The 113,913-nt window shown below is 60.7% G+C and carries 106 protein-coding genes; 54 read left to right on the forward strand and 52 right to left on the reverse strand.

Going from position 1 to position 113,913, the window contains the following annotated elements:
- Positions 1-302: 302 nt before the first annotated feature.
- Entirely contained in the window at positions 303-605 is a 303-nt protein-coding gene (locus tag M2400_RS20970) for a DUF2288 domain-containing protein (RefSeq protein ID WP_017479356.1), read from the reverse strand.
- Positions 606-944: 339 nt separating this feature from the next.
- Between M2400_RS20970 and M2400_RS20975 the strand changes: the two genes are divergently transcribed.
- The 10 genes from M2400_RS20975 (at position 945) to M2400_RS21020 (ending at position 8,619) form a co-directional block, all read left to right on the forward strand.
- Positions 945-2,072, forward strand: coding sequence for a branched-chain amino acid ABC transporter substrate-binding protein (locus tag M2400_RS20975; RefSeq protein ID WP_177079680.1), 1,128 nt, complete (start codon positions 945-947; stop codon positions 2,070-2,072).
- Between the two features lie 45 nt (positions 2,073-2,117).
- Complete coding sequence (locus M2400_RS20980) at positions 2,118-2,300, forward strand: hypothetical protein (protein WP_003211657.1); 183 nt, start codon at positions 2,118-2,120, stop codon at positions 2,298-2,300.
- Positions 2,300-3,223, forward strand: coding sequence for a high-affinity branched-chain amino acid ABC transporter permease LivH (livH, locus tag M2400_RS20985; protein WP_017479358.1), 924 nt, complete (start codon positions 2,300-2,302; stop codon positions 3,221-3,223). Before M2400_RS20980 ends, livH begins: the two co-directional genes overlap by 1 nt.
- Positions 3,220-4,473 carry a high-affinity branched-chain amino acid ABC transporter permease LivM gene (locus tag M2400_RS20990; protein ID WP_177079679.1) on the forward strand — a complete coding sequence of 418 codons (1,254 nt, stop codon included), beginning with the start codon at positions 3,220-3,222 and terminating at the stop codon, positions 4,471-4,473. The genes livH and M2400_RS20990 overlap by 4 nt, the downstream gene beginning before the upstream one ends.
- Complete coding sequence (gene livG / locus M2400_RS20995; protein WP_177079678.1) at positions 4,470-5,237, forward strand: high-affinity branched-chain amino acid ABC transporter ATP-binding protein LivG; 768 nt, start codon at positions 4,470-4,472, stop codon at positions 5,235-5,237. Before M2400_RS20990 ends, livG begins: the two co-directional genes overlap by 4 nt.
- A 1-nt stretch (position 5,238) precedes the next feature.
- Positions 5,239-5,940 (forward strand): ABC transporter ATP-binding protein, encoded by a 702-nt coding sequence (locus tag M2400_RS21000; protein ID WP_003211664.1) that lies wholly within the window; start codon positions 5,239-5,241, stop codon positions 5,938-5,940.
- A 216-nt stretch (positions 5,941-6,156) separates the two neighbouring features.
- Positions 6,157-6,462, forward strand: a complete 306-nt coding sequence (locus M2400_RS21005; protein WP_010176692.1) for a DUF2282 domain-containing protein — start codon at positions 6,157-6,159, stop codon at positions 6,460-6,462.
- A 26-nt stretch (positions 6,463-6,488) separates the two neighbouring features.
- Positions 6,489-7,364 carry a DUF692 domain-containing protein gene (locus M2400_RS21010; protein ID WP_259201335.1) on the forward strand — a complete coding sequence of 292 codons (876 nt, stop codon included), beginning with the start codon at positions 6,489-6,491 and terminating at the stop codon, positions 7,362-7,364.
- Positions 7,361-8,137, forward strand: a complete 777-nt coding sequence (locus M2400_RS21015; RefSeq protein WP_259201336.1) for a DUF2063 domain-containing protein — start codon at positions 7,361-7,363, stop codon at positions 8,135-8,137. Before M2400_RS21010 ends, M2400_RS21015 begins: the two co-directional genes overlap by 4 nt.
- Positions 8,134-8,619 (forward strand): DoxX family protein, encoded by a 486-nt coding sequence (locus tag M2400_RS21020; RefSeq protein WP_259201337.1) that lies wholly within the window; start codon positions 8,134-8,136, stop codon positions 8,617-8,619. Before M2400_RS21015 ends, M2400_RS21020 begins: the two co-directional genes overlap by 4 nt.
- Here M2400_RS21020 and M2400_RS21025 read toward each other — a convergent pair.
- Positions 8,616-9,524 carry a LysR family transcriptional regulator gene (locus tag M2400_RS21025; protein ID WP_003211675.1) on the reverse strand — a complete coding sequence of 303 codons (909 nt, stop codon included), beginning with the start codon at positions 9,522-9,524 and terminating at the stop codon, positions 8,616-8,618. The genes M2400_RS21020 and M2400_RS21025 overlap by 4 nt on opposite strands.
- 104 nt (positions 9,525-9,628) lie before the next feature.
- Between M2400_RS21025 and M2400_RS21030 the strand changes: the two genes are divergently transcribed.
- The 3 genes from M2400_RS21030 to M2400_RS21040 all read left to right on the forward strand — a co-directional run bounded on the left by M2400_RS21030 (position 9,629) and on the right by M2400_RS21040 (position 12,695).
- Positions 9,629-10,228, forward strand: coding sequence for a short chain dehydrogenase (locus tag M2400_RS21030; protein ID WP_259201338.1), 600 nt, complete (start codon positions 9,629-9,631; stop codon positions 10,226-10,228).
- A gap of 74 nt (positions 10,229-10,302) precedes the next feature.
- Positions 10,303-10,974, forward strand: a complete 672-nt coding sequence (locus M2400_RS21035; RefSeq protein WP_177047301.1) for a COG3650 family protein — start codon at positions 10,303-10,305, stop codon at positions 10,972-10,974.
- A gap of 107 nt (positions 10,975-11,081) precedes the next feature.
- A complete protein-coding gene (locus M2400_RS21040; RefSeq protein WP_259201339.1) occupies positions 11,082-12,695 on the forward strand; it encodes an NAD(P)/FAD-dependent oxidoreductase in 1,614 nt (537 codons plus the stop codon).
- A gap of 84 nt (positions 12,696-12,779) precedes the next feature.
- Here M2400_RS21040 and M2400_RS21045 read toward each other — a convergent pair whose 3' ends face one another.
- A complete protein-coding gene (locus tag M2400_RS21045) occupies positions 12,780-13,877 on the reverse strand; it encodes a PLP-dependent cysteine synthase family protein (protein ID WP_177047311.1) in 1,098 nt (365 codons plus the stop codon).
- Between the two features lie 213 nt (positions 13,878-14,090).
- On the opposite strand from M2400_RS21045, the gene nhaA reads away from it, so the two are divergent.
- The 3 genes from nhaA (at position 14,091) to M2400_RS21060 (ending at position 16,877) form a co-directional block, all read left to right on the forward strand.
- A complete protein-coding gene (gene nhaA / locus M2400_RS21050) occupies positions 14,091-15,278 on the forward strand; it encodes a Na+/H+ antiporter NhaA (protein WP_259199105.1) in 1,188 nt (395 codons plus the stop codon).
- A 157-nt stretch (positions 15,279-15,435) separates the two neighbouring features.
- Positions 15,436-16,650: an S-type pyocin domain-containing protein gene (locus M2400_RS21055; RefSeq protein WP_259199111.1), complete on the forward strand. Its 1,215-nt coding sequence runs from the start codon at positions 15,436-15,438 to the stop codon at positions 16,648-16,650.
- The gene (locus tag M2400_RS21060) at positions 16,647-16,877 is read left to right on the forward strand and encodes a hypothetical protein (RefSeq protein WP_259199113.1); all 231 of its coding nucleotides are present in this window, start codon (positions 16,647-16,649) and stop codon (positions 16,875-16,877) included. The genes M2400_RS21055 and M2400_RS21060 overlap by 4 nt, the downstream gene beginning before the upstream one ends.
- A gap of 75 nt (positions 16,878-16,952) precedes the next feature.
- On the opposite strand, the gene M2400_RS21065 is transcribed toward M2400_RS21060, so the two are convergent.
- The 6 genes from M2400_RS21065 to dinG all read right to left on the reverse strand — a co-directional run bounded on the left by M2400_RS21065 (position 16,953) and on the right by dinG (position 25,491).
- Entirely contained in the window at positions 16,953-17,417 is a 465-nt protein-coding gene (locus tag M2400_RS21065) for a glycine zipper 2TM domain-containing protein (RefSeq protein ID WP_010176704.1), read from the reverse strand.
- 281 nt (positions 17,418-17,698) lie between these two features.
- A complete protein-coding gene (gene pdxH / locus M2400_RS21070; RefSeq protein WP_177047294.1) occupies positions 17,699-18,346 on the reverse strand; it encodes a pyridoxamine 5'-phosphate oxidase in 648 nt (215 codons plus the stop codon).
- 27 nt (positions 18,347-18,373) lie between these two features.
- Positions 18,374-19,543, reverse strand: coding sequence for an OmpA family protein (locus tag M2400_RS21075; protein ID WP_259199118.1), 1,170 nt, complete (start codon positions 19,541-19,543; stop codon positions 18,374-18,376).
- Positions 19,544-19,685: 142 nt separating this feature from the next.
- Entirely contained in the window at positions 19,686-20,831 is a 1,146-nt protein-coding gene (locus tag M2400_RS21080; protein ID WP_177115741.1) for a serine hydrolase domain-containing protein, read from the reverse strand.
- 92 nt (positions 20,832-20,923) lie between these two features.
- The gene (locus tag M2400_RS21085; RefSeq protein WP_259199121.1) at positions 20,924-23,251 is read right to left on the reverse strand and encodes a beta-galactosidase; all 2,328 of its coding nucleotides are present in this window, start codon (positions 23,249-23,251) and stop codon (positions 20,924-20,926) included.
- Between the two features lie 95 nt (positions 23,252-23,346).
- Positions 23,347-25,491: an ATP-dependent DNA helicase DinG gene (dinG, locus tag M2400_RS21090; protein WP_008432096.1), complete on the reverse strand. Its 2,145-nt coding sequence runs from the start codon at positions 25,489-25,491 to the stop codon at positions 23,347-23,349.
- 99 nt (positions 25,492-25,590) lie between these two features.
- On the opposite strand from dinG, the gene M2400_RS21095 reads away from it, so the two are divergent.
- Positions 25,591-26,055 (forward strand): CopD family protein, encoded by a 465-nt coding sequence (locus M2400_RS21095; protein WP_177047287.1) that lies wholly within the window; start codon positions 25,591-25,593, stop codon positions 26,053-26,055.
- Positions 26,056-26,158: 103 nt separating this feature from the next.
- On the opposite strand, the gene M2400_RS21100 is transcribed toward M2400_RS21095, so the two are convergent.
- From M2400_RS21100 to M2400_RS21110, 3 genes are all read right to left on the reverse strand, one after another.
- Positions 26,159-26,917 carry a collagen-like protein gene (locus M2400_RS21100; RefSeq protein WP_177115743.1) on the reverse strand — a complete coding sequence of 253 codons (759 nt, stop codon included), beginning with the start codon at positions 26,915-26,917 and terminating at the stop codon, positions 26,159-26,161.
- Positions 26,910-27,203, reverse strand: a complete 294-nt coding sequence (locus M2400_RS21105; protein ID WP_177047283.1) for a DUF1145 domain-containing protein — start codon at positions 27,201-27,203, stop codon at positions 26,910-26,912. Before M2400_RS21105 ends, M2400_RS21100 begins: the two co-directional genes overlap by 8 nt.
- Before the next feature lie 129 nt (positions 27,204-27,332).
- Positions 27,333-28,028, reverse strand: coding sequence for an OmpA family protein (locus M2400_RS21110; RefSeq protein WP_010176713.1), 696 nt, complete (start codon positions 28,026-28,028; stop codon positions 27,333-27,335).
- A gap of 180 nt (positions 28,029-28,208) precedes the next feature.
- Here M2400_RS21110 and M2400_RS21115 point away from each other — a divergent pair, with 180 nt between their 5' ends.
- The 4 genes from M2400_RS21115 (at position 28,209) to M2400_RS21130 (ending at position 29,940) form a co-directional block, all read left to right on the forward strand.
- Positions 28,209-28,706, forward strand: a complete 498-nt coding sequence (locus tag M2400_RS21115) for a DUF6231 family protein (RefSeq protein WP_177047281.1) — start codon at positions 28,209-28,211, stop codon at positions 28,704-28,706.
- A 4-nt stretch (positions 28,707-28,710) separates the two neighbouring features.
- On the forward strand, positions 28,711-29,181 hold the full coding sequence (locus tag M2400_RS21120) for a YchJ family protein (protein WP_177079663.1): 471 nt from the start codon (positions 28,711-28,713) through the stop codon (positions 29,179-29,181).
- 61 nt (positions 29,182-29,242) lie between these two features.
- Complete coding sequence (locus tag M2400_RS21125) at positions 29,243-29,743, forward strand: LEA type 2 family protein (RefSeq protein WP_259199174.1); 501 nt, start codon at positions 29,243-29,245, stop codon at positions 29,741-29,743.
- Positions 29,740-29,940, forward strand: coding sequence for an SEC-C metal-binding domain-containing protein (locus M2400_RS21130; protein ID WP_053254769.1), 201 nt, complete (start codon positions 29,740-29,742; stop codon positions 29,938-29,940). Before M2400_RS21125 ends, M2400_RS21130 begins: the two co-directional genes overlap by 4 nt.
- Before the next feature lie 234 nt (positions 29,941-30,174).
- On the opposite strand, the gene M2400_RS21135 is transcribed toward M2400_RS21130, so the two are convergent.
- Together M2400_RS21135 and M2400_RS21140 are read right to left on the reverse strand one after the other, a co-directional pair.
- Positions 30,175-31,566, reverse strand: a complete 1,392-nt coding sequence (locus M2400_RS21135; protein ID WP_177042073.1) for an ATP-binding protein — start codon at positions 31,564-31,566, stop codon at positions 30,175-30,177.
- Positions 31,563-32,273 (reverse strand): response regulator, encoded by a 711-nt coding sequence (locus M2400_RS21140; protein WP_259199198.1) that lies wholly within the window; start codon positions 32,271-32,273, stop codon positions 31,563-31,565. Before M2400_RS21140 ends, M2400_RS21135 begins: the two co-directional genes overlap by 4 nt.
- Positions 32,274-32,469: 196 nt before the next feature.
- On the opposite strand from M2400_RS21140, the gene M2400_RS21145 reads away from it, so the two are divergent.
- From M2400_RS21145 to M2400_RS21160, 5 genes are all read left to right on the forward strand, one after another.
- Positions 32,470-34,851: a TonB-dependent siderophore receptor gene (locus M2400_RS21145; protein WP_259199201.1), complete on the forward strand. Its 2,382-nt coding sequence runs from the start codon at positions 32,470-32,472 to the stop codon at positions 34,849-34,851.
- Between the two features lie 20 nt (positions 34,852-34,871).
- A complete protein-coding gene (locus M2400_RS33630) occupies positions 34,872-34,925 on the forward strand; it encodes a hypothetical protein (protein WP_177042103.1) in 54 nt (17 codons plus the stop codon).
- Between the two features lie 28 nt (positions 34,926-34,953).
- Entirely contained in the window at positions 34,954-36,069 is a 1,116-nt protein-coding gene (locus M2400_RS21150; RefSeq protein ID WP_259199204.1) for an ABC transporter substrate-binding protein, read from the forward strand.
- A 161-nt stretch (positions 36,070-36,230) separates the two neighbouring features.
- The gene (locus tag M2400_RS21155) at positions 36,231-37,289 is read left to right on the forward strand and encodes an iron ABC transporter permease (protein WP_177042069.1); all 1,059 of its coding nucleotides are present in this window, start codon (positions 36,231-36,233) and stop codon (positions 37,287-37,289) included.
- Entirely contained in the window at positions 37,286-38,074 is a 789-nt protein-coding gene (locus M2400_RS21160; protein WP_259199211.1) for an ABC transporter ATP-binding protein, read from the forward strand. The genes M2400_RS21155 and M2400_RS21160 overlap by 4 nt, the downstream gene beginning before the upstream one ends.
- A 99-nt stretch (positions 38,075-38,173) precedes the next feature.
- Here the strand turns inward: M2400_RS21160 and M2400_RS21165 are convergent, their stop codons facing one another.
- Entirely contained in the window at positions 38,174-38,743 is a 570-nt protein-coding gene (locus M2400_RS21165) for a cysteine hydrolase family protein (RefSeq protein ID WP_259199216.1), read from the reverse strand.
- 96 nt (positions 38,744-38,839) lie between these two features.
- On the opposite strand from M2400_RS21165, the gene M2400_RS21170 reads away from it, so the two are divergent.
- The 11 genes from M2400_RS21170 to pdeM all read left to right on the forward strand — a co-directional run bounded on the left by M2400_RS21170 (position 38,840) and on the right by pdeM (position 53,136).
- Positions 38,840-39,484, forward strand: a complete 645-nt coding sequence (locus M2400_RS21170) for a glutathione binding-like protein (RefSeq protein WP_177042066.1) — start codon at positions 38,840-38,842, stop codon at positions 39,482-39,484.
- Between the two features lie 228 nt (positions 39,485-39,712).
- Complete coding sequence (locus M2400_RS21175) at positions 39,713-42,154, forward strand: penicillin acylase family protein (RefSeq protein ID WP_177115750.1); 2,442 nt, start codon at positions 39,713-39,715, stop codon at positions 42,152-42,154.
- Positions 42,155-42,348: 194 nt separating this feature from the next.
- A complete protein-coding gene (locus M2400_RS21180; protein WP_259199233.1) occupies positions 42,349-43,353 on the forward strand; it encodes a ligase-associated DNA damage response exonuclease in 1,005 nt (334 codons plus the stop codon).
- Positions 43,350-44,984, forward strand: coding sequence for an ATP-dependent DNA ligase (locus M2400_RS21185; RefSeq protein WP_259199236.1), 1,635 nt, complete (start codon positions 43,350-43,352; stop codon positions 44,982-44,984). The genes M2400_RS21180 and M2400_RS21185 overlap by 4 nt, the downstream gene beginning before the upstream one ends.
- A 337-nt stretch (positions 44,985-45,321) precedes the next feature.
- On the forward strand, positions 45,322-46,101 hold the full coding sequence (locus M2400_RS21190; RefSeq protein ID WP_003213667.1) for a transporter substrate-binding domain-containing protein: 780 nt from the start codon (positions 45,322-45,324) through the stop codon (positions 46,099-46,101).
- Between the two features lie 57 nt (positions 46,102-46,158).
- Positions 46,159-46,887 (forward strand): ABC transporter permease, encoded by a 729-nt coding sequence (locus M2400_RS21195; RefSeq protein ID WP_010176728.1) that lies wholly within the window; start codon positions 46,159-46,161, stop codon positions 46,885-46,887.
- Positions 46,884-47,594, forward strand: coding sequence for an ABC transporter permease (locus M2400_RS21200; RefSeq protein ID WP_259199242.1), 711 nt, complete (start codon positions 46,884-46,886; stop codon positions 47,592-47,594). Before M2400_RS21195 ends, M2400_RS21200 begins: the two co-directional genes overlap by 4 nt.
- 9 nt (positions 47,595-47,603) lie before the next feature.
- On the forward strand, positions 47,604-48,722 hold the full coding sequence (locus M2400_RS21205; RefSeq protein WP_259199247.1) for a succinylglutamate desuccinylase/aspartoacylase family protein: 1,119 nt from the start codon (positions 47,604-47,606) through the stop codon (positions 48,720-48,722).
- Positions 48,723-48,735: 13 nt separating this feature from the next.
- Positions 48,736-49,500, forward strand: coding sequence for an ABC transporter ATP-binding protein (locus M2400_RS21210; RefSeq protein WP_003209529.1), 765 nt, complete (start codon positions 48,736-48,738; stop codon positions 49,498-49,500).
- A 502-nt stretch (positions 49,501-50,002) separates the two neighbouring features.
- A complete protein-coding gene (locus tag M2400_RS21215) occupies positions 50,003-52,480 on the forward strand; it encodes a ligase-associated DNA damage response DEXH box helicase (protein WP_259199251.1) in 2,478 nt (825 codons plus the stop codon).
- Positions 52,480-53,136, forward strand: a complete 657-nt coding sequence (gene pdeM, locus M2400_RS21220; RefSeq protein WP_259199268.1) for a ligase-associated DNA damage response endonuclease PdeM — start codon at positions 52,480-52,482, stop codon at positions 53,134-53,136. Before M2400_RS21215 ends, pdeM begins: the two co-directional genes overlap by 1 nt.
- Before the next feature lie 32 nt (positions 53,137-53,168).
- Here the strand turns inward: pdeM and M2400_RS21225 are convergent, their stop codons facing one another.
- Together M2400_RS21225 and dcd are read right to left on the reverse strand one after the other, a co-directional pair.
- The gene (locus M2400_RS21225; protein ID WP_003219272.1) at positions 53,169-53,372 is read right to left on the reverse strand and encodes a hypothetical protein; all 204 of its coding nucleotides are present in this window, start codon (positions 53,370-53,372) and stop codon (positions 53,169-53,171) included.
- Positions 53,373-53,479: 107 nt separating this feature from the next.
- The gene (gene dcd, locus M2400_RS21230; RefSeq protein WP_003219273.1) at positions 53,480-54,046 is read right to left on the reverse strand and encodes a dCTP deaminase; all 567 of its coding nucleotides are present in this window, start codon (positions 54,044-54,046) and stop codon (positions 53,480-53,482) included.
- Between the two features lie 378 nt (positions 54,047-54,424).
- Between dcd and M2400_RS21235 the strand changes: the two genes are divergently transcribed.
- Positions 54,425-54,634 (forward strand): cold-shock protein, encoded by a 210-nt coding sequence (locus M2400_RS21235; RefSeq protein ID WP_002554837.1) that lies wholly within the window; start codon positions 54,425-54,427, stop codon positions 54,632-54,634.
- 232 nt (positions 54,635-54,866) lie between these two features.
- On the opposite strand, the gene rpoS is transcribed toward M2400_RS21235, so the two are convergent.
- The 8 genes from rpoS to M2400_RS21275 all read right to left on the reverse strand — a co-directional run bounded on the left by rpoS (position 54,867) and on the right by M2400_RS21275 (position 61,988).
- Positions 54,867-55,871: an RNA polymerase sigma factor RpoS gene (gene rpoS, locus M2400_RS21240; protein ID WP_003219274.1), complete on the reverse strand. Its 1,005-nt coding sequence runs from the start codon at positions 55,869-55,871 to the stop codon at positions 54,867-54,869.
- A gap of 106 nt (positions 55,872-55,977) precedes the next feature.
- Complete coding sequence (locus M2400_RS21245) at positions 55,978-56,814, reverse strand: peptidoglycan DD-metalloendopeptidase family protein (protein ID WP_177076736.1); 837 nt, start codon at positions 56,812-56,814, stop codon at positions 55,978-55,980.
- Between the two features lie 210 nt (positions 56,815-57,024).
- Positions 57,025-57,660 carry a protein-L-isoaspartate(D-aspartate) O-methyltransferase gene (locus M2400_RS21250; protein ID WP_010176736.1) on the reverse strand — a complete coding sequence of 212 codons (636 nt, stop codon included), beginning with the start codon at positions 57,658-57,660 and terminating at the stop codon, positions 57,025-57,027.
- A gap of 41 nt (positions 57,661-57,701) precedes the next feature.
- Positions 57,702-58,451 carry a 5'/3'-nucleotidase SurE gene (gene surE / locus M2400_RS21255; RefSeq protein WP_177042052.1) on the reverse strand — a complete coding sequence of 250 codons (750 nt, stop codon included), beginning with the start codon at positions 58,449-58,451 and terminating at the stop codon, positions 57,702-57,704.
- A complete protein-coding gene (gene truD / locus M2400_RS21260; protein WP_177042050.1) occupies positions 58,439-59,497 on the reverse strand; it encodes a tRNA pseudouridine(13) synthase TruD in 1,059 nt (352 codons plus the stop codon). The genes surE and truD overlap by 13 nt, the downstream gene beginning before the upstream one ends.
- The gene (gene ispF / locus M2400_RS21265; RefSeq protein WP_010176739.1) at positions 59,494-59,967 is read right to left on the reverse strand and encodes a 2-C-methyl-D-erythritol 2,4-cyclodiphosphate synthase; all 474 of its coding nucleotides are present in this window, start codon (positions 59,965-59,967) and stop codon (positions 59,494-59,496) included. The genes truD and ispF overlap by 4 nt, the downstream gene beginning before the upstream one ends.
- 54 nt (positions 59,968-60,021) lie before the next feature.
- Positions 60,022-60,867 (reverse strand): S-formylglutathione hydrolase, encoded by an 846-nt coding sequence (gene fghA, locus M2400_RS21270; protein ID WP_177042047.1) that lies wholly within the window; start codon positions 60,865-60,867, stop codon positions 60,022-60,024.
- Positions 60,868-60,875: 8 nt separating this feature from the next.
- Positions 60,876-61,988, reverse strand: coding sequence for an S-(hydroxymethyl)glutathione dehydrogenase/class III alcohol dehydrogenase (locus tag M2400_RS21275; RefSeq protein WP_010176741.1), 1,113 nt, complete (start codon positions 61,986-61,988; stop codon positions 60,876-60,878).
- A gap of 108 nt (positions 61,989-62,096) precedes the next feature.
- On the opposite strand from M2400_RS21275, the gene M2400_RS21280 reads away from it, so the two are divergent.
- A complete protein-coding gene (locus M2400_RS21280; protein WP_177042045.1) occupies positions 62,097-62,996 on the forward strand; it encodes a LysR substrate-binding domain-containing protein in 900 nt (299 codons plus the stop codon).
- A 66-nt stretch (positions 62,997-63,062) separates the two neighbouring features.
- Complete coding sequence (locus M2400_RS21285; RefSeq protein WP_259199295.1) at positions 63,063-66,110, forward strand: membrane-targeted effector domain-containing toxin; 3,048 nt, start codon at positions 63,063-63,065, stop codon at positions 66,108-66,110.
- Between the two features lies 1 nt (position 66,111).
- Here the strand turns inward: M2400_RS21285 and ispD are convergent, their stop codons facing one another.
- From ispD to rpsB, 23 genes are all read right to left on the reverse strand, one after another.
- Positions 66,112-66,822 carry a 2-C-methyl-D-erythritol 4-phosphate cytidylyltransferase gene (gene ispD, locus M2400_RS21290; RefSeq protein ID WP_259199298.1) on the reverse strand — a complete coding sequence of 237 codons (711 nt, stop codon included), beginning with the start codon at positions 66,820-66,822 and terminating at the stop codon, positions 66,112-66,114.
- A complete protein-coding gene (ftsB, locus tag M2400_RS21295; protein WP_003219292.1) occupies positions 66,819-67,097 on the reverse strand; it encodes a cell division protein FtsB in 279 nt (92 codons plus the stop codon). The genes ispD and ftsB overlap by 4 nt, the downstream gene beginning before the upstream one ends.
- 171 nt (positions 67,098-67,268) lie before the next feature.
- Positions 67,269-68,558, reverse strand: a complete 1,290-nt coding sequence (gene eno, locus M2400_RS21300; protein WP_177042039.1) for a phosphopyruvate hydratase — start codon at positions 68,556-68,558, stop codon at positions 67,269-67,271.
- Between the two features lie 157 nt (positions 68,559-68,715).
- Positions 68,716-69,561 carry a 3-deoxy-8-phosphooctulonate synthase gene (kdsA, locus tag M2400_RS21305; RefSeq protein WP_177042037.1) on the reverse strand — a complete coding sequence of 282 codons (846 nt, stop codon included), beginning with the start codon at positions 69,559-69,561 and terminating at the stop codon, positions 68,716-68,718.
- A 5-nt stretch (positions 69,562-69,566) separates the two neighbouring features.
- A complete protein-coding gene (locus tag M2400_RS21310) occupies positions 69,567-71,198 on the reverse strand; it encodes a CTP synthase (protein WP_076015820.1) in 1,632 nt (543 codons plus the stop codon).
- A gap of 273 nt (positions 71,199-71,471) precedes the next feature.
- Positions 71,472-72,791 carry a tRNA lysidine(34) synthetase TilS gene (gene tilS, locus M2400_RS21315; RefSeq protein WP_259198716.1) on the reverse strand — a complete coding sequence of 440 codons (1,320 nt, stop codon included), beginning with the start codon at positions 72,789-72,791 and terminating at the stop codon, positions 71,472-71,474.
- A gap of 190 nt (positions 72,792-72,981) precedes the next feature.
- A complete protein-coding gene (locus tag M2400_RS21320) occupies positions 72,982-73,929 on the reverse strand; it encodes an acetyl-CoA carboxylase carboxyltransferase subunit alpha (protein ID WP_177042033.1) in 948 nt (315 codons plus the stop codon).
- Positions 73,930-74,069: 140 nt separating this feature from the next.
- The gene (dnaE, locus tag M2400_RS21325; protein WP_177042031.1) at positions 74,070-77,591 is read right to left on the reverse strand and encodes a DNA polymerase III subunit alpha; all 3,522 of its coding nucleotides are present in this window, start codon (positions 77,589-77,591) and stop codon (positions 74,070-74,072) included.
- Positions 77,592-77,667: 76 nt separating this feature from the next.
- Positions 77,668-78,300: a ribonuclease HII gene (gene rnhB / locus M2400_RS21330; RefSeq protein WP_177042029.1), complete on the reverse strand. Its 633-nt coding sequence runs from the start codon at positions 78,298-78,300 to the stop codon at positions 77,668-77,670.
- Entirely contained in the window at positions 78,297-79,436 is a 1,140-nt protein-coding gene (lpxB, locus tag M2400_RS21335; RefSeq protein ID WP_177042027.1) for a lipid-A-disaccharide synthase, read from the reverse strand. The genes rnhB and lpxB overlap by 4 nt, the downstream gene beginning before the upstream one ends.
- Before the next feature lie 2 nt (positions 79,437-79,438).
- The gene (gene lpxA / locus M2400_RS21340; RefSeq protein ID WP_177042025.1) at positions 79,439-80,215 is read right to left on the reverse strand and encodes an acyl-ACP--UDP-N-acetylglucosamine O-acyltransferase; all 777 of its coding nucleotides are present in this window, start codon (positions 80,213-80,215) and stop codon (positions 79,439-79,441) included.
- The gene (fabZ, locus tag M2400_RS21345; protein WP_003219309.1) at positions 80,212-80,652 is read right to left on the reverse strand and encodes a 3-hydroxyacyl-ACP dehydratase FabZ; all 441 of its coding nucleotides are present in this window, start codon (positions 80,650-80,652) and stop codon (positions 80,212-80,214) included. The genes lpxA and fabZ overlap by 4 nt, the downstream gene beginning before the upstream one ends.
- 110 nt (positions 80,653-80,762) lie before the next feature.
- Positions 80,763-81,818: a UDP-3-O-(3-hydroxymyristoyl)glucosamine N-acyltransferase gene (gene lpxD, locus M2400_RS21350; protein WP_177076725.1), complete on the reverse strand. Its 1,056-nt coding sequence runs from the start codon at positions 81,816-81,818 to the stop codon at positions 80,763-80,765.
- 3 nt (positions 81,819-81,821) lie between these two features.
- The gene (locus M2400_RS21355; protein ID WP_003219314.1) at positions 81,822-82,325 is read right to left on the reverse strand and encodes an OmpH family outer membrane protein; all 504 of its coding nucleotides are present in this window, start codon (positions 82,323-82,325) and stop codon (positions 81,822-81,824) included.
- A gap of 45 nt (positions 82,326-82,370) precedes the next feature.
- Positions 82,371-84,758: an outer membrane protein assembly factor BamA gene (gene bamA, locus M2400_RS21360; RefSeq protein ID WP_177042021.1), complete on the reverse strand. Its 2,388-nt coding sequence runs from the start codon at positions 84,756-84,758 to the stop codon at positions 82,371-82,373.
- Between the two features lie 74 nt (positions 84,759-84,832).
- Positions 84,833-86,185, reverse strand: coding sequence for a sigma E protease regulator RseP (gene rseP / locus M2400_RS21365; protein ID WP_259198720.1), 1,353 nt, complete (start codon positions 86,183-86,185; stop codon positions 84,833-84,835).
- A gap of 53 nt (positions 86,186-86,238) precedes the next feature.
- Positions 86,239-87,429, reverse strand: coding sequence for a 1-deoxy-D-xylulose-5-phosphate reductoisomerase (gene ispC / locus M2400_RS21370; protein WP_177121143.1), 1,191 nt, complete (start codon positions 87,427-87,429; stop codon positions 86,239-86,241).
- Positions 87,426-88,232 (reverse strand): phosphatidate cytidylyltransferase, encoded by an 807-nt coding sequence (locus M2400_RS21375; RefSeq protein ID WP_177042014.1) that lies wholly within the window; start codon positions 88,230-88,232, stop codon positions 87,426-87,428. Before M2400_RS21375 ends, ispC begins: the two co-directional genes overlap by 4 nt.
- Positions 88,232-88,987 carry a polyprenyl diphosphate synthase gene (gene uppS / locus M2400_RS21380; RefSeq protein WP_177042013.1) on the reverse strand — a complete coding sequence of 252 codons (756 nt, stop codon included), beginning with the start codon at positions 88,985-88,987 and terminating at the stop codon, positions 88,232-88,234. The genes M2400_RS21375 and uppS overlap by 1 nt, the downstream gene beginning before the upstream one ends.
- A gap of 17 nt (positions 88,988-89,004) precedes the next feature.
- Positions 89,005-89,562 (reverse strand): ribosome recycling factor, encoded by a 558-nt coding sequence (gene frr, locus M2400_RS21385; RefSeq protein WP_177042011.1) that lies wholly within the window; start codon positions 89,560-89,562, stop codon positions 89,005-89,007.
- Complete coding sequence (gene pyrH / locus M2400_RS21390; RefSeq protein WP_003219327.1) at positions 89,559-90,302, reverse strand: UMP kinase; 744 nt, start codon at positions 90,300-90,302, stop codon at positions 89,559-89,561. The genes frr and pyrH overlap by 4 nt, the downstream gene beginning before the upstream one ends.
- Before the next feature lie 210 nt (positions 90,303-90,512).
- Positions 90,513-91,376, reverse strand: a complete 864-nt coding sequence (gene tsf, locus M2400_RS21395; protein WP_088423000.1) for a translation elongation factor Ts — start codon at positions 91,374-91,376, stop codon at positions 90,513-90,515.
- 192 nt (positions 91,377-91,568) lie between these two features.
- The gene (rpsB, locus tag M2400_RS21400; RefSeq protein ID WP_003219330.1) at positions 91,569-92,306 is read right to left on the reverse strand and encodes a 30S ribosomal protein S2; all 738 of its coding nucleotides are present in this window, start codon (positions 92,304-92,306) and stop codon (positions 91,569-91,571) included.
- A 385-nt stretch (positions 92,307-92,691) separates the two neighbouring features.
- Between rpsB and map the strand changes: the two genes are divergently transcribed.
- The 3 genes from map (at position 92,692) to dapC (ending at position 97,575) form a co-directional block, all read left to right on the forward strand.
- A complete protein-coding gene (gene map / locus M2400_RS21405; RefSeq protein ID WP_003219332.1) occupies positions 92,692-93,474 on the forward strand; it encodes a type I methionyl aminopeptidase in 783 nt (260 codons plus the stop codon).
- 62 nt (positions 93,475-93,536) lie between these two features.
- A complete protein-coding gene (locus tag M2400_RS21410; protein WP_177042009.1) occupies positions 93,537-96,239 on the forward strand; it encodes a [protein-PII] uridylyltransferase in 2,703 nt (900 codons plus the stop codon).
- Positions 96,240-96,375: 136 nt separating this feature from the next.
- Positions 96,376-97,575: a succinyldiaminopimelate transaminase gene (dapC, locus tag M2400_RS21415; protein ID WP_259198721.1), complete on the forward strand. Its 1,200-nt coding sequence runs from the start codon at positions 96,376-96,378 to the stop codon at positions 97,573-97,575.
- A 158-nt stretch (positions 97,576-97,733) separates the two neighbouring features.
- On the opposite strand, the gene M2400_RS21420 is transcribed toward dapC, so the two are convergent.
- On the reverse strand, positions 97,734-99,377 hold the full coding sequence (locus M2400_RS21420; RefSeq protein ID WP_177042006.1) for a Na+/H+ antiporter: 1,644 nt from the start codon (positions 99,375-99,377) through the stop codon (positions 97,734-97,736).
- Between the two features lie 213 nt (positions 99,378-99,590).
- Here M2400_RS21420 and M2400_RS21425 point away from each other — a divergent pair, with 213 nt between their 5' ends.
- The 4 genes from M2400_RS21425 to M2400_RS21440 all read left to right on the forward strand — a co-directional run bounded on the left by M2400_RS21425 (position 99,591) and on the right by M2400_RS21440 (position 102,703).
- Complete coding sequence (locus tag M2400_RS21425) at positions 99,591-99,953, forward strand: ArsC family reductase (RefSeq protein ID WP_053137275.1); 363 nt, start codon at positions 99,591-99,593, stop codon at positions 99,951-99,953.
- Between the two features lie 33 nt (positions 99,954-99,986).
- Positions 99,987-101,021 (forward strand): 2,3,4,5-tetrahydropyridine-2,6-dicarboxylate N-succinyltransferase, encoded by a 1,035-nt coding sequence (gene dapD / locus M2400_RS21430; protein ID WP_010176763.1) that lies wholly within the window; start codon positions 99,987-99,989, stop codon positions 101,019-101,021.
- 69 nt (positions 101,022-101,090) lie between these two features.
- Positions 101,091-102,296, forward strand: coding sequence for an aminotransferase class V-fold PLP-dependent enzyme (locus tag M2400_RS21435; protein WP_177042004.1), 1,206 nt, complete (start codon positions 101,091-101,093; stop codon positions 102,294-102,296).
- On the forward strand, positions 102,293-102,703 hold the full coding sequence (locus tag M2400_RS21440; RefSeq protein ID WP_177042002.1) for a SufE family protein: 411 nt from the start codon (positions 102,293-102,295) through the stop codon (positions 102,701-102,703). The genes M2400_RS21435 and M2400_RS21440 overlap by 4 nt, the downstream gene beginning before the upstream one ends.
- Positions 102,704-102,823: 120 nt before the next feature.
- Here M2400_RS21440 and tcdA read toward each other — a convergent pair whose 3' ends face one another.
- The gene (tcdA, locus tag M2400_RS21445) at positions 102,824-103,633 is read right to left on the reverse strand and encodes a tRNA cyclic N6-threonylcarbamoyladenosine(37) synthase TcdA (protein WP_177048605.1); all 810 of its coding nucleotides are present in this window, start codon (positions 103,631-103,633) and stop codon (positions 102,824-102,826) included.
- 218 nt (positions 103,634-103,851) lie between these two features.
- On the opposite strand from tcdA, the gene M2400_RS21450 reads away from it, so the two are divergent.
- The 4 genes from M2400_RS21450 to M2400_RS21465 all read left to right on the forward strand — a co-directional run bounded on the left by M2400_RS21450 (position 103,852) and on the right by M2400_RS21465 (position 108,950).
- Positions 103,852-106,443: a glycosyltransferase gene (locus M2400_RS21450; protein WP_177131720.1), complete on the forward strand. Its 2,592-nt coding sequence runs from the start codon at positions 103,852-103,854 to the stop codon at positions 106,441-106,443.
- 90 nt (positions 106,444-106,533) lie between these two features.
- On the forward strand, positions 106,534-107,685 hold the full coding sequence (gene dapE, locus M2400_RS21455) for a succinyl-diaminopimelate desuccinylase (RefSeq protein ID WP_063032923.1): 1,152 nt from the start codon (positions 106,534-106,536) through the stop codon (positions 107,683-107,685).
- Entirely contained in the window at positions 107,685-108,494 is an 810-nt protein-coding gene (locus M2400_RS21460) for a putative RNA methyltransferase (RefSeq protein ID WP_177115764.1), read from the forward strand. The genes dapE and M2400_RS21460 overlap by 1 nt, the downstream gene beginning before the upstream one ends.
- A gap of 78 nt (positions 108,495-108,572) precedes the next feature.
- Entirely contained in the window at positions 108,573-108,950 is a 378-nt protein-coding gene (locus M2400_RS21465; protein WP_259198722.1) for a hypothetical protein, read from the forward strand.
- A 172-nt stretch (positions 108,951-109,122) separates the two neighbouring features.
- Here the strand turns inward: M2400_RS21465 and M2400_RS21470 are convergent, their stop codons facing one another.
- Positions 109,123-109,332, reverse strand: coding sequence for a cold-shock protein (locus M2400_RS21470; RefSeq protein WP_003219353.1), 210 nt, complete (start codon positions 109,330-109,332; stop codon positions 109,123-109,125).
- A gap of 193 nt (positions 109,333-109,525) precedes the next feature.
- On the opposite strand from M2400_RS21470, the gene plsB reads away from it, so the two are divergent.
- From plsB to M2400_RS21485, 3 genes are read left to right on the forward strand one after another with little or no spacing between them, the layout of a single operon-like run.
- Positions 109,526-112,030 carry a glycerol-3-phosphate 1-O-acyltransferase PlsB gene (gene plsB / locus M2400_RS21475; protein ID WP_259198723.1) on the forward strand — a complete coding sequence of 835 codons (2,505 nt, stop codon included), beginning with the start codon at positions 109,526-109,528 and terminating at the stop codon, positions 112,028-112,030.
- A gap of 51 nt (positions 112,031-112,081) precedes the next feature.
- On the forward strand, positions 112,082-112,483 hold the full coding sequence (locus M2400_RS21480; protein ID WP_017479432.1) for a YbaY family lipoprotein: 402 nt from the start codon (positions 112,082-112,084) through the stop codon (positions 112,481-112,483).
- 28 nt (positions 112,484-112,511) lie between these two features.
- Positions 112,512-113,201, forward strand: coding sequence for a DUF4197 domain-containing protein (locus tag M2400_RS21485; RefSeq protein ID WP_010176773.1), 690 nt, complete (start codon positions 112,512-112,514; stop codon positions 113,199-113,201).
- A 106-nt stretch (positions 113,202-113,307) separates the two neighbouring features.
- Here the strand turns inward: M2400_RS21485 and M2400_RS21490 are convergent, their stop codons facing one another.
- On the reverse strand, positions 113,308-113,538 hold the full coding sequence (locus M2400_RS21490; RefSeq protein ID WP_259198724.1) for a type III secretion protein: 231 nt from the start codon (positions 113,536-113,538) through the stop codon (positions 113,308-113,310).
- Positions 113,539-113,913: the final 375 nt, after the last annotated feature.

Below are 113,913 nucleotides of genomic sequence, written 5' to 3' on the forward strand. Positions count from 1 at the left end.
CCGAGCCTAAGCGAGGTGCCGACAGGCGGGGCAGAGCCCTTTGCTTACTTTGGGGCTTTTCCAAAGTGAGTCGCTGTAAGAGCGAAACCATAAGCAGCCGTTACCTAACTAACGGATATGTACACACACACCAAGAAACAATTCCCACCGCATTCCGGCGCGAACAAAACTGTTCCCATGACGCGCACGTAACCCCCGCCTGTGACCTTTCTCTACGGCAACGTGCCATCACCGCAAATGCAGTTACCCCGCTACACACTTAAACTCAGAAAAATACCGCACCATTTTCGCGCAGGCATTTCCTACGCCGCCCTTTCCTGGATCAGAATCCACGGCGAAACCACCACCGCCCACAAGCTCGGATCCCGCTCAACCAGGTCCAATGCCCGCGTCGCAGACACTTCGCCAAGACTCCCCGCAGCCAGCCAGGCAGCGACTTTCTCACGGTTGTCCTCAGCCATACCCTCGGCGGCCTCGATCAAATCCAGCCCGGCGTCGACCCACAATAGGGCACCCTTGGCAAAGAACGGCTCAAGCTCCTTCCAGGAAATTTCGGCGGTTTCACCAAGCAGCTTGGCATAGAGGGTGCTAGGTTCTTGCGTCATGGGAGTTCACCTGAAGAAAAATCGGCGCAATCATAACGTCGAGCGGCAGGCAGAAAAACCCAGTTGCAAATGAGGCACCGAACGAAAGTGTCAGGAAAGCCAAGGATTGCCCGATACTCTGGCATCACCCCGCCGCAATTCTGTCTTTTTCTTTCATTTAAGCGACATACCCGGGTTTTGCCCCCAGCAGCCAGCTTTTCAAGCGATCAACCGGCGCTCTACACTGTACCGGTACAGTTGCCAGGCCGCTGCCGGGGGATATCCGAGATATCTGATCCGGTTCTGCAGCTCACAAGGCCGCTAGAACTATAAAAAATACAACAGTAAGAGTGGAGCACTATGAATAAGGCTACTAAGCAGATTTCCAAACTGTTTGCCGCTATGGTCCTGGCCGGGGTTGCCAGCCATTCGTTCGCAGCTGACACCATCAAGATCGGTATTGCCGGCCCTAAAACCGGCCCTGTGACCCAGTACGGCGACATGCAGTTCATGGGCGCCAAGCAGGCTATCGCCGACATCAACGCCAAAGGCGGCGTCGATGGCAAAATGCTTGAAGCCAAAGAATACGACGACGCTTGCGATCCAAAACAAGCCGTAGCCGTAGCCAACAAAGTGGTCAACGACGGCGTCAAGTTTGTAGTCGGTCACCTCTGCTCCAGCTCCACTCAGCCAGCGTCCGACATTTACGAAGACGAAGGCGTGATCATGATCACCCCGGCCGCCACCAGCCCGGAAATCACTTCCCGTGGCTACAAGCTGATCTTCCGTACCATCGGCCTGGACAGCGCTCAAGGCCCGGCCGCCGGCAACTACATCGCCGACCACGTGAAGCCGAAAGTCGTAGCTGTTATTCACGACAAACAGCAATACGGTGAAGGCATCGCCACCGCGGTTAAACAGACCCTCGAGAAGAAAGGCGTGAAAGTTGCCCTCTTCGAAGGCATCAACGCTGGCGACAAAGACTTCGGCTCGCTGATCCAGAAGCTCAAGCAAGCCAACGTCGACTTCGTCTACTACGGCGGCTACCACCCTGAGCTGGGCCTGATCCTGCGCCAAGCCAAGGAAAAAGGCGTGAACGCCAAGTTCATGGGCCCGGAAGGCGTCGGCAACGACTCCATCTCGCAAATCGCCCAGGGCGCTTCCGAAGGCCTGCTGGTTACCCTGCCGAAGTCTTTCGACACCGATCCTGCCAACAAGGCAATCGTTGAAGAGTTCACCAAGAACAAGCAGGACCCAACCGGTCCGTTCGTGTTCCCGGCCTACTCGGCTGTTGAAGTGATCGCCGGTGGTATCACCGCCGCGAAAAGCGAAGACACCGCCAAAGTGGCTGCTGCCATCCACGCAGGCACCTTCAAGACCCCAACCGGCGACCTGAGCTTCGACGCCAAGGGCGACCTGAAGGACTTCAAGTTCGTGGTCTACGAATGGCACTTCGGCAAACCAAAAACCGAAGTTTCCCCTCAGTAAGCCAGGCGTTACTGGTCAACAAGCCCACTGTGCAAGCAGTGGGCTTTGTTTTACGAGGTTTATGGGCCTGTCACCCGCGATCCGGGAGCTGGCTCACCTGAAAATCTTAAAACCGTCACCAGCGGTTCGCTGGCAAACGCTTTGTGCAACCTGATCACAGAACAGGGCACCGAGCCGGAAATTGACTCCACCAGTGAAATGCGTATCGGGTTTTTAGGAGCGCTGTAATGCCTGAGATCTATCATTTTTTCCAAACGCTGGTTAACGGCATGACCGTTGGCAGCACCTATGCCTTGATAGCCATTGGCTACACAATGGTTTACGGCATCATTGGAATGATTAACTTCGCCCATGGCGAGGTATACATGATTGGTTCCTACGTGGCCTTCATCGCCCTTGCCGGGCTGGCCATGCTGGGTATCCACTCCCTGCCGCTGTTGATGACCGCTGCGTTCCTGGCGTCCATCGTCGTAACCAGTGCCTATGGCTACAGTATCGAACGCGTTGCGTACCGCCCCTTGCGTGGCAGCAACCGCTTGATCCCGCTGATCTCCGCGATCGGCATGTCGATCTTCCTGCAGAACACCGTATTGCTGTCCCAGGATTCCAAGGACAAATCCATTCCCAACCTGATCCCGGGGAGCTTCTCCTTCGGCCCAGGCGGCGCACAAGAAGTGCTGATTTCGTATATGCAGGTCCTGGTTTTCGTCGTCACCCTGGTGGCGATGCTCGGCCTGACCCTGTTCATCTCCCGCTCCCGTCTGGGGCGCGCCTGCCGGGCCTGCGCCGAAGACATCAAGATGGCCAACCTGTTGGGCATCAACACCAACAACATCATTGCCCTGACCTTCGTCATCGGTGCCGCACTGGCCGCAGTCGCTGCCGTGTTGCTGAGCATGCAGTACGGCGTGATCAACCCCAACGCCGGTTTCCTGGTGGGCCTCAAGGCCTTCACCGCGGCGGTATTGGGCGGCATCGGCAGCATTCCGGGCGCGATGCTCGGCGGGCTGGTGCTGGGCGTGGCTGAAGCCTTTGGCGCCGATGTGTTCGGTGACCAGTACAAGGACGTGGTGGCATTCGGTCTATTGGTTCTGGTGCTGTTGTTCCGGCCGACCGGCATTCTGGGCCGTCCGGAGGTTGAGAAAGTATGAGCAGATATCTTAAATCGGCGTTTTTCAGCGCCTTGCTGGTGTGGGCCGTGGCCTTCCCGGTACTCGGCCTCAAGCTGAGCATTGTCGGGATCAACCTTGAAGTGCATGGCACAGGTCCCGTAACCCTGACCATCATTGCGCTGTGCTCGGTGCTGATGTTCCTGCGGGTGCTGTTTACCCAGCAGGTCGGTGCCCTCCTCAAGTCCAACCGTGGCCCGCTGGTATCGCCCAAGGTCAGCCAGTTCCTGACCCTGCCGCGCACCCAGCGCTACATCATCATCGCCCTCATCGTGGCGGCGTTGATCTGGCCATTCTTCGGTTCCCGTGGCGCGGTGGATATCGCGACGCTGATCCTGATCTACGTGTTGCTGGGCCTGGGCCTGAACATCGTGGTGGGTCTGGCGGGCCTGCTCGACCTGGGTTATGTGGGTTTCTACGCGGTGGGTGCCTACACCTACGCGCTGCTCTCGCATTACCTGGGCTGGGGCTTCTGGATCTGCCTCCCGCTGGCAGGTATGGCGGCGGCCACGTTCGGCTTCCTGCTGGGCTTCCCGGTGCTGCGCTTGCGCGGTGACTATCTGGCGATCGTGACCCTGGGCTTCGGTGAAATCATCCGTCTGTTCCTGCGTAACCTCACCGATATCACCGGCGGCCCCAACGGCATCAGCAGCATTCCCAAGCCAACGTTCTTCGGGCTGTCGTTCGACCGCACCGCAGCCGAAGGCATGCAGACGTTCCACGAGTACTTCGGGATCGACTACAACCCGGTGAGCAAAGTGGTGTTCCTGTACCTGGTGGCCCTGTTGCTGGCACTGGCGGCGCTGTTCGTGATCAACCGCCTGCTGCGCATGCCGATCGGCCGTGCGTGGGAAGCGCTGCGTGAAGATGAAATCGCCTGCCGTGCGCTGGGCATGAACCCGACCGTCATCAAGCTTTCGGCCTTCACCCTCGGGGCAACCTTCGCCGGTTTCGCAGGCAGCTTCTTCGCCGCGCGCCAAGGTCTGGTGACCCCGGAGTCGTTCACCTTCATCGAGTCGGCGATCATCCTCGCCATCGTGGTACTGGGTGGCATGGGCTCGCAACTGGGCGTGATTCTCGCGGCGATCGTGATGATCCTGCTGCCGGAAATGATGCGTGAGTTCAGCGAATACCGCATGTTGATGTTCGGCGCCATGATGGTGCTGATGATGATCTGGCGTCCTCAAGGCCTGCTGCCCATGCAACGTCCACACATGGAGCTGCGCAAATGAGCCGCGAGATCCTGAAAGTCGAAAACTTGAGCATGCGCTTCGGCGGCTTGCTGGCGGTCAACGGCGTAGCCCTGACCGTCAAAGAGAAACAGGTAGTAGCGCTGATCGGCCCCAACGGCGCCGGCAAGACCACCGTGTTCAACTGCCTGACCGGCTTCTACAAGCCGGCTGGCGGCACCATCCTGCTGGACGGCCAGCCGATCCAGGGGCTGGCCGGCCACGAGATCGCCCGCAAGGGCGTGGTGCGCACCTTCCAGAACGTGCGGCTGTTCAAGGATATGACGGCGGTCGAGAACCTGTTGATCGCCCAGCATCGTCACCTGAACACCAACTTCTTTGCCGGCCTGTTCAAGACCCCGTCGTTCCGCAAGAGCGAGCGCGAGGCCATGGAATACGCCGAGTACTGGCTGGACAAGGTCAACCTCACCGAGTTTGCCAACCGCCCTGCCGGTACCCTGGCCTACGGTCAGCAACGTCGCCTGGAAATCGCCCGCTGCATGATGACCCGCCCGCGGATCCTCATGCTCGACGAACCGGCCGCCGGCCTGAACCCCAAGGAAACCGAAGACCTCAAGGCGCTGATCGGCGTGCTGCGTGAGGAAAACAACGCCACGGTGCTGTTGATCGAACACGACATGAAACTGGTCATGAGCATTTCCGACCATATCGTCGTGATCAACCAGGGCACGCCACTGGCCGACGGTACGCCGGAACAGATCCGCGACAACCCGGAAGTGATCAAAGCCTATTTGGGGGAAGCGTAAAATGCTGCAATTCGAAAACGTTTCCACTTTCTACGGCAAGATCCAGGCGCTGCACAGCGTCAACGTCGAAGTGCGCCAGGGCGAAATCGTGACCCTGATTGGCGCCAACGGTGCCGGCAAGTCCACGCTGCTGATGACCCTGTGCGGTTCGCCCCAGGCTCACAGCGGCAGCATCCGCTACATGGGTGAGGAACTGGTGGGCCAGGCCTCCTCCGAGATCATGCGCAAGAGCATTGCCGTGGTTCCGGAAGGCCGTCGGGTGTTTGCCCGCCTGACCGTGGAAGAGAACCTCGCCATGGGCGGATTCTTTACCGACAAGGGCGATTACCAGGAGCAGATGGACAAGGTGTTGCACCTGTTCCCGCGGCTCAAGGAACGCTTCAGCCAGCGCGGCGGGACCATGTCCGGCGGCGAACAGCAAATGCTCGCCATCGGCCGCGCGCTGATGAGCAAGCCCAAGCTGCTGCTGCTGGACGAGCCGTCCCTGGGCCTGGCACCGATCATCATCCAGCAGATCTTCGACATCATCGAACAACTGCGCAAGGACGGTGTAACGGTGTTCCTGGTGGAACAGAACGCCAACCAGGCACTGAAGATCGCCGACCGCGCCTATGTGCTGGAAAACGGTCGGGTGGTGATGCAGGGCAGCGGCGAACAGTTGCTGACCGATCCGAAAGTGCGTGAGGCTTACCTGGGCGGTTGATGCCGACTCTGTAGGAGCTGGCTTGCCTGCGATGCTGACGCCTCGGTGTACCTGAAACACCGAGGCGTCAGCATCGCAGGCAAGCCAGCTCCCACACTTGTTTTGCGAAACCAGAAATTATTTTCCCCAGGTTTGTAACGAATCCCTTCCCCCTTTCTCTAGTGGTGTAAGCAGGCGAACATGCTTGCCAACTCAACCCACTGCTGGAGATACACCATGACTACCAAAACCCGCTCGCTGTCCGCCGCTACCCTCGTCCTGGCCCTGGGTTCGGCCCTGAGCCTGTCCGCCCTGACCACCACCGCCCACGCCGCCGATGACATGCAGAAATGCTTCGGTGTCGCCGAAGCCGGCAAGAACGATTGCGCTGCAGGCGCTGGCACCACTTGCGCCGGCACCTCGAAAGTCAAGGATCAGGCCAACGCCTGGAAACTGGTCCCGGCCGGTACCTGCCTGAAAACCCCAAGCGCCACCTCGCCAACCGGTTTCGGCCAGGAAGCGGCCTTCACCGCCAAGTCCTGAAACCCTGCGCAGCCTGAGTACTGACGATGACGCTCTCACGCACCCCCTCCATCTCCCAGGCTCAGGCGCCCGGCCTCCCACGTCGGGCCGGGCTGGGACTCAAGAACGAGCACTTCAGTGAAGTGCTCGAGACTTCCCCCGACATCGGTTTTTTTGAAGTCCACGCCGAAAACTACATGGTGGCCGGCGGGCCTTTCCATCATTACCTGGGATTGATCCGCGAGCAGTACCCGCTGTCGCTGCACGGCGTGGGCCTGTCCATCGGCGGCGAAGGTCCGCTGAACAGCGAGCACCTGACGCGCCTTGCGACGCTGATCGAACGCTATCAACCCCACTCCTTTTCCGAACACCTGGCCTGGTCCAGCCACGGCCCGGTGTTTCTCAATGATTTGCTGCCCCTGGCGTATGACGATGAAACCCTGAAGCGGGTGTGCGAGCACATCGACCAGGTGCAAACCCGTCTGCAGCGGCCAATGCTGCTGGAGAATCCGTCGACCTACCTGCAGTTCCAGAGCTCCACCCTGGAAGAGACCGACTTCATCAGTGAAGTGATCCGCCGCACCGGCTGCGGGCTGCTGCTGGACGTGAACAATGTGTATGTGTCGTGCATCAACCATCAGCAAGACCCGCTGAAATACATCGATGCCTTGCCGCTGCACGCCGTGGGCGAGATTCATCTGGCAGGTTTTGCCGAAGACACCGACAGCCTCGGTGACCGGCTGCTGATTGATGATCACGGCGCGCCGATCGACAACGCGGTATGGCAGCTGTATCAGCACGTGCTCACACGCACCGGGCCGGTGGCCACGCTGATCGAGCGCGACAACCAGGTGCCGGCCTTCAGCGTGCTGCACGCCGAAGCGCGCCAGGCCGAGCGGTTTCTGCTGGAGGCGCGCACATGAGCCGCCAGGAGGCATTTGCCAGCGCCCTGTTGTCGGCAGACGAAACGTGCCCGCCAGGTGTGTTCAGCCGCAACGGCGCCGACCCGGCCAGCCGTTTTGCGGTGTATCGCAACAATGTTCACAGCTCCCTGATCAACGCCCTGGCCGCCGGCTACCCGGTGACCCTGCAGTTGGTGGGCGATGAGTTTTTTCGCGCGATGGCCGGCGTGTATGTCCAGGAGTTCCCGCCCACAAGCCCGCTGATCAATGAGTACGGCGGCGACCTGGCCGACTTCATCCAGGGCTTCGCCCCCGCCGCCAGCGTGCCGTACCTGGCTGACGTGGCTCGCCTGGAGCGGCTGCGGGTCAGGGCCTATCACGCGGCAGACGCTACGCCACTGGATCAGCAGGAAGTCATCGCCACCCTGCAACAGCAGTCGGACCTGAGCGATCTGCGCCTGCAACTGCATCCGTCATTGGCCACCCTGAACTCGGCCTATGCCGTCGTAGCTTTATGGGCCGCACACCAGACAGACGAATCCCTCTCCACCCTCGACCCCTTCCACGCCCAAAGCGCGCTGGTGCTGCGCAACGGCCTGGACGTTCAGGTATTTCGCATCGACAGCGGCTCGGCAGCGTTTATCAACAGCCTGAACAACGGCTGGCCGCTGGGGATGGCCATGGCCTACGCCCTCGATGCCGCCGCCGAATTTGACCTGCACTCATACCTGGCCCTGCTGATCGGCCATGGCGCCATCACCCACTTGCACACAGAACAAAAGGTATCGCCATGAACACCACCGCCCCCGGCCTGATCCAACGGATCATTCAGCTCTTCGAGAAAATCCCCTACAGCCTGATCGCCTTCGTCGCACGCTTCTCCATTGCAGCGGTGTTCTGGAAATCCGGCCAGACCAAGGTTGAAGGCTTCGCCGTGGACCTGATCGGTGGCACCTTCCAACTGGGCTGGCCGCACTTGGCGCCGTCTACACTGCCGCTGTTTCGCAGCGAGTACCACGTGCCGCTGCTGTCGCCCGAAGTGGCGGCGCACATGGCCGCATTCGCCGAGCACTTTTTCCCGGTGCTGATCCTGGTGGGGTTTGCCACGCGCTTCTCGGCACTGGCGTTGCTGGGCATGACGTTGACCATCCAACTGTTCGTCTACCCGGAAGCCTACCCGACCCACGGCACCTGGATCGCGCTGCTGTTGCTGTTGATGGCCAAGGGGCCGGGCAGCCTCGCCCTTGATCACCTGATCGCCCGGCGCTACCGCTAAAGGCGATCCAGGGCTTCGCCGCTGCGCTTGAACCAGCCCACCAGATAATCCGCCAATACCTGGGTGCGCCGTGGCAGCCCGCCCTGGTACGGATGGACCAGGTACATCGGCATGCTGCGGGTCTGATAATCCCGCAGGAGCCAGCGCAGGCGACCGTCAGCCAATTCCGCGTGCAGCACGTAGGATGGCAAACGTGCGATGCCCGCCCCCACCAGCGCAGCCTTCTTCAACAAGTTGTAATGATTGGAGGCAAAGGTCCCGGAAACGCGAACCCGCAACAGCTCATGTTGCTGGTGGTACAGCCACTCTTCACGACCGCTGTAGTGGCTGTTCAGTAAACAGTTGTGGCCCACCAGCTCAGCCGGTGTCAGCGGCTCGCCGTGCTGCTCCAGGTACGCCGGGCTGGCGCAGGTCATCTCATGCCAGGCCAGCAACGGCTTGGCCACCAATCGCTCGTCATTGGCGACTTCCGAGCGCACCGCCAGGTCGAAGCCGTCCCGTGCCAGGTCTCGATACTGGTTGTTGAGTTCCAGCTCGATCTGCACCTGCGGGTACTCCCGGGAAAACTCCAGCAACAGACCGTCGAAGAAGGTTTCCCCAAGGGAAACCGGAACCGTCATACGCACCGGGCCGACCAGGTCGTCCTTGAGCCTGGCCAATGCCTGACGCGCCCGCTCCACCTGGACCACCAGCGCCTGAGCCTGTGGCAACAGCGCCGCGCCCGCCGCCGTGAGACTCAAACGGCGGGTGGTTCGATGCAGCAACACCACCGAAAACTGTGCCTCCAACTGGCTGATGCGCTTGGACAGTTGCCCCTTGCTGCAGCCCAATTGCTGGGCCGCCAAGGTAAAGCTGCCGGCTTCGATCAACACCGCAAACGCCGCCAGGTCATCCATTTCGCTCATGGATTGTTTCCATTTGAAAACCAAAGGTTGCCTATTAGTGCACTTATCCTCAGGAAAAATCACTCTAGACTGAAATCTCACCTACACATCTGGAGGAAGGCACGATGAAAATCCTGTTGATTGGCGCAAGCGGCACCGTGGGCTCGGCGGTCAAGGCAGAACTGTCCCAACGTCATGAAGTGATCAGCATCGGTCGCAAAAGCGGCGACTTTCAGGTCGATATCAGCGACAGCGCCTCGATCCGCAAACTGTTCGAGCAAACCGGCAACTTCGACGCGCTGGTCTGCGCCGCCGGCAGCGTCAACTTCGTGCCCTTGGGCGAGATGAGCGAGACCGACTTTGACCTGGGCCTGCAAGACAAACTGATGGGCCAGGTGAACCTGCTGTTGATTGGCCGTGAGTTCGCCAACGACGGCGCGTCGTTCACCTTCACCAGCGGCATTCTCAACCGCGACCCGATTCGCACCGGCGCCTCGGCAGCCCTGGTCAACGGCGCGCTGGATGCCTTCGTAAAAGCTGCGGCCATTGAGCTGCCGCGCGGCCTGCGCATCAACTCGGTCAGCCCTACGGTGCTGCTGGAAGCCATGGGCAGCTATGCACCGTACTTCCGTGGGTACAAACCCGCTCCGGGTGCAGAAGTGGCGCTGGCCTACGCTAAAAGCGTGGAAGGCCTACAGACCGGGCAGACGTTTATCGTTGGTTGATTCAACCTGTGTCCCGGGCTTGTGATGCACCGCCAGCCTGCGTAACGTGGCGGCACTTATCAGGAGACCCGATAATGCGTGCCGCCCGTACCCTAGTTTTATTTGCCCTGTTGCCCTTGTTCTCCGCCTGCCAGATGTTCGACAGCGAGCCGGCCAAGCCCTCTCTCGCCGGGCTGACCCGCATGCAGGGTGAGCTGACGGCTCAGGGTGACAAACTGCTGTTCCAGCCCTGCAACGACAAACGCAACTACGTGGTCAACGACACCGGCGGCACCAGCATCCTGCAGGAGGCCGCCTCTCTCGCGGGCCAGCAGGGCGCGCTGTTTGCCGACATACGCGGCAAGTTCTCCGGCGTCGCCAGCGGCACTGAAGGCAAGGTGGACCTGCAACAGGTGTATCGCGTCGAGCGCTCGACCTCGGCCTGCGATGACCCCGACTTCAAGCGCATGATCCTGCGGGCCAACGGCCACAAGCCGGCCTGGGCCATGAACGTCACCGCCAAGGGCATGGTGCTGGAACGCGAAGGCCAGCCGCCATTGGCCGTACCTTATGTGGAAGAGCAATCAGGCGACGGACGGTTCAACCTGATGACCGAAGCCAATAACCAGCACATCGAACTGTGGGTGGCCCCGCAGCGCTGTGTCGACAGCGCCAGCGGCAGCCTGCAACACATGTCTGCCGAGCTGCGGGTCAATGGCCAGGTGCAGCGCGGTTGCGCGTCGTTCGGCGGTTCGCGGGACGACTGATTGCCCGCTGCGCTGTTTTAACATGACGGGAAACCGCAGTTGGGGCTTATAATCGCCGGTTTGCAAAACAGCCGGCCTCTTTGCCCGCCGCCTACCGGATTTCTGTCATGTTACGAATCACCGAACTCAAGCTGCCCATCGACCATCCCGAAGAAGACCTGCGGCCTGCCATCGTGCAGCGCCTGGGCATCGCCAGTGATGACCTGCTCGATTTCACCCTGTTCAAACGCAGCTACGACGCCCGCAAAAAGTCGTCGGAGCTGTGCTTCATCTACACCATCGACCTGCAAGCCAAAGGCGAGGCGGCCTTGCTGCTCAAGTTCGCCGACGACCGCAACGTCAACCCGGCACCGGACATCAGCTACAAAGTCGTGGGGCATGCGCCGGAAGGCCTGACCGAGCGGCCGATTGTGGTGGGTTTTGGCCCGTGCGGGATCTTCGCCGGGCTGTTGCTGGCACAGATGGGCTTCAAGCCGATCATCCTTGAACGCGGCCGCGAAGTGCGCCAGCGCACCAAGGACACCTGGGGCCTGTGGCGCAAAAACGTGCTGAACCCGGAATCCAACGTGCAATTTGGTGAAGGCGGCGCCGGCACGTTCTCCGACGGCAAGCTCTACAGCCAGATCAAGGACCCGAAATTCCACGGCCGCAAGGTGCTGCACGAGTTCGTCAAGGCCGGCGCGCCGGACGAAATCCTCTATGTCAGCAAGCCGCACATCGGTACATTCCGCCTGACCGGCGTGGTGGAAAACATGCGCCAGCAGATCATCGCCCTGGGCGGTGAAGTGCGTTTCGAGCAGCGGGTCACCGACGTGCTGATCGAAGACGGCCAGTTGAACGGCGTGGTAGTGGATGGCGGCGAACAGATCCTCTCCAAACACGTGATCCTGGCCCTCGGCCACAGCGCCCGTGACACCTTCCGCATGCTCCACGACCGTGGCGTATACATGGAAGCCAAGCCGTTCTCGGTGGGCTTCCGTATCGAACACCCGCAATCGCTGATCGACGCCGCGCGCCTGGGCAAGTATGCCGGCCACCCGAAACTCGGCGCGGCTGATTACAAGCTGGTGCACCACGCCAAGAACGGTCGTTCGGTGTACAGCTTCTGCATGTGCCCGGGCGGCACCGTAGTCGCAGCGACGTCCGAGCCGAACCGCGTAGTGACCAACGGCATGAGCCAATACTCGCGTAACGAGCGCAACGCCAACTCCGGGATCGTGGTGGGCATCACCCCGGAAGTGGATTACCCGGGCGGCCCGCTGGCCGGCATCGAATTGCAGGAGCGCCTGGAATCCCACGCGTTCATCCTCGGTGGCAGCAACTACGAAGCGCCGGCGCAACTGGTCGGTGATTTCATTGCCGGCAAGCCGTCCACCGCCATCGGTACGGTGGAGCCGTCCTACAAGCCCGGCGTGGCCCTGGGCGACCTGGCGCTGGCATTGCCGGACTTTGCCATCGAAGCCATTCGCGAAGCGCTGCCGGCGTTCGAGAAGCAGATCAAGGGCTACTCGCTGCACGATGCGGTGCTGACCGGGATCGAGACCCGCACCTCGTCGCCGCTGCGGATTACCCGTAACGAGTCGATGCAGAGCCTGAACGTGAAGGGGTTGTTCCCGGCGGGTGAAGGTGCCGGTTATGCCGGTGGGATTTTGTCGGCGGGTGTCGACGGAATTCGGATTGCCGAGGCGTTGGCGCGGGATATGTTGGGTATCCAGGCCTGACTTAAACCTTGTAGGAGCCGGCTTGCCGGCGATGGCGTCCTCAAGATCGCCATCGCCGGCAAGCCGGCTCCTACAGTGGGTGTTTCAGATATTGGCGCGCAACACGCTGTCCGGCAGCACTTCTCCCCGCTCGACACTGGCTGCAACGGCCGCAATCAAACCCTCCAGCTCATACCCCTGCCCTGCCAGCCAGGCCTGATCGTAATAAGTCGTGGCATAGCGCTCACCCCCGTCGCACAAGATCGCCACGATCGAGCCCGACTCCCCCGCCGCCTTCATCTGCTGCGCCGCAATCAATGCACCGATCAGGTTGGTGCCGCTGGAACCGCCCACTCGCCGCCCCAAGCGCTGTGCCAGGTAATGCATGGCGGCCAGGGACAGCGCATCCGGCACCTTGACCATTGCATCAATCACCTTGGGCAAGAACGACGCCTCAACCCGAGGCCGGCCAATGCCCTCGATACGCGAGCCACACTCCAGGCGCAGGCTGGTGTCGCCGCTCAGGTAATAGTCAAAAAACACCGAACGCTCCGCGTCCGCGCACAACACCCGGGTGCAGTGCTGGCGATAACGCACATAACGCCCCAGCGTTGCCGTGGTGCCGCCCGTGCCGGGGCTGGAAATCAGCCAGCTCGGCTCCGGGTAACGTTCAAAGCGCAACTGCTGAAAGATCGATTCGGCGATGTTGTTGTTGGCCCGCCAGTCGGTGGCGCGCTCGGCGTAGGTGAACTGGTCCATGAAGTGCCCGCCACTTTCCTGCGCCAGGCGTTCGGATTCGGCGTAGATCTGCGTCGGATCCTGTACCAGGTGGCTCTTGCCACCATAGAACGCGATCTGCGCAATCTTCTCCTGGGAGGTGGTGGCCGGCATCACCGCAATAAACGGCACGCCCAGCAGACGGGCGAAGTACGCCTCGGAAATCGCCGTGGATCCGCTGGATGCCTCGATCACCGGCGCACCGGGCTTGAGCCAGCCATTGCACAACGCATAAAGGAACAACGAACGCGCCAACCGGTGTTTCAGGCTGCCAGTGGGATGACTGGACTCATCCTTGAAATACAACTCGATACCCGGCAAACCCGGCAACGGCAAGGGAATCAGGTGGGTGTCGGCGCTGCGCTGGAAGTCCGCTTCAATAATGCGAATGGCTTCGCGGGCCCATTGGCGATTGTCGCTCATGATCGGTTTCTCAAAGGATTTCAGACTTGATCTTAGGATGTTTCCTACACTCCACACAGATACAGTCATGACTCAATTGGACACACAATTTCCGGGGTTTGCCGTGAGACTCATCAGGCCAATCTCTTATAACAAATAAGAATATAACTTTTGTTTTAACAACTAACGGTACGGGTTAGGGTACCCACCTATTGAACTTTGATTGGAGAGCATCCCTTGCCTCTGCGTAGCACTTTCACCCGTTTCTTCCAGCTGGAAGCCGCCAGCGGTCTGCTCCTGATCGCTGCTGCCGCTTTGGCGCTGATCATCAACAACTCACCGTTGTCGCACCTTTACGCGAGTTTTCTCGACGTGCCGGTGGTCGCACAAATTGGCGCGCTGAAAATCGCCAAGCCGGCGCTGCTATGGATCAACGATGGCCTGATGGCCTTGTTCTTCCTGCTGATCGGCCTTGAAGTGAAACGCGAGCTGCTCGACGGCCAACTGTCCAAGCCCTCGCAAGTGGTACTGCCCGGCGCGGCAGCCATCGGCGGCATGGTGGTGCCGGCGCTGATCTACTGGGCGCTGAACAAGGACAACCCGGCAGCCCTCGGCGGCTGGGCAATTCCCATGGCCACCGACATCGCCTTCGCCCTGGGCGTATTGGCCTTGCTGGGCAAGCGTGTGCCGGTGTCGCTGAAGCTGTTCCTGATGACCCTGGCCATCATCGACGACCTTGGCGCGATCATCGTCATTGCCCTCTTCTACTCCGCCGACCTGTCCGGGGCCTCATTGGCTGGTGCAGCAGCGTGCCTGATCGCCTTGATTGCGATGAACCGGCTCGGTGTCGTCAAGCTGGGGCCTTACATGATCGTCGGGCTGATCCTGTGGGTCTGCGTGCTCAAGAGTGGTGTGCACGCCACGCTGGCCGGGGTGACCTTGGCGTTCTGCATCCCGTTGCGCACCAAAAATGCCGAACCTTCGCCGCTGCTCACCCTGGAACACGCGCTGCACCCTTGGGTGGCCTACGCGATCCTGCCGCTGTTCGCCTTTGCGAATGCCGGCGTCTCGCTGGCGGGCGTCAACCTCCAAAGCTTCACCCACCACGTGCCAATGGGCATCGCCGCCGGCCTGCTGCTGGGCAAGACCGTTGGCGTGCTGGGCTTCACCTGGGTGATGGTAAAAACCGGCCTCGCCGCGCTGCCCGCCGGCGCCAACTGGGGGCAAGTGCTGGGCGTGGCAATCCTGTGCGGTATCGGCTTCACCATGAGCCTGTTTGTTGGCTCACTGGCGTTTTTACCGGGCAGCAGTGAATACGCGGGTATGGACCGGATGGGCATCCTGACCGGCTCGATATTGGCCGCGTTGATTGGGTATGCGGTGACGGCGATGGCCAGTCGCAAGCAGGCGCTCGTTCAGGCGTAATCGCTTTTTGGAGCCGGACTGCCGGCTCCAACCTTCTCTCGGCCCATTCGGCGCCATCTCACAGAACCGTCCTACAGCCACCCTCCGCTGCTTGCCATAACGTCGTGCTCCCGACTCCACCGTCGGACGTCGTTAGGCAACACGCCAGGAGGGCACGATGGCAAACAACAAGGACATACCCCAAGTCTGGCGATGCTACGGGACCGGCACGGGGGGCTACCGACGGCTCGAGAACATGAACGAGCGCGAGCTGGCTGAGCGTGATGCCAGGCAGCGAGCATATGAAGCCATGCTTGCCCGCCAGGAAGCCTATGAGGCCTGGCGTAAAGTGGAGCCGCCGCCAACGCAATTGCCCATGGTCGGCTGCGTATTCGCAAAGTCCTGCAATCTGCCGGACGCCCTCATCGACTACAACAATCCGTCCGGTTACATACCGCTTGATCGCATAGGGGACTATGGCGAACACGTGCTGCTTGGTGGCCGTGAAACCGACAGTGAGGGGCTGCTGCCACTCAAGAAGATCAGCGGCAGCGCCCTCCCGGCCGGGCTCGGAACATTGGCACTGGGCGGTTCCGCGATCGGCGGGGCATCAAGCGTCGCAGCCGGTGCTGGAACAGTCGCCGCTGGCCTGATGCTTGGGGTTGCAGCACTTATCTGGCCCTCCAGCTTGGGCGACAGCGCGCTCTACAGCGACCGTCAACTGCGCTCAATGCCACGAGCGCGTACACGGGTTCGCCTGCACGTCGAGCAATTAGCTAACGGCACCCTCAAGGGATACGCCTTCTACACAGGGAAAAATCGTGAGTGGGAGATGGTCGATGTCGTGCAGTTTGGGCTGCGAGGCACACATCAGGTCGCGGACTTGGGCGACGGGATTGAGCTGATCTGGACGCCTGCCATCGATCCGGCTGGCACACTTGGTATCCCTGCTTTGGAAGCTGCGCCGCAGGCACCGCAAATCTGGGTGTATCCGCCGACCGAGAAGGCCGCCAGCATCATCGTTGACCCGATATACCCGCCGGAATACAGGGATTTCATTCTGGTGTTTCCGGCGGACTCGGGGGTTCGGCCGCTCTACGTGGTGGTCAGCGTTAGACCAGGGGACCATGACTACCACTCGGCGCCAGCGTTGCTTCCTGCGTACCCTGACGCCAAAGTCGCAGGTCGCAAAACTCCTGTGAAAGGCGGGGGAGCACTAAGAAAAAGGTGGAAAACGCCCGCGGGGTTAATACTTGAATGGGATCTCCAACATGGCGCGCTCGAAGTGTATGACGCCAGAGGCAGGCATCTGGGTGAGTTTGATCACATTACTGGAGAGCCCACCTCCAAGAAAAAAACAAAGAAGAAAAAAGTAAGGAGAGTCGAACCATGAAGTATTTGTTGGAAGCATTTGATAAGAATACTGACTTGCAAGAGTTCGTAGTCGAACTGCCGCATGACTGCGAAGAGGAGCTTGAAGCCATAATGCAATGGCCCACAAAACAACAGGGATGGGAAGGTTACGATCTGACGGTGGTTCAGCTTTCAGCTATTGAAGCCTTGGTGGGCAGAGCCCTCGGTGACCCACTTTGTTACTTTCAACTCACCTGCAATGCGTGAGCCGCCATACGCCACCCAACAAAAAACCCCAACCGGTCACCCGGTTGGGGTTTTTCTGTTCCTGCGACCTTACTCTTAACGAGTAACTCGGCTGGTCCCGTTCACAGTCATGATGCGAACGCGGTCGCCGATACGGAAGACTTCGTTCGGGTCAACGGCCTGGACGTAGGCGCGCATGCTGCCGTCGTCTTCACGAACGGTGACTTCAACGCCTTGGGTGCGGGTCAGGCCCTCTTCTGCAGCAGAACCCAGCAGGCCACCGGCGACGGCACCGATCACGCCGGTGACGATGCTGCCACGGCCACCACCGATAGCGCTGCCACCAACGCCGCCAACCACTGCGCCAGCCACGCCGCCGATTGGGGTCTTGGTGCCTTCGATTTTCACCGGACGCAGGGATTCGATGGTGCCCATGCGTACAGTTTGCACGCGACGTGCTTCGTCACGGGAGTACGAGTCGCCGGTCAGACTCGAGGCGCAGCCACCCAGCAGCAACGACAGGGTGGTAAAGCAGGCAACCAGTAAAACAGACTTACGCATAGCATCAACTCCAAAGGACAGGTATTCATTAAACCGCTGCGGCTTGCTGCCTGTCACGCCATGCCGGGCAGAAAATTGGTTTCATTCAGCCTTAGTACAGTCTGCCTGTACCGAAAAACTCGACGAACGGTATAAACCTCACCGTCATCAACATCTTCGTGGACTGTTTCATCATTGTAGCGAATGGCTGCAAAACGCGGCGCAGCGCTACACCTTCAAAGCCTCTGACTAGAGACTCCGGCGTGCAGCGCTACATTCAGGCGAGGTGACGAAAGGTGGGCTCAGGGCGCCAGACGCTCACGGGTCCAGTCGGCACCCTGCAAGCGGTAGTTCAAGCGGTCGTGCAAACGACTCGCGCGGCCTTGCCAGAACTCGATGCGCTCCGGCAGCAGGCGATAACCTCCCCAATGCTCGGGGCAGTCCGGTTGGGTATCACTGAAGCGTTGTTCGGTGGCCTTGAGCAGGTCCTGCAATTCTTCGCGGTCCCGGATCACCTGGCTTTGCGGTGAAGCCCAGGCACCCAGGCGGCTGCCCAGGGGACGGACCTGGAAGTAAGCATCCGACTCCTCGGGCGTGACCTTGACCACACGACCTTCGATGCGTACCTGACGTTCCAGGGTCGGCCAGAAGAAGGTCATGGCGGCAAACGGGCGCGTCGCGAGCTGTTCGCCCTTGGCGCTCTGATAGTTGGTGAAGAAGGTAAAGCCCTGTGTATCCAGCCCTTTGAGCAGCAGGATCCGGCAATGGGGGCGACCGTCCTGGTCGACCGTTGCCAGGGTCATGGCATTGGCCTCCACCGGTGGCTGCTCGGTTTTCACCGCGTCACTGAACCACTGGTGGAACAAGGCAAACGGTTCGTCCGGGGCCTGGGCCTCGCTCAAACCGTCCCGTGTGTAGTCACGGCGCATATCGGCCAGTGCCTGGGTCATGCGGCTTTATCCTTCTGGCTCAAATAATCAGTTTTTTGCCTGGTCGTTCGAAGCGGCTGGAGCGGCGGCCTTGGCTGGGGCCGGTTTCTTGGCGGCTGGCTTGGCCGGGGCCTTCTTGGCAGCCGGTTTGGCGGCGGCTTTCTTGGCGACCGGTTTTTTCGCCGGGGCAGCTTTTTTGACCGGAGCAGCCGCTGGAGCAGGAACGTCCTGCACAGCAACCATTTCAGCCTTCGGCGGGTTGGCCGAGTTGTACTTGCTCAGCAGGGCCAGCATGGTGGTGCGCTGGGTGAACATGATTTCCATGCGACGGTTCAGGGCACGGCCCTGGGTGCTGTCGTTGGCGGCACGCGGCATCAGGTCGCCCATGCCACGCAGCATCAGGCGGTCCTGCTTCAGGCCGCTGAGGCTGAAGATCGAGGCGATGGACTGCGCACGCTCCTTGGTCAGGGCCTGGCTTACCGGCTCGGCACCCGAGGTATCGACGTGGCCCAGTACCAGTACGGCGGTTTTCGGATCGCCTTCAACGGCCTTGGCAACGCGGGTGAATGGACCCAGGGTCACCGGCAGCAACATCGCCGGGCGTTTCGGGTTGTAGGAGCCGTCGACCGGGGCAATCACGACCAATACGTTGTCACGACGCTCCAGTTGCAGGTTGCTGTCCTTGATTGCGGTACGCAGGCGCGGCTCGTAATCGTCCAGCCAGGCCTGGGTGATCTTTGGATCAGGCATCGGGATATTGGCAACGTCGACCTTGGCCAATGGTTTTGGCTTGCTTTCGAACGGCCACCACCACTTGGTATCGGTATCTGTCTTGGCAACGGCAGGGGCAGCAGCTGGCGCGGCAGCCGGTGCGCCGGTCGCAGGCGTTGCCGCCTTGAGGTCGGCTTTCAGGTCAGCCTTGGCATCGTCGGCCTTCGACGAGAACGGCCACCAGCTGGAGCCGGTATCCGCCTTGGCAACCGGTGCCGGTGCTGGCGCAGGTGCCGCAGCGGCAGGTGCTACCGGCGCAGGCGCCTTGGCAGCCACGGCCGGTTTGGCATCCGGTTTGGTGTCGGCTTGGCTCACTGCGTCCTTGGTAGCAGCCTTATCGGAGCCAAATGACCACCAATGCCCACCTTCGGCATCATTTTGTGGGGTTTGTGCACAGCCAGTAATAGTGAGGCATAGCGCCAGTGCCAAGGACTTGTTCGATAACATGAGATATCCACAAAATGAGAAAAAATCAGGGGCCTGAATGACCCGTTAAACAGACGCTTCTGGAACATTAAAGTTACAACATTTCGCCTAGCGTCTTTTTGTAGGTGTCTTTGTAACAAAAAAACGCCGAACAGCAAGCTATTTACAGACAACCGGCCAATATTCTTACCAACTTTTGCGCCCGTGGGTCCATAAGTACATAAGGCCCCAATGTATTGGTCACAAAACCAAAGGCTACATCATGTTCCGGGTCGGCAAAACCCACCGAACCCCCTGCCCCGGGATGCCCAAAGGCCCGTGGGCCAAGGCCGAACGTAGCGTTTGGCACCTGCGGCTGATCCAACATGCAGCCCAGGCCAAAGCGGGTTTGTGTCAATAAGGTTTTATCCGGGCCGATACTGTGTTCGCGGGTCAATTCTTCAAGCATATCGGCTTCCAGCAAACTACCGTCGAGCAGTCCACTATAAAAACCCGCGAGACTTCGCGCATTACCGTGACCATTTGCCGCTGGCTGCTGCATACGCCGCCATTCGGGTTTATTAGTGCTGGTCAGAATAGACGGTGGGTTGGTAAATGCACGGGTGGTCATCGCCATCGGCTCGCGCATCGTTACTTGAAGTAAACGTTGTGCCGCTTCATCGCCTACATTGCCCTTGCCCCGGGCTATATGGGCAACTCGATAAAACTCTTCGTCGGCCAGGCCCACATGAAAGTCCAGGCCCAACGGCCGTGCAACCCGGGCCACGATGGACTCGCCCGGCCCACGACCGTCAGCACGGCGGAGCAATTCGCCCACCAGCCAGCCGTAGGTAATCGCCGCATAGCCATGGCCTTCCCCGAGTTTCCACCACGGCGCTTCGGCCGCGAGGGCGTCGACCATCATCTGCCAGTCGTACAGGGCTTCGGCGGGCAGCGTTTCACGCAGGGCAGGCAACCCGGCCTGATGGCAGAGCAGATGGCGCAAGGTGATGGCTTCTTTGCCGGCGGCAGCGAACTCCGGCCAGTATCGGGCGACCGGCGCATCCAGCTGCAACTTGCCTTCGGCTACCAGTTGCAGCGCCGTGACGGCAGTGAACGTCTTGGTGCAGGAGAACAGGTTGGCGATGGTATCGCTGTGCCAGGCCTCGGCACCGTCCTTGTCGGCGGTACCGGCCCACAGGTCGACGACGGTTTCGCCACCGATCTGGATGCACAGCGCGGCGCCGCGCTCCTGAGGGTCGTCGAACAGCGCGGCAAAGGCTTCACGCACCGCTTCGAATTGAAGCTCGTAATGACCCTGAATCTGCACCTAAACCCCCTCGGAAAAGTACCGCAAAAAGTGGCCGACATTGTTCCAGCCATTGAGTGTTTTGTGAACCCGCACTCGTCGATCAGGTCCCATCAATGACCCTTGCCCGAGTGTCCGCCGGCATGCTCTGCCCCAGGCCCAGCCGCGTTGCCCTCATGCCCCGGTTTACCGCCTTCACCGGTGTGGACCGCGCTGGACACCTTGGCCTTTTCGGCCTCCTTGCCCAACTGGTCGACCGCCGCCAGGTTACTTTTGCGAACACTGTCAACAAAGCCCTGGAACGGCACATCGGTGATGCCCACCAGGCCGAAGTGGCCGTTTTCGCCGTCCAGCAGACGACCGGTTACCGGCTGGTCCAGGTACTGGAACCAATGCACGCCGACAATCGACGGCTCGGCCATGGCCTGCTTGAGGAAGTTGGCGTAGGCAGCCCCGCGATCCTCTTCCCTGGCCAACTGCGTCACGCCACCCCAGAACGGGCCACGGTCCGCCGAGCCAAAGTTGAATTCGGTGATCAGCACCGGCTTGTCCAACTCGCGCAGTGCCGCGAAATCGTAGCCATCCTGAGGTTTGAGGGTGTACATGTTGAAACTCAGTACATCGCAATATTGCGCGCAGGACGCCACGGCTTCCGGGGTGCTGACGGCGTATCGCCCACCCAGCAACAACTGGTTGGGCGCATGCCATTTCAGCGAATCGGAGATGGTCTTGAAGTACGCATCGGCGAAGGTCTTCTGGAAGTATTTGAAGTCTGCTTCGATTTCCGGGTGCTCGGGGTTCGGCATGGGTGGCACGAAGCCCGGGTCTTCCATCAACTCCCAGGCCGGCAGGTCAATGCCCCAGGCTTTGGACAGGCCGGCCTGGTTGCGGTACTTGTCCCGCAGTTGCTTGAGAAATGCGCGCTTGGCCGGAACGTCGGTGGTCATGCGCAACGTGCCGTAGGCCAGGGCGTAGCGGGACTTCGGATCATCACCGGGACCGGCCCAGGCCAGTTCGTTGTCGGCAAAGAAACCGATCAGCCACGGGTCATCGCGATGGTCACGGGCGGCAATCGCCACCGCACGTTCGGTGGCCATGGCGAAGCGCGGGTCGAACGGATCGGGCATGCCGCCCCACCAATCGGTGCCGGTGCTGATGCTCGCGTAATCGCCGACGATCGACAGCGGCAAGGTGTAAGGCACGCGGTCAGCGGTGGCCAGCTGCGGCGCACTCCAGTTGCCCACGGTGTTGAAACCCCAGGCTTGCAGGCGATCCAGCGCATGGGTCACCCAACGTTTCTGGTCGAAGCCTTCCGGGGCGCAAGGCGCTGGCGGCACACAGGGTTGAGCAAACGTGCGCTGCAGGTTGGCGCCGTAAAAATCGTACCAGCGCCCGACATTAAAGCTGCGGCCCTGATCGGCACCATTGCCGCCACGGTTATCGCCGCTGCCGTAGTACTTATCAAAGGGCTCACCGGCCTTGGGCAGCGCGGCAAACATCCATTCGCGGCCGGCGACGTAGGTCTGGCTGTTGTCCGGGGCCACGGTGTTGACGCCCAGGGAGTAGAACGGATGGCCTTCCGGAGTCACCAGGTACCAGCGCCCGTCGCGCTTCTCGGTGCGGAAAAAGCCGCTGGCGTCAAAGGCCGGGCCCTTGTTCCAGCCGCCGAATTTGTCCAGGGAAGCCTTGTCGCGCTCGGCCAGCCAGCCCTTGAGCTGTTGCTGTTCCTTGACCGCCGCGACCCTCAACTGGTCGTCGCTGCTGACTTTTTCCGGCCACCTGGCGCGGGTGGACTGCCCGTAGGCATCCACCAGGTCGCTGTAGGTGGCCTTGAGCACCGGCTCGATGTCCTGCACGCCGAAGCGCTCCAGCAAGATGCTCTGGGCGACATTGGGCTTGATCATCGACAGGGTTACCGACACGATCTGGCTGCGATCGATCTCCCCTTCGCTGCTGGCCAGCAACACGCGCTGGCCGTCGACGGTGATCGGCATCGGCTGGCCAGCCTTCATGCCCTGGCTCAGCGGCGAGTTGGCTTGCAGCGGAATCAGCAGCGTCTGCGCCGGGCCGGCCGGCAGGTCGATACGACTGAACAGCGTCCGGCCGTCATTGCTCTGCACCTTGACGTACAGGGTCAACGCCCAGTCCATCGCACTCTGGATGCGCAAGCTCATGGCACCGGATTGCGACCAGTCCCAGGCGCCGGTTTGCGGGCTGAGTACCAGGCTCGGCTCGGCCGCCGGGTTGAAGGTAATACGGCGCAGCACTTCGCCTTCAGGGGTTTGTTCGGCGTTGTATTGCGGCAGGCTGGCGTCCTGGGTCGCTACCTTGACCACATCGGCGGGCCGTACAAAGTTGAACAACGTTTGTTGCCCCGCAGGCGCAGCCAGCAAGGGCGCGGCAAACAACAAGGCAAAAACAGCGGGCAGCGTGCGAATCATGTGAACAAGGTTCTCCCAAACGGCCGATGACTGGCCTGATGACGTGAAGCGATGGTGAGATAGACCACGAAGTGGGCGATTTCGCCCACCGAGTCTTAAGAAATTTCCCGCCGAAACGGCGGCAAAGCATTCAGGATAGCTTTGCCGTAGCGCTGGGTGACCAGGCGCCGGTCAAGCAAGGTGATGGTGCCGCGATCTTCTTCGGTACGCAGCAGGCGTCCGCAGGCCTGGACCAGCTTCAGGGAAGCGTCCGGCACCGAGATTTCCATGAACGGATTGCCGCCCCGGGCCTCGATCCACTCGGCCAGCGCGGCCTCCACCGGATCATCCGGCACCGAGAACGGGATCTTGGCGATCACCACGTGTTCACAGTAGGCGCCCGGCAAATCCACACCCTCGGCAAAACTCGCCAGGCCGAACAGCACGCTGGAATCGCCGCCATCCACCCGCGCCTTGTGCTTGTTCAGGGTTTCCTGTTTCGACAGGTTGCCCTGGATAAACACCTGCTTGCGCCAGTCACGGTCGAGGCCGTCGAACACGTCCTGCATCTGTTTGCGGGACGAGAACAGCACCAGAGTGCCCCGGGAGCCTTCCACCAGCGACGGCAGGTCGCGGATGATCGCCGCCGTGTGGGCCGGCGCATCCCGCGGGTCGGCCTTGAGGTCCGGCACCCGCAGCACACCGGCGTCGGCATGATGGAACGGGCTCGGCACCACGGCGGTGACGGCCTTTTTCGGCAACCCGGCGCGCATGCGGAAACGGTCGAAGGTGCCCAAGGCCGTCAGCGTAGCCGAGGTAACCAGAGCGCCGTAGGCCACGTTCCACAGGTTACGCCGGAGCATTTCCGCCGCCAGGATCGGGCTGGCGTTGACCTCGATATCGAACAGCGCACCGCTTTCCGACAAGGTCAGCCAGCGGGCCATGGGCGGGTTGTCTTCCGGGTCTTCGACGGTAAAGGCGGTCCACAACTCCCAGTTGCCCTGGGAGCGGGACAGCAGGCTGCCAAACAGCGGGTACCACTCTTCGGCCTGGTTGCTGGCGATGCCGATGTTGACCTCGCCGTCCATGCCTTCCTTGAGCAGGTCGGTGAGGCGGGTGAACAGGTCGGTCAGGCGCGAAAAGCCCTTCTTCAGCTCGACACCCATCTCGCGCATGTGCTCGGGAATCAGCCCGCCGACGAAACGATGACGCGGCCGCTCGCGGCCTTCCACGTCTTCGCCGGGTTTGAAGTCTGCCACCTGTTCGCAGGCGCTGAACATGAATTGCTGCTGGGTCTTGATTTCCCGCGCCAGCTCCGGCACCTGCTCGATCAACTTGCCCAGGTCGCCCGGCAACGGATGCTGGGCGAGCAACTTGGTGAGGTTCTTGGCAGTGGTTTCCAGCCAGTCGGCGGTAGAGCGCAGACGCGTGTAGTGGGCAAAGTGGCCGATGGCCTTGTCGGGCAGGTGATGGCCTTCGTCGAACACGTAGAGTGTGTCGCGCGGGTCGGGCAATACGGCGCCGCCGCCGAGGGCCAGGTCGGCGAGGACCATGTCATGGTTGGTGACAATAACGTCGACCTTGCCCATGCCTTCGCGGGCCTTGTAGAAGGCGCACTGGCCGAAGTTGGGGCAATGGCGGTTGGTGCACTGGCTGTGATCGGTGGTCAGGCGCGCCCAGTCGGCGTCTTCCAGGGCGTTGGGCCAACTGTCGCGGTCGCCGTCCCATTTATTGCCCGCCAGTTTCTCGATCATGCTGGTAAACAGCTTCTGACTGACCTCATCGACTTCGATCTTGAAGCCTTCTTCTTCGAACAGCGAGGCCGTGGCGGTTTGCGCGTGGCCTTCCTGCAACAAGACGTCGAGCTTGGACAGGCACATGTAGCGCCCACGGCCCTTGGCCAGGGCGAAGGTGAAATTCAGGCCGCTGTTGCGCATCAGGTCGGGCAGGTCTTTGTAGACAATCTGCTCTTGCAGGGCGACGGTGGCGGTGGCAATCACCAGGCGCTTGCCGGCCGCCTTGGCGGTAGGGATCGCCGCCAGGCTGTAAGCCACGGTTTTCCCGGTACCGGTGCCGGCCTCGACGGCCACCACCGCAGGGTCGCCACTGCGCCGGCCTTCGTCGTCGGTGTCGATATCCCCGAGGACCTTGGCTACTTCGGCGATCATCAGGCGCTGGCCGTACCGCGGTTTCAAGCTCTTGGCTTCGAGAAAACGCGAGTAGGCGCCCTGGATCGTGGTTTTGAGTTCAGTGCTGATCATGGATAGTCGGGCGCAAAAAACGCTGGATAAATTTTCAGTGGTTCGGATCGGCCGCTATCATACCCCGCTAATTAATCCCGCGCAGAACGGAGTACCTCAATGACCGTGTTTAGCCTTGCTTATACCCTGCATGTACTGGCCGCCCTGATCTGGGTCGGCGGTATGTTTTTCGCCTGGATGATCCTGCGCCCCGCCGCCATGGCCGCGCTGGACGGGCCTGCCCGGCTGAAACTCTGGGTAAATGTGTTTCAACGTTTTTTTGTGTGGGTCTGGGTCGCGGTGCTGGTGTTACCGATCAGCGGTGTCGGCCTGCTGCAACTGCGCTTCAACGGGTTCGAGACTGCGCCGCGCTATGTGCAGATCATGATGGGTTTGTATGTGGTGATGACGGCGCTGTTTATCCGGATTCAGGCGTTGAAGCTGCCGGAGTTGCGCACGGCGGTGGCGGCTGAGGATTGGCCGGCCGGGGCGGCGGCGTTGGGGCAGATTCGTAAGCTGGTGGGGATTAACTTGATTGTGGGGTTGGTGCTGGTGGCGATTGCTTCGGCTCGGCCGATGTTCTGAGGCGTCCTTTCGGGCCTCATCGCGGGCAAGCCCGGCTCCCACATTTGGAAAGCATTTCCCTGTGGGAGCCGGGCTTGCCCGCGATGAGGCCGGTACTGGCGACTTACAATCTCTGGACGGTCACAGCACCCGCAGGCCCCGCTGGCCCCGCCTGGCCTTCCAACCCGGCCCGGCCCTTCTCGCCGCCATCGGCGCGGTACACCAGGCAACCCTTGGACTGCCCGCCCTTACCCGGCTTGCCCGCCGTGCCCGCCAAGCCACCGGCACCGCCGTCCACCCAAACCTTGATCTTTTCCCCCGGGAAGTCCTGCGGCAACTCGACCCGAACCTGCGCGCCCGCCGCACCCGGCAGCCCGTCGCCACCGTTGTCGCCATTGGCGCCGCGCCCCGCCGAGCCCCAGGTGCAACCCGGGTCTTCGCCGTTGGCGCCGTCCAGCCCGGCATACCCTTGGGCACCGGCACCGCCACGAGCATCCACCGACAACTCATCCGCCGTCAGCGAGTTAATGCGCAAGATCAAATCGCGCCCAGCCTTGGCCGGACGTTCATGGGTACCTGGCGCACCCCGGGAGGTGATCTGGCTGCCATGCTCCAGTTGCGCCTGGCGCACCTGCAATTGCAGTGCGGTGCTGCCGGGCACAATGGCGATCCGCGCTTCGCGGCCCAGGTGCAGCTCATCCACCGTTACCTGGGTGATATTGGCAGGAATCAGCAAGGTGCCGTAATCCGCCACATCCAGCCGCTCCAGCTGCAAAACGCCGCTGCTGTTGGGCAGGCGCATCAACGAGTTGGTCTCGACGCTGACGCTCTGGGCCAGGGCAATGGGGCTGACCAACAGGGCCAACAGAAAAACCTTACGCATGATTGGCCTCCTTGTTTACATCATTAGCCGGTGTCGGCGTCGAAAAGCTCTGCACATGGAACATACCCACCAGCAGGATCTGCAAGCGGTCACGCCAGGGATGGGCACGGTTTTTCACACTGCCGTTGAACAACAGCAGTTCAAGAAGATGGGTCAACAACAACAGGCTGCCGGCCAGACTGACCAACAGGTGGAACGGGTTGATCAGCGGCGAAAACAGATTGACCACCACCACAACCCAGAACAGCAACGTCAAAAACTTCCCCAGCCCCCAAAACACCTTCATCCCGCACGCTCCCCTTGCACATTATTCTTTGGGCGCACAGTAACGACTTCTACAGGCGTTGTGCCAGTGAAGGTTAAAAAAATTGATGAAGGGCCCCCTGTGGGATCCCACAGGGGGCTTGAGGGTGTGTCAGCGGTTGATCTGGATTTCCACGCGGCGGTTTAGCGCGCGGCCGTCAGCGGTTTTGTTATCCGCCACCGGATGGCTTTCACCGGCGCCGGTCACCGAGACAAAACTGCTGCGCGGGATGCCGGAACTGACCAGGTAGTCGGTCACCGAATGAGCGCGTCGTTCAGAGAGTTTTTGGTTGTAGGCGTCTTTACCGACGCTGTCTGTGTGCCCGCTGACCCGCAGTTGCGCGCTGGGGGCCTCTTTTTTCAGACGGGTCGCGATGGTGTCGAGCTTGGTTTTGTCGGCGGCGGTCAGCTTGGCCGAGTCGAACTCGAAGTGCACGTCACGAATCACGATGGTTTCTTCCTTGACCACCACGACTTCTTCTTGAACCACCGCTACCGGCACGGGTGGGCAGCCATTGGCATCGACCTGCACCCCTTTTGGCGTGCCTGGGCACTTGTCGCGACTGTCCGGCACACCGTCGCCGTCTTCGTCACCATCGCCATGCACCCAGCAATAGGCGCCAGCCATGCCGCCGATCAGCAACGCGCCATAGCCCGCATAGGCTGAGCTTTCGGTGGCGCCAATGGCAGCACCCGTCACACCGCCTACTGCGGCACACGTGGGCCAGTCGGTTTTTTGCAAGCCTGCGCAACCTGTCAATACTCCGGTTAGCAGAACCAAGGGTAGAGCTGTCCGCATGATGCTCATCTGACTTTCTCCTGAGGGGATCGGCGGGGGCCGACGAGTGGAGTAAAGACGGCTCTTTTCATCTGCGCCAGCGTGTCACACCCCTGTATTCATTGGGCCGAGCTGTTTATTCTCGCCGCCCGCTCTAGGCCCGCACGCTCAGGCAGGCTAGTCTCTACGGTCCTGATGTGAGGATCTTCGATGACCGCCGGTATTTCTGCCCGTACACCCCAGCAAGCGCTCGCCGCGCTGCTTGATCTACACGCGCCCAAACGCCTGCTTTTATTGGGTGCCAGCCAGTTCCCGGCGCTGGATGCGTTCAAGGAGGCACACCCGGATACCGTGGTGTCCTTTGCCGAGCCCGGCGCCTTGCCCGCCGACCTCGCGGCCCAGCGTTTCGACCTGGCGCTGGTGGTCGACTGCCTGGAACACCTGTCAAAACCTGCGGGCCTGACCCTGCTCGGCGGCATCCGCAACCTCAATGCCAGCCGCATTGCAGTGCTGGTGGACCTGGCCGCCTGCCACTGGAAAGACACCGACTTCTTCTCCCTGGCCCTGCAAGCCAGCGAGCGTTTCCAGCGCGACGATCAGGTTTTGACGCTGTTTACCTATGATCTGCTTGACTATAAACAGGTGCCGGATTGGCTGAACGCCCGCTTCTGGGCCAATCCGCAAAACTTCGGAAAGTATTGGTGGTAACCCGATGAGTACATCCATTTGCCCTTGCGGCAGCGGCAACCTGCTGGATGCCTGCTGCGGCCACTATCACGCTGGCCACCCGGCGCCCTGCGCCGAAGCCTTGATGCGCTCGCGCTACAGCGCCTATGTGCTGGGCCTGGTGGACTACCTGGTGGCAACCACCCTGCCTGCGCAACAAGCCGGGCTGGACACGACTGCCATCGGTGCCTGGAGCGCCCAAAGCACCTGGCTGGGCCTGACGGTGGAAAGCTCCGAGGTGTTCGGCGGCCAGCCGGAACATGCCTTCGTGACCTTCACCGCCCGCTGGCACGACAGCACTGGCGAACACAGCCACCGCGAGCGCTCGTCATTCGTACAGAACAATGAACACTGGTACTTCATCGACCCGACGGTAGACGTGAAGGCCGGACGCAATGACGCCTGCCTGTGCGGAAGCGGGCAGAAATTCAAGAAGTGCTGTTCCAGCTACCTCTGACATTCATTGATACCCAGTAAGCTCACGCTTGCTATGCTGACTCTTCATACGGAGTAACGGCATGGTTTCTCAGGCGCGGGTATTCAGGACTTACAGCCTTCTGCTGGCATTGATGCTAGGGCTTTCCGGCTGCGCGTCCTGGTTCGCCGATGATGCCCCCACCCCCGAGGTGCGCCTGGTGAAGGTTGACCCCGTGCGGGTCAAATTGCTGGAGCAGAAGTTCAAGTTGTACTTTCGCGTGGATAACCGCGACGACAACGATTTGACCGTGCGCGGCCTGGTGTACAAGGTCAGCCTGGGCACGATGGTGCTGACCGAAGGCGAGTCCAACGAATGGCTGACCGTGCCGCCCCACAGCCACGCTTTCTTCCGGGTTTCGGTGCGTACCAACCTGTGGCCACAAATCCGCGATGTGGTCGATATGTTGAAAAATCCACGGGAGCCCGTGCCCTATCGTCTTGAAGGCGAGTTGAAAACCGGTTTATTTATCGGGAACGACGTGCGGGTGCTGCGCAATGGCGAGATAATCCCCGGCGATTTTATTCCGGAGCGACATCGATGACTCAGCAACCCCATGTCCATGGTCCTGACTGCAACCACGATCACGATCACCATGATCACGACCACGGCCATGTCCACGGCCCGAACTGCGGCCACGCTCACCAGGAGCCGGTGCGCAACACTTTGAAGGACGTGGGTCGTAATGATCCTTGCCCGTGCGGCAGCGCGAAGAAATTCAAGAAGTGCCACGGGGCTTGATGCCTGTGCGATAAGCACCTTTTTGTGATGAGTGACTTGTTGTGGCAAAGGGGCTTGCTGTGGCGAGGGAGCTTGCTCCCGCTGGGCTGCGCAGCGGCCCCAAAAAAGCGGGAGCGCTGCGCACTCCAGCGGGAGCAAGCTCCCTCGCCACAGCAAGCCCCCTTACCACAACAAGCTCCCTCACCACAGCAAGCTCCCTCTCCACATTATCTCCCTGCCCCACAAAATCCTGACTCAGCCTTGAGCCTTGCGCTGAAACTGCAACACCACCTCCAATCCCCCACCCTCCCGATTGCTCAAGCTCAACCGCCCGTCATGGGCACTGGCAATCGTATGCGCAATGCTCAACCCCAGCCCGTAGCCGCCGGTTTCCACATTGCGTGAGCCTTCCACCCGGTAAAACGGCTCCATCACCTGTTCCAGCTGTTCCTGGGGAATCCCTGGCCCACGGTCGCTGATCACAATCTTCAAGCTGTCGGCCTTGTCCTCAACCCTCACCACCACCTCGCACCCATAACGCACCGCATTTTCCAGCAGGTTCTGCACACAACGCTTGAGGCTGCGGGCATACCCAGGCAGCGGCTGTTTGGCCCGCCCTTCTATCGTCACCGTCTCACCCACATCCTGAAGGTCCGCCTGCAAGCTTTGCAGCAAGGCGTTGATGTCGATGTTCTGGCGTTTCTCGTTGATTTCGCCGCTGCTGACAAAATCCAGGGTGCTGGACACCATGTGCTCCATTTCTTCCAGGTCGCTGCGAAAACGCTCCTTGGTGCGGTTGTCGTCGAGCATCTCCGTACGTAAGCGCAGGCGTGTGATGGGCGAGCGCAGGTCGTGGGAAATCGCCGCAAGGAACCGCGTACGTTCGGCAATGTTGGCGATCAGCCGCTGTTGCATGGCGTTGAACGCCTGGGCGGCGCGGCGCACTTCGGTGGGGCCATCGACGGCCAGCGGTGGCCGTTGAATGTCCCGGCCCAGCGCTTCAGCCGCCTTGGCCAAAGCATTCAGCGGGCGAATGGCTAGACGAACAGCCACCAGGGCGATGATCACCAGCACCACGACCCGCAGCAAATAAATACGCATCACATAGTCGAACAACAGGTCCATCGGCGAGGTACTGGTCCAGCCCTGCTCCTCGGTGGCCTCCACCTGTAACCAGCGCCCGTCCGGCAATCGCAGGTCAATCAGGAACTGCCCCACCACCGGTTTGGAGCCGAGCAAGGTCGAAAGCCCCGCGTGCTGGCCTTCGGCGTCCAGCAACTTGAGGCTCAACAAATGCAGGTTCTGCGTATAGCCGGTCTTCTCCGAGAGCACTTTATTCAGCAGACGCTCAGTGGACTGGTCGCTGTCGCTGATGCGGCTCGGCACATCACTGGCCTGATCACTGAGCGTCAGGCGAAAACGCGGTGTATCGAGCAGCTTGATCAGTACATCAGCCTGTGCCGGATCGCTGTGCACCAGCCGCACCACGTCCGCCAGCCGTGTGGCGATCAGACGGCTGGGGATTTCCAGCACCTGGCCGTGGCGCATGTCGTACCAGATGCTGCTGGTGAGCGCCTGGGCCGCGAGCATGCCGCTGACCAGGATCAGCACCAGCCGGCCAAACAGCGAACGCGGCAGCAGTTTCACGATTGCGGCGCCACGTCGTCGGCGGTGAGCATGTAGCCCTCGTTGCGCACGGTCTTGATCAGCCCGGCCGGCAATTGCGAACGCAGGCGGCTGACGCACACATCAATCGAGCGGTCGAACGGCGTGCTGTCCTTGTCGAACACATGGTTGAGTAAAAAGTCGCGACTCAGCGGCCGGTTGGGGTGTTGCAACAACAGGCGCAACACCCGGTAATCGGAGTTGCCGAGGCTCACCACCACGCCTTCGGGCGAGAGCAGTTGCCGCGCCCGGGTGTCCAGTTGCCAGCCGGCGAAGCTGATGCTCGGCGCTTCATCCAGCCGCGCCCGGTCCGGAAAACTCTGCACCCGGCGCAGCACTACCTTGATCCGCACCAGCAACTCCCGTGGGTCGAACGGCTTGGGCAAGTAATCGTCGGCGCCGATTTCCAGGCCGACGATCCGGTCGATCAGCGTGCCCTTGGCGGTGAGCATGATCACCGGCGTGTTGGAGCTCACCCGCAATTCGCGGCACAGACTCAGGCCGTCTTCGCCGGGCAGCATCAGGTCCAGCACGATCAGGTCGATGACATTCAGCGCCAGGCGGCGGCGCATTTCCTTGCCGTCGCCAGCGGTGGACACCTGGAAGCCGGCGTCACTCAGGTAGTCGCACAACAGCTGGCGGATTTGCGGGTCGTCATCGACGATCAACAAGTGGTCTTGCTTGGCCATGGGGCAATTCGTCCGAAACTCAAAAGGCAGGAGATAGCCGAAACGTCAGCCAGGCGTGCACGCAAATGTAATGGAATGTTGTGGAAAGCGGTAATCGCGCATCCCCATTACAAAGCCACGGCATGCCGGCCGGTATCGGTCTTTAGACTACCGAATCTAAATGAGATTAATTGTAATTTAGCCTAGGTCACTCTGAATGCCATTGCCTTCCCCTCGCGTTCTGTCGCGCCAATCTACCCTTGCGCCGATGTTCGGCCTGCTTGCCGCCGGCAGCCTTCCACCCACTGCCTGGGCCGATACGCCGGTGGCGGCGTCCCAGGATTCGGTGCTGAGCCTGCCGGAAATCAAGATCGATGGCGAAGCCACTTCGGCTTTCAAGGTTGACCGGGTGACCTCGGCAAAAATCAGCCAGCCACTGCTGGACGCCCCGCAAAGCGTGACCATCGTCCCGCAGCAAGTGCTCAAGGAGCAGAACGCGCAAACCTTGCAGGAAGTGTTGCGCAACGTGCCGGGCATCACCTTCATGTCCGGCGAAGGCAACCTGGGCTGGGGTGACCTGTTTTCGATTCGCGGGTTTTCCTCGGAGCAGAGCCTGACCGTCGACGGCGTGCGCGATGCCGGCCAATCGACCCGCACCGACACCTTCAACCTGCAACAGGCGGAAGTGTTCAAGGGCACCGGCTCGATCGAATCCGGCGTGTCGGCTGTAGGCGGCAGCGTCAACCTGGTGAGTAAAGAGGCGCACCTGGGAGACGCCAACAAGCTCTCCGCCGGCATCGGCACCGACAGCTACCGCCGCCTCACCGGCGACTTCAACAAGCAGTTGAACGACACCACCGCCCTGCGCATCAACCTGATGAAACACTACAACCAGGTGGCCGAGCGCGACGACGTGGACTACGACCGCTGGGGCATCGCGACCTCCCTCGGCTTCGGCCTGGGCACTGACACACGCCTGTTTATCGACACCTTTTACCAGAAGGACGACAACACCCCGGACGGCGGCGTGCCGATCCAGCGCGGCACCGACGGCGACCGCATGCCCGGCGTGAAGCGTTCGAACTGGTACGGCGATTCGCACCTGTACACCCAGCAGACCAAAACCACCTCGCTGACCACCCGCTTCGAACATGATTTGGACTGGAACGAAGCGACCCTGAAAAACCAGACCAAGTGGGAGCGCACCGACAACTTCGCCGTGCTCTCACCCGCACGCTTCTTTGCCGCCAACGCCAATGGCCAGAAAACCTGCACCGGCCCGCGCTGTGCGACCCTGGGCTACACCGGCGTAGGACCGATCAACCAAGTGCCCGGAAGTACGGTGAATGCCTACCCGGGATACGCCAACAGCGGTAACACCGCCTACGGCATTCTGCGGGGCAGCGACTTCGGCCAGTCGACGCGCTACACCATTCTCGACAACCAGACCGACTTCGCCTTCAAGCTCAATACCGGCGGCCTGGAACACGCGGTGGTCAGCGGGCTTGAGTTCTATCACGAGACCTACGGCGGCCTGAAACGCAACGCCGAGGTGCCGGCCGGCGATCTGTTCTTCGACATGAACGACCCGAACCACAGCTTTGCCAGCACCACCGTGACCAAGGGCGAAGGCCAGCCGCGCTCGGTGATCGACAACGCCGGTATCTACCTCGGCGACACCATCACCCTCAATGAACAGTGGCAAGTGCTCGGCTCCCTGCGCTACGACAACTGGCAGGCCAAGACCACCCAGCGTGGGCAGGCTTCCGTCGACAGCACCGACGGAGCCGTGAGCGGACGTGTCGGCGCGGTGTACAAGCCTTTGCCTAACGGCAGCATCTACGTGTCCTACAGCGAAGCGGCACAACCGTCGGCCCTGGGCGCGTCCACCAACAACCAGATCTACGGCGCCGCCAGCACCAGCAACTACACCCCGGCCAAGTCGAAAACCTACGAAATCGGCACCAAGTGGGACATTGCCCACGACCTGCTGAACGTCACCGCCGCGATCTTCCGCACCGAACTGGACAACTCCTGGGAATACCAGGACGGCGAAACCGCGCCGGTCCGCGCCCTCCCGGCCAAACGCGTAGACGGCGTGGAGCTTGGCCTGCAAGGCAATATCAGCCCGCGCTGGACGGTGTACAGCGGGTTCTCGGCGCTCAAAAGCACCCAGACCAAGGGCGCCAACAAGGGCGAGGAGGCCAAGAACGTTCCCGACCTGACCGCCAACCTGTGGACCACCTACGCCGTCACCGACGACCTGAGCCTGAGCTACGGCGCGCAGTACGTAGGACGCCGCCGCTACAGCGACAACAAATACGTCGGCGGCCTGAACAACAACAGCAGCTACGCCAACGGCCCGTCCGGCGTCTACGCGATCTACACCCGCGACCACGAAAAGGCCCCGGGCTACTGGCTCAACAACGTGGCCGCGCAATACAAGGTGACCAAACAAACCACGGTCAACCTCAACCTCAACAACGTGTTTAACAAGTTCTACTACAGCCAGATCGGCTCGTCCCTGGACGGCTTCCAGCTCTACGGCATCCCGGGCGCCGGGCGCACGCTCACGGCCAGCGTCGACTATGAGTTTTAAGCCGGCCCCCGAGGCGAACGCTGCAACCGAGCGGCGCCTATCACAACCTTTTGCGGCGCTGGAGCGATGTCTGATGCGCCGCCTTCACCTGGAGTTCTCGCCATGCTGAAACCCCGCTACTTCCTCAAGCTGGGCGCGCTGTTTGCCGTGCTGATACTGGGGCACGCCGAAACGGCCGCCGCCCATGAAGTCACCGACGTGCTGGGCCGCCAGGTCAACGTGCCGGACCACGTGCAACGTGTGGTGCTCGGCGAAGGCCGTTTGATTTCCGCCTTCGCCTTGCTGGACAAGGACGTGCCGTTCCAACGGATTGTCGGCTGGCAGAATGATTTGAAGCTGCTGGACGCCCACACCTACAACGCCTACGTGGCGAAATTTCCGACGGTAAAAGACATCCCGCTGATTGGTCAGGCCTCGGAGCAAAGCGTCAGCGCCGAGGAAATTCTCTCGCTGAAACCCGACCTCGCCGTGTTCAGCATTTCCGGCCACGGCCCCACCGAACACAGCCCGGTGGCGGATGTGTTGGCCAAGGCGGGAATCGCCGTGTTGTTCGTCGACTTTCGCATCAACCCGGTGCAAGGCACTCACACCAGCATGACGGCCCTGGGCCAGGCCCTTGGCCGGGAAACCCAGGCCAAGGCGTTCCTCGACTTTTATGACCAGCACATCAAGGTGATCACCGACGCCGTCGCCACCTTGCCGGCCGGGCCGCGCCCGAGTGTGTTCCTGGAATTGCTGGCCGGTGCCTGGCAGGCGCCGGGGCACACCACCGGCAAGAGCGGCATGGGTGAAGTGATCAAGCTGGTGGGCGGGCGCAACATCGCCGCCGATGTGGTGCCGGGGGCGCTGGGGGACATCAGTGTCGAATACGCACTGAAGGCCGACCCGGATGTGTACGTGGCCACCGGCAATCACAAACCTGGGTTGATTCTTGGCGCGGGCGTGAGCAACGAAGACGCACGTGCCGCGTTTGACAGCGTGTTGGCACGCCCGGAATTTGTGAACCTTCGGGCGATTCGTGAGGGCAATTCCCACGGCCTGTGGCATGACTTCTACAACTCGCCGTACAACCTGCTGGCGATTGAAGCGCTGGCCAAGTGGGTGCATCCGGAACTGTTCGCCAAGCTGGACCCCAAGGCGACCATGGAAGCGATGAACCAGCAGTTCCTCGGCATGCCGCTGCAGGGTGCTTACTGGATTGATGGCAAGGCCAAGTAACTAAGGCTCACAACCCATTCCCAGCCTGGACACGATTCCTGTGGGAGCTGGCTTGCCTGCGATAGCGGTGTTGGATTCACCATCGCCATCGCAGGCAAGCCAGCTCCCACACTGACCGAGTACCGGCAGGGATTTTCGTCGTTTTCAAGGCTGCGAATCCAATGACCACTCAAACCCTCGACCTCGCCGCCGCCAGCCAGGGCTATCGCCGCCTGCTCGCGCGCCGTTGCTGGCTGCTGGCCCTGCTGGGAGGCGCGCTGGTTTGCGCGATCCTCGTGGACCTGGCCAGCGGCCCGTCGGGCATGGGCCTTGGCGCCCTGCTCGATGGTTTGCTGCACCCGGCGCACTTGAGCGCCACCGACCAGGTGATTATCTGGAACGTGCGCCTGCCCTACGCGCTGATGGCAGTGTTGGTGGGCTGCGCGCTGTCCCTGGCGGGTGCCGAGATGCAGGCGATCCTGAACAACCCGTTGGCCAGTCCGTTCACTCTGGGGGTTTCTTCGGCCGCGGCATTGGGCGCGTCCCTGGTGATTGTGTTTCCAGTGACGACGCTGTGGGTGTCGGCCAATACGGCGATTTCCATTTCGGCGTTTGTGTTCGCTGCCGCCTCGGTATTTTTGCTGCAAGCCATGTCGCGCCTGCGGGGTGCCGGGGTGGAAAGCCTGGTGCTGTTCGGCATCGCCCTGGTCTTCAGTTGCAACGCGGTGGTCGCGCTGTTGCAACTGGTGGCCACCGAGGACGTGCTGCAACAACTGGTGTTCTGGACCTTGGGCAGCGTGACCCGAGCCAACTGGGACAAGCTTGGCATCCTCGCGTTTGTGGTCGCCGTGGTAATGCCCTTTTCCTTCGCCGCCGCCCCGCGCCTGACCCTGCTGCGCATGGGCGAAGACCGTGCGCAAAGCTTTGGTGTCGACGTGAAACGCCTGCGGTTTTTCTCGTTGTTGCGCATCAGCCTGCTGTCGGCCACCGCCGTGGCGTTTGTGGGAACCATCGGATTTATCGGTCTGGTGGGTCCGCATATCGCGCGGATCCTGGTGGGTGAAGACCAGCGCTTCCTGCTGCCGGCCAGCGCCCTTGTCGGCGCTTTGCTGCTGTCGCTGTCGTCCATCGCCAGCAAGCTGATCATGCCCGGCGTGATTGTGCCGGTGGGCATCGTCACCGCACTGGTGGGCGTGCCGATTTTCGTGTTGCTGGTGTTCAAGCGTGGGAGACAGTTATGAGCAGCGGGTTGTCGATTCAGAACGCCCACGTCAGTTATGGACGGCGCCAGATCGTGCACGACCTGAGTTTGCCGACCCTGGCCCATGGCAGCCTGACCGCGCTGATCGGGCCGAACGGTGCGGGCAAGTCGACGTTGTTGCGGGCCATAGCCGGCCTGGAAAAGATGCAGGGCGTCGTAAGACTGGGTGACCTGGACCTGACGAAAATGTCGGTTGGCGAGCGCGCCCGGCGCGTGACCTACATGCCGCAGAACCTTCCGCCGGGGTTGAGCCTGAGCGTGATGGAAAGTGTGATCGCCGCGTTACGGGTGGCGAACCTCGATGGCATTCCGCATTCAAGCGACGCGTGCATGCGCGAGGCGTTCGATGCGTTGCAAAGGATTGGCATCGCTCATCTGGCGGACCAGCTGTTGAGTACGTTATCCGGCGGCCAGCGGCAACTGGTCAGCCTGGCGCAACTGATTGCGCGCCGCCCGCAGGTGATGCTGCTGGATGAACCCACCAGTGCGCTGGACTTGAACTACCAGTTGAAGGTCATGGATTGCGTACGTGACCTGGTGCGGGAGCACAACCTGATTGCAGTGGTGGTGCTGCACGACATCAACCTCGCAGCGCGCTACGCCGACCATATCGCGGTGCTGCGACAGGGCCGGCTGTATGCCAGTGGCGCGGCGGATGAGGTGCTGGATGCGGCGCTGTTTGCCGAAGTCTATGGCGTGCGGGTACGCATCGAGCGGTGCTCACAGCAGACGTTGCAGGTGTTGGTGGATGGTGCCGTGGCTTAAACCCCGCCGTAGCAGCTGTCGAGCTTCAGCGAGGCTGCGTCGGGCGCGACGCGGTGCAGTGCCTGGCCTGGAAGCGGCGGTGCGGCCAACGCAGCCTCGCTAAGGCTCGACAGCTGCTACGGGGAGGAGGGTTTCAGAGGAAATGACGGTGGCGTACTCACCGTGCAGGTTGCCCAACGACATGGCGTGCACCGTCTCGGCCGAATGCATCTGACCGAAAAAGTCGGCCTTGTCGAAGGTGTAGCAGGCATCTTCGATAACCCACGTCTCAAACCCCAGGTTACCGGCAGTGCGGGCCGTGGCCTCCACCGAGTTATGGGTGGCCACGCCCACCAGCACCATTTGCTGAATCCCCGCCTCACGCAAATTCGCTTCCAGCCCCGTGCCACAAAACGCATCCGGCACCCGCTTCTGGATCAACTGCTCGCCCGCCTGGGGAACAAACGCGTCCTGAAACTCCACCCCCGCCTGTTCCGGCCAGAACACCGACTCCGGCGAATGCGACAAATGCTGCACATGAACCACCGGCCAGCCTTGCCGCCGCCAATGCCCCAGCAACGCCAGCATACGTTCCTCCGCCTGCGGGTTATTACGCCGCCCCAGCCTGGGATGGTGAATGCCTTTTTGCTGATCAATCAGCACCAACACCGCGCCCGCACGGATTTCCATATCGATAGACCCAAATGTTTCATTGAATTTTCGTCACCCTAACATTACCTATACCTACAGGCATTCGCTCAAGCGTCACCACCCTTGGAGAGCTTCATGATCGACCTGTATTACTGGACCACCCCCAACGGTCACAAAGTGTCGTTGTTCCTGGAAGAAGCCGGTCTGCCTTACGAGGTGCACCCGATCAACATCGGCCAGGGCGACCAGTTCAAGCCCGACTTCCTGAAAATCGCCCCCAACAACCGCATCCCGGCCATCGTCGATCAGAACCCGACGGACGGCGGCGCACCGATTTCCCTGTTCGAATCCGGCGCGATCCTGCTGTACCTCGCGGAAAAAACCGGCAAGTTCATTCCCCAGGACCTGCGCGGTCGTCAGGAAGCATTGCAATGGCTGTTCTGGCAAATGGGTGGCCTGGGCCCGATGGCCGGGCAGAATCATCACTTCAGCCAGTTCGCCCCGGAGAAGATTCCCTACGCGATCAAACGCTATGTGGATGAGACCGCCCGCTTGTATGGGGTGCTGGACCGCCGCCTGGCCGACCGCAAGTTTGTGGCCGGCGAGGAATACAGCATTGCCGACATGGCGATCTACCCTTGGATCGTTTCCCACAAGTGGCAGAGCCAGAAGCTGGAAGACTTCCCACACGTAGAACGCTGGTTCAATCACATCAAGCAACGCCCTGCTACGGTGCGTGCTTATGAGCTGGTGCAGAAGGTCAATCCACCGAAATCCTGACCCAAAGGTGCGTTTCACGCTCTGTGGGAGCTGGCTTGCCTGCGATTGCATCACCCTGGTGAATCAGACACACCAAGGTGCCAGCATCGCAGGCAAGCCAGCTCCCACAGGATTTTGTGCTGATCCATAAATCTATCTACAAATAAGCATCGCCTCCCGCTTGCGTCGTTTCGCCGCGCTCACTAACGTAGCGCCTTTACTGACGCTACCCCCCGCAGGAGCTTTGCCATGGCCTCGCCAGCCCTCTCACATTTTCTTCCCCGGTTCGGCGTTGCCGCGGCAATTGCCAGTGCCTTGGGCCTGGCCGGTTGCCAGTTACAGAGCACCCAAGACACCCTGCCTCCGGTTTCCGGCGTGCAGCCCATCAAGGGCCTGGCGCAGAACGTTTCCGTGCGCCGCAACAGCCAGGGCATCCCGCTGATTGAAAGCAGCACGTTCCATGACGCGCTGTTCACCCTGGGCTATGTGCACGCCAGCGACCGCATCACCCAGATGGTCACCCTGCGCCTGCTGGCCCAGGGCCGCCTGGCGGAAATGTCCGGGCCGGATGTGCTGGATGTCGACCGTTTCATGCGGGCGGTCAACCTGCGCAAGAGCGCCGGCGAGCTGTATAACGCCTCGTCGCCGCGCCTCAAGCGCTTCTTTGAAGTGTATGCGCGCGGGGTCAACGCCTACCTGTTCCGCTACCGCGACAAACTGCCGCCAGACCTGGCCCAGAGCGGCTACAAGCCCGAATACTGGAAGCCGGAAGATTCGGCGCTGCTGTTCTGCCTGCTGAATTTCAGCGAGTCGACCAACTTGCAGGAAGAGTTGTCGTCGCTGGTGCTGGCGCAAAAAGTCGGCGCCGACAAACTCGCCTGGCTGACCCCAAGCTACCCGGATGAACCGTTGCCGGTGGCCGAGTCCGACAAGCTCAAGGGCATCAACCTGGGCCAGATCCCGGGTCTCGCCGCGCTGACCAGCCTCAGCGAACACCTCGGCACCCTGAACACCCTGGGCACGTCCAGTTCCAGCAACTGGGCTATCGGCCCGCAGCGCAGTCGCAGCAACAAGAGCCTGCTGGCCAATGACCTGTCGACCTCGATGCAGGCGCCATCGCTGTGGAACTACGTACAGATCCGCTCGCCGAAATACCAGGCCGCCGGTGTGTCGATCGCCGGCTTGCCAACCCTGCTTTCCGGGTTCAACGGCAAGGTGGCCTGGAGCATGAGCCAGGTCGCGGGCGATACCCAGGATGTGTTCCTGGAGAAGGTCAAGCGCCAGGGCAACGCGCTGTACTACGAGAACAACGGCAAATGGCTGCCGGCCATCGTGCGTAACGAAACCTACTTCGCCAAGGGCCAGCGGCCGATTCGCGAAGCGGTGTACGAAACCCGCCACGGGCCATTGCTCAACAGCGCCCAGTCGCTGAACAGCGGCTACGGCCTGGCCTTGCAGACCGCCGACTTCAAGGACGACAAGAGCCTGGACGCGTTCTTCGACCTGTCCCGTGCGCAAACCGCCGGTAAAGCGTCTGACGCCACCCGGGAAATTCGCGCAATTGCCTTGAACATGGTCTTCGCCGACGCCAGCAGCATCGGCTGGCAAGTCACCGGGCGCTTCCCCAACCGTCGTGAAGGCGAAGGCCTGGTGCCATCGCCGGGCTGGGACGGGCGTTTCGACTGGGACGGCTACGCCGACGCGATGCTGCACCCTTACGATCAGGACCCGACCCAGGGTTGGATCGGCACTGCCAACCAGCGCACCATTCCCCGCGGCTACGGCATGCAACTGTCCAACTCGTGGGCCGCGCCGGAACGTGCCGAACGCATCGCGCAGCTGGCGGGCAGCGGCAAGCATGACAGCCGTAGCATGATCGCCATGCAGTACGACCAGACCACCACGTTTGCCGCCAAGCTCAAGAGCATGTTCCAGGCGCCGGGCATGGCCCAGCCGCTGAAACAGGCGATCGATGGATTACCGGTGGCCGAACAGGCCAAGGCGCGGGAAGCACTGGGCCGCCTGATGGCCTTTGATGGCCGCCTGGCAGCTACCTCCGCCGACGCGGCGATTTATGAGTTGTTCCTGCAGGAAAGCGCCAAGCAGATTTTCCTCGACGAACTCGGCCCGGAAAACAGCGCCACCTGGAAAGCCTTTATCGGCAACGCCAACCTGTCGTACTCGGCGGTGGCCGACCACCTGCTGGGGCGCGAAGACAGCCCGTTCTGGAATGATGCCCGCACCGGGCAGAAAACCGACAAGCCGGCGATCCTCGCCCGCAGCCTGGCCGCCGCGATTACTGCCGGCGACAGCGCATTGGGCGCCGATCACAAGGCCTGGCAGTGGGGCAAATTGCACAGCTACACCTGGAAGGACACCAGCGGCAAGACCATTCGCGGGCCACTGGCGGCAGGCGGCGATCACAACACGCTGAACAGCGCGCCATATAGCTGGGGCCAGAGTTTCGACACAACCCAGGTACCGGCGCTGCGGATGATCGTCGACTTCGGGCAGGCGGAACCGATGATGGGCCAGAGCGGCATCGGCCAATCCGGCAACCCGGCCAGCCCGAACTACGCCAACGGCATCGACCCGTGGCTGAAGGCGCAATACCTGAGCTTCCCGATGCAGCCGCAGAACTTTGACGGGGTGTATGGGAAGACGCGGTTGACGTTGGTGCCGGGCAAATAACCCGGTACCCCTGACTCAACCGAATCTTTGTAGGAGCTGGCTTGCCAGCGATGGCTTCAACTCGGTCTGACTGCAAGACCGAGTCGCCAGCATCGCCGGCAAGCCAGCTCCTACAGTTGATTGCATGCATTCCGATAGAACTTCTCCACCCGCCCCCGCCTCATAATTAACAAGCCCACCTCCACGGCACGCCCATGGACCTTGTTATCGCCCGGCCCGAAGGCCTCTACTGCCCCGCCGGGGATTTCTACATCGACCCCTGGCGCCCGGTGGAGCGCTCGGTGATCACTCACGCCCACGGCGATCACGCCCGCACCGGCAATCAGCACTACCTGGCCGCCGCTCCCGGCGAAGGCATCCTGCGCTCGCGCCTGGGCCAGGACATCAACCTGCAAACCCTGGCGTACGGCGAAACCCTGCTCCATCACGGCGTCACCTTGAGTTTCCACCCCGCCGGCCACGTGCTCGGCTCCGCCCAGGTACGCCTCGAATACCAGGGCGAAATCTGGGTGGCCTCCGGCGACTATAAAGTCGAACCCGACGGCACCTGCGCGCCGTTCGAACCGGTGCGTTGCCATACCTTTATTACCGAGTCGACCTTCGGCCTGCCGATCTATCGCTGGCAGCCCCAGGCGCAGATTTTTGCCGGGATCAACGACTGGTGGCAGGCGAATATCGCCGCCGGCAAGGCCAGCGTGTTGTTCTGTTACTCCTTTGGCAAGGCCCAACGAATCCTCCACGGGATCGACGCCAGCATCGGCCCGATCCTCAGCCATGGCGCGGTAGAACCCCTTAACCGGGTGTACCGCGAAGCCGGCATCTACATCCCCGAAACCCTATACGCCGGTGATTTCAAAAAGACCGATCCCCTACTGCGCCAAGCTCTGATCATCGCCCCGCCCTCGGCCGGCGGCAGTACCTGGATACGCCGTTTCGGCGACTACAGCGACGCCTTCGCCAGCGGCTGGATGCGCCTGCGCGGCACCCGGCGGCGGCGCGGGGTAGATCGCGGGTTTGTGCTTTCGGACCACGCCGATTGGCCCGGGCTGTTGTGGGCCATCGAGCAAACCGGCGCCGAGCGGGTGATGGTCACTCACGGTTCTGTGGGCGTGTTGGTCCGGCACCTGCGGGAAAAGGGCCTGGACGCCCAGGGCTTCACCACCGAATACGGCGATGACGAAGAGGAAGTCGCGTCATGAAAGCCTTCGCCGAGCTGTACGCCAACCTCGACGCCACCACCTCCAGCAACGCCAAGCTCGCCGCGTTGCAGGCCTATTTTCTCCAGGCGCCCGCGGAAGACGCGGCGTGGGCGGTGTACTTTTTATCCGGCGGGCGGCCCCGGCAACTGGTGCCGACCCAACTGCTGCGGGACATGGCCACCGAAGCCGCCGGCATCGAGCCGTGGTTGTTCGAAGAGAGTTATCAGTCGGTAGGCGACCTGGCGGAAACCATTTCCCTGCTGCTGCCGGAATCGCCCCACACCTCGGACGACGGCCTGGCGGTGTGGCTGGAAGAAAAACTCCTGCCCCTGCGTGGCCTGCCGCCCGAAGAACTGGCCGCACGCCTGCCCGCCTTGTGGACACAACTGGATCAACCGAGCCTGATGCTCTGCATCAAGCTGATCACCGGCAGCTTCCGGGTCGGCGTATCAAAACTGTTGGTGACCCGCGCCCTCGCCGCCATGGCCGGGCTGGACAGCAAGCGCGTGGCCCAGCGTCTGGTGGGCTACACCGACCTGTCCAACCGTCCGACGGCCGAAGGCTATTTAAAGCTGATTGCCGCCGAATCGTGCGACGAACATGCGCAACGTGGCGGGCAGCCGTATCCGTTTTTTCTCGCCCATGGCCTGGCGCAACCGGTGGAGCAATTCGATGCCTTGCTCGGTGCTCCCGCAGACTGGCAAGTGGAATGGAAGTGGGACGGCATCCGCGCCCAACTGGTCAAGCGCGAAGGTCGCTTGTGGATCTGGTCCAGGGGTGAAGAGCTGGTCACCGACCGCTTCCCCGAACTCCACGACCTGGAGCACCGCCTGCCAGATGGCACGGTGATCGACGGCGAAATCGTGGTGTGGAAGGAGTCGGTACAACCCTTCGCCCTGCTGCAACAGCGCATTGGCCGCAAAACCCTGAGCAAGAAGATCCTCGAAGACGCCCCGGTCGCGGTGCTGGCCTATGACCTGCTGGAACACCATGGTGAAGACTGGCGCAACCACACCCAGGCCGAACGCCGGGCGCAGCTGGAGCAGGTGATTGCCGATTGCGAGCAGCCCACGCTGCGGGCCTCGCCATTGCTGACCGCCGATAGCTGGCAAGCGTTGGCAGAGCAACGTGAAGCCTCCCGCAGCCTGGGCGTGGAAGGCATGATGCTCAAGGCCCGCGATGGCTTCTACGGCGTGGGTCGGACCAAGGACATGGGCGTGTGGTGGAAATGGAAAGTCGACCCGTTCAGTGTCGACGCGGTGCTGATCTACGCCCAGCGCGGCCATGGCCGGCGCGCCAGCCTGTACAGCGACTACACCTTCGCCGTGTGGGACGGCCCGCCCGGCAGCGAGCGCACGCTGGTGCCGTTCGCCAAGGCGTATTCGGGGCTGACCGATGAAGAAATGCGCAAGGTCGACGGGATTATCCGCAAGACCACCGTGGAAAAATTCGGCCCGGTGAGCAGTGTGACGCCCAGTCTGGTGTTTGAGTTGGGTTTCGAGGGGATTGCCCTGTCCAAGCGCCACAAGAGCGGGATTGCCGTGCGTTTCCCGAGGATGTTGCGGTGGCGCCAGGATAAGTCGGTCGAGGAAGCGGACAACCTGGCGACGTTGCAGGATTTACTCACCTGACACTTCTCTGAGGAACGCCACCGACCAATGTGGGAGCTGGCTTGCCTGCGATGCAGACGCCTCGGACTATCAGCTACACCGAGATGATGCTATCGCAGGCAAGCCAGCTCCCACACAAGTGCTCCATTTGAAATCTTCCAGCGCCCCAAAATAGCGCTCAGAATTATCTATGCCCATTTTCGGGCATTTCCTACTGGCACAACTTCTTAATCTCACCTTTTAAAACGACCATTCGGAACTATGGTGCAGAAATTGCTACTTGAGTTCGGTCTGACACCGTTCAGTAACAGTCCTAACCGCGCCACAAGCGCTTATCTTGGTTTCCAGGGATTACATAATGAAAAAAGCATTGCTGACCCTTTCTGCACTGGCTCTGTGCATGGCCGCCGGTTCCGCGCTGGCCAAGGAATACAAGGAATTGCGTTTTGGTGTCGATCCGTCCTACGCGCCGTTTGAGTCAAAAGCCGCTGACGGCAGCCTGGTGGGCTTCGATATCGACCTGGGCAATGCCATCTGTGCCGAGCTGAAGGTCAAGTGCAAATGGGTCGAAAGTGACTTCGACGGCATGATTCCAGGCCTCAACGCCAACAAGTTCGACGGCGTGATTTCCTCGATGACCGTGACCGAAGCCCGTGAAAAGGCGATCGACTTCTCCAACGAGCTGTTCTCCGGCCCGACTTCCCTGGTGTTCAAAAAAGGCGCGAACTACTCCACGCCTGAGTCCCTCAAGGGCAAGAGCGTTGGCTACGAGCAAGGCACCATCCAGGAAGCCTACGCCAAGGCCGTACTGGACAAGGCCGGTGTGACCACCAAGGCCTATGCCAACCAGGACCAGGTTTATGCTGACCTGACTTCCGGCCGTCTGGACGCTTCCGTACAAGACATGCTGCAAGCCGAACTGGGCTTTTTGAAGTCGCCAGCCGGTGCTGACTATGAAGTCAGCAAGGCCATCGACGATCCACTGCTGCCGTCCAAAACTGCGGTCGGTATCAAAAAAGGTAACAAAGACCTCAAGGCCTTGTTGGATAAAGGTATCAAAGCGTTACACGATGATGGCACCTACGCCACCATCCAGAAGAAACACTTTGGCGATCTGAACCTGTACAGCGGCAAATAATGCCTGGGGCGCCCTTCCTCTGGAGGGGCGCTTTTTTATCGCCATAGGTCCTGATTTATGTTCGAAGATCTGTTGCAAACCCTGGGCCTCAGCGCCTTTAGCTTGAAGGGTTTCGGCCCGCTGTTGCTGCAAGGCACCTGGATGACCATCAAGTTGTCGGTGTTCTCCCTGGCCGTCAGCGTGTTGCTGGGCTTGCTCGGCGCCACCGCCAAACTGTCCAGCCTGCCGTTCCTGCGGATTCCCGCGCAAATCTATACCACCTTGATTCGCGGCGTGCCCGACCTGGTGCTGATGCTGCTGATTTTCTACAGCCTGCAAATCTGGCTGACCGGCTTTACCGACTTTATGGAATGGGACTACATCGAGATCGACCCATTCAGCGCCGGGGTCATCACCCTGGGCTTTATCTACGGTGCCTATTTCACCGAGACCTTTCGCGGCGCGATCCTCGCCGTGCCCCGTGGCCAACTGGAGGCCGCCACGGCCTACGGGCTCACCCGTGGCCAGCGGTTTCGCTTCGTGACCTTCCCGCAGATGATGCGCTTCGCCCTGCCGGGCATCGGCAATAACTGGATGGTGATGCTCAAGGCCACGGCCCTGGTGTCGATCATCGGCCTGGCCGACCTGGTCAAGGCTGCCCAGGACGCAGGCAAGAGCACCTATCAGCTGTTCTATTTCCTGGTGATCGCCGCGTTTATCTACCTGCTGATCACCAGCGCATCCAACTTCGTCCTGCGCCGCCTCGAGCGGCGCTACTCCGCAGGCTCACGGGAGGCAGTGCGATGATCGAACTGATCCAGCAATACTGGCGCCCCTTCCTTTATAGCGACGGCCAGCACATCACCGGCCTGGCCATGACCATGTGGCTGCTCAGCGCCTCTATCTTCATTGGCTTTCTGGTATCGATCCCGCTGTCCATCGCCCGGGTGTCGCGCAACCGCTGGGTGCGCTGGCCGGTGCAGTTCTACACCTACCTGTTTCGCGGCACGCCGCTGTATATCCAGTTGCTGATTTGCTACACCGGGATCTACAGCATCGCGGCGGTTCGTGCGCAGCCGGTGCTGGATGCGTTCTTTCGTGATGCGATGAACTGCACCCTCCTCGCCTTCGCCCTCAACACCTGCGGCTACACCACGGAGATTTTCGCCGGGGCGATCCGCAGCATGGCCCACGGCGAAGTGGAAGCGGCGAAAGCCTACGGCCTGAGCGGCTGGAAGCTGTATGCCTACGTGATCATGCCGTCGGCCCTGCGCCGCTCGTTGCCGTACTACAGTAATGAAGTGATCCTGATGCTGCACTCGACCACGGTGGCCTTCACCGCAACCATCCCGGATATTTTGAAAGTCGCCCGGGACGCCAACTCGGCCACTTACATGACGTTTCAATCATTCGGTATCGCTGCGCTGATCTACCTGACCGTGACCTTTGCCCTGGTGGGTCTGTTTCGTCTGGCGGAGCGCCGCTGGCTGGCCTTTCTCGGGCCCAGCCACTAAGGAGCCTTCATGCGTCATCAGATTCATCCACTCGTGGCGCCGGTGCCGGGCACGGCGCGGCAGATCCACAGTTTCCACTTCGGGCCCGAGCAGGCAGAAGGCAAGGTCTACATCCAGTCGTCGCTGCATGCCGACGAGTTGCCGGGCATGCTGGTGGCCTGGCATCTCAAGGCTCGCCTGGCACAACTGGCTGCGGCCGGCCGCCTGCGCAGCGAGATCGTGCTGGTGCCCATCGCCAACCCCACCGGCCTGGAACAGGTGTTGATGGACATCCCCCTGGGCCGCTACGAGCTGGAAAGCGGGCAGAACTTCAATCGCCTGTTTGTCGACCTGAGCGACGAAGTCGGCAATCAGATTGAAGAACTGCTGGGAGACGATCCGCAGCACAACGTCGAGTTGATCCGCGACGCTCTGGTCATGGCCCTTGGGGCGCAAACACCCGCCACTCAATTGGAGTCCCAGCGCCTGGTGCTGCAACGCCTGGCATGCGATGCCGACATGGTGCTGGACCTGCACTGCGACTTCGAAGCCGTGGCGCACCTGTACACCACCCCCGAAGCGTGGCCCCAGGTGGAGCCGTTGGCGCGCTATATCGGGTCGGAAGCCAGCCTGCTGGCCACCGACTCTGGCGGGCAATCGTTCGATGAATGCTTCACTTTGGTGTGGTGGCAATTGCAGCAACGGTTTGGCGAGCGTTTCCCGATCCCGATGGGCAGCTTTTCGGTGACCGTCGAGCTGCGCGGCCAGGGCGACGTCAACCACGGCCTGGCCAGCCTCGACTGCCAGGCGATCATTGATTACCTGATTCACTTCGGCGCGATCAGCGGCGAGCCTGCACCGCTGCCGCAATTGCCCTACCCCGCCACACCACTGGCGGGCGTCGAGCCGGTGGCCACGCCCGTGGGCGGCTTGCTGGTGTTCAGCGCCCTGCCCGGGGAATACGTGGAAGCCGGGCAACTGATCGCCGAAATCATCGACCCCATTTCTGACCGCGTAACGCCGGTGCATTGCCGCAATGCCGGCCTGCTTTACGCCCGTTCGCTGCGGCGCATGGCCACTGCCGGGATGGTCATCGCCCATGTCGCAGGCCTTGAAGCCTATCGCAGCGGCTACCTACTTTCGCCTTGAGGATGCATGCCCCATGTACAAATTGACCGTTGAAGGCCTGCATAAAAGCTATGGCGACAATGAGGTGCTCAAAGGTGTCTCGCTCAAGGCCAAGACCGGTGATGTGATCAGCTTGATCGGCGCCAGCGGCTCGGGCAAAAGCACCTTTTTGCGTTGTATCAACTTTCTTGAACAGCCGAATGATGGGGCCATGACCCTGGACGGGCAGCAGATTCGTATGGTCAGCGACCGCCATGGCATGCGTGTGGCTGATGACGCTGAGTTGCAGCGCCTGCGTACGCGGTTGGCGATGGTGTTTCAGCATTTCAACTTGTGGAGCCACATGAGTGTGCTGGAGAACATCACCATGGCTCCGCGCCGGGTCTTGGGCTGCAGCAAGAAGGACGCCGAGGACCGGGCTCGTCGTTACCTGGACAAGGTTGGGCTGCCGGCGCGGGTGGCGGGTCAATACCCGGCGTTTTTGTCGGGTGGTCAGCAACAGCGGGTGGCGATTGCCCGGGCGCTGGCGATGGAGCCGGAGGTGATGCTGTTTGACGAGCCGACTTCGGCGCTGGATCCGGAATTGGTGGGTGAGGTGTTGAAGGTGATTCAGGGGCTGGCTGAGGAAGGCCGGACCATGATCATGGTGACCCACGAGATGAGCTTTGCCCGGAAGGTGTCGAGCCAGGTGCTGTTTTTGCACAAGGGGTTGGTGGAGGAACAAGGTGCGCCGGAGGATGTGCTGGGTAATCCGAAGAGCGAGCGGTTGCAGCAGTTTTTGAGTGGGAATTTGAAGTAGGGCTGGGGGGGCATATCCGTTATTTAGGTGATGGCTGATATGGGTTCCGCTCTTACAGCGGCTCACTTTTGAACAGCGCCAACCACTCGGCACCTCGCTGCGGGCCGCCTAAGATCAAGATCAACAGCACAGCAGCCTACAGGCCGGCTTGAGTGGTAGAAGCAAAATCAAAATCTAAAGCGACCACGATCCCCTGTAGGAGCTGGCTTGCCGGCGATGGTCGTTAACGATGACGTTGGCGTCCTGAATGAACGCGGCGTTCTCAGGTTCTTCGCCGGCAAGCCGGCTCCTACAGAAAAGCGGCTTTTGATCTGGCTTTTGATTTTGATTTGCGGGCCCCGTCAACCACGATGGCCGGCATTCCGGGCGTTTGCCAAAAGTGACCCGCTGTAAGAGCGAAACCATAGGATGCCGTTACCGCAACAACGGATATGCCCCCAATATTCGTTAAACCTTTCCCCCACAACAAAGGTCTCTGAAATACCCCCCCAGAGCCCCAAGCATGGCCAAATCCAGCAACTTCGCCAAAGACTGGTTCACCGCCAAAAACTGGAAACCGTTCGCCTTCCAGAAAGATGTATGGAACGCAGTCAAGCAAGGCCAGTCGGGACTGCTCCACGCCAGCACCGGCGCCGGGAAAACCTACGCCCTGTGGTTCGCCGCCCTCAACCGCTTCGCCATCACCGAAGACACTCCCCGCAAACGCAAAGCCCCCGCCGAACCGCTGACCGTCCTGTGGATCACCCCCATGCGCGCCCTGGCCGCAGACACTGCCCGTGCCCTTGAAGCACCGCTCCAATCCCTGAGCATCCCCTGGACCGTCGGCCTGCGCACCGGCGACACCAGCAGCAGCGAACGCGCCCGACAAAGCCGCCGCCTGCCCACCACCCTGATCACCACCCCGGAAAGCCTCACGCTGATGCTCGCCCGCGCCGACAGCGAGGTCAGCCTGTCCCATCTGCGCATGGTAGTCGTGGACGAATGGCACGAACTGATCGGCAACAAACGCGGCGTACAACTGCAACTGGCCCTCGCCCGCCTGCGGCAATGGCATCCAGAGCTGATTGTGTGGGGCATTTCCGCAACTTTGGGTAACCAGGCTCACGCGCTGGAGGTGTTGATCCCACAGGGCGGCGGGATCAACGTGCAGGGGCAAACCGCCAAGCTGTTGCAGGTCGATACGCTGTTGCCACCAGTGATCGAGCGTTTTCCATGGGCCGGCCATATCGGCCTGAAGATGCTGCCGCAAGTGGTGGCCGAGGTCGACGCCAGCAGCAGTTGCCTGGTGTTTACCAACACCCGGGCGCAATCGGAAATCTGGTACCAGGCGTTACTCGAGGCTCGTCCCGATTGGGCCGGGCTGATTGCTCTGCACCACGGTTCGCTATCCCGGGAAACCCGCGATTGGGTAGAGCGAGCCCTGAAAGACGGGCAACTGAAGGCCGTGGTGTGTACGTCGAGCCTGGACCTGGGGGTGGATTTCCTGCCAGTGGAACGGGTGCTGCAGATTGGCTCGGCCAAAGGCGTAGCCCGCCTGATGCAACGCGCCGGGCGCTCCGGTCATGCCCCTGGCCGGCCGTCGCGAGTGACGCTGGTGCCGACCCACAGCCTGGAGCTGGTGGAAGCCGCGGCCGCCCAGGACGCCATCGCTGAACGGCGCATCGAAGCCCGTCAGTCGCCCCACAAGCCGCTGGATGTGCTGGTACAACATTTGGTGAGCATGGCGCTGGGCGGCGGTTTTGTGCCGGATGCGTTGCTGGAGGAAGTCCGCAGCGCCTGGGCCTATCGCGACCTGAGCGACGCGGATTGGGCCTGGGCCCTGGGTTTCGTGCGCCATGGTGGCCTGTCGCTGACGGCCTACCCGGATTACCGCCGGGTCGAGCCGGACGAACACGGCATCTGGCGCGTCCCCGATGCCCGGCTGGCCCGGCGCCATCGGATGAGCGTGGGGACGATCGTCAGCGACGCCAGTATCCAGCTGAAATTCTGGAGCAAGGGCGGCGGTGGCAAGACCCTGGGCAGTGTCGAGGAAGGGTTTATTGCGCGATTGAAGCCGGGGGATGGCTTCCTGTTCGCTGGGCGCTTGCTGGAATTGGTACGGGTGGAAAACATGACCGCTTATGTGAAGCGCAGTACCGCAAAAAAGGCCGCCGTACCACGCTGGAACGGCGGGCGCATGCCACTTTCCAACGAGCTGGCCCAGGCGGTGGTCGAGCGCTTTGATGCGGCCGCCCACGGGCGTTTCCTCGGCCCGGAGATGCACGCGGTGCAACCGTTGCTGGAAACCCAGTTGCGCTGGTCCGGGCTGCCCACTCGCGAGCATCTGCTGGCCGAGGCGCTCAAGTCCCGGGAGGGCTGGCACCTGTTCCTGTACCCGTTCGCCGGGCGCCAGGTGCATCTGGGGCTGGCAAGCCTGCTGGCGTGGCGGGTCAGCCGGCAGCAGGCGGTGACGTTTTCGATCGCGGTGAATGACTATGGGTTGGAGCTACTGAGTGCAACCGAGGTGGATTGGCCGGCGCTATTAAGCGGGGAATTGCTCACGGCGGACCATCTGCTGGATGACGTCGTGGCGAGCCTGAATGCCGGTGAACTGGCGCTGCGGCGCTTTCGTGAGATCGCGCGGATCGCCGGGCTGGTGTTCGCCGGCTACCCGGGCGCGCCGAAAAGTACCCGCCAGGTGCAGGCTTCCAGCGGGTTGTTCTTTGAAGTATTCAAGCAATACGACCCGCAGAACCTGTTGCTGGCCCAGGCCGGGGAAGAAGTCCTGCGCGAAGAGCTGGATATTCGTCGGCTGGAAGAGACGTTGCGCCACTTGTCAGGGTTGAAACTGGACCTGCATCAGATCAAACGGCCTACGCCACTGGCGTTCCCGCTATTGGTAGAGCGTTTTCGGGAAAGCCTGAGCTCGGAAAAACTCTCGGAGCGCATCGCACGGATGGTCAAGGATCTGGAAAAAGTCGCCGATAACGGGAAAAACTGATGCCCGTTCATTACCCGATACATCTGGCGGAAGAAACGCTGTGGTTGCTGGCGGACAAGGCTGTGTATTGGCCCGCGAGAAAGTGCCTGCTGATCGCCGATGCGCATTTTGGCAAGGCGTCGGCCTATCGCAGCCTGGGCCAGCCGGTGCCGCAGGGCACGACGACGGACAACCTGCAACGCCTGGACCGACTGTTGGCAGCCTATCCATGTGAGCAGGTGATCTTTCTCGGCGACTTTCTCCACGGGCCCGGCTCCCACGCCAGCGGCACCCTGAACGCCCTGAGAGCTTGGCGTGAGCGTCATTCCGGCCTGGCGCTGACGCTGATTCGCGGCAACCACGACAAACGCGCTGGCGACCCGCCTGGCGATCTGAACATGGAGGTGGTCACCGAGCCCCTGCTGATGGGCCCGTTTGCGCTGCAACACGAACCGCAGGTCCATGCCAGCCACCATGTACTGGCCGGGCACGTGCACCCGGTCTATCGCTTGCGGGGCAAGGGCCGGCAAAGCTTGCGCCTGCCGTGCTTCCAACTCGGCGCCGAGGTCAGCCTGTTGCCGGCGTTCGGCGCGTTTACAGGGGGTTATTGCGTGAAGATGGAGGAAGACAGCCAGATCTTTGTGATCGGGGACCATGAAGTATGGCCAGTGCATTGAGCCACTGACCATCGGGCAACGGCTGCAGGAAATCAGGCCACAGGGGCGGGAGGCGGTTCGTCAGGGAGGGTTGGCTCACCGGGTTCTTCAGGCTGGTTGGGCCAGGGATCATCGGGGCCGGGCTGGCCGGGAATGCCGCCTGCGGCGGGATCGGCCATCAAGGACCAGGCCATCACGCCAATCTGATTGGGTTCAAGCCGGGCGAGTTCGGCGCTGATTCGCGGATCGAGCTTCATAGGGGACTCCTCAAGCGTGGCCCGGCGCGTTGTGCACGCGACGGGGCAGTACACCCAATAGAGTGTCTGCCCGCTGACAAATTCCCTTAGCCTGTAAGACGATTCGATCAGGTGCGTGGGAGAGTGACGCCACGCTGGCCCTGATACTTGCCGCCACGGTCCTTATAGGACACTTCGCACTCTTCGTCGGATTCGAAGAACAGCATCTGTGCCACGCCTTCGTTGGCGTAGATTTTTGCCGGCAAGGTGGTGGTGTTGGAGAACTCGAGGGTGACGTGCCCTTCCCATTCCGGTTCGAGCGGCGTCACGTTGACGATGATGCCGCAGCGCGCGTAGGTGCTTTTACCGAGGCAGATAGTCAGGACGTTGCGCGGGATACGGAAGAACTCGACGGTGCGCGCCAGGGCAAAGGAGTTTGGCGGGATGATGCAGACGTCGCTCTTGACGTCGACGAAGCTTTTTTCGTCGAAGTTTTTCGGATCGACGGTTGCCGAGTTGATGTTGGTAAACACCTTGAACTCATCGGCGCAACGTACATCGTAGCCGTAGCTGGAAACCCCGAACGAGATCAGCCGCTCAGCGCCTTCGCCGCGCATCTGGCGCTCCACGAAGGGCTCGATCATGCCGTGCTCTTGCGCCATGCGGCGAATCCACTTGTCCGATTTGATGCTCATGGCGGGTGTCCTGAATAGCGAGGTGAAAAAATTCTGTTGGGCATCTTACCGGGGCTGGCCCCGTGGTTCAAAGGGGCGGCTGTTTTTCTTGGTGCCGTGCAGCCCCTGCTGGGCGGGGCGCACCTTCAATTGTGGAGCGTTGGTGCGGTATCAGGCTGCCGCCAGTCACGAAAATAGAGAAACCTTCGGAAATACCATTGGCACGTTCCGGAAAAAGGGTTAAGGTGGCGCCACTGTGCTGCTTGTGTCACTGAGAATCTCTACACGATATGTTGAATTTCGATCCAACCATCTCCAAGAATTTTTCCTGCTCTTTGCACTCAGTCTCGGCCAGGGCTTTTCCTGAGTCGCAGTTAACTTTGTCCAAGGAGATACACCATGTCTAATCGCCAAACTGGTACCGTTAAGTGGTTCAACGATGAAAAAGGCTTCGGCTTCATCACTCCACAATCCGGTGACGACCTGTTCGTTCACTTCAAAGCTATCCAATCCGACGGCTTCAAAAGCCTGAAAGAAGGCCAACAGGTTTCTTTCATCGCTACCCGCGGTCAGAAAGGCATGCAAGCTGAAGAAGTTCAAGTTATCTAACTTGTACTGATTTAGTCGAAAAGCCCCGCCCTTAAAAGCGGGGCTTTTTTGTGCCTGGGATTTGGCTATCGTAGCAGCTGTCGAGCGCCAGCTAGGCTGCGTAGGGCGCGACACCGAGTTGAGGCCGGACGCAGCCTCGCTGGCGCTCGACAGCTGCTACGCGCGCCCCCAAAGCAAAACGCCCGGCGCATTCACATGCACCGGGCGTTTTTTATAGCTGCCTTACAGGCCGTTATTGAAACAACGACTCACTCGACAAGCCATTCTTCTCCAGGATCTCGCGCAAGCGCTTGAGGCCCTCTACCTGGATCTGCCGAACCCGCTCACGGGTCAGGCCGATCTCCAGGCCAACATCCTCCAGGGTACTGCTTTCGTGGCCGCGCAGCCCGAAGCGGCGAATCACCACCTCACGCTGTTTGTCCGTCAACTCCGAAAGCCACTGGTCGATGCTTTGCGACAGATCGTCGTCCTGCAGCAACTCACAAGGGTCTGTAGGGCGATCATCGGTGAGGGTGTCCAGCAGGGTTTTATCCGAATCCGGACCCAGCGAGACATCGACTGAAGACACCCGCTCATTGAGGCCGAGCATACGCTTGACCTCTCCCACCGGTTTTTCCAGCAGGTTGGCGATTTCTTCAGGCGAAGGTTCATGATCGAGTTTTTGTGTCAGCTCACGCGCCGCCCGCAGGTAGACGTTGAGCTCCTTGACCACATGGATCGGCAACCGGATCGTACGGGTTTGATTCATGATCGCCCGTTCGATGGTTTGACGAATCCACCAGGTGGCGTAGGTTGAAAAGCGGAAACCCCGCTCAGGGTCAAACTTCTCCACCGCTCGGATCAGGCCGAGATTGCCCTCCTCGATCAAGTCCAACAGGGACAACCCACGATTGACGTAGCGTCGGGCGATTTTCACCACCAGTCGCAGGTTGCTTTCAATCATGCGCTTGCGCCCAGCCGGATCACCCTTTTGCGACAAGCGCGCAAAATGGACTTCTTCTTCGGGAGTGAGCAGAGGGGAAAAGCCGATTTCATTGAGGTACAGCTGGGTCGCGTCGAGCGCCCGCGTGTAATCAATATATTTGTGTTGCTTTAACGCGGTGGAGTTTTTGGACTTGGTGCGAACTGAAGGTACAGCAGGTCCCTCATTCGACATCGATTCCGTATCGATGACAGTCTCCATAAGGAGAACCTCATCGTCGATGTCAAACTCCGGCGCTTCTTTACTGAGAGCCATTGTTATAGTCCTTTGGTGAGTTCGACCTCAAGCTCAAGCGACGCCTTTATCCTTGGCAACGCTGGAGCCTGTTCCTTCTACGTGAGGGAACAGGCTGTGCAACACATCAACGACGGGGAAGGAATTGCAGCGGATCAACAGGCTTCCCTTGGCGGCGAATCTCAAAGTGCAGTTTCACCCGGTCTGTACCAGTTGACCCCATTTCGGCAATTGTCTGTCCGACTTTGACCTGCTGCCCCTCCCGAACCAACAGCCTGCGGTTATGACCGTAGGCACTGACGTAGGTATCGCTGTGTTTGATGATGACCAGCTCGCCGTAGCCCCGTAAACCACTCCCGGCGTACACCACTGTCCCATCAGACGCAGCTAAAACAGGCTGTCCCAAATCCCCGGCGATATCAATGCCTTTATTCAAACTACCGTTTGAAGAGAATTTTCCAATAAGGATGCCATTTGAGGGCCATCCCCAACCGGTAGGAGCAGGCCCGGCAGGCGGCATCGGCGCGGGTGCCGGTTTGCTCGCAACCCCAGGCGCGGCGGTGCCTGCAGGCCGGGTGATGATTGTAGTTTTGCTTGAAGAAGACGGCGACGAGGCCGTATTTGTGACGACAGCAGTCGGTGCTGAACCGGTTCGCCCATCGAAACGGATGGTCTGGCCCGGATGTATCGTATAGGGCACAGGAATATTGTTACGAGCCGCGAGCGCCTTGTAATCCCACCCATAACGGAAGGCAATCGAGAACATCGTATCGCCCTTGCGCACCACATATTGCCCGGTGGTAACGGTAGGTTTTTGCGGGACCGCATTATTGCGGTCGACCACTCGGGCACCACCGGATGGCGTGCTTGAGCAAGCCGCCAGCAAGGAACTCAAGACAAGGCCAATCACCAGTCGCTGAAAGCTTGTTTGACTCATACGCTGTGCAATGACCGTGAGACTCACCCGCCGCTCCCTTTGTGGTGGCTGACTATGAACGCCTGTATCAGGCTTGAAATATGACGCAAGTATAACTGCCCGTTGGACTTTTACTGGAAACACGATTCTAAAGAAAATTTCATCATGCCAAGTCCCGGCGGCTGACTATGTTGACTCCATAGACCCCGCTGTAAGACACATAGCCGGCAATAGAATTCAGTACGCAGGAATAATTGATCAGGCCAGCGGACCGTTAAGCAACGGAACAAAACGCACCGCACCGAGCACATGCCGGGAAAAGCCTTCTTCCTCACGAATGATCAACATTAATTGTTGCACTTCGCCGGAGCCCACCGGAATCACCAGGCGCCCGCCGGGAGCCAATTGGTCGAGTAAAGCCTGGGGCACGTCGGTCGCCACGGCGGTGACGATGATGCCGTTGTACGGCGCCAGCGCCGGCCAGCCTTCCCAGCCATCGCCCCAGCGGAACACCACGTTGCGCAGGTTCAGCTCCACCAGGCGCTCCTTGGCCCGGTCCTGCAGAACCTTGATGCGCTCCACGGAAAACACCCGCTCTACCAGTTGTGACAACACGGCCGTCTGGTAGCCGGAACCGGTGCCGATTTCCAGCACCTTGTCCAGCGGGCCGGCCGCCAGCAGCAACTCACTCATCCGCGCCACCATATAAGGCTGGGAGATGGTCTGGTTGTGGCCAATTGGCAGCGCCGTGTCTTCATAAGCGCGGTGCGCCAGGGCTTCATCGACAAACAGGTGCCGTGGGGTACGCCGGATCACCTCCAGCACCTGGGCGTTGGACAGCCCCTCTTCATACAGGCGCTGGATCAAACGCTCGCGGGTGCGCTGGGAGGTCATCCCGATGCCCCGGCGCAGCAGGTCGTCTTGTTCACGAGCCATCAGCGCAGCCCCTCCAGCCAGCCATCGAGGCTACTGAAGGCATCACTGAAGGTGCGATCGAGTTGCAACGGGGTAATCGAGACATAGCCTTGCATCACCGCATGAAAGTCCGTGCCCTCGCCACCGTCCTCGGCATCGCCGGCAGCGGCGATCCAATAACCTTCACGGCCACGCGGATCGACCACCTTCAACGGCGCTGCCGCACGGGCGCGATGGCCCAGGCGGGTCAACTGGATGCCGCGAATGTGGTCCAGGGGCAGGTTGGGGATATTGACGTTGAGCACCGTACGCGGCGGCAACACCAGGGTGTCATGGGCTTCCACCAGCTTGCGGGCGAAATACGCCGCGGTTGCCAGGTTGTCCAATTGACGGGAAGCAAACGAAAAGGCGAACGAAGTCCGACCGAGGAAGCGCCCCTCAAGGGCTGCTGCCACAGTGCCGGAGTACAACACGTCATCTCCCAGGTTGGCCCCCAGGTTGATCCCGGAAACCACCAGGTCAGGCTCACGCTCCAGCAGGCTGTTGATCGCCAGGTGCACGCAATCCGTCGGCGTGCCGTTCACGCTGATAAAGCCGTTGGGCAACGTCTGTACGTGCAACGGACGGTCGAGCGTCAGCGAGCTGCTGGCGCCGCTTTTGTCCTGGTCGGGGGCAACCACCACACACTCGGCGTAATCCGCCAGCGCAGCATGAAGCGCGGCAAGGCCGGGTGCAGTGACCCCGTCGTCGTTAGATATCAGAATACGCATGGGCTGTCCGTCTGCCCCACCGGCACCAGATCTACAAGCTCGCGCACCAATACGGTAGCGAAGCATCCAGCCGGCAGGACGAATTCCAATTGCAGAATGTCAGACTCGGGATAATGCCACGTCAACCCGCCAATGGGCAGTCGAAGAATGCGACGTTCCTGGCTCATGCCGGCATTCACCAACCAATCCCGCAGGTCGGCTTCACCGTCGGCAATCGCCTGTTCCAGCGCGAAGGTCGCCCCCGACGCCGGCGAATCACCTTCGCCCCATTGCGGGCCGGTGGGATGCAGGTCGAGGATGGCCAGGCGCGGGTCGCTGCATTCAGTCTCCCCGGCCGGGAAAAAGCTGCGGCTGTCGGTAAACGCCAGCAGATCGCCGACCTGGGCGCGCTGCCAGGAACCGTCGGCCACTCGCGCCGCCAGCACTTTATTGAACAGGAAGCTGCGCGCCGTCGAGAGCAGCCGCGAACGCACGTTGCGCTGCTCCGGCAAGGCCTTGCGCGCCGCCCAGTCGCGGGCATCGACGACGTTGCCGCCGTTATGGCCGAAACGCTGGGCGCCGAAATAGTTGGGAATGCCCTGCTTGGCGATCAGTTGCAGGCGCGCGTCGATGGCCGCGGCATCACCGGCAAACTGGGTCAGGCGCAAGGTAAAGCCGTTGGCCGAATGGGCGCCGCGCTGCAGCTTGCGCTTGTGGCGGCCGGTCTTGAGGATCTTCAGGGTGTCGTTTTCCGCCCCACTCAGGTCCGGATCAGCCTTGCCCGGCAATTGCACGCTGAACCACTGGCGGGTCAGCGCCTGGCGGTCCTTGAGCCCGGCGTAGCTGACGGTGCGCAACGGCACGCCCGCCGCCTTGGCAATCCGCCGCGCCGCTTCCTCGGTATTCAGGCCGCGCTTTTCCACCCATAACCACAGGTGTTCACCCTCGCCGCTCAGCGGGATGTCCAGCACTTCATCCACCTGGAAGTCTTCGGCGGTGGCCTTCAGGACGGCGCTGCCCAAGGCGTCGCCATAGGCACGCGGGCCCAGCAGTTGCAGATCATTCATGCGCGCAGCAACAAGGCAACGGAATGCACCGCAATGCCCTCTTCGCGACCGGTAAACCCGAGCTTTTCGGTGGTGGTGGCTTTTACGTTCACTTGATCCAACTCAACTTGAAGATCCGCGGCAATCAGCGCGCGCATCGATTCGATATGCGGGGCCATTTTCGGCGCCTGGGCAACGATGGTGTTGTCGACGTTGCCGACCTTCCAGCCCTTGGCGTGGATCAAGCCAACCACATGACGCAGCAGCACGCGGCTGTCCGCGCCCTTGAAAGTGGGGTCGGTGTCCGGAAAGTGTTTGCCGATGTCGCCCAACGCAGCGGCGCCGAGCAAGGCATCGCTCAAGGCATGCAGCACAACGTCGCCGTCGGAATGAGCCAGCAACCCATGGTGGTGCGCGATCCGCACGCCGCCCAGGGTGATGAAATCGCCTTCGGCGAAACGGTGCACATCATAGCCGTGGCCAATACGCATAAAAAAACGCCCCGATTTAATTCAGGGCGTGATTCTACCTACTTTTGCCTCACATTAACCGAGCAAAGCGCGTGCGTGATGGCGTAAATGGTCTTCGATAAAGCTGGCGATAAAGAAGTAGCTGTGGTCATAGCCCGGTTGCAGGCGCAGCTCCAGCGGATGGTTGGCCGCCTTGGCCGCTTGCTGCAAGGCTTGCGGCTTGAGCTGCACCGCGAGGAAATCGTCGCGATCGCCCTGGTCCACCAGCAGCGGCAGCTTTTCCGAGGCTTCGCTGATCAACACGCAGGCATCCCATTCGCGCCACTTCGAGCGCTCTTCGCCGAGGTAGCGGGAGAACGCCTTCTGGCCCCACGGGCAATCCATCGGGTTGTTGATCGGCGAGAAGGCCGACACCGACTGATAACGCCCCGGGTTGCGCAAGGCACACACCAGCGCGCCGTGACCGCCCATGGAGTGGCCGCTGATCCCGCGCTTGGCCGAAGCCGGGAAATGCGCTTCGACCAATGCCGGCAATTCCTGCACCACGTAGTCATGCATCCGATAGTGCTGGGCCCAGGGTTCCTGGGTGGCATTCAGGTAAAAGCCGGCGCCGAGGCCGAAGTCCCAGGCGTTGTCCGGGTCACCCGGCACCCCGGGCCCGCGCGGGCTGGTGTCCGGCGCCACGATGATCAACCCCAATTCGGCCGCCATGCGCTGGGCGCCGGCCTTCTGCATGAAGTTCTCATCGGTGCAGGTCAGCCCCGACAGCCAGTACAGCACCGGCAATTTGCCGCCCTGCTCCGCTTGCGGCGGCAGGTACACGGCGAAGGTCATGTCGCAGCCCAGCACATCGGAATGGTGCTTGTAGCGTTTGTGCCAGCCGCCGAAGCTTTTCTGGCATGACAGGTTTTCCAGACTCATGGCCGACCTCAGAAGTGAATGACGGTACGGATGCTCTTGCCTTCATGCATCAGGTCAAACGCCTTGTTGATATCTTCCAGGCCCATGGTGTGGGTGATGAAGGTATCCAACGGGATTTCGCCGGTCTGGGCCATTTCCACGTAGCTTGGCAATTCGCTGCGACCGCGCACACCACCAAACGCCGAACCGCGCCAGACGCGACCGGTCACCAGCTGGAACGGACGGGTAGCGATTTCCTGGCCGGCACCGGCCACGCCGATGATCACCGACTCGCCCCAACCCTTGTGGCAGCACTCCAGGGCCGCACGCATCAGTTGGACATTGCCGATGCATTCGAAGGAAAAGTCGACGCCGCCGTCGGTCAGATCAACGATCACGTCCTGGATCGGGCGGTCGTAGTCTTTCGGGTTGATGCAGTCGGTGGCGCCCAGTTGCTTGGCGATTTCAAACTTGGCCGGGTTGATGTCGATGGCGATGATGCGGCCGGCCTTGGCTTTTACCGCGCCGATCACCGCCGACAGGCCGATACCGCCCAGGCCGAAGATGGCCACGGTGTCGCCCGGCTTGACCTTGGCGGTGTTGATCACCGCACCGATGCCGGTGGTGACGCCACAGCCCAGCAGGCAGACTTTTTCCAGCGGCGCTTCTTTGGGGATCTTGGCTACGGAGATTTCCGGCAGCACGGTGTATTCGGAGAAGGTCGAGGTGCCCATGTAGTGGAAAATCGGCTGGCCCTTGTAGGAAAAGCGCGAAGTACCGTCGGGCATCAGGCCTTTGCCCTGGGTGGCGCGAATCGCCTGGCAGAGGTTGGTCTTGCCCGACAGGCAGAATTTGCATTTGCCGCATTCCGGGGTGTACAGCGGGATCACATGGTCGCCCACCGCCACCGAGGTCACGCCTTCACCGATGGCTTCCACCACCGCACCACCTTCATGGCCGAGGATCGACGGGAAGATGCCTTCCGGGTCGGCGCCCGACAGGGTGTAGGCGTCGGTATGGCAGACACCGGAGGCCACCACCCGCAGCAACACTTCGCCAGCCTTGGGCATGGCCACATCCACTTCAACGATCTCAAGGGGCTTCTTGGCTTCGAAGGCTACGGCCGCGCGGGACTTGATCATCCGGTTTCTCCATGGATTAAAAACGTAAGACCGACAGTGTAAAACATGGCTGGTTGATTAATAATCCAGACCAAAGCAAAACATTATTGCCGTACAGGGATAATCCTCATGCTGGAAAACCGCTGGGAAGGCATCGACGAATTCGTCGCCGTGGCTGAATGCTGCCAATTCACGGCGGCAGCGGAGCGTCTCGGGGTTTCGTCCTCCCATATCAGCCGCCAGGTGGCACGGCTGGAAGAGCGACTGCAAACGCGACTGCTGTATCGCAGTACCCGTCGGGTGACGCTGACGGAGGCCGGCCAGACGTTTTTGCAGCACTGCCAGCGCCTGCAGGATGGCCGCGAGGAGGCCCTGCGCGCCGTGGGCGACCTGGCCAGCGAGCCCAAAGGCATGCTGCGCATGACCTGCGCAGTGGCGTATGGCGAACGGTTTATCGTGCCGCTGGTAACGCGCTTCATGGGGCTGTATCCGCAACTGCGGGTGGACGTGGAACTGAGTAACCGCCAGCTGGACCTGGTGCATGAAGGCCTGGACCTGGCCATCCGTCTGGGGCGGCTTTCCGACTCACGCATGGTGGCCAGCCGCCTGGCGCCACGGCGCATGTACCTGTGCGCATCGCCCTCCTACCTTGAACGGTATGGTCGCCCACACAGCCTGTCGGAATTGAGCCGGCATAACTGCCTGATCGGCAGCTCCGACATCTGGCAACTGGAACAGGACGGGCGGGAATTTTCCCAACGCGTACAGGGCAATTGGCGCTGCAACAGTGGGCAAGCGGTGCTCGATGCCGCGTTACAAGGTGTGGGGTTGTGTCAGTTGCCCGACTACTACGTGCTGGAGCATCTGAACAGCGGCGCCCTGGTGTCGTTGCTTGAGGCTCACCAGCCGCCGAATACCGCCGTGTGGGCGCTGTATCCGCAACAGCGTCATCTGTCGCCAAAAGTGCGAAAGCTAGTGGATTTCCTTAAGGACGGGCTCGCTAAAAACCCGGTGTACACCCCCAGATAAGTAACACCCGACCAGTACCCGCTTGCCTGCAAATACCCGCAGTTTCCACTGCCACAAGGCAAGCAGATGAGCACTAACACCCCGCAGATCCAACGCACCAACCACTTTATTCACAAAGTACTGGCCGACTTCCCGGTTCCCGGCGAAATTGCCGCCAACCTGATTCGCGAACGGGCCCAGCCGTTCTGCAGCGAAGAACTGGACCCGGACAACACCCTGCTGACCACAATCGAATACAACACCGACAACCCCGACGCGCCATTCACCGGCGCGATTGTGCAGTCAATGACGTTGACCGAGGCGCTGATCACCAATGCGCCAGTGGCCCCCGGCGGGCTGGTCAACATCACCGAGTACTCCATGACCGCGCCGTATTTCAACATCGTTCCCGAGTTGCCGCGCCTGATGGATAACCGGATCCCGGCGGTATTCAACGACGAGTTCATCACCAGCGGCTGGATCCCCCCGCAACGTTATGAAGCCATTTACCTGCGCAGCCTGCCGCAGGTGTATGGCCCGGATACACAGCTGGACATCTCGCCTCAAACCTTTCGCGTCGCCGTGCAATCGAGCAATTTTGAAGAGGCTTACAACAATGCCATCCTGGCTTTCTGGGACAAGCATCAGGAAAACTATAAAACCCTGATGCGCATCGCCTTTATCGAGGCCTACCTGATTCAGTTCGAAGAGTTCAGCCTTACCGTTGAAGAGCGCCAACTGGCAGCACGGGCGGCCGGCGTAGCGGTCGAGAAAGACTTCAGCAACCTGACCCTCGAGGACATGCAGGCGCCCTACGTCCCGGACGCCGGCATCTCCCTGCGGCTGCTGCGCATTCACAACAGCGAAGCCACCGACATCCTCACCATCACCGACAACCAGAGCCAAATCACCCTGCTCTACATTCCGGGCAACTCGTCGCCCTTCCACGGCTATACCCATCCGGCCTCCATGCGTGCAAAGGTGGTGAGCGTGGCCAAAAACGCCACTCAGCGAAAAGCCCTGACCAACCATTTCGACCCCGACACCGTCGACTCCGGCCTGATCTACAACGGTGTCGAGGAAGCGTTGATCGGCATGAGCGCTTTTCCCGGCCCGGCCCCGGCGTCCGGGCTGTTCAACAAACTGCTGCCGGACGCCTATTGGGATCCCGCGCAATACATCAACAACCCCACGTACCCGCCACTCAGCGGCGACCCGTTCGACTACGTGACTCGCCAGGTGAAAGCACGCATCAGCAAGCTGATGGCGAACACCATCGTGTCCCCCCTCGACACCCGCAAGGCCAACACCCTCGACAGCCTGGAAAAAGGCTGCCTGCTGGCACTCCCCCTGGCACTGGCAATGCGCTCGGCACTGTTGGCGGAATTCTGCTTTCTGACACAAGGCCTCACCGAGATGGCGATTGGCGCCGACGACGTGCTCAGAGACAAACCAAAAGGCACGGAACGCATCATCTTCGGCGCCCTGAATGCGATGCCGGTGACGATTCATGGCCTCACGACCCAGGCAGCCAGCCTCAACAGCCTGCGCAGGCAACTGGGCAAGGCGTCCAGAGAGAGCAACGGCAACATCAGGGTCAGTATCACCACCACCGGCTCAACACCTGCAACAGATGAAGGATGGGCACCGGCCAAACTGCCTCCGCCGGCGCCCACAGGCCTGCAGACGGTAAAGATCAATGGCGACCCGTTCTTGACCTACAGCACTCCCAATGAGGGCGGTTTTTTCGAACTGTTCATGACCGATCCTGTGCTCCCCGGAAAAATCCATGCGACCGGGCTCTACGCCATACAAAGTGCCGACCGGCGATGGCGGCGCGCGGGATTGAGCGGAGGCGGTGCGTTTCGCAATGGCTGGCAACGCATCTACCGGTTTTTTGGCGGCCCCGACCATTCCACCTTTTTCAACACCTATGAAATGCCAGCACCGTTGCGCGATGCCGTGGCGAACATGATGAGCGACAACAATTCGTTCTCCGCAGACTTCGAACCCCTTGGAAGCCAGCAACAAGCGCTACGGGATACCCGCAGCCTGTTCTTTGAAAAGAGAGGTAAATTGGCCCAGGACTCTACCGAGTTTTTTAATAACCGAATGCTCTCCCCTCTCCGGCCGGTACTGCCGACGTTCAGCCTCGACGAAGCCCAGACCAGCATCATCCACAAACTGTTCGGTGCCAGCGATGGCCTGGTGGTGGGCGAAACCCACGGCGCGGTGTCGAGCAAGGCGTTTCTGATCGATAACATGCAGGAGCTGGCGCGAGTCGGGGTAAAGCGGATCTATTTCGAGCATTTGCTGACGGACATTCATACGCCGTTGCTCAAGCTGTTCTACCGCTCCAGGTCGGCGCGCATGCCCGATGAGCTGAAAAATTACCTGAAGGGCATCTACCCACCTTTGCGCGATAGCTATTACACGTTTCAAAATATCGTAATCAAAGCCAGGGAGGCCGGCATCAAGGTACAACCCATCGATTGCACCGTCAGTTACATGATCCGGGACATGCCTGATGCCAGTGGCACACTTCGCCAGCAGATGATGAATTTCTACGCAACCGAAGTGATTCAATGGATCCAGACCACCAAGCGCCATCCGGGAAAGTGGATCGCATTCGTGGGTGACAGCCATACCAACAATTATCGGGGAGTCCCGGGGCTGGCAGAGTTGACGGGCAGCATCGGTCTGCGGATAGAGGATGCCCGTCCCGGGCAACAATTGGGGATTGAGGCCGACCCCGGGCAGACCTCCAGCATGGGAATCGGCCGGGGCGACGCGACGGTCAAGGCGAATTTTGTATTGCGGGTTGATACCGCGTCATTGCGCAGGCCAGCCCAAGAAACGCCAGGGCCGTCACACAGCCTAGTGCTGAGAGACCCTGAGAAACAACTGACAAAACCGGGGCAGTTCCTGCTCACGGCGGCCACGCCCACAACGTCGGCGCAGATTCTCTACCGGTCCCGACGGGGCAACATCCAGACCATCACGGTCAATCAAACAGGCACGCGTTTTTTCATCAGTGCGGCGGGCTGGTCAATCGATCAGAAATATTTCGACAGCCAGCAGGCGCTGGTTGATGCACTGAAAGCCCGGCCCGGTGTGGAGCAGGTATCCGGCTGAATCATCTGGGCTGGCTGGCTCGGCGCTGGCGCAGCCATTCAAGGTCCTCGGGGCGAGTGACCTTGATATTGTCGGAACGGCCTTCGATCAGGCGCGGCGCGTGGCCGGCCCATTCCATGGCAGAGGCTTCGTCGGTGATGACCACGTCCGACACCAGGCTGTCGGCCAGGGCCCGATGCAGGGCGCCCAGGCGAAACATCTGCGGTGTGTAGGCCTGCCAGATTTCGCTGCGATCAACGGTTTCCAGCACCCGGCCATGCTTGTCGGCGCGCTTGAGGGTATCCCGCGCCGGCACCGCCAGCAGACCGCCGACGGGATCGTTGGCGAGCTCAAACAGCAGTTTGTCGAGGTCGTCGCGGCTGAGGTTGGGCCGGGCCGCATCGTGCACCAGCACCCAGTCATCATCGCCGGCGCCCTGGCCATGCAGGTACAGCAAGGCGTTAAGTACAGACCCCGAGCGCTCTTCACCGCCGTCCACACGCACGATACGCGGGTCGGTGGCGCAGGCCAGGGTTGGCCAGTAAGGGTCGTCGACAGCAACACTGACCACCAGCCCCTTGAGGTCAGGGTGGTCGAGGAAACAGCCAAGGCTGTGTTCAAGAATAGTCCGGCCGCCCAGTTGCAGGTACTGCTTGGGACGGTCCGCGGCCATACGGGCACCAACGCCCGCGGCAGGAATCACGGCCCAGAAGGCCGGTGACGAAATACTCATTGGGCCAACTGGTAGAGGGTCTCGCCCTCCTTGACCATGCCCAACTCGTGACGAGCCCGTTCTTCAACGGTCTCCATGCCTTTCTTCAGTTCAAGTACTTCGGCATCGAGCACGCGATTGCGCTCCAGCAGCACCTCGTTTTCGGCGTGCTGTGCGGCAATTTGCTGGGTCAGTTCGGTGACCTGCGCCAAGCTGCCATTCCCCACCCAAAGGCGGTACTGCAGGCCAGCCAGCAGCAAGAGCAAGACGAGGAACAACCAATTGGGACTGCGCATCGAATATCGGGTATCCAGTGAAAAAAGACAGCCATGCAAAACTTTTGCAGCAACTGATAGCACGAAGCCTGGAAAAACCAGGCTTGTGCTTGTTAGTCATGAGATTAGCGTCGAAATTCACGCTATTGTGATTTTTCCGACGTAATCCGCTGACCTTTTACCATTTAACAATCAGCCGCGAAACTCGCTGCGACCGTTGTATTTGGCTTTGCCGCCCAGTTGCTCTTCGATACGCAGCAATTGGTTGTACTTGGAAACGCGATCGGAACGGCACAGGGAACCGGTCTTGATCTGCCCGGCCGAAGTGCCCACGGCCAGGTCGGCAATGGTCGAATCTTCGGTTTCGCCGGAGCGGTGGGAGATCACGGCGGTGTAGCCCGCTGCCTTGGCCATCTGGATAGCTTCCAGGGTTTCGGTCAGGGTGCCGATCTGGTTGAACTTGATCAGGATCGAGTTGGCGATCTTTTTGTCGATGCCTTCTTTCAGTATCTTGGTGTTGGTCACGAACAGGTCGTCGCCCACCAGTTGGATTTTCTCGCCGATCTTGTCGGTGAGGATTTTCCAGCCAGCCCAGTCGGACTCGTCCAGGCCATCTTCAACGGAGATGATCGGGTAGCGTTCAGTCAGGCCCTTCAGGTAGTCGGCAAAACCTTCGGAGGTGAACACGTGGCCTTCACCGGACAGGTTGTACTTGCCGTCTTCGTAGAATTCGCTGGCCGCGCAGTCCAGGGCCAGGGTCACGTCGGTGCCCAGCTTGTAGCCAGCGTTGGCCACGGCTTCGGAGATCACTTTCAGTGCATCTTCGTTGGACGCCAGGTTCGGTGCGAAACCACCTTCGTCACCCACCGCAGTGCTCAGGCCACGGGCCTTCAGCACAGCCTTGAGGTGGTGGAAAATCTCGGTGCCCATGCGCAGGCCTTCGGAGAAGGTCTTGGCGCCAACCGGCTGCACCATGAATTCCTGGATGTCGACGTTGTTATCGGCGTGCTCGCCACCGTTGATGATGTTCATCATCGGCACCGGCATCGAATAGACACCCGGAGTGCCGTTCAGGTTGGCGATGTGGGCGTACAGCGGCAGGTCCTGGTCCTGTGCAGCGGCCTTGGCAGCGGCCAGGGACACGGCGAGGATGGCGTTGGCGCCCAGGCTGCCTTTGTTTTCGGTACCGTCGAGCTTGATCATCGCGTGATCGAGGGCTTTCTGGTCAAGCGGGTCCTTGCCCAGCAGCAGGTCACGGATCGGGCCATTGATGTTGGCGACTGCCTTGAGTACACCCTTGCCCAGGTAACGGCTCTTGTCGCCATCACGCAGTTCCAGCGCTTCGCGGGAACCTGTGGAAGCACCGGACGGCGCGCAGGCGCTGCCGATGATGCCGTTATCGAGAAGCACGTCGGCTTCGACGGTAGGGTTGCCACGGGAGTCGAGAACTTCACGACCTTTGATGTCGACGATTTTTGCCATTGTTGTAAACACTCCAAAGTTGACGAAAACGCTCTATACCGCTCGATTTAACTTGTCGCGCACATTGCTGCTTTGTAGGAGCCGGCTTGCCGGCGATGGCGTTTTTGAGGATGCCATCGCCGGCAAGCCGGCTCCTACAGAATTAGGTTCGCCGATATTACGCGGTTTCGACGACTGGAAAACTCTTGACCAGGTCGTCCAACTGCTTCAACTGGGCCAGGAATGGCTCAAGCTTGTCCAGGCGCAGGGCGCATGGGCCGTCGCACTTGGCGTTGTCCGGGTCCGGATGGGCTTCCAGGAACAGGCCCGCCAGGGACTGGCTGATGCCGGCCTTGGCCAGGTCCAGTACCTGGGCACGGCGCCCGCCAGCGGAATCGGCACGACCACCGGGCATTTGCAGCGCGTGGGTCACGTCGAAGAACACCGGGTATTCGAACTGTTTCATGATGCCGAAACCGAGCATGTCCACCACGAGGTTGTTGTAGCCGAAGCTCGAACCACGCTCGCAGAGGATCAACTGGTCGTTACCCGCTTCCACGCACTTGTTCAGGATGTGTTTCATTTCCTGGGGCGCGAGGAACTGGGCCTTCTTGATATTGATCACAGCGCCGGTCTTGGCCATGGCGACCACGAGGTCGGTCTGGCGCGACAGGAAGGCCGGCAGCTGGATGATGTCGCACACCTCGGCGACCACGGCAGCCTGTTCCGGCTCGTGGACGTCGGTGATGATCGGCACGCCGAAGGCTTGCTTGATGTCCTGGAAGATCCGCATGCCTTCTTCAAGGCCCGGGCCGCGGTAGGAGGTCACGGACGAACGGTTGGCCTTGTCGAAGCTGGCCTTGAACACGTAAGGGATACCGAGTTTCTCGGTCACCTTCACGTACTCTTCGCAGACCTGCATCGCCATGTCGCGGCTTTCCAGCACGTTCATGCCGCCGAACAGCACCATGGGCTTGTCGTTGGCAATCTCGATGTCGCCTACGCGAATGATCTTCTGGGCCATCAGGTTTACGCCTTCTTCTGATGTTGCGTCAGTGCTGCTTTGACGAAGCCGCTGAACAACGGGTGACCGTCGCGCGGGGTCGATGTGAACTCCGGGTGGAACTGGCACGCCACGAACCATGGATGATCCGGTGCTTCAACCACTTCAACCAGCGCGCCATCACCGGAACGACCGGAGATTTTCAGGCCGGCTTCCATGATTTTCGGCAGCAGGTTGTTGTTCACTTCATAGCGGTGACGGTGACGCTCGACGATCACGTCCTTGCCGTAGCAATCGTGAACCAGCGAGCCCGGCTCCAGCAGGCAATCCTGCGCGCCGAGGCGCATGGTGCCGCCCAGGTCGGAGGTTTCGGTACGGGTTTCGACCGCGCCGGTGGCATCTTCCCACTCGGTGATCAGGCCCACGACCGGGTGACCGCTGGTGCGATCGAACTCGGTGGAGTTGGCGTCTTTCCAGCCCATCACGTTACGGGCGAACTCGATGACCGCCACTTGCATGCCCAGGCAGATGCCCAGGTACGGCACCTTGTTCTCACGAGCGTACTGGACGGCAGTGATCTTGCCTTCCACGCCACGCAGGCCGAAGCCGCCCGGAACCAGGATGGCGTCAACGCCTTCCAGCAGCGCAGTGCCCTGGTTCTCGATGTCTTCGGAGTCGATGTAGCGCAGGTTGACCTTGGTACGGTTGCTGATGCCCGCGTGGCTCATCGCTTCGATCAGCGACTTGTAGGCGTCCAGCAGTTCCATGTACTTGCCGACCATGGCGATGGTGACTTCATGCTCAGGGTTGAGCTTGGCGTCGACCACGGCTTCCCACTCGGACAGATCGGCGCCGCCACACTGCAGGCCGAAACGCTCGACAACAAAATCATCCAGGCCCTGGGAATGCAGGATGCCCGGGATCTTGTAGATGGTGTCGGCGTCTTCCAGGGCGATCACCGCACGTTCTTCAACGTTGGTGAACTGGGCGATCTTGCGACGGGACGCGATGTCGATCGCGTGGTCGGAGCGGCATACCAGCACGTCCGGCTGCAGGCCGATGGAACGCAGTTCCTTGACCGAGTGCTGGGTAGGCTTGGTTTTGGTTTCGCCGGCGGTGGCGATGTACGGCACCAGTGTCAGGTGCATCAGCATCGCGCGCTTGGCGCCGACTTCGAAACGCAACTGGCGGATGGCTTCGAGGAACGGCTGGGATTCGATGTCACCCACGGTGCCACCGATCTCGACCATTGCCACGTCGGCATCGCCTGCACCCTTGATGATGCGGCGCTTGATTTCGTCGGTGATGTGCGGGATCACCTGGATGGTTGCACCCAGGTAGTCACCACGGCGCTCCTTGCGCAGCACGTGCTCGTAGACACGGCCGGTGGTGAAGTTGTTGTTCTGGGTCATGGTCGTGCGGATGAACCGCTCGTAGTGGCCCAGGTCCAGGTCGGTCTCGGCGCCGTCGTGGGTGACGAACACTTCACCGTGCTGGAACGGGCTCATGGTGCCCGGGTCAACGTTGATGTACGGGTCCAGCTTGAGCATGGTGACCTTAAGTCCCCGCGCCTCCAGGATGGCCGCCAATGAAGCGGAGGCAATGCCTTTCCCCAATGAAGAAACAACACCGCCCGTGACGAATATGTAGCGCGTCATGAAAAACCCTAGAAGTCTGCGTTAAAGCGGTCCGAGCCGCCGGGGAAAGCGAAGGAAGGCCGAAGCCCCCGATCACCTGCATTAATCACAGTGCACCTTTCAAAAAAACCGCCGCGTTGTGACAGACCAGCAATGAAACACCGGTACGTTGATCGCTACACATTTTTTGGAATCGCCCAGCAAAGACTGCTTGGTAATCGGCAACTCCTGCGATTCAGGCGAATCCACAGAAGTTGTATCAAGAAGGGAGCGTAGTCTACCGGAAAGGCTCTATCAGCTCAAACCTTGATCGCAGGTTGGTGGTATCCAATGTAATTGCCAGCCGGTACCGCCACCTGTCGCAAGCCCCGGCAGGTTGGCCACAACCAGCAATTGTTGGCCCTGATACAGCAGCGGCAATCTGCCACGGATGAAGCCTGGTATCGCACTTTCGTTAAGCAACCGCTTCAGGTCACGCCGGCCCCGGCCTGGCAATTCCAAGATTTCGCCGCCCTGGCGATAACGGATGCTCAAGGGGCCCTCAGGTGCGCTGCCACTGAAATGCAGTTGGCCGTTACCGGGTAACTGTAGTGGGTTTTGCGGGTGCGACCAGTTCACCGCCGCGTCAGAAAATTCCGACCAACTGGCGGGTAACCACCAGATCTGCCCGGCACAGCGGTGCAATTCACCGTCGGCCAGGCGCCACAGGGGCTGTGCGTCTTCCCTGGCGTCGCGCAAGGTCGACCAACCGGCCCAGTGTTCGCTGTCGGGCAAGCGTGTCAGCGGTGTCAGCCAGTGCATGAGTGCGTTGCGCTGGCGGGCCTCGGAGAGCGCGGCAAGCGGCTCAAGGGCCAGCGAGGGCAACGCCAGCCAGGGAAACGCCGAGGGTCGGCTCGCGGCAAGCAGGTCTATTTGTGCGAGTTCGTCGAGCAGGCCCTGGGCTTCGCTCAAGTGTTCGGCGCTGCGGGCCATGGTGCTGACGGCCTGAGGCCAACGCTTGGCAAGCTGCGGGAAAACATGGTGGCGCAGGTAATTGCGCGAGAAACGCGGATCGGCGTTGGACGGGTCTTCGATCCAGGTTAAGTCCTGCTCGCGGGCGTAGGCTTCCAGATCGGCGCGGGATACCGCCAGCAAGGGGCGAACCAGATATCCGCCCGCCAACGGACGTTGCGCGGGCATTGCCGCCAGCCCACGTACACCAGCCCCACGTAACAAGCGAAACAGCAAGGTTTCGGCCTGATCGTCGCGGTGCTGGCCGGTGATCAGCAACTCCCCTGCCCCGGTGACCTCGGCAAACGCCTGATACCGCGCCTCACGGGCGGCACGCTCCAGGCTTGCGCCTTGTTGCACCTGCACACGGATCACCCGCAGGGGCACGCCCAGGGCGTCACACACGGCCTGGCAATGAGCCGGCCACGCGTCAGCCGCAGCTTGCAGCCCATGATGAACATGCAGCGCACTGAGTGGCGGAAGTTTGTCAGTTTTGGCCAGAGTGGCCAGAAGGTGCAGCAGGACGGTGGAGTCGAGACCGCCGGAGAAGGCGATATGCCAGGCCGGGGCGTTGCGCCAGGGGGCAAGGGTTTGCAGAAGTTTGGCGGTTAAGGTGGGCTTCATAGCAAAGGACGCCATCAATCTGGAATGCGACAACCCAGCATACACAAAGCAAATGTGGGAGCTGGCTTGTGTGGGAGCCGGGCTTGCCCGCGATGCAAACAACTCGGTTTATCTATTGCACCGAGTTGATGCCATCGCAGGCAAGCCAGCTCCCACACAAGCCAGCTCCCACATTTAATACGGCGTCGACTTAGAGACCGTAGCTCATCAGTCGCTCGTAACGACGGGCCAGCAGCGCCTCGTTGTCGAACTTCTTGAGCATCGCCAGTTGCGAGCCGAGTTCGGCACGAATGGTCGCGGCCGCGGCAGCCGGGTCACGGTGGGCGCCGCCCAATGGCTCGGCGATCACTTTGTCCACAATACCCAGGCCTTTCAGGCGATCAGCGGTGATGCCCATGGCTTCGGCAGCGTCCGGCGCTTTCTCGGCGGTTTTCCACAGGATCGAGGCGCAACCTTCCGGCGAGATCACCGCATAGGTCGAATATTGCAGCATGTTCAACTGGTCGCAGACGCCAATGGCCAGTGCGCCGCCGGAACCGCCTTCACCGATCACGGTCGCGATGATCGGCGTCTTCAGACGCGCCATCACTCGCAGGTTCCAGGCAATCGCTTCGCTCTGGTTGCGCTCTTCAGCGTCAATACCTGGGTAGGCGCCCGGGGTGTCGATGAAGGTCAGGATCGGCATCTTGAAGCGCTCGGCCATTTCCATCAGGCGGCAAGCCTTGCGGTAGCCTTCGGGGCGCGGCATGCCGAAGTTGCGGCGAACCTTCTCGCGCACTTCACGGCCTTTCTGGTGACCGATCACCATCACGGGCTGGTCGTCCAGGCGGGCGATACCGCCCACGATGGCCGCGTCGTCGGAGAAATGACGGTCGCCGTGCAGCTCATCGAACTCGGTGAAAATGTGCTCGATGTAGTCCAGGGTGTACGGACGGCGCGGGTGGCGGGCCAGGCGCGCGATCTGCCAACTGGTCAGCTTGCCGAAGATGTCTTCGGTGAGCGTGCTGCTCTTGTCTTGCAGGCGAGCGATTTCATCGCCGATATTCAGCGAATTGTCATTGCCGACCAGGCGCAGTTCTTCGATCTTGGCTTGCAGGTCAGCGATCGGCTGTTCGAAATCAAGAAAATTCGGGTTCATAAGCGTCCGTCTTGGGTCGACGGCCAGGGAGTGCCTGGCCAGCCGGTTGTCTATTCGCGCCCTACCTTAAGGGAGAGGCGTGTTTAGGTCGAGATTAAATATTGGGTCGAGATCAGGCGTTCTTGGTACCGCCTGACCCATCAACGGTATTGGAGGAAGACGTTGTCACGCCCGAACTGGTCACGCAATGCTTGAATCAAGCCATCAGCGGGATCAATTCGCCACGTCTCACCAAACTGCAACATCGCCTTGGCATCGTCGCGGGTGTACTCCATGGTCACCGGGCAGGCGCCACGGTGGCGTTTAAGCAAGTCGCCCAACCAGCGTAGCTGATCGCCTTTGAGCGCATCGGTCTTGACCTTCAAGCGCAGGCTTTCGGCCAGGTTGGTGCGGGCATCTTCCATGCTCATCACGCGTTTGATCCGCAGGCGCAGGCCGCCGGAGAAGTCGTCGTTGCTGACCTCCCCTTCCACCACCACCATGGCGTCGGTCTGCAGCAGCGACTGGGCGGAGTGGAACGCATCGGCGAACAACGAAGCTTCGATCCGGCCCGAGCGGTCGTCAAGGGTGATGAACCCCATCTTGTCGCCCTTTTTGTTCTTCATCACCCGCAGGGCGATGATCATACCCGCGACGGTCTGGGTATCCCGCGCCGGCTTCAGGTCAATGATGCGCTGACGGGCGAACCGCCGGATTTCACCTTCATACTCGTCAATCGGGTGACCGGTGAGGTACAGGCCCAGGGTGTCTTTCTCACCCTTGAGGCGTTCCTTGAGGGTCAGGTCCTTGGCCTTGCGATGGTTGGCGTAGACGTCGGCGTCTGCTTCGACGAACAGCCCGCCAAACAGGTCGGCGTGGCCACTGTCGTGGGTGCGGGCAGTCTGCTCGGCAGCCTTGATCGCTTCTTCCATGGCAGTCAGCAATACCGCGCGGTTGCGGTCGATGTTGGCCTGGTATGCCTTCGGCTCATCATGGAAGTACGGGCCCAGGCGATCCAGGGCGCCGCTGCGGATCAAGCCATCCAGGGTACGTTTGTTGATGCGCTTGAGGTCGACCCGGGCGCAGAAGTCGAACAGGTCCTTGAACGGCCCGTCCTGGCGCGCTTCGGTAATCGCCTCCACCGGGCCTTCGCCCACGCCCTTGATCGCGCCGAGGCCATAAATGATGCGGCCTTCGTCGTTCACCGTGAACTTGAACTCGGAGGTGTTCACGTCCGGCGCGTCGAGGCGCAGCTTCATGGTGCGCACTTCCTCGATCAAGGTCACGACCTTGTCGGTGTTGTGCATATCCGCAGACAGTACCGCGGCCATGAACGGCGCCGGGTAGTGAGCCTTCAGCCACGCGGTCTGGTAGGAAACCAGGCCATAGGCGGCGGAGTGGGACTTGTTGAAGCCGTAACCGGCGAATTTCTCCACCAGGTCGAAGATGTTACCGGCAAGGTCAGCGTCGATATTGTTGGTGGCGCAACCTTCAATGAAACCGCCGCGCTGCTTGGCCATTTCCTCGGGCTTTTTCTTACCCATGGCCCGACGCAGCATGTCGGCGCCACCCAGGGTGTAGCCGGCCATCACCTGGGCAATCTGCATCACCTGTTCTTGATACAGGATGATGCCGTAGGTCGGTGCCAGTACGGGCTTGAGGCCTTCGTACTGGTAATCGGAGTGCGGGTAAGCCAGCTCGGCACGCCCGTGCTTACGGTTGATGAAGTCATCCACCATGCCCGATTGCAACGGGCCCGGACGGAACAGGGCCACCAGTGCGATCAAGTCTTCCAGGCAGTCGGGCTTGAGCTTTTTGATCAGCTCTTTCATGCCGCGGGATTCAAGCTGGAACACGGCCGTGGTTTCGGCTTTTTGCAGCAACTGGTACGTCGGCTTGTCGTCCAGCGGGATAAACGCGATATCCAGCGGCGGCTCATCGATCTTGGCGCGCTCGCGGTTGATGGTCTTCAGCGCCCAGTCGATGATCGTCAGGGTACGCAGGCCGAGGAAGTCGAACTTCACCAGGCCGGCCGCCTCCACGTCGTCCTTGTCGAACTGGGTTACCAGGCCGTCGCCTTCTTCATCGCAATAGATCGGCGAAAAGTCCGTCAGCTTGGTAGGAGCGATTACTACACCACCGGCGTGTTTACCGACGTTCCGCACCACGCCTTCAAGTTTGCGCGCCATGTCCCAGATTTCAGCCGCTTCTTCATCGACCTTGATGAAGTCCCGCAGGATTTCTTCTTGCTCGTAGGCTTTTTCCAGGGTCATGCCGACTTCAAACGGGATCATCTTCGACAGGCGGTCAGCCAGGCCGTAGGACTTGCCCTGCACCCGGGCCACGTCGCGGATTACCGCTTTGGCCGCCATGGAACCGAAGGTGATGATCTGGCTTACAGCGTTGCGGCCGTATTTCTCGGCTACGTATTCGATAACCCGGTCGCGACCGTCCATGCAGAAGTCGACGTCGAAGTCGGGCATCGATACCCGTTCCGGGTTAAGGAACCGTTCGAACAGCAGGTCATATTCCAGCGGGTCGAGGTCGGTGATCTTCTGCACATAGGCCACCAGCGACCCGGCACCCGATCCACGGCCTGGGCCCACCGGCACGCCGTTGCTTTTGGCCCACTGGATAAAGTCCATTACGATCAGGAAGTAACCGGGGAACCCCATCTGGATGATGATATCCAGCTCGAAATTCAGCCGATCGACGTAGACCTGGCGCTTGGCTTCATAATCTTCAGTGGTGTCCTTGGGCAGCAGGACGCTCAGGCGCTCCTCCAGACCGTCGAAGGACACCTTGCGGAAATACTCGTCGATGGTCATGCCATCGGGAATCGGGAAGTTGGGCAGGAAGTGTTTGCCCAGCTTCACTTCAATGTTGCAGCGCTTGGCGATTTCGACGGAGTTTTCCAGGGCCTCGGGCAGGTCACTGAACAACTCGGCCATTTCATCGGCGCTTTTGAGGTACTGCTCTTCGCTGTAGTTTTTCGAGCGGCGCGGATCGTCCAGCGCCCGCCCTTCGCCAATACAGACGCGAGTTTCGTGGGCCTCGAAGTCTTCCTTCTTGATAAAGCGCACATCGTTGGTCGCCACCAGCGGCGCGCCGAGCTTTTCAGCCAGGGCCACGGCGGCGTGCAACTGCTCTTCATCATTGGGGCGATTGGTACGCTGGATTTCCAGGTAGAAGCGGTCGGGGAACACGTCCATCCATTCACGGGCGAGCACTTCGGCCTCGTGAGGGTTGCCGCCCAACAACGCGATACCGATTTCACCCTCTTTGGCCGCCGAGAGCATGATCAGCCCTTCGCTGGCTTCGGCCACCCATTCACGCTCGATGATGATCGAGCCGTTGCGCTGGCCGTCGATAAAACCGCGGGAAATCAGTTCGGTGAGGTTGCGATAACCAACGCCGTTCATCGCCAGCAGGCTGATGCGGCTCAGTGGGTTATCCGGGTCTTTGTTGGACAGCCACAGGTCGGCGCCGCAGATCGGCTTGATGCCGGCGCCCATGGCGGCCTTGTAGAACTTGACCAGGGAACACATGTTGTTCTGGTCGGTCACCGCCACGGCGGGCATGTTCATGCCCACCAGGGTCTTGACCAGGGGTTTGATCCGTACCAGGCCGTCGACCAGGGAGTATTCAGTGTGCAGGCGCAGGTGAACGAATGAAGCCGGCATAGTGATCCTGTCTAAAAACGTGGAGACAACAAGGCCCGGATTGTACCGGGCCTTGGCAAAAACATCAGCCTTGCTGCTAAACCTCGATCAGGCTTTCCCGCGCCTCGTAAGCCTGGCGAACCGGGGCGAACGAGCGTCGGTGGATCGGGGTCGGGCCAAGACGAGCCAGAGCTTCCAGATGAACGGGCGTCGGGTAGCCCTTATGTCCACCCATCCCGTAGCCGGGATAGATCAATTCGAACGCTGCCATTTCACGATCACGGCTGACTTTGGCGAGGATCGAGGCGGCGGCAATCGCCGGCACCTTGCTGTCACCCTTGACCACCGCTTCCGCCGGCATGGTCAGCTTGGGGCAGCGGTTGCCGTCGATCATCGCCATTTTTGGCGTGATGTGCAGGCCCTCAATGGCGCGCTGCATGGCCAGCATGGTGGCGTGCAGGATATTCAATTTGTCGATTTCTTCGACTTCAGCCCGGGCGATGTGCCAGCTCAGGGCTTTCTCACAGATCTCGTCAAAGAGCTTTTCGCGACGGGCTTCGGTGAGTTTCTTCGAGTCGTTGAGGCCGAGGATCGGGCGGTTCGGATCGAGAATCACCGCAGCCGTGACGACCGCGCCACACAGCGGGCCACGACCGACTTCGTCAACACCGGCCACCAGATCAAGGGCATCGGCTACCAGGCTGAAATCCAGGCCCATCTGCGTCTTCATAGGGCTTCCTGTTTATGGCCGATCAAGGTCAGCACCGCATCCGCCGCCTGGTTCGACGCATCGCGGCGCAAGGTACGGTGAATCTCGTCGAAACCACGGGTCTGTTCTTCGCCGCCGTCGATCAGCGGGAAAAGGGTTTGTGCCAGGGCTTCAGGCGTCGCATCGTCCTGCAGCAATTCGGGCACCAGCAGGCGCTGGGCCAGCAAATTGGGCAGGGAGATGTAGGGGCTTTTGACCATACGCTTGAGAATCCAGTAGGTCAGCGGCGCCAGGCGATAGGCCACGACCATCGGGCGCTTGTAGAGCAAGGCCTCCAGGGTCGCGGTGCCGGAGGCGATCAACACTGCATCGCACGCCGCCAGGGCCAGGTGCGAGCCGCCGTCGAGCAGGGTCAACGGCAAGTTGCGCCCTACCAACAATTCTTCAATTTGCACACGGCGCTGAGGGCTCGCGCACGGCAATACGAAGCGTACGCCCGGCTTCAAGGCTTGCAGGCGTTCGGCGGCATCAAAAAACAGTGCGCCAAGACGACCGACTTCACCGCCACGGCTACCCGGCATCAAGGCCACCAACGGCCCGTCAGGCAAGCCCAGCTCGGCGCGAGCGGCAGCGCGGTCGGCCTGGAGCGGAATGGTGTCGGCCAGGGTATGGCCGACAAACCGCACCGGTACGCCCTTCTCTTCGTAGAACCGGGCCTCGAACGGCAGCAGGGTCAGCATCAGGTCGCAGCCTTCGCGGATCTTCAGCACGCGCTTTTGCCGCCACGCCCACACGGACGGGCTGACGTAATGCACGGTCTTGATCCCGGCCTGACGCAACTTGAGTTCGATATTGAGGGTGAAGTCCGGAGCGTCGATTCCGATAAAGACGTCGGGCTTTTCTTCGATCAGGGTCTGGATCAGTTTCTTGCGGCGGGCCAGCAGCTCGCGCAAGCGGCCCAGTACCTCCACCAGCCCCATGACCGACAAGCGTTCCATGGGAAAGTAGGACGTCAGGCCTTCAGCCTGCATCAGCGGACCGCCGACACCGATGAATTCAACCGCAGGATGCTGGGCCTTGAGGGCTCGCATCAGGCCTGCACCGAGAATATCGCCGGAAGCTTCTCCGGCCACCAACGCTATACGCAGCTTGGCCATGATCAGCGGGTGATGCCGCGAGTCGACGACTGGATCGAGTCACGGAATGTCGCAACTTCGGGAAACAGCGCGGCCGGCTCCGTCAGTTCGGTCAAGGCCTGGTCCACCGTCAGCCCCTGGCGGTAAACCACTTTGTAGGCACGGCGCAGGGCATGGATCGCGTCTTCGCTGAAGCCACGACGGCGCATGCCTTCGAAGTTCATGCTGCGGGCTTCTGCCGGGTTGCCGAATACCGTGACAAACGCCGGAACGTCCTTGCCAATGGCGGTACCCATGCCTGAAAAGCTGTGGGCGCCGATATGGCAGTACTGATGCACTAGGGTGAATCCGGACAGAATCGCCCAGTCATCAACGTGCACGTGGCCAGCCAACGCAGTGTTGTTGACCAGGATGCAGTGGTTGCCGATCACGCTGTCATGGCCGATGTGCGCATAGGCCATCACCAGGTTGTGATCGCCCAGGGTGGTCTCTGCGCGGTCCTGGACGGTGCCGCGGTGAATGGTCACGCCTTCACGGATGATGTTGTGATCACCGATTACCAGGCGCGTCTCTTCACCCTTGTACTTCATGTCCGGGGTGTCTTCGCCTATCGATGAAAACTGATAGATGCGGTTGTGTTTGCCAATCCGCGTCGGGCCTTTGAGGATCACGTGCGGCCCGATGACTGTCCCCTCGCCGATTTCCACACCTGCGCCGACGATCGACCAAGGGCCGACCTCAACGTCGGCGGCCAACACGGCCGTCGGATCGATGATTGCGCGAGGGTCAATCAAACTCATAGTTTGCGTTCCGCACAGATGATTTCAGCCGAGCACACCGGCTTGCCGTCGACCGAGGCCTGGCATTCGAACTTCCAGATCTGGCGCTTGCAGCTGATGAACTTGGCTTCCAGGATCAACTGATCGCCCGGGGTGACCGGGTTGCGGAAGCGCAGTTTGTCGGAGCCCACGAAATAGTAAAGCGTGCCATCGGCAGGCTTCAGGTCGAGCATTTTGAAACCAAGGATACCGGCAGCCTGGGCCATTGCTTCGATGATCAAGACGCCTGGCATGATGGGATGCGCAGGGAAGTGACCGTTGAAGAACGGTTCGTTGATGCTGACATTCTTGTAGGCACGAATGCGCTTTTCCTCAACATTGAGGTCCGTCACCCGGTCCACCAGCAGGAACGGATAACGGTGAGGCAGGTATTCGCGAATCTCGTTGATGTCCATCATTTCGGGGGGAAGCCTGTAATAAAGATTGGGAGCGTGCGGACTAAGGCACGCCCCTCTAGCAAATCAAGGAGGCAGTCTAGCGGCTGTGCACACTTGATATGGAAATGGTATCAGCCATCTGATGAAGCATTACCGCCAGGGGTCACGTCCCCAACACGCTTTTCCAGATGTTTCAGGCGCCGAGCGATGTCGTCGAGCTGCCTCAGACGCGCCGCGCTCTTGCGCCATTCGGCCGCAGGCTGCATGGCCGTACCGGATGAATAGGCCCCAGGTTCGGTAATCGAATGGGTCACCATGGTCATGCCGGTGATGAATACGTTGTCGCACACTTCGATATGACCTACCAGGCCAACACCGCCGGCGAGCATGCAATGCTTGCCAATCTTGGTGCTACCGGAAATCCCTACGCAGGCTGCCATGGCAGTGTGATCGCCAATCTGTACGTTGTGAGCAATCTGAATCTGGTTATCCAGTTTCACGCCGTTACCTATGACGGTATCGGCCAAGGCGCCGCGGTCAACAGCGGTATTGACGCCAATTTCAACGTCATCGCCGATCAACACGCCGCCCACCTGGGCAATCTTGTTCCATACACCTTTGGAATTGGCGAAGCCGAAGCCCTCGCCACCGATCACGGCACCCGACTGAATCACTACACGTTCGCCAATGCGTACGTCGTGGTACAGGGTCACACGCGGGGCCAGCCAGCCACCGGCACCAATCTCGCTACGGGCACCGATAAAGCTTTGCGCGCCGATCGTCACGTCCGCCCCGATGCGCGCACCACTTTCGATCACCACAAAAGCACCGATGCTCGCGGCAGGATCGACCTGCGCGTCATCGGCGATCACCGCCGTAGGATGGATACCGGCAGCAGCCTTGGGTTTTGGATCGAACAGGTGCGAAACCCGGGCATACGCCAGGTACGGGTCGGCAACAACCAACGCATCCCCGGCAAACCCTTCGGCATCAGCGGCCTTCAGCAACACGGCTGCGGCACGGCTGTCGCCCAGGTATTTACGGTATTGTGGGTTTGCCAGGAAGCTCAACTGAGCTGGGCCAGCCTCCTGCAAGGTGGCTAGCCCAGTGATTTCCTTCTCCGGGGAGCCACGCAAGGTGGCCCCCAGGAACTCGGCCAATTGACCGAGCTTGATAGTCGCAGTCATGGCTTACTTCAGCTGATTCATGCGCTCGATCACCTGACGGGTGATGTCGTACTGAGGTTTAACGTCGATGACGGCACCGCGTTCGAATACCAGGTCAAAGGCACCTTTCTTGATGACTTCTTCCACAGCGCTGTCGAGTTTCGGCTTGAGCTGCTTGAGCATTTCACGGTCAGCAACAGCTTTGGCTTCGTTCAGCTCCTTGGACTGGAACTGGTAGTCACGGGCCTTTTGCTTGAATTCAAGCTCCAGACGCTCGCGCTCACCTTGCTGCATCTTGTCACCACCGGCAACCAGACGGTCCTGGATACCCTTGGCGCTGCTTTCCAGAGTCTTCAGCTTGGTCAGTTGCGGACCGAATTTCTTCTCGGCATCCACGGCGTATTTCTTGGCCGCATCGGATTCCAGCAAAGCCATCTGATAGTTCAGAACAGCAATCTTCATTTCGGCAAAGGCCGGGGTCGCTACCAGGACAGTCGCCAGGAGAACCAATTGAGTCAACTTACGCACGATGCACTCCTACAGAATCCGTTGTCGTTATCTTGGGTCAGACGCTTAGAACGTCTGGCCGAGGGAGAATTGGAAAATCTGGGTTTCAGCGTTATCCGGTTTCTTGATCGGCATGGCCAGAGCAAAGCTCAACGGGCCCAGCGCCGTCACCCAGGTCACGCCCACACCGACAGAACTCGCCAGGTTGCTCAGACTTACGTCGTTGCACTGCGTGTTGGACTTCGAGCCATTGGGGTTGGTGACCTGTTCGCACTTGGAGTCGAACACGTTACCCACATCCCAGAAGACCGAAGTACGCAGGGAACGTTGATCTTTCACGAATGGCAGCGGGAACAGGATCTCCGCACCACCCTGGATCAGAACGTTACCACCGAATGGCAGCGGGTCGTTGTCCGAGTCAGCCACAGTACCTTGGTTACCGGTCACACCCACGCCACGGCTTGGAGTACCACGAGGACCCAGGGTGCTGTCCTTGAAGCCACGTACCGAGTTGAAACCACCAGCATAGTAGTTCTCATAGAACGGCAAGCCGCTGGTCGAACCATAACCATCGCCATAACCCAGCTCGGTGTGCAGGCGCATGGTGTAGTTTTCGCTCAATGGCTGGAACAACTGGCCACGGTAGTCGAGTTTGAAGAACGACAGGTCGCTGCCCGGCGTGGTTGCTTCCAGAGTCAGGCTCTGGGAATGGCCACGGGTTGCCAGCACACCTTTGTTCAGGGTCGATTCCGACCAACCGGCCGAAGCCTTGAAGTTCAGGAACTGGTCGCCTTCTTTACGCACGAAGTTGAAGATTTCATCCACGGTGTACACACCGGTCTTGATCTTGTCTTGTTGCGCGGTCAGGCCGAAGGTCAGACGCGAGGTCTCACTGATCGGGTAACCAATGTTGGCGCCAACACCCAGGCTGTCGATTGCATAGCTTGCAACGTCGACGTCGAGGTCTTTGTAGTCGGTTGTGCGGTAGAAGGCGTTGTAGCCCAGGCTCACACCGTCAGCAGTCCAGTAGGGGTCGACATAACCGAAGTTATAGCGGCTCTGGTATTCGCTTCGGGTCAGGCCGATGGAAACCTTGTTACCGGTACCGAGGAAGTTGTTCTGGGTGATCGAACCACCGAGGATCAGGCCGGCACTCTGGGCGAAACCGACACTGGCGGTAATCGAACCGGAAGCCTGCTCTTCTACGGCGTAGTTCACGTCAACCTGGTCATCCACACCCGGTACAGCCGGGGTTTCGACGTTGACTTCTTTAAAGAAGCCCAGACGCTCAAGGCGAACCTTGGACTGGTCGATCAGGTAAGTCGACGCCCAGCCACCTTCCATCTGACGCATTTCACGGCGCAGCACTTCGTCGGCAGACTTGGTGTTGCCACGGAAGTTGATGCGGTTCACGTAGGCGCGCTTGCCCGGATCGACGACGAAGGTGATGTCCACGGTGTGGTCTTCATCATGCGGGGTCGGTACGCCGTTGACGTTGGCGAAGGTATAGCCTTCGTTACCCAGGCGACGGGTGATCAGCTCGGACGTGGTGGTCATCAGCTTGCGCGAGAACACCTGGTCTTTCTGCACCAGCAACAGGGACTTGACCTGGTCTTCAGGCACTTTCAAGTCGCCGCTGAGCTTGACGTCACGAACCTTGTACTTCTCGCCTTCGTTGACGTTGACAGTGATATAGACGTGCTTCTTGTCCGGGGTGATGGACACCTGGGTCGAAGCAATATCCATGTTGATATAGCCACGGTCCAGGTAGTAGGAACGCAGGCGCTCCAGGTCACCGGACAGTTTTTCACGAGCGTACTTGTCATCGTTCTTGAAGAACGACAGCCAGTTGGTGGTCTTGAGCTCGAACAGGTCGATCAGGTCATCATCGGAGAACTTGGTGTTACCCACCACGTTGATGTGCTGGATGGCCGCCACGGTGCCTTCGTTGATGTTCACCTTCAGGCCGACGCGGTTACGCGGCTGCGGCACGACCTCGGTCTCGACAGTAGCCGAGTAACGCCCCTGCGCGACGTACTGGCGTTGCAGCTCGTTACGTACGCCTTCGAGGGTGGCACGCTGGAAGATCTCGCCTTCGGCAAGGCCCGATTGCTTCAGGCCTTTCATCAAGTCTTCAGTGGAGATCGCCTTGTTGCCTTCGATCTCGATACTGGCGACAGACGGCCGCTCGACGACAGTGATGACGAGGACGTTACCTTCGCGACCCAGTTGGATATCTTGAAAGAACCCGGTTTTGAACAGCGCACGAGTGGATTCCACCAGGCGACGGTCATCAGCCTGTTCCCCGACGTTCAACGGCAAGGCACCAAAGACGCTACCCGCGGAAACCCGCTGGAGGCCGTTGACGCGAATATCGGAGATGGTGAAGGACTCGGCGTGAACTTCGGCGATCATCAATACGGTGAGAACCGCAGTTAGCAGCAGACGTTTCATGAAGTCCTTTCTTATTCCAACTGGCAATAAACAAACTGCCGCAAAATGCGGCAGATTCGCAATTCAGCGAAGCGTTACAGTCGTCCCAGATCGTTGACCAAGGCTAACAACATCACCCCGACCACCAAACTGATACCGATCTGTATCCCCCAACCCTGCACCCGATCCGACAAGGGGCGACCACGCACCCACTCGACCAGATAAAACAACAGATGCCCCCCATCCAATACTGGAATGGGCAACAAATTCAGAACCCCAAGGCTAATACTCAGATAAGCCAGGAAATTCAGGAAATCTACAACGCCCGACTGGGCAGAAGCGCCCGCCACTTTAGCAATGGTTATCGGTCCACTCAAGTTTTTTACCGAGAGCTCGCCGAACAACATTTTCTTGAGGGAATCGAGGGTCAGCACACTCATGGTCCAGGTGCGTCTCGCGCCCTCGCCAATTGCCGCCAACGGCCCGAAACTGACCTCTCGCACCATCGAAGGTGGCCACTCGACACCCTTGACCCCTGCACCCAGGTAACCCCCGGCCGCCTTGGCTTCCCCACGAACCGCCAGGGTTACAGGGATGTCGATTTGAGCACCCTCGCGCTCAACTTTCAGCACAATTTTGGTATCAGGGCGTACACACACCAGGTCGACCACTTGCTGCCAATCGTTGAGCGCCTGGCCATCCAGCGCCAGCAGGCGATCACCGGTTTTCAGACCCGCGGCCTGGGCCGGCCCCTTCGGATCCAGCTCTGCCAGTACCGGCGGCAAGGCCGGGCGCCATGGGCGAATACCCAGGGACTTGATCGGATCAGGCTCATCGGAGCCCTTCAGCCAGTGGTCCAGGGTGAGCTCGCGCGGCGTTTCAGCCGTGGAGTCCGGCTCGCGCACCACCAACTTGACGATGCCGCTTTCACCCAGGCGACGCACCAACTGCAAATTGACCGCCCCCCAACCCGTGGTTGGCTCGCCATCAACTGCAACAATTTCTTGACCGGCAGTCAGGCCAGCCTTGGCCGCCATGCTGTCCGCCTCGACGGCACCAATGACCGGGCGCACCTGCTGGCTGCCCAACATGGCCAAGACCCAGAAAAACACCATGGCCAACAGAAAGTTGGCGATCGGGCCTGCCGCAACAATGGCAATACGCTGACGAACGGTCTTGCGATTAAAGGATTGGTCCAATTGATCAGCCGGCACTTCGCCTTCACGCTCATCGAGCATCTTGACGTAGCCGCCCAGCGGAATGGCAGCAATCACAAACTCGGTACCGCGACGGTCGTGCCAGCGCAGCAAGGGCATGCCGAAGCCTACGGAAAAGCGCAGTACCTTGACGCCGCAACGACGCGCGACCCAGAAATGGCCGAACTCGTGGAAGGTGACCAGCACACCCAGAGCAACCAGGGTGCCGACAATCATGTAGAGCGCACTCATCTAATTTCTCCGCATTTCAATCCAGTGCCTGAAGGCTCAAACACGCCAAAAGGCTAACGCGTATTGCGGTTCAACCATTGCTCGGCCAAGGCCCGGGCCTTGGCATCCGCCTCGAACACCGCGCCAAGGTCATTCACGGCGACGACGGGCTCAACGTTTAAAACGTCCTCGATGATACTCGCGATCTGCGGAAAGCGGACGCGCCGATCAAGAAACGCCGCCACGGCCACTTCGTTGGCCGCATTCAGCATCGCCGGTGCACTATTACCCGCATCCGCAGCTTGCCGCGCAAGACGCAGGCAAGGGAAGCGCTGCTCGTCAGGCGCTTCGAAATCCAGGCGGGCAATGGCAAACAGATCCAGGGGTGCAACACCCGAGTCAATGCGCTCCGGCCAGGCCAGTGCATTGGCGATCGGCGTGCGCATGTCCGGGTTGCCCAACTGGGCCAATACCGAACCGTCCACGTAATCCACCAGGGAATGAATCACACTTTGCGGGTGAATCACCACCTCGACCTGATCCGGCCGAGCGTCGAACAGCCAGCAGGCCTCGATCAACTCCAGGCCCTTGTTCATCATGCTTGCCGAGTCCACCGAGATCTTGCGCCCCATGGACCAGTTCGGATGAGCACAGGCCTGGTCAGGGGAAACATGCTCCAGCTCGGCCAGCGGCGTCTGCCGGAACGGGCCGCCAGAGGCTGTCAGCAGAATCCGACGCACACCCACCTGGCTCAGCCCACGGGCGAAGTCAGCGGGCATGCACTGGAAAATCGCGTTGTGTTCGCTGTCCAGCGGCAACAGCACGGCGCCGCTCTTGCGCACGGCCTGCATAAAGAGCGCGCCGGACATCACCAGGGCTTCTTTATTGGCCAGCAGAATCTTCTTGCCTGCATCAACGGCGGCCAGGGTCGGACGCAAACCGGCAGCGCCGACAATCGCGGCGACCACGGTGTCGACATCAGGATCAGCCGAAACCTGGCACAACCCCTCCTCCCCCACCAACACCCGGGTCGCCAGGCCCGCGGCGCGCAGGTCATCCTGCAAACCACGCGCAGCTGCCGCTTCCGGCACGACTGCGTATTGCGGCGTGTGCCGCACACACAGCGCCAACAGCTCGCTCAGGCGACTGAAGCCGGTCAATGCGAATACTTGATAACGCTCGGGATGACGAGCAATCACATCGAGTGTGCTGAGCCCCACCGAGCCGGTAGCCCCCAGCACGGTGACCTGTTGCAGGCGGCTCACGAGGCAGCCATCCACAACAGAACGGCAAAAATCGGGATCGCAGCCGTCAGGCTGTCGATACGGTCAAGCACACCACCGTGACCCGGCAGCAGGTTACTGCTGTCCTTGATCCCGGCCTGACGCTTGAACATGCTTTCGGTGAGGTCACCGACCACCGAGATGAACACGACCACCGCCGCACCCACCAGGGCCAGGAGCATTTCCTTGACGGTCCAGCCGCGCACCACACCGACCACAATCGTAATCACCAGGGTCAATGCCAGGCCGCCATACACGCCTTCCCAGCTTTTGCCCGGGCTGACAGCCGGCGCCAGCTTGCGCTTGCCGAAAGCACGGCCGGAGAAGTAGGCACCGATATCGGCGCCCCACACCAGCACCATCACCGCCATGATCAGCCAGTTACCCAACTGCATGTGCTTGATGTAGACCAGGCCTTGCCAGGCAGGCAGCAGAATCAAAAGGCCGATCACCAGCTTGCAGGCGACACTGGACCAGTGACTGCTGGTGCCTGGATAGGTCAGCACCAGATACGTCGCCAACGCCCACCACAACACCGCCGCACCCAGCACCCAAGGTGCCACGCCCGGCAGGATGTACATCAGGAACATCAACAGCGCCACGACAGCGGCGTATACCACACGAGGCAACTGCGCGGCGAAACCCGCCAGGCGCGCCCACTCCCATGCACCCAGCGTCACAACCAGGCCGATGAACAGCGCGAAATTCGCCCCTTCAAGCAGGAAAAACCCGCACAGGGCAATAGGCAGCAGGATCAGCGCCGTGATGATTCGTTGTTTAAGCATTAAACCCGGGCTCCAGCTTCGATCTGCTCGCTCGTTTTACCGAAGCGACGCTGACGGGAAGCGAAATCGGCCAGCGCGTTGCGCATGGCATCGTGTTTGAAGTCCGGCCAGAACAGGTCGGAGAAGTACAATTCGGTATAGGCCAACTGCCACAACAGGAAGTTGCTGATGCGGTGGTCGCCACCGGTACGAATGCACAGATCGGGCAGCGGCAGGTCGCCGGTCACCAGACAGGTTTGCAACAGTTCGGGCGTGATGTCTTCCGGACGCAAATGGCCGGCCTGCACTTCGCGCGCCAGACGCTGCGCAGCCTGGGCGATATCCCACTGGCCGCCGTAGTTGGCTGCAATCTGCAGCACAAAACGGTCACTGCCGGCAGTGATTGCCTCGGCTTCGCGCATCGCCGCCTGCAACTCTGGATGGAACCGCGAGCGGTCGCCGATGATGCGCAGGCTGATGTTGTTCTCGTTCAGGCGCTTGGCCTCACGACGCAGGGCCTTGAAGAACAGGTCCATCAAGGCACTGACCTCCTCGGCCGGGCGCTGCCAGTTTTCACTGGAGAACGCGAACAAGGTCAACACTTCGACCTTGGCCTCGGCACACACCTCGATCACGGCACGCACAGCATCGACACCCGCTTTATGCCCGGCAACACCCGGCATAAAGCGCTTCTTCGCCCAGCGATTATTCCCATCCATGATGATCGCGACATGGCGCGGCACCACGGAGGGCACAGTCTGCTTGGTCTTTTCCATGAAGGCGTCCTGACCCTTTATACGGCCATCAGGTCCTTTTCTTTATCTTCCGTGGCCTTGGTGATCTGGGCCTCGGCGTCTTTCGTCAGCTTGTCGATATCAGCAACGGCACGGCGCTCTTCGTCTTCGCTGATTTCCTTGTCCTTGACCAGTTTCTTCAGGTCACCCAAGGCATCACGACGGATGTTGCGCACTGCAACACGTGCATCTTCAGCGGCGCTGCGGGCCTGCTTGGTGAAGCCCTTGCGGGTTTCCTCGGTCAGGGCCGGCATGGAGATCAGCAGCAATTCGCCCAGGTTGGTCGGATTGAGGTTCAAGCCGGCGCTCTGGATGGCCTTGTCGACAGCGCCGAGCATGTTGCGCTCGAACGCCACGACCTGGAGGGTACGGGAGTCTTTTACAGTGATGTTGGCCACTTGGGTGATGGAGGTATCAGTGCCGTAGTACGGCACCATCACACTGCCCAGAATGCTTGGGTGCGCCTTGCCGGTACGAATCTGGCCAAATGCATGGTTCAGAGACTCCAGGGATTTGTGCATGCGCTCTTGAGCGTCTTTTTTGATTTCGTTGATCATTGTTCGATTTCCTCGATCAGAGTCCCTTCCGCGCCGCCGTGTACGATGTTCAGCAGGGCGCCGGGCTTGTTCATGTTAAATACGCGCAACGGCATCTTGTGGTCGCGGCACAAGCAAATTGCCGTCAGGTCCATCACGCCCAGCTTGCGATCCAGTACTTCATCATAAGTCAGATGATCGAACTTCTCGGCATGCGGGTCTTTGAATGGGTCTGCAGTGTAAACACCGTCAACCTTGGTGGCTTTGAGCACCACGTCCGCGTTGATCTCGATACCACGCAGGCACGCAGCCGAATCGGTGGTGAAGAACGGATTACCGGTACCGGCAGCAAAAATCACTACCTCCTTGGCATCCAGATGACGCATGGCTTTGCGACGATCATAGTGATCGGTTACGCCAACCATGGAAATAGCCGACATCACGATCGCGGTGATATTGGCGCGCTCCAGGGCGTCACGCATGGCCAGGGCGTTCATCACAGTGGCCAGCATGCCCATGTGATCGCCTGTCACCCGATCCATGCCAGCGGCGCTCAGTGCCGCACCACGGAACAGGTTGCCGCCGCCGATCACCAGACCGACCTGAACACCGATACCGACCAGTTGGCCGACTTCCAGTGCCATGCGGTCGAGTACTTTGGGATCAATCCCAAACTCTTCCGACCCCATCAGGGCCTCGCCGCTAAGCTTGAGTAGAATGCGTTTATAGCGAGCCTGATGACCACTGCCCTGCTGAGCCATTGCGAATCTCTCCTGCGGCGTATTTTTGAAAATTCTTGGCAAGCCGTTTACGGCCTGCGTTCACTCTAGCTTGACGCTGTCACAGCGCCATCGGAACACGGCTTTGTAAGCCAGTTCCAAAGGGAAACCAATAAAAATTGATCACCCCATTTGAAAAGAGGCTGCGCGCGTAAGCGGGCAGCCTCTTTTGGGCGACAGTTGAAAACTGTCTTACTGCTTGGCGGCAGCCAGCTGGGCGGCAACTTCTTCAGCAAAGTTGTCGACCGGCTTCTCGATACCGTCGCCTACTTTGTAGTAGGTGAAGGAAACGATTTCAGCACCGGCTTTCTTGGCCAGCTCGCCAACCTTGATTTCAGGGTTCTTGACGAACGCCTGCTCAACCAGGGAAGCCTCAGCCAGGAACTTGCTGATACGGCCCTTGATCATGTTTTCAACGATGTTTTCCGGCTTGCCGGCGATTTTGTCAGCGTTGAGGCTCAGGAACACGGCTTTTTCGCGTTCGATTGCTTCAGCGGACACTTCCGATGGCAGCAGGAATTCAGGGTTGCTGGCCGCTACGTGCATAGCGATGTCTTTGGCCAGTTCAACGTTGCCGCCTTTAAGGGCAACCACAACGCCGATCTTGTTACCGTGCAGGTAACCACCGACAACATCACCTTCAACGCGAGCCAGGCGACGGATGTTGACGTTTTCGCCAACCTTGCCGACCAGTACCAGGCGAGCAGCTTCTTGAGCTTCGATCAGCGGAGCGACGTCAGTCAGCTTGTCAGCGAACGCTTTTTCAACGCTTGCAGCAACAAATGCCTTGAAGTCGTCCTGCAGAGCCAGGAAGTCGGTCTGCGAGTTCACTTCCAGCAGAACGGCGGTCTTACCGTCTTCTTTAAGAGCGATAGCGCCTTCAGCAGCAACGTTGCCTGCTTTCTTGGCAGCCTTGATGGCGCCCGAAGCACGCATGTCATCAATGGCTTTTTCGATGTCGCCGCCGGCCTTGGTCAAGGCCTTTTTGCAATCCATCATGCCTTCGCCGGTACGCTCACGCAGTTCTTTAACCAACGCTGCAGTAATCTCTGCCATTTTCAAAATCCTCTTGGATAGGTTTTCAACCATTCCACCCGATTGAACGGGCGATCAATTCTTCCCGAACCACCCTTGTAGGCCGCTGCACGTTACAGATGTTGTAGCTGCGCTGCAGACAAATGGTTTTCGAGGTGGCAAAAAGGGGGCCAAGCCCCCTTTTTGCTTACTGAGTCAACGCCAAGGCGTCAGTTACTCAGCTGCTGCTACCGGAGCTTCTTCAACGAACTGCTCGGTGCCGCCAGCAACGTGGTTGCGGCCACGGATTACAGCGTCAGCCATCGAACCCATGTACAGCTGGATAGCGCGGATTGCGTCATCGTTGCCTGGGATGATGTAGTCAACGCCTTCCGGGCTGCTGTTGGTATCGACTACGCCGATAACCGGGATGCCCAGCTTGTTGGCTTCGGTGATCGCGATGCGCTCGTGATCAACGTCGATAACGAACAGTGCGTCAGGCAGACCGCCCATGTCCTTGATACCACCCAGGGAACGATCGAGCTTTTCCAGGTCGCGAGTGCGCATCAGCGCCTCTTTCTTGGTCAGCTTGGCGAAAGTACCGTCTTCGGCTTGCACTTCAAGGTCACGCAGACGCTTGATGGAAGCACGGATGGTTTTGAAGTTGGTCAGCATGCCGCCCAACCAGCGGTGATCGACGTACGGCGAACCGCAACGTGCTGCTTCTTCAGCAACGATCTTGCCAGCGGAACGCTTGGTGCCGACGAACAGAATCTTGTTTTTGCCCTGGGCCAGACGCTCTACGAAAGTCAGAGCTTCGTTGAACATTGGCAGGGTTTTTTCAAGGTTGATGATGTGGATCTTGTTACGCGCGCCGAAAATGTATTTACCCATTTTCGGGTTCCAGTAACGGGTCTGGTGACCGAAGTGCACACCGGCCTTCAGCATATCGCGCATGTTGACTTGGGACATGATAGTTCCTTAATAAGTCGGGTTTGGCCTCCACGTATCCCAATGACCAACCAGCGGCATTCGCCTCCGGCACCCAGGTCATCGTGTCGACACGTGTGTGGATTTAAGCTTTGCGGGGTATCCCCGGAAAGCGGCGCATTTTATACCACACAGCTTGCAAAAACGAAACCCGCAATCACATTTGCCGCCTGTCGCTTTTGCCTAAGCCTTTGAATAAAGCCAGAATGCCCCCATCCTTATAGACAGAAGCGATCGCCAGACGCTCATGGTTTCACCCCTGCGTCTGCTAGAATCGCGTTTTTTGGGCTTGTGCGAATTCTGCAACCTTTTGTCGCACACCCGTAAACCGTATTGATTTCAGCGCGTCGCGCTAGAGAGAGCCTGTATGACCGTCACCCTCAAAACCGCCGAAGACATCGCTGGCATGCGCGTTGCCGGCAAACTGGCTGCCGACGTGCTGGAAATGATTGCCGAACACGTCAAGCCCGGCGTCACCACCGAAGCGCTGGACCGCATCTGCCACGACTATATTGTCGATGTGCAAAAAGCCATCCCGGCGCCACTGAACTACAAGGGCTTCCCCAAGTCGATCTGCACCTCGATCAACCACGTGGTGTGCCACGGGATTCCCGGCGACAAGCCCCTGAAAGACGGTGACACCCTGAACATCGACGTTACTGTGATCAAGGACGGCTACCACGGCGACACCAGCCGCATGTTCCACGTCGGCACCGTGCCAGTGTGGGCTGAGCGCCTGTCGCAAGTGACCCAGGAATGCATGTACAAGGCCATCGAAATCGTCAAGCCCGGCTGCCGCCTGGGCGACATCGGTGAAATCATCCAGAAGCACGCCGAAAAGAACGGCTTCTCGGTGGTCCGTGAGTTCTGCGGCCACGGCATCGGCAAGGTGTTCCATGAAGAGCCACAGATCCTGCACTACGGCCGCGCCGGCACCGGCATGGAGCTCAAGGCAGGCATGACCTTCACCATCGAGCCGATGATCAACCAGGGCAAGGCCGACACCAAGGTGCTGGGCGACGGCTGGACCGCCATCACCAAGGACCGCAAGCTCTCAGCCCAGTGGGAACACACCCTGCTGGTGACCGACACCGGCTACGAGATCTTCACCCTGCGCGCCGATGACACGATTCCTCGCGTTTCGGCGTAATGTTTGCACCGGTTTTCTGATTAGCAACGCTGTGCCCCATAGATAGATAGGAAAACCGATCGATGCCCCAGGTGGATCCCGAACTGTTTGACCGCGGCCAGTTCCAGGCGGAGCTGGCGCTGAAGGCAAGCCCCATCGCCGCCTTCAAGAAGGCCATCCGTCAGGCCCGCGAGGTGCTCGACGAGCGCTTTCGCACTGGCCGGGACATTCGCCGGCTGATCGAGGACCGCGCCTGGTTCGTCGACAACATCCTGCAAAAGGCCTGGGAACAGTTCAGCTGGAGCGAAGACGCCGATATCGCCCTGGTGGCCGTCGGCGGCTATGGCCGGGGCGAACTGCACCCCTACTCCGACATCGACCTGCTGATTTTGCTGGACAGCGCCGACCACGAGATCTTTCGCGACTCCATCGAGCGTTTTCTGACGCTGCTGTGGGACATCGGCCTGGAGGTCGGCCAAAGCGTGCGCTCGGTGGACGAATGCGCCCAGGAAGCCCGCGCCGACCTGACGGTGATCACCAACCTGATGGAAAGCCGCACCATCGCCGGCCCCGAGCACCTGCGCCAGCGCATGCTGGAAGTCACCAGCACCGCGCACATGTGGCCGAGCAAGGAGTTCTTCCTGGCCAAGCGCGCCGAGCAGAAGGCCCGGCACCACAAGTACAACGACACCGAATACAACCTGGAACCCAACGTCAAAGGTTCCCCGGGCGGCCTGCGGGATATCCAGACGATCCTGTGGGTTGCCCGTCGCCAGTACGGCACCCTGAACCTGCGGGCCCTGGCCGGGGAAGGCTTTCTGGTAGAGAGCGAAAACGCCCTGCTGGCCTCCTCCCAGGAATTCCTCTGGAAAGTGCGCTACGCGCTGCACATGCTGGCCGGCCGCTCCGAAGACCGCCTGCTGTTCGATCACCAGCGCTCCATCGCGACCTTGCTGGGGTTTGAAGGTGAAGACGCGAAGACCAGCATCGAAAGCTTCATGCAGCAGTATTACCGGGTGGTGATGAGCATTGCCCAGCTCAGCGACCTGATCATCCAGCACTTCGAAGAAGTGATCCTGGCCCCGGAAGACGAAGCACCGCCGCAGCCGATCAACTCGCGCTTCCAGTTGCACGATGGCTACATCGAAGCCCGCAACGACAACGTGTTCAAACGCACGCCGTTCGCCATGCTGGAAATCTTCGTGCTGATGGCCCAACAGCCGGAAATCAAGGGTGTGCGCGCCGACACCATTCGCCTGCTGCGGGAAAACCGCCACCTGATCGACGACGATTTCCGCCACGACATCCGCAACACCAGCCTGTTTATCGAACTGTTCAAGTGCAAGATCGGTATCCACCGCAACCTGCGGCGTATGAACCGTTACGGGATCCTGGGGCGTTACCTGCCGGAGTTCGGCTTTATCGTCGGGCAGATGCAACACGACCTGTTCCACATCTATACCGTGGACGCCCACACCCTGAACCTGATCAAACACCTGCGTAAGTTGCAGTACACCCAGGTGTCAGAGAAATTCCCGCTGGCCAGCAAGCTCATGGCGCGCTTGCCCAAGCCTGAATTGATCTACCTCGCCGGCCTGTACCACGACATCGGCAAGGGCCGTCACGGCGATCACTCGGAAATTGGCGCCGTGGATGCCGAAGCGTTCTGCCAGCGTCACCAGTTGCCGCTGTGGGACAGCCGCCTGATCGTATGGCTGGTGCAAAACCACCTGGTGATGTCCACCACCGCCCAGCGCAAGGACTTGTCCGACCCGCAGGTGATCCATGATTTCGCCCAGGCCGTCGGCGACGAAACCCGTCTCGACTACCTGTACGTGCTCACGGTGTCCGACATCAACGCCACCAACCCGACGCTGTGGAACTCCTGGCGCGCCAGCCTGTTGCGCCAGCTCTACACCGAGACCAAGCGTGCCTTGCGTCGCGGCCTGGAGAACCCGGTGGACCGCGAGGAGCAGATCCGTCGCACCCAAAGCGCAGCCCTGGATATCCTGGTGCGTGGCGGCAACGACCCGGACGACGTCGAGCAACTCTGGTCGCAACTGGGGGACGACTACTTCCTGCGCCACACCGCCGGCGACGTGGCCTGGCACAGCGACGCGATCCTGCAGCAGCCGGCCGATGGCGGGCCGCTGGTGCTGATCAAGGAAACCACCCAGCGCGAGTTCGAGGGCGGCACGCAGATCTTCATCTACGCACCCGACCAGCACGACTTCTTCGCCGTGACCGTGGCCGCGATGGACCAGCTCAACCTGAACATTCACGACGCCCGGGTCATCACCTCCAGCAGCCAGTTCACCCTCGACACCTACATCGTGCTCGACACGGAAGGCGAGTCCATCGGTGACAACCCGGAGCGCGTGAAAAAGATCCGCAAAGGCCTCACCGACGCCCTGCGCAACCCCGACGACTACCCGACCATCATCCAGCGCCGGGTGCCGCGCCAGCTCAAACACTTTGCATTCGCCCCCGAGGTGACGATCCACAACGACGCCCAGCGCCCGGTGACCGTACTGGAGCTCAGCGCGCCGGACCGCCCGGGCCTGTTGGCGCGGATCGGCACGATCTTCCTGGAATTCGACCTGTCGTTGCAGAACGCCAAGATCGCGACCCTGGGCGAACGGGTGGAAGACGTGTTCTTTATTACCGATGCCGACAACCAGCCGCTTTCCGACCCTGAACTGTGCCGACGCTTGCAGGAAGCCATCGTCCAGCAGTTGAGCGTCAACCAGGAGACCGGCGTCGAGATGTCCAGACTGACGATTTGATTTTTAACTGTATAAATGCGGTTCCTGTAGGAGCTGGCTTGCCTGCGATGGCATCACCTCGGCGTACCTGATACACCGCGGTGCCTGCATCGCTGGCAAGACAGCTCCTACAGGGAGCCCCGTGATAGAGGCCCTCATGAACAACGCTCTGAACCAGCTGCAGCCTTACCCGTTCGAAAAACTGCGCGTCCTGCTGGGCAGCGTCACGCCGAACCCGGACAAACGCCCGATCGCCCTCTCCATCGGCGAGCCGAAGCACAAATCCCCGCAGTTCGTCGCCGATGCGCTGGCCAACAACCTGGACCAGATGGCGGTGTACCCGACCACCCTGGGCATCCCGGCCCTGCGCGAGGCCATTGGCACCTGGTGCGAACGCCGCTTCAGCGTGCCCAAGGGCTGGCTCGACCCGGCGCGCAATATCCTGCCGGTGAACGGCACCCGTGAAGCGCTGTTCGCCTTCACCCAGACCGTGGTCAACCGTGGTGACGACGCACTGGTGGTCAGCCCGAACCCGTTCTACCAAATCTACGAAGGCGCGGCCTTTCTTGCCGGCGCCAAGCCGCATTACCTGCCGTGCCTGGATGAAAACGGCTTCAACCCGGATTTCGACGCAGTCTCGCCAGACATCTGGAAACGCTGCCAGATCCTGTTCCTGTGCTCCCCTGGCAACCCGACCGGCGCACTGATTCCCGTCGACACCCTGAAAAAGCTGATCGCCCTGGCCGACGAATACGACTTCGTGATCGCCGCCGATGAGTGCTACAGCGAGCTGTACTTCGACGAACAAACCCCGCCGCCGGGCCTGCTCAGCGCCTGCGTGGAACTGGGCCGCCAGGACTTCAAGCGCTGCGTGGTGTTCCACAGCCTGTCCAAGCGCTCCAACCTGCCGGGCCTGCGTTCGGGTTTTGTGGCCGGTGATGCGGATATCCTCAAGGGCTTCCTGCTGTACCGCACCTACCACGGCTGCGCGATGCCGGTGCAAACCCAGCTGGCGAGCATTGCCGCCTGGCAGGACGAAGCCCACGTGCAGGCCAACCGTGACCTGTACCGGGAAAAGTTCGATGCCGTGCTGGCGATCCTGAAGCCGGTGCTGGACGTGCAAAACCCCGACGGCGGTTTCTACCTGTGGCCGAATATCAAAGGTGATGACGCCGCCTTCTGCCGCGACCTGTTCGTGCAAGAACACGTGACCGTGGTGCCGGGTTCGTACCTGTCCCGGGAAGTCGATGGCGTCAACCCGGGCGCCGGGCGTGTGCGCCTGGCGCTGGTTGCGCCGCTGGCCGAGTGCGTGGAAGCAGCCGAGCGGATTCGCGACTTCATCACCCGCAATAAATAACTGCTCTGAATGTGGCGAGGGTGCTTGCTCCCGCTCGGCTGCGCAGCAGTCGTAAACCGGCTGACGCTGTTTCCCTGCATGAATGAAGTCGCCAGCGTTGGGGCGACTTCGTCACCCAGCGGGAGCAAGCTCCCTCGCCACAAGTAAGCACCGCGGTGTTATTTGACGTGACCCAGGTTCGCCTCACTCATATCCAGATCCGCCAACACCTCCCGCAGCACGTCATCACCAATCTGGTGGTGACGACTCAGGCTATACAACTCCAAGCGCTGCGCCCTCAGGGCCTTGAGCCGTAACTTGCGCTCCAGTTGATCCATCTGAAACGCCAATGCCTGGGCTTCCGCCGAGTCGTTGAACACTTCCAGCTGATGACGATATTCCGACATCAACCGCGCCTTGAGCTCAGTGGCCAAGGCTGCCTGGGCGGCATCCTGGGGTGCCGCTTCAGCAGGTTCTTCGGCTTCCAGGGCATGGATCGCCGCTTCAGCGGTTTTCTTCCAGGCGTCACGCACCTCGCTGCGGCGCCTGTCGTCCGGGCTCTTTTCGATTCCCCGCAGCAGAAGCGGCAAGGCAATGCAGGCAGCGACCAGAGACAGCAAAATCACACCCGCGGCAATAAAGATCAGCAGATCACGCTCCGGGAACGCCTCACCGGGCGCCAACAGCAACGGCACCGACATCACACCCGCCAACGTCACCGCACCCCGCACCCCGCCCACGGTCAACAACCAGCAGGAACGGGCTGTGGGCACCAGCGTCAGCTCACTTTTGCCACGCAGACGGCGCAGTAAACCTGACAGGCGCCAGATGCTCTGCACCCAGATAAACCGCAATACCACCAGCACCAGGAAAATCGCGATCACGTCCAGGCAGCGGTACAGCAACGTCGGCCACAGTGTTGGCTCATGGCTGACTACGGCCTTGATGATGTCGGGCAATTGCAGGCCCAGCAGCAGGAAGATCAACCCGTTGAAGGCGAACTCCAGCAGCGACCACACGCTGCGATTGAGCAGCCGGGTGCTGGTCTGGCGCGGCAGCAGGTCCAGCCAGCTTTGCATCATCCCCGCGGCCACCGCTGACAAGATCCCCGATGCGCCTAGGCGTTCCGCCAGCACGTAGGCGGCAAACGGCAGCAACAACATGAACACCACGTGCGTCGCCGGGTCATCCCAGCCGCGGGCGATCATCCAGGACCGCAGGCGGCCCACCAGCCAGCTCAAGGCCACACCAATGGCCAGGCCACCGACCGCAACGAGCACAAAGGTCAGGCTGGCATCCGCCAGGGAAAACACCCCGGTCAGCGCCGCCGCCAGGGCGAACTTGAACGTCACCAAACCCGACGCGTCATTCATCAACGCCTCGCCCTGGAGCATATGCATCAACGGCGTCGGCAAGCGATTCTGGGAAATCGCCGACACCGCCACGGCATCCGTCGGCGACAATACCGCCGCCAGGGCGAAGGCCACCGGCAGCGGGATCGTAGGCAATATCCAATGGATGAAGTAACCGGCGCCCACTACCGTGAACAACACCAGCCCCACCGCCAGCGTCAGGATCGGCCCGCGCAGGCGCCACAGTTCACGCTTGGGCATACGCCAGCCATCGGAGAACAGCAGCGGCGGCAAAAACAGGAAGAGAAACAACTCAGGGTCCAGGGCCACATGCAGCCCCAGGGTCGGCCACGCCAGCAAGGCGCCGGCGGCAATCTGCACCAGCGGCAACGGCAGTGGGATAACACGCCCGACCAGACGCGAAACGCTGACCAGCATCAGCAGGATAAGTACGGTGTAGGCGGTTTGCATAAAGCGGGATTCCCAGACAATCAACTTGCAACAACACACATCAGGCAACAACTCGCCTTTGAAGTGCCATATTAGCCGCCTATGCTGCGCGATGGCCTTTGCACAAAAGTCGCACGTGGGCAAAACACGTTTGTGACGAGCGGCGCCGAAAGCTGCTGGCCATGGCATAATCCGTGACCTTTCATCTCCGTCAGCCCAAAGGGGGGCAATTCCTTGACCGCTTCAAGCAAAACGTTGCACCTTTTCGGCATCAAAGCCTGCGACACCATGAAAAAGGCGCGCACCTGGCTCGATGAACACGCTGTCAGCTATGAGTTTCATGACTACAAAACGGCCGGTATCGACCGCGAACACTTGACCCAATGGTGCAATGAGCACGGTTGGCAGGTGGTTTTGAACCGTGCGGGCACCACCTTTCGCAAACTCGAAGACGAACGCAAAGCCGATCTCGATCAGTCGAAAGCCATTGAATTGATGCTCGCACAACCCTCGATGATCAAGCGCCCGGTGCTTGATCTCGGTGACAGAACCCTGATTGGCTTCAAGCCAGATAGTTATTCGGCGGCCCTCAAGTAGGCCAGCCCACTTCATTTTTGTAGAGGTAATAGCATGTCCAATTCCCTGTTCAGCCTGGGCTTCGGCGTCGGCACTCAGAACCGCCAAGGTGCTTGGCTGGAAGTGTTTTACGCACAACCGCTGCTCAATCCATCGGCTGAAATCATCGCAGCCATCGCTCCAATCCTCGGTTACACCGAAGGCAACCAGGCGATCACCTTCACCGTCACCCAGGCCCTGCAACTGGCTGACGCGCTCAAGGGTGTCGACGCCGCCCAAGCCGCGCTGTTGAGCCGCCTGGCTGAAAGCCACACGCCGCTGGTCGCCACGCTGCTGGCCGAAGACGCCGCGCTGACCTCCACCCCCGAGGCCTACCTCAAGCTGCATTTGCTGTCCCATCGCCTGGTCAAGCCACACGGCCTGAGCCTGGCCGGTGTGTTCCCGCAACTGCCGAACGTGGCCTGGACCAGCCAGGGCGCCATCGACATCGCCGAGCTGGCCGAGCGTCAACTGGAAGCACGCCTGCGTGGCGAGCTGCTGGAAGTGTTCTCGGTGGACAAGTTCCCGAAAATGACCGACTACGTAGTGCCAAGCGGCGTGCGTATCGCTGATGCCGCGCGCATCCGCCTGGGCGCCTACGTGGGTGAAGGCACCACCGTGATGCACGAAGGTTTCGTCAACTTCAACGCCGGCACCGAAGGCCCGGGCATGATCGAAGGCCGTGTGTCGGCTGGCGTATTCGTCGGCAAGGGTTCCGACCTGGGCGGCGGTTGCTCCACCATGGGCACCCTGTCGGGCGGCGGCAACATCGTGATCAAGGTGGGCGAAGGCTGCCTGATCGGCGCCAACGCCGGTATCGGTATCCCGCTGGGCGACCGCAACACCGTGGAGTCGGGCCTGTACGTCACCGCCGGCACCAAGGTTGCGCTGCTGGACGAGGCCAACCAACTGGTCAAAGTGGTCAAGGCCCGTGAGCTGGCCGGCCAACCGGACCTGCTGTTCCGCCGCAACTCCGAGACCGGTGCCGTGGAGTGCAAAACCCACAAATCGGCCATCGAACTGAACGCAGCGCTGCACGCTCACAACTAAGCAGCGACTCGATGCCACTGACGGCCCTCACCTGACCGGTGCGGGCCGTTTATACGAGCCTTGATCACCATGCTTGTGCCCTCTCCCTGGCGCGCCGACTTTCCGGCCATCGCCACCCTGCAACGGCAAGACCAGACCTATCTGGACAACGCCGCTACCACGCAAAAACCTCAAGCCTTGCTGGACGCCATCAGCCATTACTACGCCAATGGCGCAGCCAATGTGCACCGTGCCCAGCATCTGCCGGGCGCTCACGCGACCCAGGCCTTCGAGGACAGTCGCAGCAAGGTGGCACAGTGGCTGAACGTCGGTGACGACGGGCAAATCATCTTTACCCACGGCGCGACTTCGGCGCTGAACCTGCTGGCTTATGGCCTTGAGCACCTATTCAATCCGGGCGACGAGATTGTCATCAGCGCCCTGGAGCACCACGCCAACCTGCTGCCGTGGCAGCAACTGGCCAAACGTCGCGGGCTGGAACTGGTGGTACTGCCGCTTGACGATGACGGCTTGATTGACCTGCAAGCCGCCGCACGTTTGATCGGCCCTCGCACCCGATTGCTGGCGGTGAGCCAACTGTCCAACGTGCTTGGCGCCTGGCAGCCATTGCCGCAATTGCTGGCGCTGGCCAAGGCCCAGCAAGCACTGACCGTTGTCGATGGCGCCCAGGGCATCGTCCATGGCCGCCATGACATGCAGGCCCTGGGCTGCGACTTCTATGTGTTTTCCAGCCACAAGCTCTACGGGCCGGACGGGGTCGGCGTGCTGTATGGCCGCACTGAAGCCCTGCATCACCTGCGTCACTGGCAGTTTGGTGGCGAGATGGTGCAACAGGCTGACTATCAAAGCGCCAGCTTCCGCCCCGCGCCCCTTGGCTTCGAAGCGGGAACACCCCCGATCGCCAGCGTGATCGGCCTGGGCGCAACCCTCGATTACCTGAGTTCCCTGGATCAACAGGCGGTGACGGCCCACGAAGCCGCCCTGCACGACTACCTGCTGCGTGGCCTGCAAGCGCGCAACGGCGTGCGCCTGCTGGGCTCTCCGCAAGTCGCCCTGGCCAGCTTTGTGGTGGAGGGCGTGCACAACGCCGACCTCGCCCACTTGCTGACCGAACAGGGGATTGCCGTGCGCGCCGGCCATCACTGTGCGATGCCGCTGCTCAAGCAGATGGGGCTCTCCGGGGCGATTCGGGTGTCGCTGGCGCTGTACAACGACTCCGACGACCTGGAGCGTTTTTTTGAAGCGCTGGATCAGGCCATGGATATGTTGCGATGAGCTTGCCGACGGACGCGGTTGTCGCGTTGGAAGCGTTCCAGGCGGTCGGCAGTTGGGAACAACGCGCCCGCCTGCTGATGCAATGGGGCGAGCGGTTGCCCGCCTTGCCGGCTGAAGACAAGGTCGACGCCAACCTGGTGCAGGGCTGTGAAAGCCTGGTGTGGCTGGTGGGGCGTTTGCAGGACGGCCACTGGCAGTTTGCCGCCAGCAGCGATGCACGGCTGATTCGCGGGTTGGTGGCGCTGTTGCTGGCGCGGGTTAATGGTTTATCGGCCGCCGAACTGCACTCCGTCGACTTGCCCGACTGGTTTGACCAACTGGCCTTATCGCGGCAGTTATCACCGTCGCGCAGCAATGGCCTGAATGCAGTCTTGCAGCGTATGCGCGACCTGAGCTCAAACACATAACTACTGTGGGAGCTGGCTTGCCTGCGATTGCGGTGTATCAGTCATCGTTGTAGTAACTGACAGACCGCCATCGCAGGCAAGCCAGCTCCCACATTTTTTGATTTGTGTAAGGTGCCAGAATTAAGGGGCCTTGACCCGATCCGAAGGCCGGCGCACCCCGGCCACAATCTTGTCCACCGCCTTGGTCGCCGCCACCATGCCGAAGGTCGCGGTGACCATCATCACCGCGCCAAACCCGCCGGCGCAGTCCAGCTTCACGCCATCCCCGACAAAACTTTTCTGCAAACAGATGCTGCCGTCCGGCTTCGGATAGCGCAGTTGTTCGGTGGAGAACACGCAAGGCACGCTGTAATGGCGGGTCACGGTGCGCGAGAAGCCATAGTCGCGGCGCAAGGTGGAGCGCACTTTCGACGCCAGCGGGTCATTGAACGTACGGTTCAAGTCACACACCTGGATCAGCGTCGGATCAATCTGCCCGCCCGCGCCGCCGGTGGTGATGATCTGGATCTTGCGCCGCTTGCACCAGGCGATCAGCGCCGCCTTGGCGTTCACGCTGTCGATGCAGTCGATCACGCAGTCAATGTTCGGCGTGATGTACTCGGCCATGGTCTCGCGGGTCACGAAGTCCGCCACCGCATGCACAGTGCAGTCGGGGTTGATGCCCTTCAGGCGCTCGGCCATGACCTCGACCTTGGCCTTGCCTACGGTGCTGTCCAGCGCATGTAACTGGCGGTTGCTGTTGCTGACGCACACGTCGTCCAGGTCAAACAGCGAAATCTCGCCTACGCCGCAACGGGCGATGGCTTCCGCCGCCCACGAGCCAACCCCGCCCACGCCGACGATGGCCACATGGGCCGCCTTCAGGCGCTCCAGGCCTTCAATGCCATATAAGCGGGCGACGCCGGCAAACCGTGGATCTTCTGTACTCATGACCATTACCCCAAAAACCGGCGCGCATTATAGGGCGTTGCCGCGACAAGTTCGACGCATCCAGCTACAAGTAAAGAACTTAGGTGAAGTTTCGCTGCCCAATGTCCGGTTTTTCTCGGCTTGCTGTACGGTCAGTGAAAGGCCGGTGTAGGATGCGCGCCGTTCGGCGTTGGCCGACACCTCTTTTCGTTCCACACCTTTTGGAACCCGAAACAGCCATGTCATCGCGTAAATTTGGACTCAACCTGGTGGTGGTGCTGGCAATTGCCGCGCTGTTCACCGGCTTCTGGGCGCTGATCAACCGCCCGGTCACTGCCCCTAACTGGCCTGAACAGATCTCCGGTTTTTCCTACTCGCCGTTCCAGCAAGGCCAGTTCCCACAGAAAGACCAGTATCCGACTGACGATCAAATGCGTCAGGACCTTGCGATCATGAGCAAGCTGACGGACAACATCCGTACCTACTCGGTCGACGGCACCCTGGGGGATATCCCCAAGCTGGCGGAAGAGTTCGGCCTGCGGGTGACCCTGGGGATCTGGATCAGCCCGGACCTTGCGCGCAACGAGCGCGAGATCCAGCGTGCCATCGAGATCGCCAACAGTTCCCGCAGCGTCGTGCGGGTGGTGGTGGGTAACGAAGCGCTGTTCCGTGAGGAAATCACCCCTGAAGCCCTGATTGTGCTGCTGGACCGGGTGCGCGCTGCCGTGAAAGTGCCAGTGACGACTTCCGAGCAATGGCACATCTGGGAAAAGAACCCGCAACTGGCCAAGCACGTCGACCTGATCGCCGCGCACATCCTGCCGTTCTGGGAATTTATCCCGATGGACAAGGCTGGCCAGTACGTACTCGACCGTGCCCGGGACCTGAAGAAACTGTTCCCGAAAAAGCCGCTGCTGCTGTCGGAGGTTGGCTGGCCGAGTAACGGACGCATGCGCGGTGGCAATGAAACGTCCCCGGCCGACCAGGCGATTTACCTGCGCACACTGGTAAACAAGCTCAATCGCCAGGGCTACAACTACTTCGTGATCGAGGCCTTCGACCAGCCTTGGAAAGTCAGCGACGAAGGCTCGGCGGGCGCCTACTGGGGCGTGTACAACGCCGCACGCCAGCAGAAATTCAACTTTGACGGCCCGGTTGTCGCGATCCCGCAATGGCGCGTGCTGGCCATCGGTTCGGTGGTGCTTGCGCTGCTGTCCCTGACCCTGCTGATGATCGACGGCTCGGCCCTGCGCCAGCGTGGCCGCACCTTCCTGACCTTTATCGCGTTCCTGTGCGGTTCGGTGCTGGTGTGGATCGGCTACGACTACAGCCAGCAATACAGCACCTGGTTCAGCGTCACCGTGGGCATCCTCCTGGCCCTCGGCGCCCTCGGCGTGTTTATCGTGCTGCTCACCGAAGCCCACGAACTGGCGGAAGCGGTCTGGACCCACAAACGCCGGCGCGAATTCCTGCCGGTTGAGGGGGATTCGGACTACCGCCCGAAAGTCTCGATCCATGTGCCGTGCTACAACGAGCCGCCGGAGATGGTCAAACAGACCCTCGACGCCCTGGCCGCCCTCGACTATCCGGACTACGAAGTCCTGATCATCGACAACAACACCAAGGACCCGGCCGTGTGGGAGCCCGTGCGCGACTACTGCGAAACCCTGGGCCCGCGCTTCAAGTTCTTCCACGTCTCGCCCCTGGCCGGTTTCAAGGGCGGTGCGCTGAACTACTTGATACCGCATACCGCCAAGGATGCCGAAGTTATCGCCGTGATCGACTCTGATTACTGCGTGTCGCCGAACTGGCTCAAGCACATGGTGCCGCACTTCGCCGACCCGAAAATCGCCGTGGTGCAGTCGCCACAGGATTATCGCGACCAGAACGAAAGCACCTTCAAAAAGCTCTGCTACGCGGAATACAAAGGCTTCTTCCATATCGGCATGGTCACCCGCAACGACCGTGACGCAATCATCCAGCACGGCACCATGACCATGACCCGTCGCTCGGTCCTGGAAGAACTGGGCTGGGCCGACTGGTGCATCTGTGAAGATGCCGAGCTGGGCCTGCGGGTCTTCGAGAAAGGCCTGTCGGCGGCGTACTACCACGACAGCTACGGCAAGGGCCTGATGCCCGATACCTTTATCGACTTCAAGAAACAGCGTTTCCGCTGGGCCTACGGTGCAATCCAGATCATCAAGCGTCACACCGCAAGCCTGTTGCGCGGCAAGGACACCGAGCTGACCCGTGGCCAGCGTTATCACTTCCTCGCAGGCTGGTTGCCGTGGGTGGCGGACGGCATGAACATCTTCTTCACCGTGGGCGCCCTGTTGTGGTCGGCGGCGATGATTATCGTGCCGACGCGGGTTGACCCGCCGCTGCTGATTTTCGCGATCCCGCCCCTGGCGTTGTTCGTGTTCAAGGTCGGCAAGATCATCTTCCTCTACCGTCGTGCGGTGGGTGTGAACCTCAAGGATGCGTTCTGCGCGGCATTGGCCGGGTTGGCGTTGTCCCACACCATCGCCAAGGCGGTGCTGTACGGTTTCTTCACCACCAGCATTCCGTTCTTTCGTACACCGAAGAACGCCGATAACCACGGTTTCTGGGTGGCGATTTCCGAAGCCCGGGAAGAGATGTTCATCATGCTGCTGTTGTGGGGCGCGGCACTGGGGATTTACCTGGTGCAGGGCCTGCCAAGCAATGACATACGCTTCTGGGTGGTGATGTTGCTGGTGCAGTCGCTGCCGTATGTGGCGGCGCTGATCATGGCGTTCCTGTCGTCGCTGCCGAAACCGGCGCCGGCGCAAGAGCCCGCAACCGCCGCTTAAATCCTGCGCAATGCACTAAACGGCGGCCTCTGGCCGCCGTTTTGCTATAAGATAACGGCCATTTTGCGCGCCCTGCACTGGAGTTTTTACATGACGGCCCACGCCGACCTTTCGCCGACCCTCCAACTTGCTATCGACCTGATCCGTCGCCCGTCGGTGACGCCGATCGACGCCGATTGCCAGAAGCTGATGATGCAGCGCCTGGGCGACGCCGGTTTTGCGCTTGAGCCGATGCGCATCGAGGATGTGGATAACTTCTGGGCCACCCACGGCAAACACGAAGGCCCGGTATTGTGCTTCGCCGGCCACACCGACGTGGTGCCAACCGGTCCGGTCAAGGCCTGGCAGAACGATCCGTTCGACGCGTTGATCGACGAAAACGGCATGCTCTGCGGCCGTGGCGCGGCGGACATGAAAGGCAGCCTCGCGGCGATGCTGGTCGCGTCCGAGCGTTTCGTCACCGACTACCCGGACCACAAGGGTTCGGTGGCTTTCCTGATCACCAGCGATGAAGAAGGCCCGGCGCACCACGGCACCAAGGCCGTGATCGAGCGCCTGGCGGCCCGCAAGGAGCGCCTGGACTGGTGCATCGTTGGCGAGCCGTCGAGCACCACTCTGGTGGGCGACGTGGTCAAGAACGGCCGTCGCGGCTCCCTCGGTGCCACCCTGACCGTGCGCGGCGTGCAAGGCCATGTGGCCTACCCGCACCTGGCAAAGAACCCGATCCACCTGGCCGCTCCGGCGCTGGCGGAACTGGCCGCCGAGCACTGGGACGATGGCAACACCTTCTTCCCGCCCACCAGCTTCCAGATTTCCAACCTCAATTCCGGCACCGGCGCCACCAACGTGATCCCGGGTGACCTGACGGCGGTGTTCAACTTCCGTTTCTCCACCGAGTCCACCGTCGAAGGCCTGCAGCAGCGGGTTGCGGCGATTCTCGACAAGCATGGCCTGGACTGGCATGTGGAATGGGCGCTGTCGGGCCTGCCGTTCCTTACCGAACCGGGCGCGTTGCTCGATGCCGTTTCCGCCAGCATCAAGGCCGTCACCGGCCGCGAGACCAAGGCCTCTACCAGCGGCGGCACCTCCGACGGGCGCTTCATCGCCACCCTCGGTACCCAGGTCGTGGAGCTGGGCCCGGTCAACGCGACGATCCATCAGGTCAACGAGCGCATCCTCGCCAGCGACCTCGACGTGCTGACCGAAATCTACTACCAGACCCTGATCAAGTTGCTCGCCTGATGCTTGCTTGCCCCATTTGCAGCGCACCGCTCCATGAAGTGGACAACGGCGTGGCCTGCCCGGTCGGGCACCGTTTCGACCGCGCGCGCCAGGGTTACCTGAACCTGCTGCCGGTGCAGCACAAGAACAGCCGCGACCCGGGGGATAACCTGGCGATGGTGGAAGCGCGCCGCGACTTCCTCAACGCCGGGCATTACGCCCCGGTGGCCAGGCGCCTGGCCGAACTGGCCGCTGAACGCAAACCCCAGCGCTGGCTGGACATCGGTTGTGGCGAGGGTTACTACACCGCGCAAATCGCCGATACCCTGCTGCGCGCCGATGGCTATGCGCTGGATATTTCCAAGGAAGCGGTCAAGCGCGCCTGCAAGCGCAACCCCACGGTGACCTGGTTGATCGCCAGCATGGCCCGGGTGCCGTTGGCCGATGCCAGCTGCCAGTTCCTGGCCAGCGTCTTCAGCCCGCTGGACTGGCTGGAGGCCAAGCGCCTGCTCAGCCCGGGCGGCGGCTTGATGAAGGTTGGCCCTACCAGCGGCCACCTGATGGAGCTGCGCGAGCGTTTGTACGACGAAGTGCGCGAGTACACCGACGACAAGCACCTGGCGCTGGTGCCGGACGGCATGAGCCTGCAACACAGCGAAACCCTGGAATTCAAGCTCAGCCTGGCCGACCCCCAGGATCGCGCCAACCTGCTGGCCATGACGCCCCACGGCTGGCGCGCCAGTGCCGAGCGCCGGGCCCAGGTGATCGAGGCCGCCGAACCGCTGCTGGTCACTGTGTCGATGCGCTACGACTATTTCGTGCTTCAATAACCCATTATTTTGTGGGCCTCTTGGGGCCCGCACCGAATCCGCGAATGGATTTTCAAAATCCCGCAATGAGGAACATCCATGCGCCAACCTGATATCGAGATTTACCTCAAGGACGCCGACGTCGACCACAAGGCCATCGCCGCCTGGCTGGGCGCCGCCCTGGGCTCGTGCACCGACTGGGTCCAGCGCGGCCAGACCTACAAGTGCACCGCCGGCAGCGTGCCGGTTACCTGGTTGCCCAAAGCCGTAGGCAAATGGAACAGCCTGTACCTGGAAAGCGACCAGACCCCGTGGGAAGACGACATCGCCTGCGCCCGTGCGGCCTTTGCCGCGCTGAACGTCGAAGTGCGTTGCGCGCCCGGTAGCTGGGTTGAGGAAGAAGGTGAAGAAAGCGCGGATACCTGGATTCGTATCAGCGAAGACGGTGAAGAGCAGATCATCTGGAAAACGGCATAAAGTCAGGCTAACAAAGCCTCGATGTGCAAACCCAATCAAATGTGGGAGCTGGCTTGCCTGCGATGGGCGCACCTCGGTCATTCAGCCAAACCGCGGCGATGCTATCGCGGGCAAGCCCGGCTCCCACATTCGGCCGGGCTCCCACATTTAAAGGTGTGTTGTGCCTATCGGGTTACAGGCCCACCACATCCTCAGCCTGCAAGCCCTTCTCGCCCGTCACCACGGCGTATTCCACCTGCTGGCCTTCAGCCAATGAACGATGCCCTTCACCGCGAATGGCGCGGTAGTGCACAAACACGTCCTTGCCATCTTCCCGCTGGATAAAGCCGTAGCCCTTTGCGTCGTTGAACCACTTCACATTGCCGGTTTCGCGCGTTGCCATCTGTTTTGCTCCCACATGCTTTTTATAAGTACGTTTATTGTTGAGTCGTCGCAGTTGAACTGCCGAGTATAAGACAGGCTCAAAAAGCTTCAACTCAAGATTACTTCGCCGCTTTTTTGCCGATTTTCGGCTAATACTGCACACTAGCGCCCCGAGCATCTGCTCGGTATTCCCCACTCAAAGCAGAAGCCGTATGACCCGTTCTCCTTTTCGCCGTCTGGTATTTGGCACCTTGCGCCGGCTGTTGTACCTCTGGGTTCGCTCAGAGACGATCAACCAGTCGTCCCTTACCCTGAACCTCGACCGCAGCCGCCCGGTGTTTTACGTCCTGCAATCCCCGTCCCTCACCGAATTGGCGGTGGTTGATACCGAATGTACCAAGGCCGGCCTGCCGCGCCCGGTGCTGCCGGTATCGGTCGGCCCGTTGATGGAACCCGCGGCCTTTTTCTACCTGACCCCCGAGCCAGACTGGCTCGGCCGCCAGGACAAGCGCGGCGCACCGCCCACCCTGACCCGCCTGGTGGACGTGCTCACCGAACACGCCGAAGAGAATGCACAGATCATTCCAGTCAGCGTGTTCTGGGGCCAGTCGCCCGACAGCGAGTCCAGCCCGTGGAAACTGCTGTTCGCCGACAGCTGGGCCGTGACCGGCCGCCTGCGCCGGCTGCTGAGCATCCTGATCCTGGGCCGCAAGACCCGGGTGCAATTCTCCGCGCCCATCAACCTGCGTGAATTGATCGAGCACAATAAAGGCCACGAACGCACCGTGCGCATGGCCCAACGCATCCTGCGGGTGCACTTTCGAAACCTGAAAACCGCAGTGATCGGCCCCGACCTGTCCCACCGGCGCAACCTGGTCAAAGGCCTGGTGAACATGCCGCTGGTGCGCCAGGCGATTCTCGACGAAGCCGAACGCGAGAAAATCACCCCGGAGAAAGCCAAGGCCCAGGCCCTGCGCTACGGCAACGAAATTGCTTCGGACTACACCTATACCGCCATCCGCTTCCTCGAAGTGGTGCTGAGCTGGTTCTGGAACAAGATTTACGACGGCATCAAGGTCAACAACATCGAAGGTGTGCAAAAGGTCGCCCAGGGTTACGAGGTGATTTATGTGCCGTGCCATCGCAGCCACATCGACTACCTGCTGCTGTCCTACCTGCTGTTCAAGAACGGCCTGACCCCGCCGCACATCGCCGCCGGGATCAACCTCAACATGCCGGTGATCGGCAGCCTGCTACGCCGTGGCGGGGCGTTTTTCATGCGCCGCACGTTCAAGGGCAACCCGCTGTACACCTCGGTGTTCAACGAATACCTGCACACCCTGTTCACCAAGGGTTTCCCGGTGGAGTATTTCGTCGAAGGCGGACGTTCGCGCACCGGGCGCATGCTGCAACCGAAGACCGGGATGCTGGCAATCACCCTGCGCAGTTTCCTGCGCTCCTCGCGCATGCCCATCGTGTTTGTGCCGGTGTACATCGGCTATGAGCGCGTGCTGGAAGGCCGTACTTACCTCGGCGAGCTGCGCGGTGCGAGCAAGAAAAAAGAGTCGATTTTCGATATTTTCAAAGTGGTCGGCGCCCTCAAGCAGCGCTTTGGCCAGGTGGCGGTGAACTTCGGCGAACCGATCAAGCTGGCGGAATTTCTCGACAGCGAGCAGCCCGACTGGCGTTCCCAGGAGCTGGGGCCGAACTACAAGCCGGCGTGGCTCAACGAAACCACCAATCGCCTCGGCGAGCGGGTGGCGCAACACCTGAACGAAGCGGCGGCGATCAACCCGGTGAACCTGGTGGCCCTGGCGCTGCTGTCCACCACGCGCCTGGCTTTGGACGAGCAAGCGATGGCACGCCAGCTCGATCTGTACCTGGCCTTGCTGCGCAAGGTGCCCTACTCGCCCCACACCACCTTGCCCGAAGGTGACGGCCTGGCGCTGATCAAGCACGTCAAGGACATGGACCTGCTGTCGGAACAGAGTGACGCCCTGGGCAAGATCCTCTATCTGGACGAGCAGAATGCCGTCCTGATGACCTACTACCGCAACAACGTGCTGCACATCTTTGCCTTGCCAGCGCTGCTGGCGAGTTTCTTCCAGAGCAGCTCGCGCATGAGCCGCGAACAGATCCTGCGCTACACCCGCGCGCTTTACCCGTACCTGCAATCAGAGCTGTTTATCCGCTGGTCCCTGGACGAGCTGGACGCGGTAGTCGACCAGTGGCTGGAAGCCTTCGTCGAACAAGGCCTGCTGCGTTTCGAGAACGAGGTGTACCTGCGCCCGGCCCCGAGCTCCAGGCACTTTGTACTGCTGACGCTGCTGTCCAAAAGCATCGCCCAGACCCTGCAACGCTTCTACATGGCCATCTCGCTGCTGCTCAACAGCGGCCAGCACAGCATCAGTGCCGAGGAGCTGGAAGACCTGTGTACCGTCATGGCCCAGCGCCTTTCGATCCTGCATGGTTTGAATGCACCGGAGTTCTTCGACAAGAGCCTTTTCCGACATTTTATCCAGACGTTGCTGGAGCAAGATGTGCTACGCCGCGACGAGGCCGGCAAGCTGAGCTATCACCCGTTGCTGGGTGAGCTGGCCGAAGGCGCGGCCAAGCGCGTGTTGCCGGCGGAGATTCGCCTGTCGATTCGCCAGGTGGCCCTGCATCGCAGTGAAGAGGCGGCAGACAAGCCCGTCGTCCCCGAAGAAACACACTAGAGTGACCAAGGCGCCAGGGTGTTTCTGGCGCCGTTGACAAGGAGCTGCACCATGAAAAAAATCATTCTCCTGGGCCTGACCGCCCTGCTGGGAGCCTGCCAGACCATGAGCCCCGCCCCCAAAGCCAGCCTTGATGGCGAAGTGTTCTACCTGCAACGCATCGCCCTGCCGCCCGCTGCCACCTTGAGTGTGACCCTGCAAGACGTGTCCTTGATGGACGCCCCGGCCGTGACCCTGGCCGAGCAGAAAGGCCCGGTGAAAGGCCAGGTGCCGCTGCCGTTTCACCTGAGCTACGACCCGGCCCAAGTCAAACCTGGCCATAGTTACTCGGTCAGCGCTCGCATCGAACTGGATGGCAAGCTACTGTTTATCACCACCGAACGGCACTCCGTGCAGTTGAACGGCCAGGATCCACAACCGCTGCGCGTACGCGTGGACGCGGTTGCACACTGATTAAGATATCGAACATAAGGAAGCGCCCATGCTCCGCAACTCCCTTCGCCTCACTGCCCTGTGTGCCGGCCTGCTGCTCGGTGCCAACGCCATGGCCTTGTCCCTTGGCAGCCTGTCCCAGGGCGACGCCACCGGCGGCCTCAAGGACGCACTGACCCAAGGCGCGCAGATTGCCGTCAAACAATTGGGGGTTCCCGGTGGTTTCAGTAACAACCCGGAAGTGAAAATCGGCCTGCCGGGCAAGTTGGGTAAAGTCGCCGACAAGCTGAAAATGTTCGGCATGGGTGACCAGGTCAACCAGCTTGAAGCCAGCATGAACAAGGCCGCCGAGTCTGCCGTGACCCAGGCCCAGCCGATCCTGGTAAACGCCGTGAAAAACATGAGCGTGACCGACGCCAAGGGCATCCTAACCGGCGGCCAGGACTCGGCCACCCAGTACCTGAACAAAAGCAGCCGTGACGAGATCCGGGCCAAGTTCCTGCCGATCGTCAAGGCGGCTACCGACAAGGTTGGCGTTGCCCAGCAGTACAACGCCCTCGCAGGCAAGGCGGCCAGCTTTGGTGCCATTGATGCCAAGAGCGCCAACGTCGAAAGCTACGTGACCGAGCAGGCGCTGGACGGGTTGTTCAAGATGATCGCCCAGCAGGAAGAGACGATTCGCAAGAACCCCGCAGCGGCTGCTACCAGCCTGGCGAAGAAGGTCTTCGGGGCGCTGTAAACCCGCGGCTTTGGCTGATCGTAAACATGCAAACGCCCCGCAATCTGCGGGGCGTTTGCATTGACTCGATATAAAATATAAACAAACACGCGCTCGATCTACGCACTCAGCGACTGACGAGGGTGTTGCTGTTATTAATCGTAATGCTGTTTCGCGGCTGCGAATGGCTGTATTGAACGGATTCAAGATTCGCCAGTCTTGCTTCAAGCACGCGCCGGCTTGCAGGCTCGCCGCGTTTGGATTTATCGCAATGCTGGTTTATTGGTTGGCTAGCAGAACCACCTCCCAACAACATGCCCACGCCCATGTAAAAGTTGCCTAACGCTTGTAAAAGCATCTTGTGTCGCCTCTATAAGTTTCCGACAGAAAAACACACCTGCCTATCAGGTAACTCTATGTGGCTCCCGTGAAAAAAAGGTTCCAGCCCGGCGAGGCTGAGACAGAGCCAGCATTTCATTGGCCTTCAGGATGTCATCGACTCAGCGGGAGAAGCCCATGGGATGGCCTGTAGGGCTGATGGATCTCGCTCACGGCAGGGAGATACTGGCGGTGCCCGTCTTGCAGCACAGGACGCAAGGTTGGCAGTGATGGGCGGTGCCGGTCAAAGCCGCGGCGTCCATGCCCCGGCTTTTGCGGGGGGCCCTTATCAGCGCCTTTCGGGGTGACCATATTGCCGAATAATGATCCCAGGAGGGCTCCTTTGAACGCAGCA

It is taken from the genome of Pseudomonas sp. BIGb0558 (assembly GCF_024807515.1).
Classification (GTDB): Bacteria; Pseudomonadota; Gammaproteobacteria; order Pseudomonadales; family Pseudomonadaceae; genus Aquipseudomonas; species Aquipseudomonas yamanorum_A.

Excerpts from the sequence above, each read along its gene's own strand:
- M2400_RS21030 (WP_259201338.1), top strand. The coding sequence starts at position 9,629 with ATGAAAATCCTGTTGATTGGCGCAAGCGGCACCGTGGGCTCGGCGGTC.
- M2400_RS21490 (WP_259198724.1), bottom strand. The coding sequence starts at position 113,538 with ATGCTTTTACAAGCGTTAGGCAACTTTTACATGGGCGTGGGCATGTTG.
- M2400_RS21480 (WP_017479432.1), top strand. The coding sequence starts at position 112,082 with ATGAAAAAAATCATTCTCCTGGGCCTGACCGCCCTGCTGGGAGCCTGC.
- M2400_RS21210 (WP_003209529.1), top strand. The coding sequence starts at position 48,736 with ATGTACAAATTGACCGTTGAAGGCCTGCATAAAAGCTATGGCGACAAT.
- dnaE (WP_177042031.1), bottom strand. The coding sequence starts at position 77,591 with ATGCCGGCTTCATTCGTTCACCTGCGCCTGCACACTGAATACTCCCTG.
- tcdA (WP_177048605.1), bottom strand. The coding sequence starts at position 103,633 with ATGAGTACAGAAGATCCACGGTTTGCCGGCGTCGCCCGCTTATATGGC.
- rseP (WP_259198720.1), bottom strand. The coding sequence starts at position 86,185 with ATGAGTGCGCTCTACATGATTGTCGGCACCCTGGTTGCTCTGGGTGTG.
- M2400_RS21280 (WP_177042045.1), top strand. The coding sequence starts at position 62,097 with ATGCTGGAAAACCGCTGGGAAGGCATCGACGAATTCGTCGCCGTGGCT.
- dinG (WP_008432096.1), bottom strand. The coding sequence starts at position 25,491 with ATGATCAGCACTGAACTCAAAACCACGATCCAGGGCGCCTACTCGCGT.
- M2400_RS21100 (WP_177115743.1), bottom strand. The coding sequence starts at position 26,917 with ATGCGTAAGGTTTTTCTGTTGGCCCTGTTGGTCAGCCCCATTGCCCTG.
- pdeM (WP_259199268.1), top strand. The coding sequence starts at position 52,480 with ATGCCCGTTCATTACCCGATACATCTGGCGGAAGAAACGCTGTGGTTG.
- M2400_RS21145 (WP_259199201.1), top strand. The coding sequence starts at position 32,470 with ATGCCATTGCCTTCCCCTCGCGTTCTGTCGCGCCAATCTACCCTTGCG.
- M2400_RS21085 (WP_259199121.1), bottom strand. The coding sequence starts at position 23,251 with ATGATTCGCACGCTGCCCGCTGTTTTTGCCTTGTTGTTTGCCGCGCCC.
- surE (WP_177042052.1), bottom strand. The coding sequence starts at position 58,451 with ATGCGTATTCTGATATCTAACGACGACGGGGTCACTGCACCCGGCCTT.
- M2400_RS21185 (WP_259199236.1), top strand. The coding sequence starts at position 43,350 with ATGAAAGCCTTCGCCGAGCTGTACGCCAACCTCGACGCCACCACCTCC.
- M2400_RS21310 (WP_076015820.1), bottom strand. The coding sequence starts at position 71,198 with ATGACGCGCTACATATTCGTCACGGGCGGTGTTGTTTCTTCATTGGGG.
- eno (WP_177042039.1), bottom strand. The coding sequence starts at position 68,558 with ATGGCAAAAATCGTCGACATCAAAGGTCGTGAAGTTCTCGACTCCCGT.
- dapE (WP_063032923.1), top strand. The coding sequence starts at position 106,534 with ATGACGGCCCACGCCGACCTTTCGCCGACCCTCCAACTTGCTATCGAC.
- truD (WP_177042050.1), bottom strand. The coding sequence starts at position 59,497 with ATGAATGATCTGCAACTGCTGGGCCCGCGTGCCTATGGCGACGCCTTG.
- M2400_RS21190 (WP_003213667.1), top strand. The coding sequence starts at position 45,322 with ATGAAAAAAGCATTGCTGACCCTTTCTGCACTGGCTCTGTGCATGGCC.
- dapD (WP_010176763.1), top strand. The coding sequence starts at position 99,987 with ATGTCCAATTCCCTGTTCAGCCTGGGCTTCGGCGTCGGCACTCAGAAC.
- M2400_RS21470 (WP_003219353.1), bottom strand. The coding sequence starts at position 109,332 with ATGGCAACGCGCGAAACCGGCAATGTGAAGTGGTTCAACGACGCAAAG.
- M2400_RS21160 (WP_259199211.1), top strand. The coding sequence starts at position 37,286 with ATGAGCAGCGGGTTGTCGATTCAGAACGCCCACGTCAGTTATGGACGG.
- M2400_RS21320 (WP_177042033.1), bottom strand. The coding sequence starts at position 73,929 with ATGAACCCGAATTTTCTTGATTTCGAACAGCCGATCGCTGACCTGCAA.
- M2400_RS21460 (WP_177115764.1), top strand. The coding sequence starts at position 107,685 with ATGCTTGCTTGCCCCATTTGCAGCGCACCGCTCCATGAAGTGGACAAC.
- uppS (WP_177042013.1), bottom strand. The coding sequence starts at position 88,987 with ATGGAAAAGACCAAGCAGACTGTGCCCTCCGTGGTGCCGCGCCATGTC.
- M2400_RS21120 (WP_177079663.1), top strand. The coding sequence starts at position 28,711 with ATGAGTACATCCATTTGCCCTTGCGGCAGCGGCAACCTGCTGGATGCC.
- lpxB (WP_177042027.1), bottom strand. The coding sequence starts at position 79,436 with ATGGCCAAGCTGCGTATAGCGTTGGTGGCCGGAGAAGCTTCCGGCGAT.
- M2400_RS21125 (WP_259199174.1), top strand. The coding sequence starts at position 29,243 with ATGGTTTCTCAGGCGCGGGTATTCAGGACTTACAGCCTTCTGCTGGCA.
- M2400_RS21195 (WP_010176728.1), top strand. The coding sequence starts at position 46,159 with ATGTTCGAAGATCTGTTGCAAACCCTGGGCCTCAGCGCCTTTAGCTTG.
- M2400_RS20990 (WP_177079679.1), top strand. The coding sequence starts at position 3,220 with ATGAGCAGATATCTTAAATCGGCGTTTTTCAGCGCCTTGCTGGTGTGG.
- M2400_RS21035 (WP_177047301.1), top strand. The coding sequence starts at position 10,303 with ATGCGTGCCGCCCGTACCCTAGTTTTATTTGCCCTGTTGCCCTTGTTC.
- M2400_RS21435 (WP_177042004.1), top strand. The coding sequence starts at position 101,091 with ATGCTTGTGCCCTCTCCCTGGCGCGCCGACTTTCCGGCCATCGCCACC.
- M2400_RS21140 (WP_259199198.1), bottom strand. The coding sequence starts at position 32,273 with ATGGCCAAGCAAGACCACTTGTTGATCGTCGATGACGACCCGCAAATC.
- M2400_RS21095 (WP_177047287.1), top strand. The coding sequence starts at position 25,591 with ATGACCGTGTTTAGCCTTGCTTATACCCTGCATGTACTGGCCGCCCTG.
- lpxD (WP_177076725.1), bottom strand. The coding sequence starts at position 81,818 with ATGACTGCGACTATCAAGCTCGGTCAATTGGCCGAGTTCCTGGGGGCC.
- M2400_RS21235 (WP_002554837.1), top strand. The coding sequence starts at position 54,425 with ATGTCTAATCGCCAAACTGGTACCGTTAAGTGGTTCAACGATGAAAAA.
- M2400_RS20970 (WP_017479356.1), bottom strand. The coding sequence starts at position 605 with ATGACGCAAGAACCTAGCACCCTCTATGCCAAGCTGCTTGGTGAAACC.
- ftsB (WP_003219292.1), bottom strand. The coding sequence starts at position 67,097 with ATGCGCAGTCCCAATTGGTTGTTCCTCGTCTTGCTCTTGCTGCTGGCT.
- dcd (WP_003219273.1), bottom strand. The coding sequence starts at position 54,046 with ATGAGCATCAAATCGGACAAGTGGATTCGCCGCATGGCGCAAGAGCAC.
- tsf (WP_088423000.1), bottom strand. The coding sequence starts at position 91,376 with ATGGCAGAGATTACTGCAGCGTTGGTTAAAGAACTGCGTGAGCGTACC.
- M2400_RS21155 (WP_177042069.1), top strand. The coding sequence starts at position 36,231 with ATGACCACTCAAACCCTCGACCTCGCCGCCGCCAGCCAGGGCTATCGC.
- lpxA (WP_177042025.1), bottom strand. The coding sequence starts at position 80,215 with ATGAGTTTGATTGACCCTCGCGCAATCATCGATCCGACGGCCGTGTTG.
- pyrH (WP_003219327.1), bottom strand. The coding sequence starts at position 90,302 with ATGGCTCAGCAGGGCAGTGGTCATCAGGCTCGCTATAAACGCATTCTA.
- M2400_RS21225 (WP_003219272.1), bottom strand. The coding sequence starts at position 53,372 with ATGAAGCTCGATCCGCGAATCAGCGCCGAACTCGCCCGGCTTGAACCC.
- M2400_RS21110 (WP_010176713.1), bottom strand. The coding sequence starts at position 28,028 with ATGAGCATCATGCGGACAGCTCTACCCTTGGTTCTGCTAACCGGAGTA.
- M2400_RS21485 (WP_010176773.1), top strand. The coding sequence starts at position 112,512 with ATGCTCCGCAACTCCCTTCGCCTCACTGCCCTGTGTGCCGGCCTGCTG.
- rnhB (WP_177042029.1), bottom strand. The coding sequence starts at position 78,300 with ATGAAGACGCAGATGGGCCTGGATTTCAGCCTGGTAGCCGATGCCCTT.
- livG (WP_177079678.1), top strand. The coding sequence starts at position 4,470 with ATGAGCCGCGAGATCCTGAAAGTCGAAAACTTGAGCATGCGCTTCGGC.
- M2400_RS21150 (WP_259199204.1), top strand. The coding sequence starts at position 34,954 with ATGCTGAAACCCCGCTACTTCCTCAAGCTGGGCGCGCTGTTTGCCGTG.
- M2400_RS21420 (WP_177042006.1), bottom strand. The coding sequence starts at position 99,377 with ATGCAAACCGCCTACACCGTACTTATCCTGCTGATGCTGGTCAGCGTT.
- M2400_RS21180 (WP_259199233.1), top strand. The coding sequence starts at position 42,349 with ATGGACCTTGTTATCGCCCGGCCCGAAGGCCTCTACTGCCCCGCCGGG.
- M2400_RS21165 (WP_259199216.1), bottom strand. The coding sequence starts at position 38,743 with ATGGAAATCCGTGCGGGCGCGGTGTTGGTGCTGATTGATCAGCAAAAA.
- fghA (WP_177042047.1), bottom strand. The coding sequence starts at position 60,867 with ATGAGTCTGGAAAACCTGTCATGCCAGAAAAGCTTCGGCGGCTGGCAC.
- M2400_RS21200 (WP_259199242.1), top strand. The coding sequence starts at position 46,884 with ATGATCGAACTGATCCAGCAATACTGGCGCCCCTTCCTTTATAGCGAC.
- M2400_RS21060 (WP_259199113.1), top strand. The coding sequence starts at position 16,647 with ATGAAGTATTTGTTGGAAGCATTTGATAAGAATACTGACTTGCAAGAG.
- M2400_RS21000 (WP_003211664.1), top strand. The coding sequence starts at position 5,239 with ATGCTGCAATTCGAAAACGTTTCCACTTTCTACGGCAAGATCCAGGCG.
- M2400_RS21375 (WP_177042014.1), bottom strand. The coding sequence starts at position 88,232 with ATGCTTAAACAACGAATCATCACGGCGCTGATCCTGCTGCCTATTGCC.
- M2400_RS21005 (WP_010176692.1), top strand. The coding sequence starts at position 6,157 with ATGACTACCAAAACCCGCTCGCTGTCCGCCGCTACCCTCGTCCTGGCC.
- M2400_RS21275 (WP_010176741.1), bottom strand. The coding sequence starts at position 61,988 with ATGATCAAGTCCCGCGCGGCCGTAGCCTTCGAAGCCAAGAAGCCCCTT.
- ispD (WP_259199298.1), bottom strand. The coding sequence starts at position 66,822 with ATGAGTATTTCGTCACCGGCCTTCTGGGCCGTGATTCCTGCCGCGGGC.
- M2400_RS21065 (WP_010176704.1), bottom strand. The coding sequence starts at position 17,417 with ATGCGTAAGTCTGTTTTACTGGTTGCCTGCTTTACCACCCTGTCGTTG.
- map (WP_003219332.1), top strand. The coding sequence starts at position 92,692 with ATGACCGTCACCCTCAAAACCGCCGAAGACATCGCTGGCATGCGCGTT.
- plsB (WP_259198723.1), top strand. The coding sequence starts at position 109,526 with ATGACCCGTTCTCCTTTTCGCCGTCTGGTATTTGGCACCTTGCGCCGG.
- M2400_RS21285 (WP_259199295.1), top strand. The coding sequence starts at position 63,063 with ATGAGCACTAACACCCCGCAGATCCAACGCACCAACCACTTTATTCAC.
- M2400_RS21055 (WP_259199111.1), top strand. The coding sequence starts at position 15,436 with ATGGCAAACAACAAGGACATACCCCAAGTCTGGCGATGCTACGGGACC.
- ispF (WP_010176739.1), bottom strand. The coding sequence starts at position 59,967 with ATGCGTATTGGCCACGGCTATGATGTGCACCGTTTCGCCGAAGGCGAT.
- M2400_RS21250 (WP_010176736.1), bottom strand. The coding sequence starts at position 57,660 with ATGACCTCCCAGCGCACCCGCGAGCGTTTGATCCAGCGCCTGTATGAA.
- tilS (WP_259198716.1), bottom strand. The coding sequence starts at position 72,791 with ATGAAGCCCACCTTAACCGCCAAACTTCTGCAAACCCTTGCCCCCTGG.
- dapC (WP_259198721.1), top strand. The coding sequence starts at position 96,376 with ATGAACAACGCTCTGAACCAGCTGCAGCCTTACCCGTTCGAAAAACTG.
- M2400_RS21015 (WP_259201336.1), top strand. The coding sequence starts at position 7,361 with ATGAGCCGCCAGGAGGCATTTGCCAGCGCCCTGTTGTCGGCAGACGAA.
- rpsB (WP_003219330.1), bottom strand. The coding sequence starts at position 92,306 with ATGTCCCAAGTCAACATGCGCGATATGCTGAAGGCCGGTGTGCACTTC.
- M2400_RS21130 (WP_053254769.1), top strand. The coding sequence starts at position 29,740 with ATGACTCAGCAACCCCATGTCCATGGTCCTGACTGCAACCACGATCAC.
- M2400_RS21115 (WP_177047281.1), top strand. The coding sequence starts at position 28,209 with ATGACCGCCGGTATTTCTGCCCGTACACCCCAGCAAGCGCTCGCCGCG.
- fabZ (WP_003219309.1), bottom strand. The coding sequence starts at position 80,652 with ATGATGGACATCAACGAGATTCGCGAATACCTGCCTCACCGTTATCCG.
- M2400_RS21465 (WP_259198722.1), top strand. The coding sequence starts at position 108,573 with ATGCGCCAACCTGATATCGAGATTTACCTCAAGGACGCCGACGTCGAC.
- M2400_RS21010 (WP_259201335.1), top strand. The coding sequence starts at position 6,489 with ATGACGCTCTCACGCACCCCCTCCATCTCCCAGGCTCAGGCGCCCGGC.
- rpoS (WP_003219274.1), bottom strand. The coding sequence starts at position 55,871 with ATGGCTCTCAGTAAAGAAGCGCCGGAGTTTGACATCGACGATGAGGTT.
- M2400_RS21215 (WP_259199251.1), top strand. The coding sequence starts at position 50,003 with ATGGCCAAATCCAGCAACTTCGCCAAAGACTGGTTCACCGCCAAAAAC.
- M2400_RS21020 (WP_259201337.1), top strand. The coding sequence starts at position 8,134 with ATGAACACCACCGCCCCCGGCCTGATCCAACGGATCATTCAGCTCTTC.
- M2400_RS21410 (WP_177042009.1), top strand. The coding sequence starts at position 93,537 with ATGCCCCAGGTGGATCCCGAACTGTTTGACCGCGGCCAGTTCCAGGCG.
- kdsA (WP_177042037.1), bottom strand. The coding sequence starts at position 69,561 with ATGGCCCAGAAGATCATTCGCGTAGGCGACATCGAGATTGCCAACGAC.
- bamA (WP_177042021.1), bottom strand. The coding sequence starts at position 84,758 with ATGAAACGTCTGCTGCTAACTGCGGTTCTCACCGTATTGATGATCGCC.
- M2400_RS21175 (WP_177115750.1), top strand. The coding sequence starts at position 39,713 with ATGGCCTCGCCAGCCCTCTCACATTTTCTTCCCCGGTTCGGCGTTGCC.
- M2400_RS21205 (WP_259199247.1), top strand. The coding sequence starts at position 47,604 with ATGCGTCATCAGATTCATCCACTCGTGGCGCCGGTGCCGGGCACGGCG.
- M2400_RS21025 (WP_003211675.1), bottom strand. The coding sequence starts at position 9,524 with ATGAGCGAAATGGATGACCTGGCGGCGTTTGCGGTGTTGATCGAAGCC.
- M2400_RS21170 (WP_177042066.1), top strand. The coding sequence starts at position 38,840 with ATGATCGACCTGTATTACTGGACCACCCCCAACGGTCACAAAGTGTCG.
- M2400_RS21105 (WP_177047283.1), bottom strand. The coding sequence starts at position 27,203 with ATGAAGGTGTTTTGGGGGCTGGGGAAGTTTTTGACGTTGCTGTTCTGG.
- M2400_RS20975 (WP_177079680.1), top strand. The coding sequence starts at position 945 with ATGAATAAGGCTACTAAGCAGATTTCCAAACTGTTTGCCGCTATGGTC.
- M2400_RS21440 (WP_177042002.1), top strand. The coding sequence starts at position 102,293 with ATGAGCTTGCCGACGGACGCGGTTGTCGCGTTGGAAGCGTTCCAGGCG.
- frr (WP_177042011.1), bottom strand. The coding sequence starts at position 89,562 with ATGATCAACGAAATCAAAAAAGACGCTCAAGAGCGCATGCACAAATCC.
- pdxH (WP_177047294.1), bottom strand. The coding sequence starts at position 18,346 with ATGACCCAGGCACTGGCCGATATGCGCCGTGACTACACACGGGACGGT.
- M2400_RS21450 (WP_177131720.1), top strand. The coding sequence starts at position 103,852 with ATGTCATCGCGTAAATTTGGACTCAACCTGGTGGTGGTGCTGGCAATT.
- M2400_RS21040 (WP_259201339.1), top strand. The coding sequence starts at position 11,082 with ATGTTACGAATCACCGAACTCAAGCTGCCCATCGACCATCCCGAAGAA.
- livH (WP_017479358.1), top strand. The coding sequence starts at position 2,300 with ATGCCTGAGATCTATCATTTTTTCCAAACGCTGGTTAACGGCATGACC.
- M2400_RS21075 (WP_259199118.1), bottom strand. The coding sequence starts at position 19,543 with ATGTTATCGAACAAGTCCTTGGCACTGGCGCTATGCCTCACTATTACT.